Origin of the sequence: Nostoc sp. 'Peltigera membranacea cyanobiont' 210A (genome assembly GCF_002246015.1) — a bacterium.
Lineage (GTDB): Bacteria > Cyanobacteriota > Cyanobacteriia > Cyanobacteriales > Nostocaceae > Nostoc.
In genome coordinates this window covers 185903-301245 of sequence record NZ_NOLJ01000006.1, presented here as the reverse complement: position 1 = coordinate 301245, position 115343 = coordinate 185903, and the positions used below count along the sequence as shown (strand labels likewise).

Annotated in this window: 96 protein-coding genes, 1 tRNA gene and 1 pseudogene (2 of these 98 running past the window's edge); 56 read left to right on the top strand and 42 right to left on the bottom strand. The window is 42.9% G+C overall.

Annotation, left to right across the window (positions count from 1 at the left end; translation table 11 throughout):
- From CDG76_RS20380 to CDG76_RS20365, 4 genes are all read right to left on the bottom strand, one after another.
- Positions 1–872, bottom strand: the 5' portion of a protein-coding gene (locus CDG76_RS20380; protein ID WP_094350757.1) for a 4-hydroxy-3-methylbut-2-enyl diphosphate reductase. 337 nt of this gene lie to the left of the window's left edge; only the first 872 of its 1209 coding nucleotides appear in the window; its start codon is at positions 870–872; the stop codon falls past the left edge of the window.
- A 117-nt stretch (positions 873–989) separates the two neighbouring features.
- Positions 990–1856: an SGNH/GDSL hydrolase family protein gene (locus CDG76_RS20375; RefSeq protein ID WP_094350756.1), complete on the bottom strand. Its 867-nt coding sequence runs from the start codon at positions 1854–1856 to the stop codon at positions 990–992.
- A gap of 141 nt (positions 1857–1997) precedes the next feature.
- Positions 1998–3350, bottom strand: coding sequence for an ammonium transporter (locus CDG76_RS20370; protein WP_223265329.1), 1353 nt, complete (start codon positions 3348–3350; stop codon positions 1998–2000).
- Positions 3351–4307: 957 nt separating this feature from the next.
- Positions 4308–4631, bottom strand: coding sequence for a YnfA family protein (locus CDG76_RS20365; RefSeq protein ID WP_094350754.1), 324 nt, complete (start codon positions 4629–4631; stop codon positions 4308–4310).
- A 305-nt stretch (positions 4632–4936) separates the two neighbouring features.
- On the opposite strand from CDG76_RS20365, the gene CDG76_RS20360 reads away from it, so the two are divergent.
- Positions 4937–9610 carry a GAF domain-containing protein gene (locus CDG76_RS20360; RefSeq protein ID WP_094350753.1) on the top strand — a complete coding sequence of 1558 codons (4674 nt, stop codon included), beginning with the start codon at positions 4937–4939 and terminating at the stop codon, positions 9608–9610.
- A gap of 149 nt (positions 9611–9759) precedes the next feature.
- Here the strand turns inward: CDG76_RS20360 and CDG76_RS36320 are convergent, their stop codons facing one another.
- Positions 9760–9948, bottom strand: a complete 189-nt coding sequence (locus CDG76_RS36320; protein WP_143854127.1) for a hypothetical protein — start codon at positions 9946–9948, stop codon at positions 9760–9762.
- 132 nt (positions 9949–10080) lie between these two features.
- Positions 10081–10221, bottom strand: a complete 141-nt coding sequence (locus CDG76_RS37465) for a hypothetical protein (protein WP_180277454.1) — start codon at positions 10219–10221, stop codon at positions 10081–10083.
- Between the two features lie 157 nt (positions 10222–10378).
- On the opposite strand from CDG76_RS37465, the gene CDG76_RS20355 reads away from it, so the two are divergent.
- The 4 genes from CDG76_RS20355 to CDG76_RS20335 all read left to right on the top strand — a co-directional run bounded on the left by CDG76_RS20355 (position 10379) and on the right by CDG76_RS20335 (position 13816).
- Positions 10379–10579 (top strand): hypothetical protein, encoded by a 201-nt coding sequence (locus CDG76_RS20355; protein WP_012407952.1) that lies wholly within the window; start codon positions 10379–10381, stop codon positions 10577–10579.
- A 469-nt stretch (positions 10580–11048) separates the two neighbouring features.
- The gene (locus CDG76_RS20350; protein WP_094350752.1) at positions 11049–11774 is read left to right on the top strand and encodes a hypothetical protein; all 726 of its coding nucleotides are present in this window, start codon (positions 11049–11051) and stop codon (positions 11772–11774) included.
- Positions 11775–11806: 32 nt separating this feature from the next.
- A tRNA-Phe gene (locus tag CDG76_RS20345) sits at positions 11807–11875 on the top strand.
- A gap of 507 nt (positions 11876–12382) precedes the next feature.
- Positions 12383–13816, top strand: coding sequence for a vWA domain-containing protein (locus CDG76_RS20335; protein WP_094350751.1), 1434 nt, complete (start codon positions 12383–12385; stop codon positions 13814–13816).
- Between the two features lie 60 nt (positions 13817–13876).
- Here CDG76_RS20335 and CDG76_RS20330 read toward each other — a convergent pair whose 3' ends face one another.
- On the bottom strand, positions 13877–14716 hold the full coding sequence (locus CDG76_RS20330) for a DUF4351 domain-containing protein (protein WP_094350750.1): 840 nt from the start codon (positions 14714–14716) through the stop codon (positions 13877–13879).
- 496 nt (positions 14717–15212) lie between these two features.
- Between CDG76_RS20330 and CDG76_RS20325 the strand changes: the two genes are divergently transcribed.
- A complete protein-coding gene (locus tag CDG76_RS20325; protein ID WP_094350749.1) occupies positions 15213–16043 on the top strand; it encodes a hypothetical protein in 831 nt (276 codons plus the stop codon).
- 37 nt (positions 16044–16080) lie between these two features.
- Positions 16081–16719, top strand: a complete 639-nt coding sequence (locus CDG76_RS20320; RefSeq protein ID WP_094350748.1) for a HesA/MoeB/ThiF family protein — start codon at positions 16081–16083, stop codon at positions 16717–16719.
- Positions 16720–16743: 24 nt separating this feature from the next.
- Here the strand turns inward: CDG76_RS20320 and CDG76_RS20315 are convergent, their stop codons facing one another.
- Positions 16744–18246 carry an acyl--CoA ligase gene (locus CDG76_RS20315; RefSeq protein ID WP_094350747.1) on the bottom strand — a complete coding sequence of 501 codons (1503 nt, stop codon included), beginning with the start codon at positions 18244–18246 and terminating at the stop codon, positions 16744–16746.
- Between the two features lie 340 nt (positions 18247–18586).
- Here CDG76_RS20315 and CDG76_RS20310 point away from each other — a divergent pair, with 340 nt between their 5' ends.
- The 3 genes from CDG76_RS20310 to CDG76_RS20300 all read left to right on the top strand — a co-directional run bounded on the left by CDG76_RS20310 (position 18587) and on the right by CDG76_RS20300 (position 22615).
- Positions 18587–19654 carry a glycosyltransferase family 4 protein gene (locus tag CDG76_RS20310; RefSeq protein ID WP_094350746.1) on the top strand — a complete coding sequence of 356 codons (1068 nt, stop codon included), beginning with the start codon at positions 18587–18589 and terminating at the stop codon, positions 19652–19654.
- Positions 19655–19875: 221 nt separating this feature from the next.
- Entirely contained in the window at positions 19876–20646 is a 771-nt protein-coding gene (locus CDG76_RS20305) for a WecB/TagA/CpsF family glycosyltransferase (RefSeq protein WP_190240911.1), read from the top strand.
- Positions 20647–20770: 124 nt separating this feature from the next.
- Complete coding sequence (locus CDG76_RS20300) at positions 20771–22615, top strand: tetratricopeptide repeat protein (RefSeq protein ID WP_094350745.1); 1845 nt, start codon at positions 20771–20773, stop codon at positions 22613–22615.
- Between the two features lie 109 nt (positions 22616–22724).
- On the opposite strand, the pseudogene CDG76_RS20295 reads toward CDG76_RS20300, so the two are convergent.
- The 3 genes and pseudogenes from CDG76_RS20295 to tftA all read right to left on the bottom strand — a co-directional run.
- Positions 22725–22859 (bottom strand): annotated as a pseudogene (locus tag CDG76_RS20295) (transposase); the annotation flags it as partial.
- 88 nt (positions 22860–22947) lie between these two features.
- Positions 22948–23418 carry a TauD/TfdA dioxygenase family protein gene (locus CDG76_RS20290; protein ID WP_442946383.1) on the bottom strand — a complete coding sequence of 157 codons (471 nt, stop codon included), beginning with the start codon at positions 23416–23418 and terminating at the stop codon, positions 22948–22950.
- Between the two features lie 432 nt (positions 23419–23850).
- The gene (gene tftA / locus CDG76_RS20285) at positions 23851–25203 is read right to left on the bottom strand and encodes a hormogonium tapered terminus morphoprotein TftA (protein ID WP_094350743.1); all 1353 of its coding nucleotides are present in this window, start codon (positions 25201–25203) and stop codon (positions 23851–23853) included.
- 352 nt (positions 25204–25555) lie between these two features.
- Here tftA and dnaG point away from each other — a divergent pair, with 352 nt between their 5' ends.
- On the top strand, positions 25556–27535 hold the full coding sequence (dnaG, locus tag CDG76_RS20280) for a DNA primase (RefSeq protein ID WP_094350742.1): 1980 nt from the start codon (positions 25556–25558) through the stop codon (positions 27533–27535).
- A 135-nt stretch (positions 27536–27670) separates the two neighbouring features.
- Here the strand turns inward: dnaG and CDG76_RS39165 are convergent, their stop codons facing one another.
- The 3 genes from CDG76_RS39165 to CDG76_RS20270 all read right to left on the bottom strand — a co-directional run bounded on the left by CDG76_RS39165 (position 27671) and on the right by CDG76_RS20270 (position 29463).
- On the bottom strand, positions 27671–27793 hold the full coding sequence (locus CDG76_RS39165) for a hypothetical protein (protein WP_262984348.1): 123 nt from the start codon (positions 27791–27793) through the stop codon (positions 27671–27673).
- A 96-nt stretch (positions 27794–27889) separates the two neighbouring features.
- Positions 27890–28687, bottom strand: a complete 798-nt coding sequence (locus CDG76_RS20275) for a phytochelatin synthase family protein (RefSeq protein WP_094350741.1) — start codon at positions 28685–28687, stop codon at positions 27890–27892.
- Positions 28688–28731: 44 nt separating this feature from the next.
- On the bottom strand, positions 28732–29463 hold the full coding sequence (locus CDG76_RS20270; protein WP_094350740.1) for an MBL fold metallo-hydrolase: 732 nt from the start codon (positions 29461–29463) through the stop codon (positions 28732–28734).
- 217 nt (positions 29464–29680) lie between these two features.
- Between CDG76_RS20270 and CDG76_RS20265 the strand changes: the two genes are divergently transcribed.
- A complete protein-coding gene (locus tag CDG76_RS20265; RefSeq protein WP_094351063.1) occupies positions 29681–31204 on the top strand; it encodes a site-2 protease family protein in 1524 nt (507 codons plus the stop codon).
- 195 nt (positions 31205–31399) lie between these two features.
- Here the strand turns inward: CDG76_RS20265 and CDG76_RS20255 are convergent, their stop codons facing one another.
- From CDG76_RS20255 to CDG76_RS20240, 4 genes are all read right to left on the bottom strand, one after another.
- Positions 31400–32656, bottom strand: coding sequence for an FAD-dependent hydroxylase (locus CDG76_RS20255; RefSeq protein ID WP_094350738.1), 1257 nt, complete (start codon positions 32654–32656; stop codon positions 31400–31402).
- Positions 32657–32871: 215 nt separating this feature from the next.
- Entirely contained in the window at positions 32872–33750 is an 879-nt protein-coding gene (locus tag CDG76_RS20250; RefSeq protein WP_094350737.1) for an N-acetylmuramoyl-L-alanine amidase, read from the bottom strand.
- A gap of 284 nt (positions 33751–34034) precedes the next feature.
- A complete protein-coding gene (locus CDG76_RS20245; protein WP_190240910.1) occupies positions 34035–37019 on the bottom strand; it encodes a COR domain-containing protein in 2985 nt (994 codons plus the stop codon).
- A 316-nt stretch (positions 37020–37335) separates the two neighbouring features.
- Positions 37336–37965 carry a DUF4126 domain-containing protein gene (locus tag CDG76_RS20240; RefSeq protein WP_094350735.1) on the bottom strand — a complete coding sequence of 210 codons (630 nt, stop codon included), beginning with the start codon at positions 37963–37965 and terminating at the stop codon, positions 37336–37338.
- A 276-nt stretch (positions 37966–38241) separates the two neighbouring features.
- On the opposite strand from CDG76_RS20240, the gene CDG76_RS39160 reads away from it, so the two are divergent.
- The 6 genes from CDG76_RS39160 (at position 38242) to CDG76_RS20215 (ending at position 49569) form a co-directional block, all read left to right on the top strand.
- Positions 38242–38370 carry a hypothetical protein gene (locus tag CDG76_RS39160; protein WP_262984347.1) on the top strand — a complete coding sequence of 43 codons (129 nt, stop codon included), beginning with the start codon at positions 38242–38244 and terminating at the stop codon, positions 38368–38370.
- A gap of 252 nt (positions 38371–38622) precedes the next feature.
- Positions 38623–42150 (top strand): methionine synthase, encoded by a 3528-nt coding sequence (gene metH, locus CDG76_RS20235; protein WP_094350734.1) that lies wholly within the window; start codon positions 38623–38625, stop codon positions 42148–42150.
- Positions 42151–42399: 249 nt separating this feature from the next.
- Entirely contained in the window at positions 42400–43041 is a 642-nt protein-coding gene (locus CDG76_RS20230; RefSeq protein ID WP_094350733.1) for a class I SAM-dependent methyltransferase, read from the top strand.
- Positions 43042–43261: 220 nt separating this feature from the next.
- Positions 43262–45247 (top strand): molecular chaperone HtpG, encoded by a 1986-nt coding sequence (gene htpG, locus CDG76_RS20225; RefSeq protein WP_094350732.1) that lies wholly within the window; start codon positions 43262–43264, stop codon positions 45245–45247.
- 238 nt (positions 45248–45485) lie between these two features.
- The gene (gene rpmB / locus CDG76_RS20220) at positions 45486–45722 is read left to right on the top strand and encodes a 50S ribosomal protein L28 (RefSeq protein WP_094350731.1); all 237 of its coding nucleotides are present in this window, start codon (positions 45486–45488) and stop codon (positions 45720–45722) included.
- 643 nt (positions 45723–46365) lie between these two features.
- Positions 46366–49569 carry a GAF domain-containing sensor histidine kinase gene (locus CDG76_RS20215; protein WP_094350730.1) on the top strand — a complete coding sequence of 1068 codons (3204 nt, stop codon included), beginning with the start codon at positions 46366–46368 and terminating at the stop codon, positions 49567–49569.
- Positions 49570–49623: 54 nt separating this feature from the next.
- Here CDG76_RS20215 and CDG76_RS20210 read toward each other — a convergent pair whose 3' ends face one another.
- Positions 49624–50304, bottom strand: coding sequence for a 2-hydroxychromene-2-carboxylate isomerase (locus tag CDG76_RS20210; protein WP_094350729.1), 681 nt, complete (start codon positions 50302–50304; stop codon positions 49624–49626).
- Positions 50305–50500: 196 nt separating this feature from the next.
- Positions 50501–51007, bottom strand: a complete 507-nt coding sequence (locus CDG76_RS20205; RefSeq protein ID WP_094350728.1) for a DUF1993 domain-containing protein — start codon at positions 51005–51007, stop codon at positions 50501–50503.
- A gap of 445 nt (positions 51008–51452) precedes the next feature.
- Here CDG76_RS20205 and ffh point away from each other — a divergent pair, with 445 nt between their 5' ends.
- From ffh to CDG76_RS20180, 5 genes are all read left to right on the top strand, one after another.
- On the top strand, positions 51453–52919 hold the full coding sequence (ffh, locus tag CDG76_RS20200; protein ID WP_094350727.1) for a signal recognition particle protein: 1467 nt from the start codon (positions 51453–51455) through the stop codon (positions 52917–52919).
- 339 nt (positions 52920–53258) lie between these two features.
- Positions 53259–53519, top strand: a complete 261-nt coding sequence (gene rpsP, locus CDG76_RS20195) for a 30S ribosomal protein S16 (RefSeq protein WP_012409382.1) — start codon at positions 53259–53261, stop codon at positions 53517–53519.
- Positions 53482–53916 (top strand): KH domain-containing protein, encoded by a 435-nt coding sequence (locus CDG76_RS20190; protein ID WP_094350726.1) that lies wholly within the window; start codon positions 53482–53484, stop codon positions 53914–53916. Before rpsP ends, CDG76_RS20190 begins: the two co-directional genes overlap by 38 nt.
- A 352-nt stretch (positions 53917–54268) precedes the next feature.
- Positions 54269–55222, top strand: a complete 954-nt coding sequence (locus tag CDG76_RS20185) for a PhoH family protein (RefSeq protein ID WP_094350725.1) — start codon at positions 54269–54271, stop codon at positions 55220–55222.
- Positions 55223–55375: 153 nt separating this feature from the next.
- The gene (locus CDG76_RS20180; protein ID WP_094350724.1) at positions 55376–55780 is read left to right on the top strand and encodes a ChuX/HutX family heme-like substrate-binding protein; all 405 of its coding nucleotides are present in this window, start codon (positions 55376–55378) and stop codon (positions 55778–55780) included.
- Positions 55781–55785: 5 nt separating this feature from the next.
- Here CDG76_RS20180 and CDG76_RS20175 read toward each other — a convergent pair whose 3' ends face one another.
- Complete coding sequence (locus CDG76_RS20175) at positions 55786–56124, bottom strand: carbon dioxide-concentrating mechanism protein CcmK (RefSeq protein WP_094350723.1); 339 nt, start codon at positions 56122–56124, stop codon at positions 55786–55788.
- Positions 56125–56240: 116 nt separating this feature from the next.
- Here CDG76_RS20175 and CDG76_RS20170 point away from each other — a divergent pair, with 116 nt between their 5' ends.
- Positions 56241–57041 carry a DUF6816 family protein gene (locus tag CDG76_RS20170; protein WP_094350722.1) on the top strand — a complete coding sequence of 267 codons (801 nt, stop codon included), beginning with the start codon at positions 56241–56243 and terminating at the stop codon, positions 57039–57041.
- A gap of 87 nt (positions 57042–57128) precedes the next feature.
- Positions 57129–58949 carry an ABC transporter ATP-binding protein gene (locus CDG76_RS20165; protein ID WP_094350721.1) on the top strand — a complete coding sequence of 607 codons (1821 nt, stop codon included), beginning with the start codon at positions 57129–57131 and terminating at the stop codon, positions 58947–58949.
- A gap of 407 nt (positions 58950–59356) precedes the next feature.
- On the opposite strand, the gene CDG76_RS20160 is transcribed toward CDG76_RS20165, so the two are convergent.
- A complete protein-coding gene (locus CDG76_RS20160) occupies positions 59357–60313 on the bottom strand; it encodes a hypothetical protein (RefSeq protein WP_094350720.1) in 957 nt (318 codons plus the stop codon).
- A gap of 534 nt (positions 60314–60847) precedes the next feature.
- Between CDG76_RS20160 and CDG76_RS20155 the strand changes: the two genes are divergently transcribed.
- Entirely contained in the window at positions 60848–62953 is a 2106-nt protein-coding gene (locus CDG76_RS20155) for a M3 family metallopeptidase (protein WP_094350719.1), read from the top strand.
- Positions 62954–63105: 152 nt separating this feature from the next.
- Here CDG76_RS20155 and CDG76_RS20150 read toward each other — a convergent pair whose 3' ends face one another.
- The 4 genes from CDG76_RS20150 to CDG76_RS20135 all read right to left on the bottom strand — a co-directional run bounded on the left by CDG76_RS20150 (position 63106) and on the right by CDG76_RS20135 (position 70523).
- Positions 63106–63909: a DUF928 domain-containing protein gene (locus CDG76_RS20150; protein ID WP_094350718.1), complete on the bottom strand. Its 804-nt coding sequence runs from the start codon at positions 63907–63909 to the stop codon at positions 63106–63108.
- 111 nt (positions 63910–64020) lie between these two features.
- Complete coding sequence (locus CDG76_RS20145) at positions 64021–66363, bottom strand: CHASE2 domain-containing protein (RefSeq protein ID WP_094350717.1); 2343 nt, start codon at positions 66361–66363, stop codon at positions 64021–64023.
- 175 nt (positions 66364–66538) lie between these two features.
- The gene (locus CDG76_RS20140) at positions 66539–67507 is read right to left on the bottom strand and encodes a DUF1822 family protein (RefSeq protein WP_094350716.1); all 969 of its coding nucleotides are present in this window, start codon (positions 67505–67507) and stop codon (positions 66539–66541) included.
- 292 nt (positions 67508–67799) lie between these two features.
- Entirely contained in the window at positions 67800–70523 is a 2724-nt protein-coding gene (locus CDG76_RS20135; protein WP_442946380.1) for a CHAT domain-containing protein, read from the bottom strand.
- A gap of 166 nt (positions 70524–70689) precedes the next feature.
- On the opposite strand from CDG76_RS20135, the gene CDG76_RS20130 reads away from it, so the two are divergent.
- Positions 70690–70986, top strand: coding sequence for a hypothetical protein (locus CDG76_RS20130; protein ID WP_094350714.1), 297 nt, complete (start codon positions 70690–70692; stop codon positions 70984–70986).
- 143 nt (positions 70987–71129) lie between these two features.
- Here the strand turns inward: CDG76_RS20130 and CDG76_RS20125 are convergent, their stop codons facing one another.
- The 3 genes from CDG76_RS20125 to CDG76_RS20115 form a co-directional block, all read right to left on the bottom strand.
- Positions 71130–71780, bottom strand: coding sequence for a hypothetical protein (locus CDG76_RS20125; RefSeq protein WP_094350713.1), 651 nt, complete (start codon positions 71778–71780; stop codon positions 71130–71132).
- A 177-nt stretch (positions 71781–71957) separates the two neighbouring features.
- Complete coding sequence (locus CDG76_RS20120; protein ID WP_094350712.1) at positions 71958–73334, bottom strand: DUF2330 domain-containing protein; 1377 nt, start codon at positions 73332–73334, stop codon at positions 71958–71960.
- 63 nt (positions 73335–73397) lie between these two features.
- Positions 73398–74294: an RnfABCDGE type electron transport complex subunit D gene (locus tag CDG76_RS20115; protein WP_094350711.1), complete on the bottom strand. Its 897-nt coding sequence runs from the start codon at positions 74292–74294 to the stop codon at positions 73398–73400.
- A 107-nt stretch (positions 74295–74401) separates the two neighbouring features.
- Here CDG76_RS20115 and CDG76_RS20110 point away from each other — a divergent pair, with 107 nt between their 5' ends.
- Positions 74402–75079 (top strand): polysaccharide deacetylase family protein, encoded by a 678-nt coding sequence (locus CDG76_RS20110; RefSeq protein ID WP_094350710.1) that lies wholly within the window; start codon positions 74402–74404, stop codon positions 75077–75079.
- A 101-nt stretch (positions 75080–75180) separates the two neighbouring features.
- Here the strand turns inward: CDG76_RS20110 and CDG76_RS20105 are convergent, their stop codons facing one another.
- Together CDG76_RS20105 and CDG76_RS20100 are read right to left on the bottom strand one after the other, a co-directional pair.
- Positions 75181–75612 (bottom strand): DUF6006 family protein, encoded by a 432-nt coding sequence (locus CDG76_RS20105; protein ID WP_094350709.1) that lies wholly within the window; start codon positions 75610–75612, stop codon positions 75181–75183.
- A 612-nt stretch (positions 75613–76224) separates the two neighbouring features.
- Positions 76225–77202 (bottom strand): carbohydrate kinase family protein, encoded by a 978-nt coding sequence (locus CDG76_RS20100; RefSeq protein ID WP_094350708.1) that lies wholly within the window; start codon positions 77200–77202, stop codon positions 76225–76227.
- Between the two features lie 363 nt (positions 77203–77565).
- On the opposite strand from CDG76_RS20100, the gene CDG76_RS20095 reads away from it, so the two are divergent.
- The 6 genes from CDG76_RS20095 (at position 77566) to CDG76_RS20070 (ending at position 83316) form a co-directional block, all read left to right on the top strand.
- Entirely contained in the window at positions 77566–77829 is a 264-nt protein-coding gene (locus CDG76_RS20095) for a helix-turn-helix domain-containing protein (protein ID WP_094350707.1), read from the top strand.
- A gap of 391 nt (positions 77830–78220) precedes the next feature.
- Positions 78221–78922, top strand: coding sequence for a DUF6391 domain-containing protein (locus tag CDG76_RS20090; protein WP_094351062.1), 702 nt, complete (start codon positions 78221–78223; stop codon positions 78920–78922).
- Between the two features lie 87 nt (positions 78923–79009).
- A complete protein-coding gene (locus CDG76_RS20085; protein ID WP_094350706.1) occupies positions 79010–80005 on the top strand; it encodes a glycosyltransferase in 996 nt (331 codons plus the stop codon).
- 52 nt (positions 80006–80057) lie between these two features.
- Entirely contained in the window at positions 80058–81119 is a 1062-nt protein-coding gene (gene rfbB, locus CDG76_RS20080; protein ID WP_094350705.1) for a dTDP-glucose 4,6-dehydratase, read from the top strand.
- A gap of 307 nt (positions 81120–81426) precedes the next feature.
- Positions 81427–82620: a serine/threonine protein kinase gene (locus CDG76_RS20075; RefSeq protein WP_094350704.1), complete on the top strand. Its 1194-nt coding sequence runs from the start codon at positions 81427–81429 to the stop codon at positions 82618–82620.
- Positions 82621–82689: 69 nt separating this feature from the next.
- Positions 82690–83316 carry a type I restriction enzyme HsdR N-terminal domain-containing protein gene (locus CDG76_RS20070; protein WP_094350703.1) on the top strand — a complete coding sequence of 209 codons (627 nt, stop codon included), beginning with the start codon at positions 82690–82692 and terminating at the stop codon, positions 83314–83316.
- 271 nt (positions 83317–83587) lie between these two features.
- Here the strand turns inward: CDG76_RS20070 and msrA are convergent, their stop codons facing one another.
- Positions 83588–84256 carry a peptide-methionine (S)-S-oxide reductase MsrA gene (gene msrA, locus CDG76_RS20065; RefSeq protein ID WP_094350702.1) on the bottom strand — a complete coding sequence of 223 codons (669 nt, stop codon included), beginning with the start codon at positions 84254–84256 and terminating at the stop codon, positions 83588–83590.
- Between the two features lie 128 nt (positions 84257–84384).
- On the bottom strand, positions 84385–85842 hold the full coding sequence (locus tag CDG76_RS20060; RefSeq protein WP_094350701.1) for a hypothetical protein: 1458 nt from the start codon (positions 85840–85842) through the stop codon (positions 84385–84387).
- Between the two features lie 128 nt (positions 85843–85970).
- On the opposite strand from CDG76_RS20060, the gene CDG76_RS20055 reads away from it, so the two are divergent.
- Positions 85971–86408: a YidH family protein gene (locus CDG76_RS20055; RefSeq protein WP_094350700.1), complete on the top strand. Its 438-nt coding sequence runs from the start codon at positions 85971–85973 to the stop codon at positions 86406–86408.
- A 123-nt stretch (positions 86409–86531) separates the two neighbouring features.
- On the opposite strand, the gene CDG76_RS39155 is transcribed toward CDG76_RS20055, so the two are convergent.
- Positions 86532–86660, bottom strand: coding sequence for a hypothetical protein (locus CDG76_RS39155; RefSeq protein WP_262984346.1), 129 nt, complete (start codon positions 86658–86660; stop codon positions 86532–86534).
- Between the two features lie 101 nt (positions 86661–86761).
- Here CDG76_RS39155 and CDG76_RS20050 point away from each other — a divergent pair, with 101 nt between their 5' ends.
- Genes CDG76_RS20050 through CDG76_RS20025 form a run of 6 tightly spaced genes read left to right on the top strand, consistent with a single transcriptional unit; the run spans position 86762 to position 93574 of the window.
- Positions 86762–87640, top strand: coding sequence for an STAS domain-containing protein (locus tag CDG76_RS20050; RefSeq protein WP_223265305.1), 879 nt, complete (start codon positions 86762–86764; stop codon positions 87638–87640).
- 13 nt (positions 87641–87653) lie between these two features.
- Positions 87654–88067: an STAS domain-containing protein gene (locus tag CDG76_RS20045; RefSeq protein ID WP_094350699.1), complete on the top strand. Its 414-nt coding sequence runs from the start codon at positions 87654–87656 to the stop codon at positions 88065–88067.
- Complete coding sequence (locus CDG76_RS20040) at positions 88006–88452, top strand: anti-sigma regulatory factor (protein WP_223265304.1); 447 nt, start codon at positions 88006–88008, stop codon at positions 88450–88452. The genes CDG76_RS20045 and CDG76_RS20040 overlap by 62 nt, the downstream gene beginning before the upstream one ends.
- Before the next feature lies 1 nt (position 88453).
- A complete protein-coding gene (locus CDG76_RS20035; protein WP_094350697.1) occupies positions 88454–89461 on the top strand; it encodes an ATP-binding SpoIIE family protein phosphatase in 1008 nt (335 codons plus the stop codon).
- Positions 89458–91590, top strand: a complete 2133-nt coding sequence (locus tag CDG76_RS20030) for an ATP-binding protein (protein WP_094350696.1) — start codon at positions 89458–89460, stop codon at positions 91588–91590. The genes CDG76_RS20035 and CDG76_RS20030 overlap by 4 nt, the downstream gene beginning before the upstream one ends.
- 10 nt (positions 91591–91600) lie before the next feature.
- Positions 91601–93574 (top strand): hybrid sensor histidine kinase/response regulator, encoded by a 1974-nt coding sequence (locus CDG76_RS20025; RefSeq protein ID WP_094350695.1) that lies wholly within the window; start codon positions 91601–91603, stop codon positions 93572–93574.
- Between the two features lie 156 nt (positions 93575–93730).
- On the opposite strand, the gene CDG76_RS20020 is transcribed toward CDG76_RS20025, so the two are convergent.
- From CDG76_RS20020 to CDG76_RS20010, 4 genes are all read right to left on the bottom strand, one after another.
- Entirely contained in the window at positions 93731–94189 is a 459-nt protein-coding gene (locus tag CDG76_RS20020) for a hypothetical protein (protein WP_094350694.1), read from the bottom strand.
- A gap of 23 nt (positions 94190–94212) precedes the next feature.
- A complete protein-coding gene (locus tag CDG76_RS20015; RefSeq protein ID WP_094350693.1) occupies positions 94213–94494 on the bottom strand; it encodes a hypothetical protein in 282 nt (93 codons plus the stop codon).
- A 28-nt stretch (positions 94495–94522) separates the two neighbouring features.
- Complete coding sequence (locus tag CDG76_RS39150) at positions 94523–94657, bottom strand: hypothetical protein (protein WP_262984345.1); 135 nt, start codon at positions 94655–94657, stop codon at positions 94523–94525.
- 176 nt (positions 94658–94833) lie between these two features.
- The gene (locus CDG76_RS20010) at positions 94834–97041 is read right to left on the bottom strand and encodes a hypothetical protein (protein ID WP_094350692.1); all 2208 of its coding nucleotides are present in this window, start codon (positions 97039–97041) and stop codon (positions 94834–94836) included.
- Between the two features lie 78 nt (positions 97042–97119).
- Between CDG76_RS20010 and CDG76_RS20005 the strand changes: the two genes are divergently transcribed.
- Together CDG76_RS20005 and mltA are read left to right on the top strand one after the other, a co-directional pair.
- Entirely contained in the window at positions 97120–98475 is a 1356-nt protein-coding gene (locus CDG76_RS20005; RefSeq protein WP_190240909.1) for a proton extrusion protein PcxA, read from the top strand.
- An 82-nt stretch (positions 98476–98557) separates the two neighbouring features.
- Positions 98558–99850, top strand: coding sequence for a murein transglycosylase A (gene mltA / locus CDG76_RS20000; RefSeq protein ID WP_094350690.1), 1293 nt, complete (start codon positions 98558–98560; stop codon positions 99848–99850).
- Positions 99851–100084: 234 nt separating this feature from the next.
- Here mltA and CDG76_RS19995 read toward each other — a convergent pair whose 3' ends face one another.
- Positions 100085–100318, bottom strand: coding sequence for a DUF3134 domain-containing protein (locus CDG76_RS19995; protein WP_094350689.1), 234 nt, complete (start codon positions 100316–100318; stop codon positions 100085–100087).
- Between the two features lie 214 nt (positions 100319–100532).
- Positions 100533–100961, bottom strand: coding sequence for a hypothetical protein (locus CDG76_RS19990; RefSeq protein WP_094350688.1), 429 nt, complete (start codon positions 100959–100961; stop codon positions 100533–100535).
- A gap of 267 nt (positions 100962–101228) precedes the next feature.
- On the opposite strand from CDG76_RS19990, the gene CDG76_RS37460 reads away from it, so the two are divergent.
- The 13 genes from CDG76_RS37460 (at position 101229) to CDG76_RS19930 (ending at position 114480) form a co-directional block, all read left to right on the top strand.
- On the top strand, positions 101229–101399 hold the full coding sequence (locus tag CDG76_RS37460) for a hypothetical protein (RefSeq protein ID WP_190240908.1): 171 nt from the start codon (positions 101229–101231) through the stop codon (positions 101397–101399).
- A gap of 526 nt (positions 101400–101925) precedes the next feature.
- Positions 101926–103116: a choice-of-anchor tandem repeat GloVer-containing protein gene (locus CDG76_RS19985; RefSeq protein ID WP_094350687.1), complete on the top strand. Its 1191-nt coding sequence runs from the start codon at positions 101926–101928 to the stop codon at positions 103114–103116.
- Between the two features lie 588 nt (positions 103117–103704).
- Positions 103705–104325: a hypothetical protein gene (locus CDG76_RS19980; protein WP_094350686.1), complete on the top strand. Its 621-nt coding sequence runs from the start codon at positions 103705–103707 to the stop codon at positions 104323–104325.
- Positions 104326–104339: 14 nt separating this feature from the next.
- Positions 104340–104711, top strand: coding sequence for a hypothetical protein (locus tag CDG76_RS19975; protein ID WP_094350685.1), 372 nt, complete (start codon positions 104340–104342; stop codon positions 104709–104711).
- Positions 104665–107412 carry a hypothetical protein gene (locus CDG76_RS19970; RefSeq protein WP_094350684.1) on the top strand — a complete coding sequence of 916 codons (2748 nt, stop codon included), beginning with the start codon at positions 104665–104667 and terminating at the stop codon, positions 107410–107412. The genes CDG76_RS19975 and CDG76_RS19970 overlap by 47 nt, the downstream gene beginning before the upstream one ends.
- Before the next feature lie 265 nt (positions 107413–107677).
- A complete protein-coding gene (locus tag CDG76_RS19965) occupies positions 107678–108505 on the top strand; it encodes a hypothetical protein (protein ID WP_094350683.1) in 828 nt (275 codons plus the stop codon).
- 132 nt (positions 108506–108637) lie between these two features.
- Positions 108638–109687, top strand: a complete 1050-nt coding sequence (locus CDG76_RS19960) for a hypothetical protein (protein WP_094350682.1) — start codon at positions 108638–108640, stop codon at positions 109685–109687.
- 92 nt (positions 109688–109779) lie between these two features.
- Positions 109780–110601 carry a hypothetical protein gene (locus tag CDG76_RS19955; RefSeq protein ID WP_094350681.1) on the top strand — a complete coding sequence of 274 codons (822 nt, stop codon included), beginning with the start codon at positions 109780–109782 and terminating at the stop codon, positions 110599–110601.
- A gap of 43 nt (positions 110602–110644) precedes the next feature.
- Complete coding sequence (locus CDG76_RS19950; RefSeq protein WP_094350680.1) at positions 110645–111349, top strand: hypothetical protein; 705 nt, start codon at positions 110645–110647, stop codon at positions 111347–111349.
- A complete protein-coding gene (locus tag CDG76_RS19945) occupies positions 111346–112959 on the top strand; it encodes a TrbI/VirB10 family protein (RefSeq protein ID WP_094350679.1) in 1614 nt (537 codons plus the stop codon). Before CDG76_RS19950 ends, CDG76_RS19945 begins: the two co-directional genes overlap by 4 nt.
- A gap of 37 nt (positions 112960–112996) precedes the next feature.
- Positions 112997–113569 (top strand): hypothetical protein, encoded by a 573-nt coding sequence (locus CDG76_RS19940; protein WP_094350678.1) that lies wholly within the window; start codon positions 112997–112999, stop codon positions 113567–113569.
- Between the two features lie 350 nt (positions 113570–113919).
- The gene (locus tag CDG76_RS19935) at positions 113920–114138 is read left to right on the top strand and encodes a hypothetical protein (RefSeq protein WP_094350677.1); all 219 of its coding nucleotides are present in this window, start codon (positions 113920–113922) and stop codon (positions 114136–114138) included.
- A gap of 84 nt (positions 114139–114222) precedes the next feature.
- Positions 114223–114480, top strand: a complete 258-nt coding sequence (locus CDG76_RS19930) for a hypothetical protein (RefSeq protein ID WP_094350676.1) — start codon at positions 114223–114225, stop codon at positions 114478–114480.
- A gap of 79 nt (positions 114481–114559) precedes the next feature.
- On the opposite strand, the gene plsY is transcribed toward CDG76_RS19930, so the two are convergent.
- Both plsY and CDG76_RS19920 read right to left on the bottom strand, forming a co-directional pair.
- Positions 114560–115243, bottom strand: coding sequence for a glycerol-3-phosphate 1-O-acyltransferase PlsY (gene plsY, locus CDG76_RS19925; protein WP_094350675.1), 684 nt, complete (start codon positions 115241–115243; stop codon positions 114560–114562).
- A 91-nt stretch (positions 115244–115334) separates the two neighbouring features.
- On the bottom strand, positions 115335–115343 hold the final stretch of the coding sequence (locus CDG76_RS19920) for a DUF3086 domain-containing protein (RefSeq protein WP_094350674.1). It continues 1266 nt past the right edge of the window; the window shows 9 of its 1275 coding nt (coding positions 1267–1275); its start codon lies beyond the right edge, outside the window; the stop codon is at positions 115335–115337.

Sequence of the window (115343 nt, the reverse complement as noted above, 5' to 3'; positions counted from 1 at the left end):
GTGGCATCACAAATGGTGTTGAAGCTTTGGAAATGCTGATTTAACTCAGTGGGGCCATACTTCTGTAACATAGTCCGCTCAAAAAGCTTGCCTATTTGCTCAGTTTCGCCTTTTAGCATTGTAGTTTGGTTAGCAATGCCAACTCTTGCTAAATCTCGATCGGGGTCAAATCCTGCTGAACAAGCTTTAGCAAATTTTGTCAGAAATTCTTCACGGTTGCCACCATTGATAATATAGTCAGCAACATATTCTGCTTCTTGCAAATTCAACACAATTAAATACTTGCCAGCGAAGGAACTAGTCGCAACTGTTTCTTCGTGCTTATATTTACCGTGAATTATTGATGTATAATCGATTTTTTTGTGCTTTTCTACTGTATTCCAAACTTTAGATACCCAAGGACAAGTTGTATCAACAATTTTGCAGCCTTTATCGTGAAGTATCTGCATTTCTTGAACGCTAGCCCCAAAAGCGGGTAATATGACGACATCACCAATTCCAACAACAGAAAAGTCTTTATTCTTTCCTTCAATGGGGATGAATTCTACTTCCATCTCCTGCATCCGCTGATTTACAGAAGGGTTGTGGATAATCTCGTTAGTAATCCAGATGTGTTCTGTGGGGAAGTGCTGACGAGTTTCATAGGCCATCGCTACAGCCCGTTCTACACCCCAGCAAAAGCCAAAGGCTTGTGCTAGTCGGATTGTCACATCACCCCGTTGTAGGGTGTAATTGCGATCGCGAATTTCCTGAATCAAGTTACTCTGATACTCAGATTGCAACTGGGTAGCCACTTCTGCTTGATGACCAAAGCCCTTGCGATTGTAATTTTCTGAATGTTGGAGGCTGCGCTTAAAAGCTTTTGTATCCATTAGATTTGTCTACTTAAACTCACTATTTCTTATTTTCTCGCGCCTAGACGCGATTCATACAGAGTTGTATTCAAAGATATTATCAGAGAGGGGCAAAGGGAAAAGGATTTAATGCTTTTACCCTTTACCCTTTAACCTTTTCCCCTCTTTTTCTTGCTGGGGTTTTAATTCAATCTCGCTATAAATCTGCAATGCAGAACGCCAAACCATATAGCCTTCAGGGCTTAAGTGCAAGCCATCAGTAGTAAATTCGCGGCGGAGATTTCCTTGCTTGTTGGTAAACAGGGGATGTAAATCGAGATATTTGACACCTTTTTTAGTAGATATGCTTTGCAGTTGCTGATTCAACTCGCGAATGCGACTATTAGCAACAGCCAGAAGTTTATCTCGTCCTTTCCAAGTTGCTTCTTCTGCCCCATGTGGCAAAATCGATTGAACAACAATTTGCGCTGTGGGATGGGTCTTTCGGAGGTAATTGATAATTTGCCGCTGATTATCTAAAATTTCCCCATTGCTCATCCCCCGAATTAGGTCATTAATGCCAATCATCACAAAAATCACCTCTGGCTGGGTGCGGTCAAATATTTTTAATCTTTTTAAAAGTCCATTGCTGGTTTCGCCAGAAATTCCTTGATTAAGCCAATTTTTACCTTCAGGTAATAACTCAGGAGGAAACCACAAACTCAGAGAATCTCCCACCAGGATGGTTAAATGCGGAGGACGTTGGTCAGCGGCGACCTTGGCTTCTTGGTTGAGGATATCTACCCACTCTTGATAACTGAGTTGGTGACGGCGACCTAAATCAGGTGTAGCAGTTTGCGGTGAGTTGTTCAGGTTGATTGGCTGTGGGGATGCGATTATCCCAAAAAAAGCGGCCAATCTCTGCTGTTGCCAAATTAGCAGGATGACCGCCAACATTAGGATGCCGTTGGTTAACAGCGATAAAAATGCCCAGATAGGAAAGGTTTTTGCAGATGTAGACACGACTAGCGAAATTTACCAATTATTTGAATCAAATTTTAACGCTAGCGATCGCAAATTACCCAATCTTCAATTGGAAAGTGGGGAGAAGGGGAAGCAAATAGACTAACTCCTAACTCCTAACTCCTAACTCCTAACTCAGCACTAAGTGGGGCGATCGCCAAACTCGGAGTTGTAACCTTCTTCACCATGTTCGTTGATATCCAAACCTTGCAATTCTGCTTCCTCTTTGACTCGCAGCCCGACTGTAGCATCGATAACTTTGAGAATAATCCATGTACCAGCACCTGCGATTATATAGGCAACGGCAATTGCTACTAGTTCAACTCCCAATTCACCAAAATTACCGCGTAACACTCCATCTTTACCTGCTCCGTTGACTTGAGTAGTAGCAAAGATAGCCGTTAAAATTGCCCCTATCGTACCACCAACCCCATGCACGGGATAAGTATCTAAAGCATCGTCAATTTGTAGCTTGTGCTTGAAAGTGATTGCGTAGAAGCAAACAAAGGCGGTGATGAAACCAATTAAAATCGCTGATAGCGGTGTGACAAATCCGGCTGCGGGAGTGACACCCACTAAACCAGCAACGGCTCCTGTAGCTGCTCCCACGGCGGTTGGTTTACCCCGTAAAACACTCTCCAAAATTAGCCACATTAAAGCCGCCGCCGCCGCTGCCGCATTGGTGGCGACAAAGGCTGTTGTTGCCACATTTGTAACTAAGTTGCCAGAGGTTCCGCTAGCAACAGATAGGGCGCTCCCAGCGTTGAAACCGAACCAACCAAACCACAACAAGCCAGCACCCAATAAAATAAACGGAACATTGTGCGGCGGACTAAGACGATCGGGATGGGTTTTGCGAGGCCCAAGGACGATCGCAGCTACCAGGGCTGAAACCCCAGAACTAATATGAACTACTGTGCCACCTGCAAAGTCCAGGGCACCTAATCCACCATACAAACCTAAAAATCCACCTTTCGCCCAGACCATGTGAGCCAAGGGAGCGTAAACAAAGGTTGACCACAGGAGGACAAACAGCGAATAGGCGCGAAAACTCATCCGTTCTGCGATCGCTCCAGAAATTAAGGCTGGGGTGATAATGGCAAACATGGCTTGGTAGATCATGAATGCCTGATGGGGTATTGTTCCGGCATAAGAGACGACTTCCGGCGGGTTTGACCCTTTAAGATAATCGGTTATCTCTAACCCGACACCATTCAACCCCAGCCATTGCAATCCACCGATAAACGGTAAACCTGGCGCAAAGGAAAGACTATACCCCCACAGAATCCAGGTAACTCCGACGATCGCCATTAACACAAAGCTCATCATCAATGTGTTTAGAATGTTGCGCGATCGCACAAATCCACCATAGAAAAACGCCAATCCTGGTGTCATTAGCAGCACAAGTGCTGATGAAATCAGCATAAATGCTGTGTCTCCAGTATCAGCAGTAGGTGGAGCAGCAGTTGGGGTTTGGGCAAAAGCATTGCCCATCAACGGCCCTCCTAAAAACAGTAGGGTGATAGCTCCAATCATCACAACTTTCTTCAACACTTTTTTTTCTTCCTAAGCACCAACGATTTGTATCCTTAACTACATTTGATTACTTTTATGGACACATTTTTGTCTTAAAAGTTACTTAACCTGAATTTTCTTGAAATGTTAACAAAAATATAATCCAGATTGTAGTTGCCAAGATTTAAATTAGCGTATAAACACGCAATCATTACATTGCATCTTTTTTTTTGAAGAATAGAAGAATAGTATTTTATTCAAGCCTGACAAAATTACGAATTTTTAGTTACTTACTGTTACAAACCAAAATACTGGTGATAATTTACAGGTATCGTAAAATTATCACCAGTATTTTCAGAGAATTTACACAAATATACAGCAGATTTAAACATCTCTACGAACGCGAACAGGGTGTCAAAGACAGAGGCTACGCCAATATGAGGTACAGAAATACCCTACTCGTGCGATCGCGGAGCGTCTTCTAGAGAAGGGAGAAGCAAATTGCGTGAGCGTTGGGGAGGACTATACCTCATGTAGTCTCATGTAGTTGCAAAATGCTGCATCATGAGTTCTCTCTATAATCTCCCGTATAAACGCGTAGATATGCAGATGCGTACTTTTGACAGGTTAGTTGCTAAAAAACTTTTGCAATTTTGCGTGAGATTATTATCTGTTTCAAAGGGAACACCACGAATGGCACTAAGAAAAGTTGAAACCTCCTTGCTGGCAGGGTGTGGGAGGTGTGGGAGGATGGGGAGGATGGGGAGGCAATGCAGCATTTGTTGATATGCAGTTATTCAATTTCTCCTCTTTCTCCCCACACTTCCCCCACTCCCCACACTCAAAAATCTTGTTATATCAAGGCTTTGCGATTAACTTAGCGCCATTCGGGAACACCACAAAGGTTATTGGTTGCAAATAATATAGAAATTTTACTTAAGTTCTGGGAGCAAACATGATAATTAAAACACTCACTAAAGCTAAACATACTCCGATTAAGTCGTAGCGGTCTGGAGTTACCCCGTCTACTTTCCAACCCCAAAGCATTGCCATTGCGATAAACACGCCGCCATAAGCCGCATACACTCTGCCAAAATTTGTTGGTTGGAGAGTTGCAATAACCCCATAGAAAGCTAAAGCAATTCCCCCCAATATGCCCAACCAGGACGGCTTACCTTCTCGCAACCACAACCAGATTAAGTAGCCGCCCCCAATTTCTAATAAACCAGCCCACAAAAAATACAGCAGGGACTTAATCATTTGACCGATTATTTAATAACATATAACTCAGTAAAATTACGCTAACGCTTTTAAGTAAACTATTGTCATTAATTAAAGGTAAGTTTGTTGACCAAATTGGGCATGGGGCACTTGTACTGAGCGAAGTCGAAGTATTGGGCATTGAGCATGGAGAAGAGACAAAGAAGACAAGGAAGTGAGGGGAGACAAGGGAGAGACTTGTTCAATAATCCCCCCTTCTTTCCTTGTCCCCTTGTCCCCTTGTCTCCCTCATCCCACTTGTCCCCTCATTTCCCCAATCCCCAGAATGTAGATAAGGCTCAAGGATGAAAGCACCATTACCTGACAACGAAGCCCTGAGAATCGAGGCAATTTTGCAGTATAAGATTCTCGATACGCCATCGGAAGCCACCTTTGACGATCTGACTCGTTTAGCCTCGTATATTTGTCAGACTCCTATTGCCTTAATTAGCTTAATTGATACAAATCGCCAGTGGTTCAAGTCAAAAGTCGGTTTGGATACCCCAGAAACACACCGAGATTTCGCATTCTGTGCCTATGCCATTCTCCAGCCTGATATTTTTGTCGTGCCTGATACAAGAGATGATGAACGGTTCGCGACAAATCCACTGGTGACATCTGACCCAAATATTCGGTTTTATGCTGGTGTACCTCTGACTAACCCTGAAGGATACGCACTCGGAACCCTATGTGTAATTGACTACGTACCAAGACAACTTAATCCAGAACAAATAGAGGCATTACGAACTTTAGGTCGTCAAGTCACCAAGCAACTGGAATTGCGCCGAAATTTAGCAAGTTTGGTACTTGTTACCAAGAAAAGCAACCAGGCACAGAGGGTAAGCAAGCAATTTTTTAAAAAGATTGCAGCAAGTTTTGGTTTGTCGTCGGTAATTTTAGTTTTGATTGGGGTGGTTTCTTATCAAAATACAAGAGTATTTACTAATTTTAATCGCAGTATAGTAAAACATACTTGTAAAAAACTTAACAGCCTAGAGAAAATACTGTCCCAGGTAAAGGATGCTGAGATTGGACAACGTAGTTACATCTTCACTGGAGAAAAACTTTATCTAAAATCGTATCAAACAGCACTTAGTAACGTCGATCGAGAAATTGCCAAGCTGAGGAATTTAACAGCAGATCAAGCGAACCAACAAAAGCAGATTGCAACGCTTGAATTTCTGATAACGCCTAAACTTACTGAACTAAAACAGACTATCGACTTGCGCCAGAAAAAGGGATTAGAGGCGGCGTTGCAAGTACTGCTGAAAAACGATCGAGAAAATCTCATGGATGATATCCGCAAGGCAATCGATGAGATGGAAAACGAGGATAGGGGACGAATCCGACAGCAGTCACAAGCAGCAAAGACTTGGACTCGGAACACAATTCTGACAATGGCGATCGCTATTTGCCTAAGTTTTATCCTTCTTGCTGTAGTCTACTACTCGATCTATCGTGAAGTTATTGAGCGGAAGAGGACAGAAGAAACCTTAAATCAAGAACACAACTTTATCTCAGCAGTCCTTGATACAGTCGGTGCGTTGGTAATAGTTCTCGATTCTCAAGGGCAAATCGTTCGTTTCAATCAAGCCTGTGAGCAAATAACTGGTTACTCCTTTGATGAGGTGAGGGGTAGGTATAGCTGGAACTTGTTACTACCTCCTGAAGAAGTGGAGCCAGTTAAAGCAGTTTTTGACCAGATCGTAACTGGTCAAATTTCCAATAATTATGAAAATTATTGGGTAATGAAAGATGGTAGTCGGCGGCTGATTGCCTGGTCGAATACCATCTTAAAAGACTATGAGGGCTGTGTTGAATACATCGTTGCTACTGGCATTGACATTACCGATGCCAAACGAACACAACAGCATCTAACTGCACAATATGCTGCAACCCGCGTTCTCGCAGAGTCCGCCACAATTAGCGAAGCAACTCGCCAAATATTGCAAGGAATCTGTGAGAGTTTGGCATGGGATTTGGGTGAAATTTGGATGGTAGATGAGCAAGCAAATGTGCTGCATTTTCTCGATATCTGGCATAAAGCATCTATTGAAATGCAAGAGTTTCAAATACTGAAGCGGCAAACCACCTTTGCACCCGGAATTGGACTACCTGGAAGGGTTTGGGCTAGTTCTGAATCCGTTTGGATCGCTGATATCGCTAAAGATATTAATTTGCCTAACTTCAAAATAGCTGCTCAAGTAGGACTACATGCAGCTTTTGGTTTTCCGATCCGCAGTGGTAACAAAATACTTGGTGTGATTACCTGCTTCAACCGTGAAATCCAGCCCCTTGACGAAGATTTAGTAAAAACGATGAATTCTATCGGCGAGCAAGTAGGGCAATTTATCCAGCGTAAACAGGCTGAAGAAGAAATACAACGCCAAAATTTGCGATCGCAACTATTTACCGAAATCACCCTGAAGATTCGTCAGTCTTTGGACATCGAAGAAATTCTCCAAATCACTGTCGAAGAGGTACAAAAGATTCTCCAGACTGACCGAGTTTTAATTTATCAGCTGATGCCAGATCAGTCTGCAAATACCGTTGTTGAAGCAGTAGTTTCTGGCTTACCAGCAATCAAAGAGCAAAACAACGCCGCCCCCTACTTGGAAGCAGAATATCTCCAACAGTACTATCTACAGCAGTACCGTCAAGGCAAGATTTTCGGACTGGATAACTTGGATCTCCTGGAAGTTGAACAAAGCCATCTGGAATTAATGCAACAGTTTGGGGTCAAAGTCAATTTAGTTGTACCCATTCTTGTTAAAGAAGAACTTCGCGGTTTGCTCATAGTTCATCAGTGTGACGATTCCCACCACTGGTCTAGCTTTGAAACCGATCTTTTGCGGCAAATAGCCGACCAAGTAGGTATTGCTTTAACCCAAGCCCAACTATTAGCAGCAGAAACTCGTCAGCGACAAGAACTTGAAATTGCCCGTCGCCAAGCCGAATTAGCTTCTCAGACGAAAAGTGCCTTTTTGGCAAACATCAGTCATGAGATTCGCACTCCGATGAACGCTGTATTGGGGATGACCAGTTTGGTCTTAGATACTCCCTTAGACGAAGAACAGCGAGATTTTATTGAAATAATTCGGAGTAGTGGAGACGCTCTTTTAAGTTTGATCAACGAGATTTTGGATCTTTCCAAACTTGAGGCTGGAGAGATGGCTCTCGAAACTCTCGATTTTGACCTATCCACTTGTGTGGAAGAAGTGGTGGAATTATTGGCTCCCTCAGCCCATAACAAGGGATTAGAAATTGCCGCACTGATCGATCGCAACGTCCCCACTCAACTCAAAGGAGATACTGGTAGGCTGCGGCAAATTTTGATGAACTTAATCAGCAACGCCATCAAGTTTACCAGCACTGGCGAAGTATTAGTGCAAGCCGAATTGCGTTCGCTTTCTCCGACTACAGCCACTATCCATTTTGCCATTACAGATACAGGTCTTGGCATTAGCCCTGAAGACCAACGCAAACTCTTTACACCATTTACCCAAGTGGATGCTTCGACCACTCGCAAGTATGGTGGTACCGGTTTAGGATTAGCCATCTGTAAACAACTTGTAACTTTGATGGGAGGAGTGATTGGGGTAGAAAGTCAGATGGACAAAGGATCTAAGTTTTGGTTTGAGGTGCTTTTTACCAAACAAGTTGAGCCTGTTGAGCCAAAATGCGATCGCGGACTTTTGCAAAATCGCCGCTTATTGGTAGTGGATAACAACACTACTAATTATAAAATTATCTCCCATCAAGCTACTCATTGGGGAATGGAGGTAGATCGAGCTGACAGTATTGCTGCGGCTGTTAAAGTTATTCAGCAAGCTAGCGAACAGGGGAAATCATATCATGTTGTTTTGGTTGATATGCAAATACCCCAAACAAATAGCATGACAATAAAAGAACAAATTCCAGCCAATTCTGCAATTACTGAGATCCCTTTGATTATGCTCGCCTCTACTAATCAACGCGATGAAGTGCAACAGGCGCTCAAAATTGGATTTGCTACTTATTTATTCAAACCCATTAAGCCATCACGACTCCTTGATGCCATCATAAATATTTTAGAAACTCAGCCGGAATCAGAACAAGGATTTAGAGGCAAGAAGCTAGAGGCTACAGAAGAAATTTCGAGTACAGAAACTTCAAGCATTCTGACTTCTTCTTCTAACCTCTCTACTAAATCCAAGTTAAGAATTCTCTTAGCCGAAGATAATTTGGTAAATCAAAAAGTAGCACTAAAGCAACTCCAGAGTTTGGGCTATAAAGCCGATGTCGTTGCCAATGGAAAGGAAGTTTTGCAGCTATTAGAGAAAATTCCTTACGATTTAATTTTAATGGATTGCCAAATGCCAATTCTCGACGGTTTGGAAACCACAAAAGAAATTCATCGTTGGCAAGAGGATGCTTTTGCATTGGGTCATCGTCCTGTGGTGATTGCGATGACAGCTAATGTGATGAAAGAAGACGAACAAACCTGTCTCAATGCCGGAATGGATGACTATTTGAGTAAGCCAGTATTTAAAGAAAAATTGGCTGAGACTTTAGAGCATTGGACAGGTGTGATCGTTTCCCAGCAAGAGGCAGGTGTGTATGAACAGACAGTTTCCACTGACTTAGCAATTGATTGGGAACACTTGCATCGGATATCGGGAAATGATGAAGAATTTGAATTAAATCTATTGCAAATATGCGTTGAAGATATTAAACCCCGTTTAGAGATAATTAAAGTAGCGATCGCAGCTGATGACTTTGGGCAAATAGCACGAGAAACTCATCACCTTAAAGGTGCTAGTGCCAACATTGGAGCCACAGCTATGTACTTAGCAGCTGACAAACTAGAACAACTAGCTAGCGATCGAGACCTTAAAGGTACTACTAATTTACTTTTAGAATTAGAAGAATTTGTCAACTGCATTCAATATTTTTTAATTAAAAACAAAGTCGTGAAGGAGGCAGGAGGCAGAAGGTAGGGGGCAGGTGGGCACTGAGTGACTTGCCTACAGCAATGGAATAGACCTCTTGCAAAAGTCCCCTAACACCCCACCCCCAACCCCTCCCCGCCGGCGGGGAGGGGAGAATTTGACGTAAGTCAAAGGCGGGGTGGGGTTCTTTTTTTGATTTATGCAAGAAGTCTAATGTACAACGCTGGCGCTCTTGGATTATGCACCAAGTCAACCTGCTCTGTTGCTGGCTGAAAACCAAGATTGTGGTGTTGAGTTGAAAGACTGTCATGAAAGAAGGTACTGGTTCCCCTGCGCTCGTGCCAAATGCTGAAAAATGGTCGATGCTGTCGGGCGATGGCTTTCATTACACTACATCAAGGACAATTGCCCGATCCATCCCGACACTTGACATTATGTAAATAACGTACTACATTTGTAGTATGCAAGAAAAGCCTCCTCAAAAGCATTGCAATAATGCTTTCCTTGGGTCTGTAGCTCTAACGGTAGAGTTCCCAGATGTCACTTGTGCCCTGACAGAAAAAGCTTACATACTTGCTCAATGGTAGAGCGATCGTCTCTAAAACGATAAGTTGCAGGTTCAATTCCTGCGGTGTAACCACAGCTTTTTCAACTTGCATGAGGTGTGAGTGTAACTCTCACAGGGAGGGTATCGGTTCAATCCCGATCAGATCCACTAATACGAATTCGTAATGGGCTACGCCCCGCTTCTCTACGAGACGCTACGCGAACGCTAACGTAATTCGTAATTCGTAATTAAAAGAAGAGGTGATTGTAATGGTTCATATTCGATTTGAAGGACGTTCTGTTGATGTGCCAAAAACACAGTTGGGAATTGCAGCAGGGATGAATGATGTGGCGGTGAAGGAGCGGGTTGCTCGGCATTTAGATGTGAATAGCGATCGCCTTTCTGCTTACGTAATCGATCGCCGTCCTAGTGGCGATCTGATCGTTCGCCCTGAAGCTGTCTATGGTTAACTTTCAGAGTCATCCGTGCCCTAACACAAGAAGCATACATACACATTCATAACGGTCCTAAGGTAGTAAAGTTCGAGCGATCGAATAAGCGAAGCATGATTTCTAAGTCTCTCGCAGATTTAGCGTGCGTGCCCACTGCCAATATTTGGTAAGAGCGACCGTAGCTGTAAAAAGCTTCTTGAACTTGCACGGAATGACTTAAGACTTAATTCCGCGCCCTAACTTGTAAAGCCTACACACTCCGGCAACGGAATGCAGGTTCGATTCCTGTCGCTCCCTTTGATGGGAGCGTAGCCAAATTGGTATAGGCAATTGTGAAAAGTGCTTTGCTAACTTGTGCGGAATTTCAATTATTTGAATTGTATTTATCTATAACCTTTACTCAATACAGAGGTGAGTTCAATGATGTTAGCTAACTCATGTTTTATAACAACTCAATTAGTACAACTGCATTTAAACAACGTGAGATATGAGCGAACATCGTTTGAGCGAGATTGTGATTGAGCGTCCTCGCGGTGGGAGGAGAATTAGCCTCAAAAAGGTGACTGGCTTTAAGAAGCAATTATACAAAATCACCGAGGATGCAAGTCAGGATGGATTGTTGAATCCCTACCTGATTAAACCAATAAAAAAATCTAAGTATCTTTCAGACCATCTCGGCCCTCTGCGTCGGTTTTTGCGCTCAAAAGTCGGACAGCCTTGGAATGACGTTTACAGCCAACTGTGTCAACGATTAGATCCCAGCACAATGGCAGGACAGCATGTTATCGATCATGTGTGGGACTATGTTGAACGGTATGTAGATATAATTGATGGTGGTTTCTATAGCAAGCCTTATCAAGGGTATCGAACTCAGCTAGATACAAGCTATCGCGATCAGTTCTATATCCATCCTGAAACCGGAATTCTTTGTGCAACCGAGAAAATACCTCGAAAGCAGAAGCAAAAGCAGGAACAAACTGATATTGTCATCATTGATAATTATCATCAATACCAGAAGCTAAACGAGATTTGGTATTTAATTACCTTTGGAGATTTTCCACCGCCACCAACTCATTATGTGACGGATGTTGTCAAAGGTATAATTCATCGTTCTGCCGCAATGTATAGAGGTCGAATGATTTACGCTGTTAGTAAACAGCAGTGTAACAAGAAAGAAATTCGATTTATTTTAAATCAACTTTCTAAAACCTAAAATTTTCACTTCGTGCCCTAACTGGATAAGCTTACATACTAGCCGAATGGTAAGGCACTTGACTGAAGATCAAGCAACTACAGGTTCAAATCCTGTGTGTGAATCAACAGCTTTTTCGACTTGCACGAGGTGATCTTATTTCATTTCAATATGGAGGTGAGTACGATGAAAAAGATTAATTCTTTCAACATCGAGCCGGAAGATTTCGACGATTTCTGCTTTTGAACCATCGAGCAAACGTCGTCGTGGCTACCCATCTGAAAAAGCTGTCAAACGTGGCTATCGCCTTGTTCATGGCGACAAGGAACTACAGGAAAAACTTGGTAACAATGACCTTTGTCTTTGTGGTTCTGGTCGCTGCTTTCAAAAAGTGCTGTCGCAATAGCGGCAGATATGATGGCAGCTTACGGAGCTACTACTTTTAGGGAGTAGTATCAACGATTTCGATACATTACATCAAAACTGGCAGTTGTTGCCGCGCCCCGATCGCGGAAGCTTACATAACTCTGCACAAGTTACACACAATGCTTCCACAACTTGCGCGGTGACTTTATCACCTCGCGTGCAACATCTGCCTCCTCATCCATCACAACTAGAGGAGGTTCATAATGAATACCGCAGAACGTGACCTGCGTTTGGAAATGCTCAACAGTTTGCTGACAACTCCTCACCGCAAGCTTGAGCAAGTCGCAGAAATTCATCAGTTAATTGTTGAGCTCGATCCCATATTCTACGGACACCTAGCAATCTGGTATCAGCGTCATGGTGATGTCCGCGATCACAAAGAGGTGTTTGTTGCTCATTTGTTAACCAGCAATTTAACTGAACACCGAGATGCTGGATTTATGATGCTGCAAGAATTTCCTCCCTATCAAGTGGCTCGTGTGGTGGACTTCATGAAGCAGCAGCAGAATAAACTGCCTCGTTCTGCTCGGACTGCGGTGCGGCGTTATCTAAAGGTGCGGGAAAGCAATCCGGCTCTGTTCGATCGCGCTGCTCTGCGAGGTCGTAAAGCAATGAAGCACTTATATGCTTCACTGCACATCAAGCCAAATGAGCGGGCAAATGCGATTCTATTCCGCGATACTCCTCCAGAGGGTTCCTTAGCAAATGTGCTGAAGCAGCTTGCTAAGGCAGAAAATGCCGCAGAACAGGCACGGCTGATTGTGGAGTTCAAAATTCCCTACACGATCGCAATTGGTGCTATCAAGCAACTCACACCAGTTGTATTGGTGGCGTTAATCAACAGCATGACTCCTCAAGAAGCGATCAACAACCTCAAGTCTCTCCAGACTAGAGGTGGAATGGATCACCCACAAGTCAAGAAGCTGATTGATTCAAAACTGGAAGCAGCGTCTAAGAGTGGGCGTGTCTCAGCATTCAAAGCACAGATTGCCACAGATGCAGGAGATTTTGACGCAGACACCGTTGCCCAACTGGAAAAGGTGACAAACGAACAGGTGAAACGGCGTGGTGCGATCGCACGTCCAACTGCTTTATTGGTGGACAAGTCTGGTTCAATGGAAAATGCGATCGCGACGGGTTTGCAACTCGCTGCCCTAATCTCTGGTATCACTAAGGCAGAACTGTTTGTCTACGCCTTTGACACCATTCCTTACGCTATTACAGCAAAGGGCAAGGAGTTGAGCGACTGGGAGCGTGCCTTCCAGCACATCAATGCAGGTGGTGGTACTAGCATCGGCTGTGCATTGGAAGCAATGCGGAAGAAGAAGCAGGTAGTTGACCAAATCATCTTGGTGACTGATGAGGGCGAAAATGCGGCTCCTTACTTCGGTGAAGTTTACAAGAACTACTGCCGGGAGTTGGCGATAATGCCCAATGTGGTGATTGTCCGTGTGGGTACTAATTACAACTGGGTGGAGAGTCAACTGAAGCAGCAGCAAGCACCTGTAGATACGTTCACTTTCGAGGGTGACTACTACAGTTTGCCGAACATCGTCCCACTCCTGACGCGCCCCTCTCGTCTGGATTTGCTGATGGAGATTTTAGATGTGCCGTTGCCTGTAAGAGAAGATAAGTAAGTTCTAAAGTATGGCAATGTTTATTATTACAAATAGTAAGCATTGCCTAATTTGTAGATTTTAAATACTTGTATTTTGCTCAAGCCAAGCAACTAAATCAGATATATTTGAAAATACTAAAAAATCTTCTCCTAAGCTTTCTAATTGCTCAGTAGATAATACTTGAAGACGTTCAATTATTAATGAATCTATTTTACCAAAGCGTCTATTTAAAAGCCGTAAAGTATATTTTAATGCTTCTTTCTGTTCTCCCCTTTGTTCTCCCTTCTGCAAAATATCCTGATAAATTACTGAGTCTTGCATAAGATCCTCCTGCAATAATTGACGAATAAAATCTTTTCCAAACTTTAAACCGGCTAAAATCTCGGTGTAAGCAGCAGTATTTTGTCTAGTCTCGATATCTGAAATTTTAGCAATTTTCTCGGCTACCTGCGATAATAAAATTTCAGGCGAATTTGTTTGTGTTAACGGTGCTAAAGGTAATAATGCCAGATTGCTAAGAAATAGTGCTGAATCTTGCTCCCACATCCGTATAACTCGATAATGGTGGGTTGTTACTTCGCTGACATATTTATCAGTAAAAGCGATCGCGTCACTTGTCTCTTGTAAGAAAATCACTACTTGTGTTACAGGAACTTGATATTTACGTGTCAATCTAACGTAATAATCTAGCATCCTTAGAGAAATTGGTTTTTGGGATTTGATTGTGGTTTGAAATTCCAAGTGTAAAATTCGATTTTCTGTTTGCAGAAACGTTACTGAGTCAGCGCGTATGGGTTCGATGCTTAATTCAGTTTTTAAAATTTCAATTTTTTGTGGTTCTTGATTTAATAACCAACGGGTAAAATCAAGGGGATACTTTTCTGCAAGTATCTTACAAAGGTTATCATATTCTGCCATCTAAAAGATTACACTTGATTTATTTTATTCATTATTTTATATTAGATTGATTTTTGAACAGTTCAGCCGTATTGCCAGCGTCATAAATGAGAATTTCAGTAGAGTGATGAGCGATCTGAAGTGGTAGCGATCGCTCTATCCCAAATCTCTCTTTTCATCTCTTCCAATTTTATGTAGTATATTGTATTATATTAATATCCTGCGTGCCCCAACTCGTGGAGCCTACATACTAGTACGAGAGGAAAAGTAACACTGCCAAATGCAGTGGGCGTGTGTGAACAGGGAGTACGAAGAACCTGGGAGGTAGGCTCAAAAGTAGCCATCCTTGAAAGAGTGTGTAACAACTCACCAGCGGAGTCCCTCTAGTAACTGAGAACACGCAATGCTCCACCAACTTGCACGCAGAATTATATTAATTCGTAATTAAGAAAGTTAGATTTTACCACGGTTTTTAGGGTTGCATTGGTAGCCTTATTTTTGAAAATTGGTATTAGTTATGACTAACATATTTAAGCTAATCAACCAAATTGCGATCGCAGAAGCACAGTTACATACCACGCAATTCCTTGCGCCCTGCGTCAAAGGTGGACGAGTTCGCACACAGGTAGCCGGGATGATCTACACTTTCACGCCAAAGCCTAGTAAATTTGAAGGTTGGGGAATCTTTCAGGCTGTGGATGAAAAGACAGCAACGGTTGTAGAAGAAGCAGACTTACCCCAAATTGCAGAATATCTGCAACACTTTTCCCAAATACGACTGCGGTTAGCACACCAACTGCGGGGACAAACTTGGTTAGCATACCCCGTAAATGAAGTAGATATGCGTCAACGGTTGAAGGTAGTTAAGCCGATCACAGTCCACTTAGTTACCGAGGGCGTTACCTTTGAGCAAATCATTGCCCGATGGAATGGGCAGTCTTGCTGGTTCGAGGAAGTCGATCGCCGTACCGATCCGGCAATTTCTGAAACTCTGCAATCTGTCGTCAAGCAACTCATTCCTGCTGAAGAATTACAGTTTAAGGGCATTACTCCAGAAATGCGCACAGTGTATGAATTAGCAACGCGGCGCATTGAAGGCTTTACTCAACCCCAACAGGATGAAAAGCGATTGAGAAAGGCATTGCAAATGGGCGGCGGTACCTTAAATCAATTCCACGATCGCAACGATTACTGGACAGTCGATTGGACAACTGCGGATGGTGTTCGCCATAGTAGTGCGATCGCTAAAACTGATTTGACTGTTGTCAGTTCTGGTATTTGCCTGAGTGGACGCGATCGCGATTTTGACTTGCAATCCTTAGTGGGTGTCATGGAAAAACAAGAGTAGTTAATTACGAATTACGAATTACGAATTACGAATTATTATGAGTATCTTTTTTCACGAACAGCTTTACCGCACTAATGCTGTGATGACAAAGTTGAAAAACTATCCTGTAACAATTTGTGGGGCTGGAGCATTAGGAGCTAACATCGCGGAAAACTTAGCTCGGTCTGGTTTTGATAAACTTACAGTAATAGATCGCGATCGCATTGAGGAGCGTAACCTTTCAACTCAGCCTTACTACCGTTCTGATGTTGGAGCGTTCAAGGCGAAGATTTTGGCGAATAATTTATATCGAGCAATTGGTACTAAAGTTGATGCCAAAACAAAGGAATTGACACCAGCAAATACAAATCAATTACTTCAAGACAGCCAGCTAATTATCGATGTATTTGACAATAGCGTGGCACGTCAAGCAGTGAAAGATTATGCTGAAAAATTAAGCATTCCTTGTCTTCATGCTGGACTATCAGCAGATTATGCAGAAGTGATTTGGAATGACCTTTATCGCGTTCCTTCCAAGGTTAATGATGATGTCTGTGATTATCCGTTGGCACGAAACCTGGTGATGTTAACCGTGGCTGTGGCGTGTGAAGCGATCGTTTCATTCGTTGCCACAGCAGAACAGCGTAACTTCAGTATCACCCAGAAGGATCTGACTGTTCAATCTCTGTTTTTGTAGATTGTGTCGTTATCTCCCCACTCCCTACTCTCCTATATTCAGCAATGTCGCCATCGCCAACCGTTGCAGTTTACCGGTAGCACCACGAGGTAGTTGATCTAAAATGTGAATTTGCTTGGGAACTTTGAAGTCTGCCAGCATAGTTGCACAGTGTGCTAAAAGTTCTTTTTCACCAGCTTCTGCTTTCAGAACCACAGCCGCGTGGATATCTTCTCCTAAAGATTTGTGGGGGACGGCAAAGGCTAAGGCTTCGGCGACGGCAGGATGGCGCAGCAAGACATCATCCACTTCTAAAGGAGAAATTTTTTCCCCACCCCGGTTAATCAATTCTTTAATCCGTCCAGTCAAGCGGAGGTAGCCGTCTGTATCGACTGCACCTTGATCCCCTGTACGGAACCAACCGTTCACAAAAGCAGTGGCGTTAGCTTCTGGATTGTTTTCGTAGCCATCTATAACGTTGGGTGCTTTTATCACCACCTCGCCCAAGCTTCCCTGAGATAATAGGTTGCCTTCGGAGTCCATAATGCCTACTTCCACACCAAAGCCATAACCTACAGTACCTGGTTTCCTGACTTTTGGCGGTAGGGGATTGGTGGTCATTAAGTGAGATGCTTCAGTCATGCTGTAAGATTCCACCACAGGAGCATTCAGAGTTGCCTCTAGCTGTTCAATGATAATCGGCGGCAAAGAAGCACTACTAGAGCGAATAAAACGAAAGCGGTTTGCTTGGACAATTTCTGGGTTGCGGCTAGCGCGCGCCAAAATTGTCTGGTGCATGGTTGGCGCTGCGGAGTACCAAGTGGGTTTGTAGGTATCTACCAATTTCCAAAACTCCAAAGCATTAAAACCATTGGGACAAACTAATGTACCACCCGAAGCCAGAGTTGCCAGCAAACAGCCCACCAATCCGTGAACATGGAATAGGGGCATTAGGCAAAGTGTAGTATCAGCTGCTGTGAGTGAGTAAGCATTAATCAGGTTGCCAGCTGAAGCAATTAAGTTGCGATGACGAATCGGCACACGCTTGGGACGACTAGTAGTGCCGCTAGTGTGAAGAATCATCGCTATATCATCAGCGTTGGGGGCTGTGGGATTCGCGGATTCTGCTGGTTTTGAGCCTGTTTTGACTAATTCAAAGCTTAATGTGCCGTCAGTATTTACCTTGGCATTAATCAGCATCATATCGGGTGAGACACTAGCAATGGCTGCTTCTGGCCCCTCAGACAACGTAATCAGTGCTTTTGCTTGGGTATCTTGATAGTAAAAGGCAAATTCTTCTTGTTTGTATTTAGGATTTAAGGGCGCAGCAGTGCCAGATAGGGCAGCAGCCAAAAAGGTAATCGCCATTGGTGAACCGTTATTCATGGCAATGGCAATGCGTTCTCCCCGTTTCAATCCAAAGCTGTTGAGTTGAGATACCAGTCCAATAACATTCTCGCGTAATTGCTTATAAGTTAGCGATCGCCCTTCAGGCGTAACTAGGGCTGGATGATTGTCTTTTCCTACTAAAAGCTCAAATAAATTCATTAGTTTTTCCGACCTGTAAATACATGATTTAGCTTAAACAAAAAATTGTTACTTAGCTTTTAGCTATGAGAGAGTGCTAGAATGCTGTTATTAACAACAATATTTTAAACACCCTGATAATAATCCCTATGGCGGAATTTTATTATGGAGATCATCCTGTAAAATCATAAAAATGTACATTGAATAAATTTGTGGAGCTGCGCTCAAGCAGATAGAGTTATTAGCATTAATTCTCAAAATGCTCTTGGAGTAGGTCTTTGGATATAAACTAGAAGAAATTCGTTCAATAGTTTATATAAATAGCTGTGTACTCAATTTCCAAAACATATTAATAGTAATTATGAATCCTATAAAAATTACTATGTTGGGCGAAAGCTTAGAGCGCCAAGGTGGAATAGTTTCTGTGGAGAAGCTCATTCTTGAAGAAACTACCTCTGATATTGAAATTGAACACATTACGACTTTACCGAATGGTTCTACTTTCCATAAAGTGTTAGTGTTTTTGCAGGCAATGGGTGAGTTGTTTTGGAACTTATTAAACCAAAGAACTGACCTAATTCACATCCATGTTTCAGATAGAGGTAGTGCTTTTCGCCATTCAATTACTACTCTGATTGGTTGGCTATTTAAAAAACCAGTAATTATTCATACTCATAGTGCTGATTTTCATTTATTTTACTCTACACTACCTCAATTGCTTAAGCAGTGGCTAAGTTGGTCGTTTTGTAAATGTACCCGTTTCATTGTTTTATCAGATAGCTGGAAAAATTTTTACATTGAGAATCTTGGTTTGAAGTCAGAACAAGTTATTGTTCTCCCTAACCCAGTAAAAATTCCTGCGCAAATTCCACAGCGAATAGATTCCAAACAGATATTTTTCTTATTTTTAGGGCGCATTGGTGAGCGCAAAGGTGCTTTTGATTTAATTAAAGCATTTGCTTCTATGCCTGTTGCTCAACAAAGCCAAGCCAAGTTAGTTATGGCGGGGGATGGAGATGTAGAACAAGCTCGTAGTTTGCTCCCTAATCTAAATCTTACTGACTACATCACTATTCTTGATTGGGTAGATAAAGAAAAACGCGACGATCTTTTAACTAAAGCTGATGTCTTTGTATTACCTTCCTACAACGAAGGTCTGCCTATGGCACTACTAGAAGCAATGAGTTGGGGTTTGGCAGTTATCACTACCGCAGTAGGAGGAATACCCGAAATAGTTACTCAAAACCAGAATGGTTTATTAGTTAATCCGGGGAATATTCAACAATTGTCAGAGGCAATGCAATCCTTAATCGCAGATGAAAATCTGAGGCTATCTTTGGGAAATAACGCACGAGTCAGAGTTAAACACTTGGACATAAACAATTATCTTATATCTTTAAGATGCATTTATACAGCAGTTATCAATTGAAAACCATCTTGAGAAAAATAGCTGAAGTGACTTACACTATGTATTAAATACCGAACCGAACTTAAAAACGACGTAATTGATTCTGTATAAGGATAATAGGCGTTGAAAAAAGATGGATTTAATATTAGGAAAAGTCAAGGAAACGATAAAAGTATTATTCTTTTGTGGTTCGGATTATTCTAAACTTGGTATACTGGCTAATAAGTGAGAGAGGTGCAGAAATGAAAACTTTTCCTGAAGTGAAATTGTTTGATACAAGATTCCATAAAGTTAAAGTACAAGAATTAGTTGATTATTTAATAGAAGCAGCAAAAAGCCAAAAAAAGACAGTTGTAGGACATGTGAATATCAGAGCAATGAATTTTGCTTACGAAAAGTCTTGGTATCGAGATTTTTTGAATAAGGCTGATTTAGTATTTTGTGACGGATTTGGTGTAATGGTAGGAGCTAGATTCAACGGTTATTCAATGCAATCTGCACATCGGATGACAGCACCAGATTACATAGAAGATTTAGCATTAAAGTGCGCTCAAGAAAATCTTTCTTTATTTTTGTTAGCTGGAAAACCAGGTGTAGTGGAGAAGGCAATTACTAAGTTAGTAGCAATTGCGCCTAATTTACGCGTAAATGGACATCATGGTTATTTTGATAAATCAGGAAAAGAGAATGATTTGGTAATAGAAAAAATTAATAAATCCCAACCAGATATTTTATATATTGGTTTTGGTATGCCATTACAAGAACGCTGGATTTTAGATAACTTCAATAAAATTGAAACTACTGTATTTTTACCTTTGGGTGCTTGTCTAGATTTTTATACTGACTCTATATATCGCGGGCCGCGTTGGCTGACTGATAATGGTCTGGAGTGGTTAACACGCTTAGTTACTGAACCCACTCGTCTAGCAGACCGTTATCTTGTAGGCATTCCATTATTTTTTTATCGTGTAGTTAAACAGCGAATCACTCAAGGAATTATAACAAATCGCTAAATAAATTTTTTCTAAATTTCGCATTTGTTATGACCATGACTGTCCAAAAGTGGCCAATTGTTTCCCCTACCTCTGCTGCCAAGACTAGAATTAGAATTGATGTGACATTCTCCCAGTAGCCAAAGTGCCAGACTCTCTGCCATTAAGCGATCGCTATCTTGCTTTAATCGATGAAATTGTCGAAACCACCCTCAAGGGCAAAATTAGCTCTGTAGAACAGGTGTATCAAATATTGCTAAAAGGAATTACTTCCGGTACAGGGGAAGTCTTTGAGTTAGCTTTGAGCGATCGCCTGAATTCTCTCCAAAGCCAAGTAGATAGCGAAAAAGACGAACTCAAGAAAGCTAAGGCGACTCGCAGTTTGAGAGCCATTAAGACCATTCAAAGCCAATGGCAACGCTGGCAAGAGCAAAATAAAGCAACAGAAGCGATCGCCTCCGCAGCTACAGAAATCACCACAGCCCCTGCTGGCGATCGTCTAGCGACATTTATCCGGGTTACTGATCCGAATCTGAAGTATCCGCTAAATTTACAACAGTTACAGCAGTTATCAAAGGCATTGCAGCAATTTGCTCAGGCAGATGCTGATTTACAACAATTTTCCGAAGGGATTACCCGTGGTTTAGGTTCTTGGCAGCGATTGCAAGACAACTTGCTCAGTTGGATGTACGAGCAAAAGGAATCTCTGGGATTTGGTGGTGTACCGGGAGAACGTGGCCCTTGGGCAAGTTGGGCGAAACAACTCAATAGTGAATTACCCAAAACACTACTTCGCACCTTAGCTAGGGAAGAATCTGCAATAGAGTTTGCCGAGCAACAGCGCGGTATCACCCTCAGAGATTGGGTGGAAATGGCATTGATTTTACAGTTCTTGCAAAGGGGACTAATTAACTGGTTTGACCAACAAGCTTACGATGTTAAAGCGGGGCCAAAGTTGTCCATTTCCACTTTTTTGACCTTTGCAGTGATTTGGAGTCAGTTAGCAAGTGGTTTTAGGAGCATTGGGACAGTATACAGCGATGCCTGTTCTCAAATCATGCTCCAGATTTTACGAACCTTTGCCCAGCGTCCGTATTTTCCTTTTTACGGCGGGATTTTTGCTTCTTTTACTGGCACCTATTTACGAGATGCCCTAGATTATCTAGATGAACCGCTACGACGAGGCGAGGGAACCCAAGAAAAAGCACGAATTTTGACCCTTTTGGGCTATTCTCAGCGTGCTTTGGGACAATACCAACGCTCAATTGATTTTCATCAGCAGGCGCTAGAGATAGCCAGGAATGCAGGCGATCGCACCTGTGAAATTGCCAATCTCAATCACCTCAGCCGTACTTACGTGCAACAGCAAAATTATGCTGAGGCAATTAACTACAGTCAACGAGCATTAATACTGAGTCGGCAAGCAGGCGATCGCACAGGAGAAGCAAACGCGCTGGTAAATTTAGGTTACAGCGAAGTCATGCAAGCTCAGGAATTGGAAAACCTAGAACCCGAAACCTATGAAGCTGCAATTAATTATTTGGAACAAGGTTTAAAATTATCAGAAAAATTAGGCGATCTTCAAAGTAAAGCCTTATGTGTCAGCAGCTTAGGAATTGCCTATCTTGTAATTGGACAACACCAAACTGCAATTAAATATCTGGAAGATGGCTTTAAAACAGCACAAGTTTCCGGTGATTTGTATCTCCAAGGGCGGAACTTAGCTTATTTAGCAGAAGCTTATTATCATCTGCAAAATTCCGAAAAAACTGTTTACACGGGCTGCTTGGGAATGTATCTTTTAGAGCAAATTGCTTCTAGTGAGTGGCGTCAAGCAGCAGGATTACTGACAATTTTACAAGGGCAAATTGGGGCAGAAGCTTTCCAAAAGTTCTTACAGCAACATCGCCCGAAAATTATTGCGGTTATTGGTGTGGATGGGTACGATCACATTCCACAATTGTTAGAAGAATATCAGCGAGATATGTAAGGCTTTGAAACCCCTATTTCCTATCAGGCAATGGGGGTTAGGTTTGTGAGGCTTTGATGTTACCAAAAATACTTTTAAAACAACTTCTTAAGAGAAAATTGTGCAGATGGACATAGAAGATCGCATTGAGGACTTCCCACATATCGACTTCACGCTTGCGACCACCTCTTTTGGGTTCTGGAATCGTCTCACTGAGAAATTCATATTGTCCACGAGTCAGATTGCTGGGATATGCTTTACTCACCTTGCTCTCTCGGTGCTGTCTATATATCTATTCACAGCGTATACCGAAAGAGCTTTTTTACAAACTTACCGACTTTTCAAACACCCTCTTAGCAAATTCTTTTAAGTATATGCCTAAAAAAGAATTTTATGCTATGGCGTAACTGCAAACCAGCAATCTGCTTTTTAGTAGCATCATCTAGTTCTTCGTAAGCCTGAATCAAATTCACCCAATAGGTATCAGGGCCATTCTCAGGCAGTTCTACCCCATATAAAAATGAACCGCTAGATGGTGTAGGCAACCAGTCATGATCGATATGGGGTAAAAGTTTACGATAGTTGGGTGCAAGATTGACGGAACTTTCTTCAGAGGCAGCATTTGCAAGGGTAAGAACAAGAGGCGGCAGGTACGGCTCGGTTTCTCCTTTGCGGATATAGGCAGGCTGTTGGAGAATGTCGCCAAAGTAATTCGCAAACGCTAATAATTGCTCGTCAGTCAATTGTTGATTTTTGAAGATGAGGATGTGATGATCGCGCCACGCCTGTTTGAGTTGCAAGATTACTTCTGGTTCTGCTGCAATACTGGCGTCAACACCAGTAACAACTGCTCCTAAAGCTGCTCCACTAGGTGTAATCTCAATCCGTGTTGCAGTAAATGTTATAAAAATTTCTCCTTGTACTTTGTAGTTTGTAAGGAAGCGATGGTAGCTGTCAGTATAATACTGTAAATCTATCGATTTACAGTATTATATAGTGACTATATTTTTAGACTGCTGGAATCAAAGCAGAAATATTTAGTAAAATATATAGCAAGGTTATCCAGTTAAATTACGGGCTAAGGTGGGTGATATCTCTGACAATATTGAAGAGATAGACGAACTACGCTAATGGTTAATGCTTGAATCCCATTCTTTTGGTCAAAAAACAGCTGAAGCAGATCGTGTTTGCGATGGCGTTCCGCCCACCATAGGCGATCGCACTGTGCAGAACCTGAGTAATTTTCCTTTCCTTACTCAAAGAAGTCCTGCTGATTCATATAATCGTTTGAGCATTGCTGAAATCTTTGTACTATAATCCAAATCTGCTGACCACCGCCCTGATAGCTGATCGATTAATGGCGCAATCCCGCGTGTGACAAAGCGAAATCTGGGATCTACTACTTCTTGTACTAAAGGTTCTAAACTGGCGTAAGCTTTCAAATGTTGGATGTGCGCCCTGACTCCAATTCTGGCACTTGGAAAAGACGCAGCCTCCGAACCACCACCGATCGCACCTAAGCCTGCAAAGTTATTTTGCTCAGGTTTAATATCACCACCAAACCGTAAAAATCCCGTTTCTACACACATTTGGCAAAAGGCAATATCATAGTTCACTCCTTCTATACCTGCTTCTTCGCGATAAAGTTTGGGGATGTCAGGAAACTTTGTTAAGGCATTTTCATTATTATTTCTGAGGAATAATTGTAACTGTATTTCGGAAGTATTACCGTTTGACATTACCCGCGAAAATTGACCAGGGCAAACCGCCAAATTCGAGCGTAAGCTAACAGTACGCGTTGCTGCATCCCAACTGACTGCAACATTAAAATCTCGTAGTTCGATGGCTTTGACATAAACTATTTTGTGATAGGTAATTTTATTGACATTAGCTGCTTTTGAAAGGTCAATTCGTAGAAGGTCTACTAAATCAATGGGGATGTAAGCATTCCCATTAACTAAAATTCCTTGCTCGGTGTAACTTTGCCCATTAATATTGATATTAATTGGCGGATAATTTGCTTCGGCTGGAGTTCCAGGAGTGGGGTCAATTACACGACTCCAAGTTACCAATCCATCGACAATTCCCAAAGCAAAATCGCGGCGACGAGTTTGCAGCAAAGCCCGATCCTCTGGATTGCTGAGAAACCCGACTTGCATCACCAAAGCTGGCAGCGTTGTCTGACGACAGAATGCTAAACTACCCAATCCACTATCTGTATCTGGTTTGACTCCCCGATTCGGTAATTGGGGTACGCGGCGCAATAACCCCACTAGTAACTGTTCAGCATTGCTCTTGCGATCGCTATTATTAGTAATGTAGAAAACGCTAGCCCCACGCACAGAAGGGCTGTTAGCCGCATTAGCTGCAATTTCTAGAGCGACATCACCCCGGCGGCCACGAGAATTGATCCAGGTGATAGTTTGGGCGGCACTCAAGTCATCAGGAACCGCTAAAATTTCCAAACTCCGCGCTCTCAGTTCCGTGACAATCAAATCCCGGAGCAGAATCATTTCTTTTGCTTCACTTGTACCACCTGCGATCGCACCTTGATCTATTCCTCCCGCTTCTTTGCCTCCATGAGCCGCTGATATAAAAATACGCCCCATTTTCAGTATTTCCTCTGATAAAATTAAGTCTAAGCAATTGTATACATCATTCTTGGTCTGGCAACAAGAATATAATAGCTATCAGAAGTCTAAAGTCATTTGTCCTTTGGTATTTCTCCAAAGTTAATGACTAGTGATTGGGGACTGGGGACTTGGGACTGGCGATGAAGAAGAAAAGGGGGATAACCCATACCCAATAATGCCCAATGGCCCTTCAGGAGTGCTGAGTGTTGAGTTGGGAATTTCACTTATTTACTCAGAACTCGTAACGGGCTAAACCTTAGCTATCCGCAACTGTTGTGCCCAATCCCAAGTCCCCAGTCCCCAATCCCCAATCCCCAGTAACTAAGATATGCAAATCCCCCGCTTGCACCCAGACACAATTGAGGAAGTTAAACTACGGGCTGATATTGTAGATGTCGTCTCGGAATACGTAGTTTTACGCAAACGCGGGAAAGATTTCGTCGGTTTGTGCCCTTTCCATGATGAGAAATCTCCCAGTTTCACTGTCAGCCAAACCAAGCAAATGTATTATTGCTTCGGCTGTCAAGCTGGGGGAAATGCCATTAAGTTTGTCATGGAGTTGGGAAAGCGTTCTTTTGCTGACGTGGTGCTGGATTTAGCGCGGCGTTACCAAGTACCTGTGCAAACTCTCGAACCCGAACAACGCCAAGAATTACAGCGTCAGCTATCTTTGCGCGAGCAGTTGTATGAAGTTTTGGCTTCCTCCGCACAGTTTTATCAACACGCCCTCAGACAATCGCAAGGGCAAAAAGCACTTCAATATTTGCAATCTAACCGCCAATTCAAAGAAGAAACTATACAGCAATTTGGTTTAGGTTATGCCCCCGCAGGTTGGGAAACTCTCTATCGTTATTTAGTGGAAGATAAACATTACCCAGTGCAAATACTGGAAAAAGCGGGATTGATTAAGCCACGCCGAGAAGGGGGTGGGTATTATGATGTATTTCGCGATCGCCTCATGATTCCCATTCGTGATGTCCAAGGGCGCGTCATTGCCTTTGGTGGGAGAACTCTGACTGACGAACAGCCTAAATATCTGAATTCACCCGAAACCGAACTTTTTAGTAAAGGTAAAACATTATTTGCCCTTGATCAAGCCAAAGGTGGGATTTCCCAACTCGATCAAGCCGTGGTGGTAGAAGGATATTTTGATGCGATCGCTCTCCACGCTGCTGGTATTAATAATGCCGTCGCCTCACTCGGTACAGCCTTAAGCTTAGAACAAGTCCGGTTAATATTACGCTACACCGAATCGAAACAATTAGTACTCAACTTTGATGCTGATAAAGCCGGAACCAATGCCACCGAACGGGCGATTGGTGAAATTGCCGAACTAGCATACAAGGGCGAAGTTCAGCTAAAAATTCTCAATTTACCCGATGGCAAAGATGCTGATGAATACTTGCATAGTCACACTCCAGAAGATTATGGAGAACTGCTAAAAAATGCGCCACTTTGGCTAGACTGGCAGATTCAGCAAATTATTCAAGACCGAGACTTAAAACAGGCTACTGATTTTCAGCAAGTAACTCAGCAAATAGTCAAATTACTTAAAAATATAGCTAACAGCGATACACGCAACTATTACGTTTCCTACTGTGCAGAAATACTCAGCTTGGGAGATACCAGACTTATACCCCTAAGAGTCGAAAATCTGTTAACTCAAATTGCTCCGGCTGCGGCTACATATTCTAAGCCCGTATCAGCGAAGAAAGCATGGGGAGGTGGCAAATCCCCACTCTCCATTACTTCGGCTACGCTCAGTACAAGTTCCAACTCCCCACTCCCGACAGAACGCAGCCTTTTAGAACACGCAGAGGCATTATTATTGCGAATTTACTTGCATTGTCCCGAACAGCGTCAAATGATTGTTGACGAACTAGAGGAGCGAGATTTGCAATTTAGCCTTTCCCACCATCGATTTTTATGGCAACAGATTTTAGAAATTTCATCCGGTGATGGAGAGACGCAAAACTTTGCATCTCTACCAAATTTAATTTCCCGTCTCCAAGATCGGTTCTTAGAATTTGACAGCGAGATCGGGTTAATTTCCCATTTATTTCATGTGGATGAAAAAAACCAAAAAGAAATACTGCGGACTCCGCAAGTAGTTCAAGCTGCGATCGCTTGTATGGATTTAGTGATGCTTGAAAAACGCTATCGTCACTTTTTGGAACTATGGCAACAAACCGATCCAGAAGCTGAACCAGAGCGGTATCAATATTATTATCAGGCTTTCTACGCTGAAAAAATCAAGCTTCAACAAATAGACCGACAACGGTTATTTTCCATCACCGAGTTGTTGTAGCCTTGCACTCACGCTCCACCTAAATCTTGATTAGACTTTAATAGGACTTACGCAAAAACCCTCTCAAACTCTCATTCCTCTGTGAACTCTGCGCCCTCTGTGGTTCGTTTTCCCTTATCCGTGCGTAAGTCCTATTTAAGATAGTTCATCTTTCTTCTCTGTGTCTCCTCTACCGTAAGCCGCTTCTCTACGAGACGTTTTGCGAATGCGCCTACGTAAAAAATTGACTTTGCCAAAAAGTAGGGGCGCTACTGGCATATTCCAGCACTCGTTCTCATTATGACAACAGGTAAAATCTGATGTGATTGTTTGGTTTGAGTGGGCTAGGAAAGAGAAAATTAAAACATCCAACATCTACCTCTTAACTATTAAATATCCCCGCGTTTTATTGGTAACAACATCACTAGTATTCATCGCCGCCCAAAGTGTTGAGGCTGAAACCCAAACAGGAGGATATTTATAAGTCGATACGTCCAGAATTAGAAATTTATCCATTTTCTCGGAATAAGCTGCGATCGGAGAGATATGCCCTCCACCAGTTTGCCCTATCTGCGAACGGTCGTAATTGACAATTATGAAATCTTTATCGTGTTTTAAATTTGCTTTAGCTTGGGTACGGAATTGTTCTAACGTAGTGCTTGATGCATGATATATCTCCACAGTACGATTATGGCTTTGCACAAGTGCTGCTAGCTCATCAAGGCTCATACCAAAAAAAGTGACTAAATAAGGTGAGCGAACACTTTGAGCAACGCCATTGAAAAAACTTTCTTGATCAAGACGTTGATACGTACTTTCACCTTTGCCTAAAGCATTAAGCACCGTTACTCCACTGGCAACACCACAATAAGCGGGACGTTTTTGAGTTTCTAGATAAGTAATAAGTGGCGTGTAATCTTGTTTTATCTGGGTAGAACTTAATATTTTCTGCCCTACTGATGATTCTAAAGAAATCAGATTTTGTGAAAGTGGCAACCGTTTTATGGGCGGCGGTACAAATGCATAATATCCTACTGCTGCAACACCACTGATACCTAATAATCCAGTGACACTGGCTATAATCGCAGCAATTTGCCGAACTCGGCTCTTTACTTCATTAATCGGAGGTTTTATCTTTGTTACTTGCTGCTGAAAGCTTTTATTATCTTCCATTGTCTACTTTCTGCTGATTTTTCCAACGTTTTTAGTGTAAACAGTTAAAGTGGTTGTATCCCCAGCAAACCTGGTAAATCCAGAGAAGCGAGGTGTTGATAAGCTCGATCTATGACCCGCTTACCTCTAAGAAAGCCTGTATTAGCTCCAGGACAAATATACTGGAGAGTTTCTGGTGTAAAACGTTCTAACAATAATCGAATGCTCTGAATTTGCCTTGGCCAGTGAAAGGTTTTAGCTGTCCGTAATGGTACTGCTTGACCGTGCTGGTTAGGGAGTAAATGGCGACCAGAAAATAATATACCTCCAAGTTTACTGTAGTATAGACAAGATGAGCCGGGAGAATGCCCTGGTGTCCAAATTACTTGTGTTGTAGTATCAAGAGTAAATTCTTGTCTAAAAGTAGTTACTGTTAAGCCTGGTAATAAATACGCTTCTTGCTCTTGAATCAGCACCTCGCAGCCAAAGGCTTGCTGAAATTCAGCAGTCTTGCCAATAGCGCCGCGATGGGTGATAAATAGCCAACGCACGCCTCCATGCGCTCGCAAAAAATCTTGATTTGTTTTTTCTAGTGCAGGGCAATCTATGAGGATATTGCCTTCATTTCTTACAATAAAATAAGAGGTTCCCCCTAATGTGTCCCGATTGGGTGGAAAGGCAAAAATGCTCTCTTGTGCGAAGTCCGATTGCAGAGAACCTCCGCTGAGTACTTCGTCCGGGAAGACAGCCCGTGGTGGCTTAGTTGTATGACTTGGCTGTTGAGGTAAAGGGCACATAATAAAATAACTGACTAGGGACTAGGGACTAGGGACTAGGGACTAGGGAAGATTTGAATGGAAATTGGTACGCCAACCAAATCTTAAAAGAATTTCTTCCCTAATACCCAGTCCCTAGTCCCCAGTACCCAAATTGGGATTTGAGGTCTGCCTTGTAGTTAATGCTATGGTGCTGAAGCTACTGGTGGGGCGTTTTGTCAAAATTACTGAAGAGAACATGGCATTTTGGTTTCTGTTTATCCTCCTGCTGGGGCTAGCTACTTATCTAATGGTGCAGCGCAGCGTTGCTCTCATTACCCGCACACCAGTATGGTTGTTGTGGCTGGTTTTAATGACACCAGCATTCCTGTTGAGTGGATGGACGCTAATCTACGGGGCGAAACAACCTCCACCGCCAGGGCTGATCCTGTGGTCGGTATTTGTCTGCACAGTCTTGTATTGGGCGTTGTTTCAATGGGGGCGTCAAGTACCAAGAGATACACAGACCGAAGCCCAAACCTCACCCTCAGAATCACAACCGACTATCCAGCCTACCCCAGAACCAATAGTGCGTCCCATTGAACCAACCGAAGAAACCCAACTACGAAATTGTTTTCCTTGGTCTGTATACTACGTTCAAAATATTGAGTATCGTCCACAATCTGTGATTTGCCGGGGTCAGTTGCGAACTAAAGCCAGCAACGCTTACCAGCAGATTAAGACTAATATTGAAGCACAATTTGGCGATCGCTTCTTGCTGATTTTTCAAGAAGGCTTCAATGGCAAACCTTTCTTTGTCTTGGTTCCCAACACTCAAGCTGCTGCGAAACAGACAGATACACCACGACGCAAGCAGGAACGATTAACTCGTCCAGGATTAGCGCTGATGCTGCTAGCAGCTACTTTGATCACTACTACCTTGGTGGGAGTGGAAAATGCTGGTGTTGCTCTGCCGCCTATCTGGGATATTGGATCTTTGTTCAAGCTATTATCTAACCCAGATGTCCTATTTAAGGGATTGCCTTATGCTTTAGGACTGATGGCTATTTTGGGCACTCACGAACTTGGGCATTATTTGACAGCTAAATTTTACAAGATTCGCTCGACGTTGCCTTACTTTATTCCCGTGCCTTTCTTTTTAGGAACTTTTGGCGCATTTATTCAGATGCGTAGTCCCATTCCTAACCGCAAAGCTTTATTTGATATTAGTATCGCTGGGCCAATTGCAGGTTTTGTTATTACCTTGCCATTACTAATATGGGGTTTGGCTCATTCTGACGTGGTTTCGCTGAGTGAAAAAACCCGACTTTTAAATCCTGATGCTCTCAATCCCAAGTATTCAATTTTACTGGCTATACTCTCGAAGTTAGCTTTGGGAAGTCAGTTAACGGCAAAATCAGCCCTCGATTTACATCCAGTTGCAGTAGCAGGTTTCTTAGGACTAATTGTCACAGCCTTAAATTTAATGCCTGTGGGACAATTAGATGGAGGTCACATTGTCCATGCGATGTTTGGACAACGAACTGCGATCGTAATTGGTCAAATTGCTCGCGTGTTGTTGCTGTTACTTTCTTTAGTACGAGAAGAATTTTTGGTGTGGGCGATTATCTTATTATTTATGCCGTTGATTGATGAACCTGCACTGAATGATGTCACTGAATTGGATAACAAACGTGATGTTTGGGGGTTACTGGCAATGGCTTTGCTGATTGTAATTATTCTGCCATTACCGCAAGCGATCGCTAACTTTTTGCAAATTTAAAAAAGCAGAATTCAGAAGTCAGAATTCTGAAGTAAAACAGGCTTGATACCTGGCTTTGAGGCAAATCGTTGTGTACTTTACTTTCCTTGAAATTGGCTGTATCAGCGATCGCGATCGTTTTTTTCAGCAGTCCATAGATTTGTCTATGAGGTTTTCCCCTTGTCTCCTTGTCCCCTTCCATGACATTCTCAAGCCTTATCGTTTTGCTAATTCTGGAGTCCGCCCCTTCAAGCCAATCATCAATTTCAGCATAAATACTTTTAATACAGGTACTCGCTGCAAGAACCATAAACCCAAGCGACGAACCACCACCACAGGAAAGAAATTATTAGAGAACATCCGATCTAATAAATCGGTGAAACCTAAAATTGTCAGATTTTCTAGCTTGCGCCAGCGTTCATAACCTTTGAGAATCTGAATATCGCCAATATCTTTACCCGCTTTGTGCGCTGCTTGAATTACTTGCGCTAAAGCTGCTGCATCTCGAATACCCAAATTTAAACCTTGTCCGCCAACGGGATGGCAATTGTGTGCCGCATCACCAATTAATGCCAGTCTGGGAAGAACGTAGCGATCGCTTTGCATGAGTTGTACTTGAAAAACAAAGCGATCGCCTAGTAATTCTAGTTTCCCCATTTGATCGCCATAGCGGCGGGTTAGTTCTGCCAAAAATTGCTCGTCATTTAAAGCACACAAAGCTTTTGCTTCTTCGTGGGGCGCTGTCCAGACAATGCGGCAACGGTTCCCCGGTAAAGGTAAAATCGCAAAGGGGCCGCTAGACCAAAATCTTTCGTAAGCGGTGTTATTGTGGGGCTTTTCTGGTTTGACAAATGCCACAATGCAAGACTGCCAATATTTCCAGCCCGAAGTTTTGATTCCAGCAGCTTGCCGAATTGGCGATCGCGATCCATCTGCTGCTACAACTAATTTGCTGCGAACTGTTCTTAGTTGATCGGCAACTTTAATATCTATGGCGACTATATTCTGCTGGTACTGCGTATTTACCACTTCCGCCGGACACAGATAAGTCACATTTTGGCAATCTTGGACAAAATCTTGCAACGGCTGCAACAAGGCTTGGTGTTCCGCCACATAACCCAATTCTGCTGCATTTATATCATCGGTGGTAAATTCCACCACATTGGGATAATCGGCATCCGAAAGACGGACTCGGCAATACTTGGCGATTTGCGGCAACATTTTGTCCCAAACGCCAATACCTTCATAAATTAGCGACGAAAGTTTGTGAACTGCATAAGCTTGTCCCTTGGCTACCGCCGCTGATGCCACTTTCGCCTCAATCAGCAAGACACTCAAGCCAGAATCTTTTAAAGCAGAGGCTAGAGTTAACCCAATAATCCCACCGCCGACAATTACCAAATCATATTCATATCCCCGCTCATTTGGCGGTGTTGGTTGAGGGGAAATTTGCTCAAGCTGCGTTATGGTCATTGTTAAGTTAGATTACAGCGTCTTAACTCTTATTTTGACGCGATCGCGCCTTCTTGAGCAAGTTAACAATTCAAAATTAAAAACAGCCCTCATCCCCTAACCCCTTCTCCCACTCTTGGGAGAAGGGGAACTAGAGAATTTGCTCCCCTCTCCCATACTTGGGAGAGGGGCTGGGGGTGAGGGCAAGCCTACCCTACCCTACAAGATTGAATAATTTATTTGCTGACTCGATAAATTGGTCTAACCTGACGATAAGTATTAAGCAAGCTGAGAAATTTATTTCCATCAAAATTTATCGGGTCAACTTTTTTACCAGAACGGTCTACTAAATGGTGCGTAGTGATGCGATCGTCTGGGACTTGACTTTGAGCAATTAACCAAGCAAGAGAATGATATTGAGCTTCCGTGTAGCCGCTATGGGTTTGTTGACTACCACTGTCATAACTATCTGGCGGTGTTTCCAAAGAGACGTGATAAGCAAAATTATTCACAGACGCGGGTAAAGTCGGATTAGTCTGCACAGTTTCCACTCCCTGAGAACCATCAAACACTGAGTTAGCTGCACCAAAAGCCCGCTTGTCTGGCGGTACTAGATAAACCACTGTGCCGTCTAACTTGACTAAGGCGTGGTAACTTGCTTGCACACCTTCATCGCTATGGGCTACTTGAAAGAAATTAATGGCGCTAGAAGCAGAATAACCAGTTTCATGGAGGACGACAATTGGTTGGTTGCTGAGAGGAATGCCATTAACATCTTGGGTGTATCGTTCTCCATAGTTACTTGGATCGACCGAAGCAACTTGATAATTAGGTCTGTACTTTGCAAAAGCTTGAGTGGTTATGTACCTTGCTAGAGGCTGGTTAGTCTTGACTGGGGACTTGACAACATTTTGAAATTTCTTCTCTGGCTCTTTCGCTGATTGAAATTGCGCCTGGGGATATTTACTGAAAGCTGTAACCTGTGGATTGGATGCACGGGATATTGTCGGATTGTTGTGTAATTTTGTTGCTCGTCCAATTAGCAGCACTACAATTAGAGTGGCGAACATCAGCCAGATTAGTAGTACCCTAGTCACCCAGTCTGTAAACTTCATTTTTCTAATACCCGTAAAACGGTAGATATTAATTTATAGCTAAACTGGCGTGTCAGTTGTAGAGGCGCACTTCTGTAAACCCCTACCGCTTATGGTATCCAAATAATAATCGCTATAATACCTTAATTCTAGTCAAATATACGTTACTAGTATATGTTGAATGCTAAGTAATTGTTTTAATGTCTATGGAGCTATTTAAATGCTCTTAAAACCATTGCTAATGCTTGAATAGTTGATGATTTGTGTCTCTACAATTCAAGAGCGCAATCTCAAATCTAAAAGGGTTAGCGTTTATACTCTGCTGCGTGGTGTTCGCATAGCCAGAGGTAATGTCCCTCTGGAGTCAAGACTTTCTTTAATCCACCCCAGTGCTGCTGTGGGTCTTTTTCTTCTAACAGTTGACGCAGGGCACGTAAAGCCGCACCATCAGCGCGTTCTGGATCAAAATCTTCATCTCTATCAATTGGGAAACCGCCAGGTTCTTTGAATTGAGGTAATTTTGCTGCTAGTTCTTTGGTGAATTCGAGATCGTTCTTAAATACTTTTTCATATTCTTGGTCGTTTAGCAAACTTACAAATGGCCCTACTATGGGTGCAGCATATCTCAAGACGCTAAATAATCTACTAATATAAGGTGCTGTTTCTCTCAGCCATTTGGCAGGTTCATTTATTTCATATAAACCGCCTTCTTGGGTAGGATGCCAACAGCCTGGTTCTTGGCAATAGAGTTGTAAATATAGCTTTTGTCCGACTAGATTTTTCTTCCACGCTTTAGCATCATGGGGACGCAGGACAAATACATTGGGACAATGAGAATCTATGATTGCTTGTTGGCGGCGGAAGTCTTTGGTAAATTCCCGTTGCGTCAGTTCTAGGAGATTATCCGCTTTATTTTGAATATCATCCAGTTTATCTTTAATCTCATTATTACTTTTCTTTAAATCTTTGAGGCTGTCTAAAACTGCATCTTTTATTGTCCAATCTAATCCCTGCAAAAGTTCTATTACTGATATATCTTCATCTTCTGTAGCTTTTGGGCATTCAATTGTTAGTTTATTTCTTTGGAATCGCTTTCGTACTTGTTCATAGTCAAACTCGTGGGAACAAGGTTTACCATTATGACCAAGACAGGGAATTTTGCGTTGAATGTCTAATCCGGGAAACCTTCGCAGAAGTAGTTCGATACCATCTTTGAGTAGTGCAAAGAAATTCTGAGGGTATACTCCTCGGACTGTTAATTGCAAATAGCGATCGCTTTTAACAGCTTCCACTAATGCTAAATGTTCCTGCTCATAAGCAAATAAGACACCGTTACGCCAATGAATGCCAGTTGTGAAGCGGTGTTGACGCGCAATAAACCAAGTGGGAATCCCCGCAGGAATGGTGTTGAGTTGGAATTTCATCGAAATTTCATTGCACTCACCTGCTTGTTTAATTTGCTGCCATTTTTGTTCATAATTAGGCGCGTCGAGGGGTAAACGTTCCACAACCAGACTGAGATCCCGATTTTCTTGAGTGCGGTAGGAAAGGTCAAAACGCTCCATCAGGTGCAAAAAGTGATCCCGCATTGATGGCTCTAAGTCGCGCCAAAGTTGATTCATTTCCTGACGGGTGAAAATGCCCTTGCGGTTGATTACGTCTTCGCTTTCCAGCACTTTGCTGATATATTCAGTCACCCACTGGGGCTTGAGGATAACGGTATCGTTAAGTTCTTCATTGTCTTGGAAGTAAAGAATTTCACCTAATTCATACAGCCATCGCGCCAGCACTTCCTTGCTGATGTCAGCAACTTTGGACTCAGCCATGATGTCCCACAATTGTTGCGGTGTGATTTGTTTTTTCGGCTGGGTGCGGATGGCATTGGCAGCATTTAGCCAAGTAGTAGGCCAGATTTCACCCATTAAGGGTAATTTGGCGGCTGCTTTAGCAATTGCTTGCCGCAGTTCTTCAACGCCTCGGCTGATTTTAGAGCTAATTTTACAGTGTTCAATAATCTGGGGGTACTTGCGGCGTAACTCAGCCAAGGGAAGGTCAGCATCTCGCTCATCGATGTGGGTGGCGACAAGCAAAATCGGAGATTCGGGGGCTAAAGCTTTGATAGTATCTAGCCAGTAATAGAGTTTACCTTGCTCAAATCCCAGTCGGGCATTCCAGGCAAGTAAGAATAGAGAGCGGTTGGTGAGAAAGAATTGATGGGTTGCATGATATATTTCCTGTCCGCCAAAGTCCCAGGTTTTCAGATGCATGGTAGTACCTGCTTTGCTGGGATGGGTTAAATCGAGCCATTTAATTTCAATGCCGTGGGTGGTGGATTCCTGGGTGTCGAACTTTTCACCGCGTAAGGCTCTTAATAAGGATGTCTTACCTACACCTCCTTCACCGACGACTAGCAGTTTAGAAATCCACTGCCGTAAGCTACCCTCTAACCTTTCTCGGAGATAGGTCAAAATTGCCTGTGTTCCCTGCTCGATAATTTCAGGCGGGGGCGAGCTTAATTGTGGATTGTTTTCGAGGAATAGCCTTGTCAAGTTGAAGAGTTGGCTGATTTCTGGCGGCAGACTGCTGAGTTGATTGTTATTGAGGAATAGCTCTGTCAAGTTGGAGAGTTGGCTGATCTCTGGCGGCAGGCTGCTGAGTTGATTGTGATGGAGGGATAGCCCTGTCAAGGTGGAGAGTTGGCTGATTTCTGGCGGCAGGCTGCTGAGTTGATTGTGATGGAGGGATAGCCCTGTCAAGGTGGAGAGTTGGCTGATTTCTGGCGGCAGACTGCTGAGTTGATTGTTATCGAGGTATAGCCATCTCAAGTTGGAGAGTTGGCTGATTTCTGGCGGCAGGCTACTGAGTTGATTGTGATGGAGGGATAGCCATCTCAAGTTGGAGAGTTGGCTGATTTCTGGCGGCAGGCTGCTGAGTTGATTGTTATCAAGGGATAGCCTTGTCAAGTTGGAGAGTTGGCTGATTTCTGGCGGCAGACTGCTGAGTTGATTGTTATGGAGGGATAGCTTTGTCAAGTTGGAGAGTTGGCTGATTTCTGACGGCAGGCTGCTGAGTTGATTGTTATCGAGGTATAGCCATCTCAAGTTGGAGAGTTGGCTGATTTCTGGCGGCAGGCTGCTGAGTTGATTGTCAGAGAGGTATAGCTTTGTCAAGTTGGAGAGTTGGCTGATTTCTGGCGGCAGGCTGCTGAGTTGATTGTCAGAGAGGTATAGCTCTGTCGTTTTTTCTTTGGCAGCTTGTTCAATAATTTGCAACAGTTCTTCGTTTGTCACTTGCAAACCTCACCAACTCTGTAGCGATATTTACTAAAGTAGTATATCGTAACTAAGCGTTAGAGACTGGCTCAGTGTTTTCATCTGCATAAAAACGGATGTAATGTTTAAATTAGCAGAGTGCGTAGGCGTAGCCCGTTGTAGACATCGCTAACCTCGCAATAACATTCACTCATTCACGAGTATCAAAGACTCGTTAACGGAGTTCAAAGACTCATTCACAAGTATCAAAGGTGCGTCACGCTTTCGCGCTAACACACCCGAAGACTACGGCTTTATAATTGCGATCGCAGCTATGAAACAAATCCATAACTACTTATCCCAGTCCTCTTGATGGAGAGACGGTTTCGTTAATTTGAGAAGACGGTTTATTCAAGAAGAAATTCCAAATTCTTTGAATAGCTATTATTAGAAAACCAATCACAATCACTCCTGCTACCACTGGTAAAGCCAGTGCTAGTACAGACAGTCCGATGGCGATGACCAACTCAAGGGTTGACACAAGTGGATTGGTTAATCCACCTGAAACGCCTGTAGAACTTATCCGCAATGTATTCATTAATCCCTTAGTTAATCCTGCGGTTCCACCACCTGCAACTAAAGCTAACGTCCATTGCACTAGTGGATTCATCTCTGGAGCAACGGATGCTGTGACGATTGTCCCGGCGATAAATGCCGCAGGAGTGGCTACAATATCCAGCAGATGATCCAACCAAGGAATGTAATAACCGATAATTTCTAGCGAACAAGCGACGGCAAATACAATTACAGCTTGAGGTGTTTCCACCCAATCAAAGTTAGTCGGCAAATCTAAATGTCCAAAAACTGAAGCCACACTCAATGCTAGCAGGGGTACAAATACTCGAAAGCCAGCCGCCGCGCTCAAACTAATCCCCAGCAATAATTCAATAAATGTATTTAGATTGAACAAAGAATTTAAATCCATAGTAAGACTCAAGTTATACTCCTGGTGTTTTTTCCATCTTTGAGCTGAACGGAGTAGCAACTCTAAGCTGTAATCCTAAGATAAGAAACTTGGCGGAAATATTTCATCTGACTATGTGTAGAATCAGTGAAATCCCACCTGTGCCAATACTGTGTAGGTTTTGGCTAAAAAATAACTCCAATGTAGGTTGCGTTTCCTTGCTCAACTCAACATTTTCAGGGCTTTGTTTGTGAGCCAGCGACTTCTAGAGTGATATCATGTCCGCATAATTTAGTTATGCTAACCACAGTCATTACACCCCACCCCCAGATGCTTTGGCTACGGTGTACACACAAGTCACCAGTTTTATCCCAATACGCTTGGGATAAGCCAGAAACCCCTCATGTAGCGATTTATCGCGTCTAAAAAACTGGCACGTTAGAGAGACGCGATAAATCGCCGTCTCTACAAAGAATGGACTCGTCAATTATTCCTTGACGGCTTTTGCATAATTCTGTCGTCGTCAATCTTGAGAAATCAGGTCAAAATGAGCCAATGGTGAGTTTCAGGAAAACAGACTTTATTAAAAGATGCCGAAAATATCACAATCTTGGAAAATAATAAAGTAAGTCGAGTATCACAAGACTCACTTGATATCCTCATTTCTTCTAGGAAAATATGACTCATCCTTTCCTTGAACGCCTGCGTAGTCCAGATAGCCCAGTCCTCGTTTTCGACGGGGCGATGGGAACCAACTTACAAACCCAAAACCTGACTGCTGAAGACTTCGGCGGCCCACAGTATGAAGGTTGTAACGAATACTTAGTCCACACGAAACCCGAAGCAGTCGCTAAGGTTCACCGCGACTTTCTCGCTGCTGGTGCTGATGTCATTGAAACGGATACCTTTGGCAGTACGTCCCTGGTGCTGGCAGAATATGACTTGGCAGACCAAGCGTATTACCTCAGCAAGACAGCCGCAGAATTGGCGAAACGTGTAGCTGCGGAATTTTCCACACCAGAAAAGCCCCGGTTTGTGGCAGGTTCCATCGGCCCCACAACTAAACTCCCTACCTTGGGACATATTGACTTTGACACCATGAAAGCTACTTTTGCTGAACAAGCAGAGGCGCTGTGGGATGGTGGTGTCGATTTATTTCTGGTGGAAACTTGCCAAGATGTGCTGCAAATTAAAGCAGCGCTGAATGCCATTGAAGAAGTGTTTGCTAAGAAGGGCGATCGCAGACCGTTGATGGTGTCTGTGACAATGGAAAGCATGGGCACAATGTTGGTTGGTTCCGAAATCAGTGCGGTGCTGACAATTCTGGCACCTTACCCAATAGATATTCTCGGTCTAAACTGTGCCACCGGCCCAGACTTGATGAAACCACATATCAAGTATCTGGCAGAACATTCACCTTTCATCGTTTCTTGTATTCCCAACGCGGGTTTACCTGAGAACGTTGGCGGTCAAGCGCACTACCGCCTGACACCGTTGGAATTACGGATGTCATTGATGCATTTTGTTGAAGATTTGGGTGTCCAAGTGATCGGGGGTTGCTGTGGGACGCGTCCAGAACACATTCAACAATTGGCAGAACTTGCTAAAGACCTGAAGCCAAAAGTTAGACAACCAAGTTTAGAACCAGCAGCAGCATCAATTTACACCACTCAGCCTTACGATCAAGATAATTCCTTCTTGATTGTCGGTGAACGTCTGAACGCCAGTGGTTCCAAGAAGTGCCGCGATTTGCTAAATGCGGAAGATTGGGATGGACTGGTTTCAATGGCGAGGGCGCAAGTCAAAGAAGGCGCACATATCCTTGATATCAACGTCGATTATGTGGGACGCGACGGCGTACGGGATATGCACGAATTAGTTTCGCGCATTGTAAATAATGTCACATTGCCTTTAATGCTTGACTCCACCGAATGGGAAAAGATGGAGGCGGGTTTAAAGGTTGCCGGCGGTAAGTGTTTGCTGAATTCCACCAACTACGAAGATGGTGAACCGCGCTTTTTAAAGGTGTTGGAGTTAGCGAAGAAGTACGGTGCTGGTGTAATCATTGGTACTATCGATGAAGATGGGATGGCGCGGACAGCAGACAAAAAGTTTGCGATCGCACAACGCGCATACCGCCAAGCTGTAGAATATGGCATACCACCCACAGAAATATTCTTTGATACCCTAGCGTTACCCATTTCCACCGGGATTGAAGAAGACCGAGAAAATGGTAAAGCTACCATTGAATCTATCCGGCGCATTCGTGAAGGATTGCCTGGATGTCATGTGATTTTGGGTGTTTCCAATATTTCCTTTGGTTTGAATCCAGCCTCGCGGATGGTGCTGAACTCAGTGTTTTTGCACGAAGCTACAACGGCGGGAATGGATGCAGCCATTGTCAGCGCTAACAAAATTTTACCGTTATCGAAGATTGACGCCCGCCATCAAGAAATTTGTCGTCAGTTGATTTATGACGAGCGGAAGTTTGAGGGTAACGTTTGCGTTTACGATCCCTTGGGAGAGCTTACCACAGCGTTTGCTGGGGTGACAACTAAACGCGATCGCTCCTTAGATGAAAGTCTCCCCATTCCAGAACGTCTCAAACGCCACATCATCGACGGCGAACGCATTGGCTTAGAAGAACATCTCAAAAAAGCCTTAGAAGAACATCCCCCCTTAGAAATTATCAACACCTTCCTGCTAGATGGCATGAAAGTTGTCGGGGAACTATTCGGTTCTGGACAAATGCAGTTACCCTTCGTTCTGCAATCTGCGGAAACCATGAAAGCGGCGGTAGCGTTTCTCGAACCCTTCATGGAAAAATCAGAATCAGGTAACAACGCCAAGGGAACCTTTATCATTGCCACAGTTAAAGGCGATGTCCACGACATTGGTAAAAACTTGGTAGATATCATCTTGTCCAACAACGGCTATAAGGTGATTAACCTGGGAATTAAGCAGCCGGTAGAAAACATCATCAACGCTTACGAACAGCACAAAGCTGATTGTATTGCCATGAGTGGTTTGCTGGTGAAATCCACCGCCTTCATGAAAGAGAATTTGGAGGTATTCAACGAAAAGGGAATTAGTGTTCCTGTAATTTTAGGTGGTGCGGCGCTGACTCCCAAATTTGTGTATGAAGATTGCCAAAATACCTACAAAGGTAAAGTCGTTTATGGCAAAGATGCCTTTTCTGACTTGCACTTCATGGATAAATTAATGCCAGCAAAGGCAACTAATAACTGGCAAGATTTGCAGGGATTTTTGAATGAAGTCGAAACGGCTGAAGTTTCGACGAATGGTAACAAAGAACCAAAAGCTACGACTGCTGAAGAAACATCTGCTGAACCAAAAGTAGTAGATACAAGACGTTCCGAAGCTGTGGCGATAGATATTGAACGTCCAACGCCGCCTTTCTGGGGAACGAAATTATTGCAGCCTAGTGATATTCCCATCGAGGAAATATTTTGGCACTTGGATTTACAAGCTTTAATTGCTGGACAGTGGCAATTCCGCAAACCAAAGGAACAATCTAAAGAAGAATATCAGGCTTTCTTAGCTGAGAAAGTCTACCCAGTTTTAGAAACTTGGAAACACCGGATTATTGAAGAGAATCTGTTGCATCCCCAAGTGATTTATGGGTATTTTCCTTGTCAATCTGAGGGGAATTCTCTACATATATATGACTCAGAGAACCAATCACAGCAGGTTACAACTTTCGAGTTTCCTAGACAAAAGTCTTTAAGACGGCTGTGCATAGCAGATTTCTTTGCACCCAAGGAGTCGGGAATCATTGATGTCTTTCCAATGCAAGCCGTGACTGTAGGAGAGATTGCAACAGAATTCGCCCAAAAGCTGTTTGCTGCCAATCAATACACCGATTATCTGTATTTCCACGGCATGGCGGTACAAGTAGCGGAAGCTGTAGCTGAATGGACACACGCCAGAATTCGCCGAGAGTTAGGTTTTGCTGCTGAAGAACCCGACAATATTCGGGATATATTAGCACAACGCTATCGTGGCTCGCGGTATAGTTTTGGGTATCCAGCTTGTCCGAATATTCAGGATCAATACAAGCAACTGGAGTTATTGCAGACTGACAGGATTAACTTGTATATGGATGAAAGCGAACAACTTTATCCAGAACAGTCTACCACTGCGATTATTACCTATCACCCGTTAGCCAAATACTTTAGCGCGTAGAATCCTACTCGTTAACCCAATACGCTTGGTGTTAGTGATATTTTGCCCTGGAAAATCCCCCTAACCTGTTCTCTACCTCTCTCTAACCTCTCCTCGTAGGAGAAGAAGGGGAGTAAGATTCAAAGCCTCTCTCCTTGTAGGAGAGAGGTTTGGAGTGAGGTTCAGATGTTACTTTGATGATTGTTCCGGGAATCCTGTAGTTGTATACCCACCAAATTTGTTAATCTCTCAGCTTAGGTAGGCTTATTTATGCAACTCATCAGTTCGTTAGATATTAGAAATTCAGAATATTTATCCAAAAATCGCCTCATCAGTTATCATCACCAGTTGCGTCTAATTTTTTCGCTGGGTAATCAGGTAAAAAACGTTCTGGAAATTGGGATTTTTAATTCTCTATTAACAGACATCTTGAAGAATAATGGATACAACGTCTCCACTGCTGATGTTGACCCCAGCCTCAAGCCAGAAATAATTTTGGATTTGACTACAGATTTTTCCTTACCAAAAGATAAATTTGATGCGATTGTCCTGTTTCAAGTTCTGGAACACTTTCCCTACGAACAGTCAGAAGAAGCATTGAGAAAACTTGCTATTGCAACCAAGAAATTTTTGGTGATTTCGATTCCCTATTGCACTCAATACCTCTCGTTTCAGGTCAAAACCTCTTTCTCAGGCAGACCAAGGCATTTACTATTCAATGTCCCCAAATTCTGGAGTACAACGCCAGTCTGTGATGAACATTGCTGGGAAATGGGTTTAAAAGGATATCCGAAAACGCGGATTTTAAACTCTGTTGCCAAAGCTGGGTTAACAGTTAAGCAAGAATTTATCGATCCTACTTATCCATACCATTATTTTTTGGTGCTGGAAAAGAATTCTAGTAATACTTAAACAGCAATCTGTGGGGAGTGGGGAGTCGGAAGTAGGGGAATCCGAATCAGAAAATGGCGGCAAACAATGCTCAAAAAGGTGCGTAGGCGCAGCTATGCTTTTAAAATCCTAATTGGTATCATGCCCTTCTGTGTTCTCCGGGTTTATCCTGGAAAACAGATGGCTAGGTTGTATTACCTACTATCATCATTTCAGATACTAACATCGAAAACTACCAATTATGCTAGAACAAGGCACTATCAGTATTCATACTGAGAATATTTTCCCGATCATCAAGAAGTCGCTTTACTCAGATCATCAAATCTTCTTGCGGGAACTGGTATCCAACGCTGTAGACGCCATCCAAAAGCTAAAAATGGTATCCCGCGCCGGCGATTATGCTGGAGATATCGGCGAACCAGAAATTGAAATTGCCATTGACAAAGATAAGAAAACTCTATCCATTTCCGATAACGGTATCGGGATGACCGCAGATGAAGTTAAGAAATATATCAATCAGGTTGCCTTCTCTAGTGCTGAAGAATTTATTCATAAATATGAAGGCAAATCAGACCAACCGATAATCGGTCACTTCGGTCTTGGTTTCTATTCTTCCTTCATGGTGGCGCAAAAGGTAGAAATTGATACCCTATCCTACCAAGAAGGGGCGCAAGCGGTTCACTGGTCTTGTGATGGTTCTCCTGCTTTCACTCTCGAAGAATCTTCCCGGACAACTCGCGGTACTACTATTATTCTCAGCCTGCAAGGGGAAGAAGAGGAATTTCTCGAATCTGCACGAATTAAGAATCTTGTCAAGACATACTGCGACTTTTTGCCAGTCCCGATTAAACTAGATGGCGAAGTAATAAATAAGCAAAAAGCACCGTGGCGAGACTCTCCGAGTAATCTTACTCAAGAAGATTATTTAGAGTTTTACCGCTATCTGTATCCTTTTCAGGAAGAACCTTTGTTATGGGTACATCTAAATACTGACTATCCCTTTATCATCAACGGGATTTTGTATTTCCCGAAAATGCGACCGGATGTAGATGTGACAAAAGGGCAGATCAAGCTATTTTGCAATCAAGTTTTTGTTAGCGACAACTGCGAAGAAATTATCCCGCAATTTCTGATGCCGATGCGGGGTGTGATTGATAGTACCGATATTCCCTTAAACGTATCGCGGAGTGCCTTGCAAGGCGATCGCACCGTGCGGAGAATTGGTGACTACATTGCCAAAAAAGTAGGCGATCGCCTCAAAGAACTTTTCCGCGATAATCGCGAACAATACATTAGCGCCTGGAAGGATCTTGGTACTTTTGTAAAATTCGGCGTTCTCAACGATGAGAAATTCAAAAAACAAATCGAAGATATCATCGTCTTCCGCACCACCGCAAAGTTGACAGAAAAAGTTGCGGCTGAAACGCCTGTGGTTGAAGTTCAGTCTTCAGACGGCGATGCTTGGCAAGATGTGACTCCTTCACCCAGTTCTGACTCAGCACCCAGCGCTCCCTATACTACGCTGAAAGAGTATCTAGAACGCAACAAAGAACGCAACGAAAACCGGGTTTTCTACAGCACTGATGAAGCAACCCAATCTACATACATAGAACTGCACAAAAATCAAGGTTTGGAAGTCCTGTTTATGGACTCCTTCATCGACACCCACTTTATCAACTTCCTAGAGCGCGAATATCAGGATGTTAAGTTTACGCGGGTAGACTCAGATTTAGACAATACCCTGCTGGAACAAGATAAAGATAAGGAAATTGTCGATCCCAAGACGAACAAAACTCGGAGTGAGACGATCAAAGAGTTATTTGAGAAATCTCTCAACAAACCCAAACTCAACATCCGTACCGAAGCCTTGAAATCAGACAATCCTCAAGGAACACCACCTGCGATCGTGCTCTTACCAGAGATTCTCCGCCGCCTCCGAGAAATGAACGCCATGATGCAGCAGGGAACAGCAGAGTTTCCCGAAGATCACATTTTGCTGGTGAATACTGCTCATCCCCTGATTCAAAATCTGGCAAATCTGAACCAAGGTAGTATCATTCAAGGTGACGGTGAATCGTCTACAAATCAGTTAGTCAACTTGATTTGTCAACACGTTTACGATTTAGCGCTGATGTCTCAAAAAGGATTTGACGCTGAGGGAATGAAATCCTTCGTCGAGCGATCGAATGAGGTACTCACCAAGCTGACGGAACAAGCGAGTAAATAGTGGTGAGTGGGGCATGGGGCATGGGGCATTGGGCATTGAAAAGAGGCAGAGGGGCAGAAGGGCAGAGGGGCAGAGGGGAAAGACTTACTGCTACTTCTCCTCTGCTCCCCCTGCTCCCCCTGCTTCCCCTGCTTCCTCTGCTCCCCCTGCTCCCTCATCTCCCTCATCTCCCCACTTCTGCTGCCTAAGACCTAAAATGGAAAGGCTGTATTAAAATAACAATCTGGAGATACTTGCTATGTCCCGTCGCTGTGAACTAACTGGTAAAAAAGCAAATAACGCTTTTGCTGTTTCGCACTCCCACCGCCGTACTAAACGCCTTCAGCACGCTAATCTGCAAAACAAGCGTGTTTGGTGGGAAGCTGGAAATCGCTGGGTGAGATTAAAGTTGTCTACCAAAGCAATTAAAACCCTACAAATTAATGGGTTAGAAGCAATGGCAAAAGAAGCTGGGATTAACCTGAATCATTACTAAGTAATCTGGATTTCATAACCCGAAACTTTTGTAGGTTGGAATATAGGTGATTTGTAGTGGCGCACAGCTAGCTGTGCGCCACTAGTGTTTATTACACCTTTAGTAGCAGGTAGGCTCTCTATATTTTGAATTCTGTTGGCAGTAAGAGAGAAATATCGGAATCCATTTTGATTTGGAGAACTCACTTGATTTAGCAGGTAAGAGGTAAGAGCTAGAAGACTCTTTGAATTATATTGAGCTTTTTGACGCAATCAAATATGAGTTCTTTATATAATTTTTACACTACGGATAAATCCCGGCGTTTCTGAATAAAAATACTTACCAGTTTTCTATTTTTCATAATTTAAGTTATACCGCTCTATACCCAAAATTAATTATGAATTGATTTTGTAATTGCTCAACACTCTTAACAAAAGGCCGAGATAGAGATTACCTGAATAAATAGAAAAACTACCTGACCTCAAACAACTATCGAACAAGGCAAAAGAAGCCTTGATAGTAAAGCTATGAAAGGAAATCCAGAAACTAAAAACTGCACAGGAAACTACAAGTAATCAAGAGTCTCCACTAACTAAGACTAGTTGAGCAATTACAAATAAACAAGGGAATACTGAAAGTAGGTAGTCTATTTTATTTATAATTTATGACAGCGAGCAGTTATGAAACGTCGAACCACTTAGACCTGCAAGAGTGTCACAAACAGCTACAGCTAACGGTTCAATATCAAAAAATATTGGCGAGGATTCTGGCTAAGATTCGCGCATCTGTAAACATCGAATCTCTATGTTCAACTTCTTGTCAAGATATTTGCCGCCAATTGAAGATTGAGCGAGTTGCAATCTACCGCTTCAACACTGACTGGAGCGGTAGTTTTATTAATCGTTTGGGCTTTGTAGAACATCCTTGGGATGCATTAACTGCCTTTGGACAGGACTTGGTGTGGCAAGATTCGCATTTGCAAGAAACTCAGGGAGGGCGATATCGCAAAAATGAGCCGTTTGCTGTGGCTGACATTTACGATGCAGGGCACGCTCGTTGTCATATTGAGGTATTAGAACAGTTTCAGATTCGGGCGTATGCGATCGCACCGATTTTTATTGGTGCAAAATTGTGGGGAATGCTGGCAGCCTATCAACACTCCGCTCCTCGGCAATGGTGGCCTCACGAAGTTGAATTCTTCGCCCAAGCTGCCAGCCATCTCGGTGTGGCAATGCAGCAGGCAGAAATTTTAGAACAAACCAAACAACGCACAGCAGAACTGCAAGATGCGATCGCGCGGCAACGTGCTTTGACGGAAGTGGTAGGAAATATTCGCTCCTCTGTGAATCCCGAAATTATTCTAGACACTGCCTGTCAGGAACTCTGCAAACTCCTGAAGCTAGAGCGGGCAGCAATTTACCGCTTTAATGAAGATTGGAGTGGCGAATTTGTCAGCCAATTCGGGATGGTAGAGGCGCAGTGGGATAGAATTCATCCCTTTGGCAAAAATCTAGTTTGGGAAGATACCCACCTCCAAGAGACAAAAGGTGGACGCTACCGCAATAACGAAAGTTTTGTTGTCAACGACATCTACCAAGCCGGACACTCACGTTGTCACATCGACATTCTGGAGCAATTCAAGATTCGGGCATATACCTTAGCGCCCATCTTCATCGGCCCAAAACTGTGGGGATTGATAGCAGCATATCAACACTCCGGGCCGCGCCAATGGGCAAATTACGAAGTGGAGTTCCTTGGACAAGTAGGGGCACAATTAGGAGTCGCGATTCAGCAAGCCGAGAATTTGGCTCAGTCGAAACAACAAGCTTCTGCCCTGCAAGATGCGATCGCTCGGCAACGAGCATTAACTGAAGTAGTCGGGAAAATTCGCTCCTCCCTCAATATTGATTTAATCCTAAAAACTACTTGCCAAGAAGTATGTAAACTGCTGCGAGTTGAGCGGGTTGGCGTTTATCGTTTCAATGAAGACTGGAGTGGCGAATTCGTCAGTAATTTCGGCATGGTTGAGGCACAGTGGGACAGCATCAATCCCTTTGGCAAAAATCTCGTTTGGGAAGATACCCATCTCCAAGAAACCAAAGGCGGACGCTACGGCAACAACGAAAATTTTGCTGTAGAGGATATCTACCAAGCCGGACACTCGCGCTGTCACCTCGATATTTTGGAGCAGTTCAAGATTCGCGCTTATGCGTTAACCCCAATTTTTGTAGGACGGGATCTGTGGGGATTGCTGGCTGCCTATCAACATTCTGCACCGCGCCAGTGGGATAGTGTGGAAGTGGAATTTTTGGGACAGGTTGCTAGCCAACTGGGAGTAGCACTGCAAAGTTCTCAAATGGTGACTCAAATTCAAACTCGCGCTGATGAACTGCAACAATCGGCTGAACAGCGCCGGATTTTATTTGATTTGGTCGTCAAAATTCGGGAATCCTTGGATTTGGAGACGATCTTTAAGACTACAGTACAGGAAATAAGGCGATCGCTAAATACAGATCGAGTCGGTATTTTCCGTTTTGATCCGAATGTCGGTTTTTGCAGCGGTGAATTTATTGCTGAAGATGTGTTGCCCAAGTTCGATTCTGCCCTCGCTGTGAAGGTGCAAGACTATTGCTTCGGCGATCAATACGCAGCGCAATATCGCCAAGGGCAAGTGCAAGTAATATCTGATGTCAACAGCGTTGGCTCCAAAGTCCCTCATCTGGATGTGATTGAGCGATTCCAAGTCAAAGCACAGATTATTGTGCCATTGATGGAAGGTGATGAACTGTGGGGGTTGTTGTGCATTCACCAATGCACCCATACACGTCATTGGGAAGAAGCTGAATTGGAATTTGTCACCCAAGTGGCGGCTCAACTCAGTGTAGCGCTGCGTCAAGCCAACTTGTTTCAACAATCTAATTTGCTGGGTCAAACTCGTGAAGAAGCCAATCAACTCGCACAGACACTAAATGAGCTGCGTAAAGCCCAAATGCAAATTATCCACGCTGAAAAAATGGCCAGCTTGGGGCAGTTGGTGGCGGGAGTTGCCCATGAAATTAATAACCCGATTAATTTCATCCACGGCAACTTGGAACACGCTCATCAATACACACAAGAATTGCTTCGCTATGTGGAGCTTTTTTGGCATCATTATCCCGATGCTGCACCAGAGATCAAAGAGTTTTTCAATAAAGCTGAAATCGAGTATTTGTTCGAGGACTTACCTAAATTATTCCAATCCATGCAGGTTGGTACTGAGCGCATTTGCGAAATTGTCACCTCTTTGCGGAACTTCTCACGCCTAGATGAAGCTGACTTCAAGCCAGCAAATATTCACGAAGGCATCGACAGTACATTGATGATTTTGCAAAACCGTTTGAAGCCCTCAGCTGATAGCCTTACCATTCATGTGAGCAAAGATTATGGTACTCTACCTCTAATAGAATGCTATCCCGGTCAGTTGAATCAGGTATTTATGAATTTGCTGTCCAATGCCATTGATGCTCTAGAAGAACGAACCATGCAGGAATCTTCTGAAGCGCTGGTAAAAAACCCTAGCAAAATCCTAATTTCTACCTCCCTGCTCAATAAAGATTGGATTGTAATTCGCATCGCCGACAACGGATTCGGCATAGATGAAAAAGTCCTCTCTCGACTGTTCGATCCATTTTTTACTACCAAGGTTGTCGGTAAAGGCACAGGACTGGGACTGTCTATCAGCTACCAGATAGTCACAGAAAAACATAACGGCAAAATATACTGCCAATCTGAACTTGGCAAAGGTACAGAGTTTGTGGTTGAGTTGCCGATTCATCAGGTCGCAGCTAGAAAATCAGTAGCTAAAGTCAAGATGTTAGACCAAGTATAAGCAAATAGGTAAAGTGATGATTTTTACCAGTTAAACTGAAAAATTATCACTTTTTTACTCAGCACTCACTACTGTTTTGGTAACAGTGGTATTACATAATTGTTTTACCTTTTCTGTTACCCAATCAACACGATCCTTTCCCCAAAATCTCTCGCCTTCGACTACCCAAGTAGGGACTCCGGGACAGCCAAATTGTTCGTATTCTGCCAAAGCTGCCACTGCTGCAAGTTTTGCTGCTTCTCCGTAGATTAACTCAAGAATGCGATCGCCATTCAACCCAACATCATTTGCAACTTTCTTAATCACAGACTCATCGTTGACATCAAGAAGATCGATGTACGTCGCTCGAAAGAACGCGGCATCAAGCAGATGCTCCTTCCCAGTTCCACAAGCAGCGTAATACGCTCTCGCGGGAAGTTCTTCGCGACCAAACTTCATTTTCTCCCACCGCTTGACCCACCTACCAAATTCTTCAAATTCCTTGAGCCGAATTTCAATGCCGTACTTTTTCGCCCACCGCAGACAATCTTCTTTGTGATACGACGATAAAAGGGCGGTTTCACTTCGTCCTTGTAAGTCGGCTACCTTTATCCCGCGTTCCTTTGGTATGTAGATTGGTCGTCGTTCAATATCAACAGGTAAACCCTGCAAAGCTTTTTCGGCAAGAGCAATACCAATATATGAATTTGACGAGTGGTATATCGAGTAGGAGTATACTTTGATTCGCTGCGACATCTTGGCTACCGTAGCTACCTAACTGATAATATTACGAACTAGCGATCGCAGCAGTAGCCAATATTCAATCATCAGAGTCTCCAATCCCCACTGTGTTAGATAAAAATAATAGGAATTATCGGGCGACGCAACGATTTAGCCGCTACACGCTCACCCGATACAGAGAATGGAAATCAGTTCGCTCTTTTACGGAGCGTTAAGGCTTGCCTAGGAAATCTTTTTTGCCAAGCTCTACACCACAGTGTCTGAGAATGTCATAGGTTGTTGTGACATGGAAATAAACGTTTGGCAAAACGAAATATAGGAGAAATGGCATTCCTTCAAAAGATAGGCTCTTGTCACCCTGCGTAATCGTAATTGTTTTATCTTCCGAACCATCTATTTGTTCAGGTTTAAATGTGTCTAAATAAGAGATAGTTTTCTGAACGCGGTCAATAAGTTCGGGCAATGTAGTTTCATTGTCCTCAAACTTGGGTGCTTCTGCCCCTGCTAATTGTGCGGCGCCTCTCTTTGCTATGTCAGAGGCAATTTGTACTTGTCTTGACAATGGAAACATATCTGGGAATAGACGACTATTGAGCAACACATGCTGATCTATTTTTTTGGTTTCTGCGTATGTAGCACCTTTTTCAAGAATACCTACTAAGTTACTTAGTGTGTGAATAAACACTGGTACAGAAGCTTGATACATTGAAATGCTCATTGATATTTCTCCAGAAAAAGTTCTATCTTTCTTTGTGTAGTTGCGGTCTTGTCGAGATAAGTGGTGCGATTCGCTCAGTCTAAATCTATCGCATTGAATAAGCGCTACACACTAAACGCGCGATCGTCATGAGAGGGGGAAGGGAAAATTCCATACCCCCGCCCCTTTTCCCTACTTCTGCAAGAAGTCTATTGATAAAGAGGCAGAGGGGAAAAACTTACTGCAACTTCTCCTCTGCTCCCCTGCTCCTCTGCTCCCCTGCTCCCCTGCTCCTCTGCTTCTTCCCCAATCCGTATCTGATTGCTACAGTCGCGGTGAAAAATACTAAGCTGGTAGATAGCACGTTAAAACTTTAGCGGAAATTCGCGATGCCTGCGGCGGGCTACGCCAACGCATTCATCGGCGCTTTAGAATTCTCCATTGGCGAACTACCTGTAATTACATTATGTTTGATGCATTATCTGACCGTTTAGAATCCGCCTGGAAAAAACTGCGGGGACAGGACAAAATTTCTCAATCCAACATTCAAGATGCATTGCGCGAAGTGCGCCGCGCCCTGTTGGAAGCAGATGTCAATCTCCAGGTAGTCAAAGATTTTATTAGCGAAGTCGAAGCCAAGGCACAAGGAGCCGAGGTAATTACCGGCGTGCGACCTGACCAACAGTTCATCAAAATTGTTCATGATGAACTGGTGCAGGTGATGGGAGAAGAAAATGTTCCCATTGCAGAAGCCCAGGAACAGCCTACTATTATTCTCATGGCTGGGTTGCAAGGTACTGGTAAAACTACAGCTACCGCTAAGTTAGCCTTACATTTGAGAAAATTAGAGCGTAGCTGCTTGTTGGTGGCGACAGACGTATATCGCCCAGCAGCAATCGATCAGTTGCTAACGTTGGGTAAGCAAATTGACGTACCAGTATTTGAACTAGGAAGCGACGCCGATCCTGTAGAAATCGCCCGACAAGGTGTAGAACGCGCCAAAGCAGAAGGTGTCAACACAGTAATAATTGATACTGCTGGACGCCTGCAAATTGACGAAGATATGATGGCGGAATTAGCCCGCATCAAAGCAACCGTCCAACCCCATGAAACTCTGTTGGTAGTGGACGCGATGACTGGTCAAGAGGCAGCCAATCTTACCCGCACCTTCCACGAACAGATCGGCATTACTGGGGCGATTCTCACCAAAATGGATGGTGATAGCCGTGGCGGTGCAGCGCTTTCAGTGCGGAAGATTTCGGGAGCGCCGATTAAATTTGTGGGCGTGGGGGAGAAAGTCGAGGCACTGCAACCGTTTTATCCCGATCGCATGGCATCGCGGATTCTGGGAATGGGCGATGTGCTAACCCTGGTAGAAAAAGCCCAAGAAGAGTTTGACTTAGCTGATGCTGAGAAAATGCAGGAGAAAATTTTGTCAGCAAAGTTTGACTTTACTGACTTTCTCAAGCAGTTGCGGATGCTGAAGAACATGGGTTCTCTGGGAGGCTTGATCAAGATGATTCCAGGGATGAACAAGCTTTCAGACGATCAACTCAAACAGGGAGAAACCCAGCTAAAACGCTGTGAGGCGATGATTAACTCCATGACTCGCCAAGAACGCCACGACCCCGATTTATTAGCCAGTTCTCCCAGTCGGCGGCGGCGGATTGCTTCTGGCTCCGGCTATAGAGAGTCAGATGTGACTAAACTGGTGGGTGATTTCCAAAAAATGCGATCGCTCATGCAGCAAATGGGTCAAGGTGGCTTCCCTGGAATGCCGGGAATGTTCGGCGGTGGCGGTGGCATGGGTAATGCCTTCGCAGGTGCTGGTAATCGTCCCGCAGCCCCCGGATGGCGAGGTTATGACGGTGCCCCAGCCGCGAAAAAGAAAAAACCCAAAGATAAAAAGAAAAAAGGCTTTGGTAATCTTTAGTCATTGGGCACTTGTACTGAGTTTCGACTGCGCGGTAATCGAGCGAAGTCGAGATTCAACTACCGCGTTCGCGTAGCGTCTCGTAGAGAAGTCGTTGGCGCAGCCTCTCCAAGAGTTGTATTGGGCATTGGTAATTTGCAAATGACTAATGACAAAGGACTAATGACTAATGACTAATAGCAGCAAATGCTAGGCAGTGCTAAAATTAGCATTTCGACCTCAGAATTTATTAGCAGAGGAAACTAACCCTTAATTTATCGGCAGCAGCCAGATTTAGGTTACTTCCTCACCAATTAGTTGCTAATTAATATCTAACTACAGGAGAATGATTCTTCAACCATGATCAAACTGCGCTTGAAACGATTCGGTAAAAAGCGGGAAGCAAGTTACCGCATTGTCGCCATTAACAACCTCGCTCGCCGCGATGGCCGTCCCTTAGAAGAATTGGGTTTTTATAACCCCAGAACTGATGAAGTGCGACTAGACGTTCCCGGTATCGTCAAGCGACTACAACAAGGCGCTCAACCCACTGACACCGTTCGTCGCATTCTAGTAAAAGCTAATGTTTTTGAGCAGGTCAGTGCAACAGCCGCATCATAATTTCGGAACAAAACTCCCAACAGCTAGCCCCAACTATGTTGAGCTGGTTCGGTTTTTAGTGCAGCCGTTTTTGGAATCTCCAGAGACATTAAGTGTCGATTGTGAAATTTCTCAGGCCCTCAACCGGGTTTGGGTTCGCATCGCCTTTGAAAGCGCAGATAAAGGAAAAGTGTTTGGTCGAGGGGGACGCAATATTCAGGCGATTCGTACAGTAATTGCCGCAGCCGCAGCCGCAGCTGGGCAATCAACATACCTGGATATTTACGGCAGCACCACGCCGGGCCGCGAGGGTATGTCTTTTGATGAAGAGACAGAAGAGCGATCGCCACCACCGACTAAGAGAGAACCGCGTGCAAATGATGGGCCTAAACCCATTGTTAAACCACGCCTCCGCTAGGTTGAAACTAGAGAGCAAATCTGAGCGGTTGTTGTTACCTCCGCTCAGAATTTTTATAACGATGGAAAGTAGCAAAAAGATTTAAAAATCTTTTTTTGGACTCTTCACCAGTAGGGGCTATGCCCTCACCCCCAGCCCCTCTCCCAACATAGGAGAGGGGAGTAAATTCTCCAGTTCCCCTTCTCCCATGTTGGGAGAAGGGGTTAGGGGATGAGGGCAAGCTGTACGCCCCTACAGACGATTCATTTATTACAAAAATTTTTCAAAATGTAGTTAATAAAAGTATAATTTCGCCGTTAGCGAGAAAAATTAACCTTTGTCAAATACAGATCCTCACCAATTAAGAAATCCTATGGCAGGTGCCTTAACAATTCAGCTGCCGAATGTTACCAGTGCGATCGCTCTAGCTGGAGATGGAGAAGAAAATCTCAAAATTTTATCTCGGCAAACAGGGGCCACTTTAGTGCTACGCGGACAGGAATTAGTGATTTCTGGTACTGAAAAGCAAATCGATCTGGCTTCTCGATTAGTGCGATCGCTTGAAGACCTCTGGATTAAAGGCCATACTATTTCCAGTGCCGATATTTTAACAGCCCGTCAAGCCATAGATAGCGATCGCCAAGGGGAACTGCAAGATTTACAGCGAGATGTCCTCGCCAAAAGTCGCCGGGGTGAAGAAGTCCGTGCCAAAACCTTTCGCCAACGCCAATATATTGACGCACTCCGTAGACGTGACCTCACCTTTGGGATTGGCCCTGCTGGTACTGGCAAGACTTATCTCGCTGTTGTTGTCGCCGTCCAAGCACTCCTTGCCAACCAAGTGGAAAAGCTAATTTTAACTCGCCCTGCCGTCGAAGCTGGTGAAAAACTCGGTTTTTTGCCTGGAGATTTACAGCAGAAAGTTAATCCTTATCTTCGCCCACTTTACGATGCTATTTATGAATTCATCGACCCAGAAAAAGTACCCAGTTTAATGGAACGCGGTGTGATTGAAGTCGCACCACTCGCCTATATGCGGGGACGCACTCTCAATAACGCTTTTATAATTGTCGATGAAGCTCAAAATACTACACCCGCTCAGATGAAAATGGTTTTAACTCGTTTGGGTTTCCGTTCGCGGATGGTGATTACAGGCGACATGACACAAACTGATTTACCGCTTCACCAACAATCGGGTTTAGGAGTGGCTTTACAAATTTTAAAACACGTTGAAGGCATTGCCTTTTGCGAATTTTCCCAAAGAGATGTTGTGCGCCATCCTCTAGTTCAGCGTATTGTTGCTGCTTATGAACAATACGAAAAATAGTCATTAGTCATTGGTCATTGGTCATTGGTCATTAGTAAAAAACTAATAAATGACGTAGACACGCCAGCGGCTACCCGCAGGATAGGACAAATGACAAACGACAAATGACAAACGACAAATAACAAATGACAAATGACAAAGGACAAATGACAAATGACCACAACATTGAAAGAATTTTTAGAAGCTTGCGAGACTCTTGGAACGTTGCGTTTAATTGTTACTAGTAGCGCTGCTGTTTTAGAAGCACGAGGTAAGGTAGAAAAGTTATTTTATGCAGAATTGCCTAAAGGTAAATATGCGAATATGCATACTGAAGGCTTTGAGTTTCACTTGAATATGGATAAAATCACTAAGGTGAAATTTGAAACAGGTGAAGCGAAGAGGGGTAACTTTACAACCTATGCCATCCGGTTTTTAGATGATAAACAGGAGTCTGCTTTAAGCCTCTTTTTACAATGGGGTAAACCAGGAGAATATGAACCAGGACAAGTGGAAGCTTGGGAAACTCTAAAAGAGAAGTATGGCGAAGTCTGGGAACCTTTACCAGCAGAAATTTAATACGGCTAAACTGATAAGGGTGGAGGAAATCGGATATCTGCACTGAACTGCTCGATATTAACGCTGCGATGAATCGGTAAAATATATTCTAAATTTTCGTGGGGACGGGGAATAATGTGATTAGAAAGTACCTCGCCACCGTCAACTCGCAGCACCGCCTTTAATCCTGCTGTTACTGCTACATTCACCTCGCCTATAGTTCCTCGAATTAACACGGTAATTCGTCCTAAATCAGTGTTTTCATAACCAACAAGGTTTACACGGGCAGCTTTACACATGGCATCCCCCACTTCCACTGCTGTGGGAACGCCATAAACTTCAATCATGCCTAATGCCAATGTCATGCTATCACTATAAATTCAGGATAGGGCTAATTATCTCACTACAAAGTTTTAATTTATTACAGAAAATTACTTAATTTTTAATCGATAAACAATAACCATTAAATACAAAACTGCTAATGCTTGTAATCAAGGTAATTTGGAGTTTTTGCTTGCTGTTTTTATCCCTTTTGTGGGGTGGTGAAGCTTTTGCAGGAGAGTTGTCTGAAAGGTTAGCAAATTTTCCCCAATGGGAAAAACTAACTTCAGTGCAATCGGCTTCGGGTGATTTGGTTTACCCTGAATGGATGGCTGGTACTTGGAAAGTTACAAGTACTTTAGTAGATTTAGCTGCGCCTTTAGCACCAGATATTATAACTCCAGGGTTTGAAGGTAATCGCCGACAATTAAATCAGCCTGTGAGTTTTGTAGTAAGATTTGTGAAAGAGCAACCATCTATTACTGGATTAAAAATACTTCCTCAGATAGATTATAAATCCCCAATTTTAGTAGCAGATAGAGCATTTAATAGCTTGAATTTGGCAAGGGCTTATTTAGGGGATGAAGCAGTGTTATTAGTCAAAGTAGATCCAGATTCACCTAATCGTCAAATTACATTCTTTCGTAGCAGTCGGCAACTAGTTTCTATTGTGACTGCAAGGGCCACAGAAACTACCCCTGATGGCAAATTCATCACCACAGAAGTGTTTCAACAACTATTTAAAGGCGGTTCAGTCCCCTATTTAAACTCTGTAGAATCTACTACGGCTTATCATAAACTTTCAACATCTAATCCGGCGATTGAAGCAGATCAAGTCACTGCTGTTTATCTTTCACCCCAAGATCCAGATTACTTTAAGGCTAGTTCTCAACCAGTTGCTCTCTACCGCTATCGCCTCGAATTTTTCCCTCAAGAACTACCAACTACTCCCAAAGAGTGATTTGTCATCTAGCTATTGACTACTTTGTAATACGTCTGTAGTATATAAATTCCAAGTTTACGATCGCGCTCTTGGACGGTGTGCATCATGGCCAAATTTCAAGATATTGTCAATTACTTTCGCTCTGATTGGAAGCTGAGTCTCTTTAGTATCGCAGCATCCAGCGTTTACGAAATTATTGATTTGGTTGTTCCTTATGCGATCGGGCAGATATTAAACGTTTTGTCTGCTCAACCCTTGGACAAACCACTTCAAAGTGCGATCGCAACTTTTTCGGAGATCACCAATTATCCAGCCACAAAAACTTTCTCTTTGAGTGTATTACTGGGTTTAGTTTTCCTTGTCACCGTAGTGAGAGCGCCAACACAACCTTGGTTAACTCATTGGTTTCATTGGGGTATAGCCTTAAGGTTGCGTCGGCAAAAAGCCCAAACAGCCATAGAAAAAATTCTCACTCTCCCACTAGAATTTTATGATGAAAATAACTCTGGACGCATCGCTGGAAGAATAGCTAGAGGTATATCTAACCACACTTTTACATACCCCGAAATTGCTGGGCAGTTGATTCCTAAACTAGTTCGGGTGTTGGGAATTTTCGTTTTTATCTTAGCGATTGAGTGGCGAATTGCGATTTTATATCTGATTTCCTTTGTGCTTATTCTTAGCTTTACCTTGAAGGATTTAAAGCAGCTAATTTGGCACGAAACTATTCTGGATAAATATGGAGAGGATACTGAAAGTCGCAATTCGGAACTGATCACCAACATCAAAACGGTGAAAGCATTTGCCACAGAAGCTAACGAACTGAAGCGGCAAAAGCAACGTTTGGATCGCGAACTAATGGTGGTTGAGTATCGTGTCCACAAAGGTTATATAAAACTGGCTATTTGGCAAAGAACTGTAATTCAGTTCTGCGTATTTACTATTCTGGGTTTGACTCTCGCAGCAACAGTAGACGGTAGAATTTCTCTCGGTCACTTTGTCATGACTTTAACTCTTTCTAGCATGGCTTATGCCGAATTAGAACCTATTAGCAATTTGGCAGAAGTTTTTGCTCGTCGTTATTCTTCAATGTTGCGCTTTCACGAATTTCTCCAAGAGCCAACTGCATCTGATTCAGCTAGTCTTTTAGAAGAGAGCAACCAGACAGAATCACCTTATAAATTTACTGGAAAAGTCGAGTTATCGCACGTCAGTTTTGGATATGATGCCAACCGTCAAGTTTTGGAAGATATCAATTTGTTGATTGAGCCATACCAAACAGTGGCATTAGTGGGGCGTTCCGGTTCTGGTAAGTCTACTTTAGTAAAATTACTGCTGCGATATTTTGAACCTCAAGAAGGTCAAATTCTGATTGATGGTCAAGATATTCGCACTTTGAATGTGGGTAAATATAGACGGAGATTAGCGATCGTTCACCAAGAAGTAGACGTTTTCAACGGTACTATCTTGGATAACCTGACTTATGGTAGAACGAATGCCAGTTTGGAGCAGGTTAACGAAGCCTGTAGAATTGCCAGAGTCGATGAAGTAGTGCAGCACTTACCCCAAGGTTATTACACCGTCGTGGGAGAACGAGGTGTCAGGTTATCTGGAGGGCAAAGACAACGCTTGGGAATTGCTAGGGCGTTGTTAGTGGAACCAGACGTGCTAATTTTTGACGAAGCCACCTCTAGTTTAGATTATGAGTCTGAGCGTTCAATTCAGCTAGCGATGCGATCGATTCAGGGCACTTGCACCACCATTGTTATTGCTCACCGTTTAAGCACAGTACGGGAAGCTGATAAAATTGTCGTTCTAGAGCAAGGAAAGATTGTAGAAGTGGGTAGCCACGATGAACTCTTGCGTCACGAGGGTATTTACCGCCGCTTGCACTCCCTGCAAGAAACAGGAGAACTCCTGAGTTAGGCGACATACACATTTTGGATTTTGGATTGACCCTACAAATTAATCTGCTTGATTAAATCGACCTTATTGCCAATAAAGTCGATTTTTTTTCAATTGTCCACAACAGTATTTTGTACAAGACTGTTTGACTACTATACAAGAAAAATTTTCACGATTCTGATTTTTGAACAATATTTCAGATAAAACCCCGATCAAATGGGCTTTTGGGTCTCATTATGTTTTCAGAAATCAAATTCAAGTCCTATAAGTACAGCTTTGCGTAAAATCATGGCGAATTGAGGGTTGAAATTTAAACGCATAGGCGCTTCTCTACGAGACGCTACGCGAACGCCTTCCCGCAGGGTAGGGGCGCAGAGGTAAACGCAAAGGTACGCAAAGAATTCGCTAATAATTAATGAAATGTTGTACTAAGATTTACTTTTATCAGCTTCTTTCTGTGCCGCCTCACTATATTTTTTATATAGTTGAGTACGAATCTTAGCTTCTTGATAACGGCTGTGGGTTTGTGGCACTGTACTCATTAAATCTGAAGCACGTTGCCATTTAGCAGCGATCTCTAACCACTGAGTTGAGGTTGTAGCTGTTTTACCAGATGCAGAAGCTTGGTTGGCAATTCGCACAGATATTTGAAATGGATCGTCAGATGGCTCAGAAAAGTTATTATTAGGAGCGCGGGATGGTGTTTGGGCTTTCCTATCGTTAGTGTTTTCTGTAGTTAAAGATTTAGAAGTTTCTAGTTGTATTAGGTTTTTGAGTTTATTACCTAGCTGGGCATAAACAACCCAACTAAGCAACAACAGCGAGCATAAACCAGCTGCTGCTAATATCTTTGTTTTAGGTTTATTTTTGTATTTTTCTTTGTTAATGAGTACTAAAGGACGAGAGACTTGAGTTTTAGGATAATTTGGTTTTCCTAGTTCAGCTTGAGCTTCTGTGAAATCTTTAATTAATTGCTTTACAATATTTGGCTGAATTAATGTAATTTCCTGTGACCAAAGCAATTGATTTTCGCGATCGCTATCTATTTCTTTTAACCACAGCAATTGTTGTTCTCGAACAATCCGACTGTTGATCTTGACGCGGCGAATGTAACGCGGCGCGATAGACTCAAGAATTTGCTGGATTTGTTCTACCAGGAGAGATTGCTCTAGTTGCTCTACTCTAGCTGCCTCGCACAGAATTTGTAAGACACCATCAGAAAAAATGGCTCTAGTTCTGACACACGACTGGGCTAGCTTTTCGTTCAATAGCTGAATAATCGCCGCAACGCTGCCTTGATGAGCTTGCCAAGCTATATCGTTTATCCGGTCTACCACCTGAAATTTAGTGATAGCTCTTCCACCCTGACTGATTAACGTATTCATTAATTTAGGGACTCTTTTCTACTGACCTTGATCTTGTCTTCGATTTTACGAGTAAAAAGATGAGTTGCCAAATAATATCATAAATATGGAAATCTGGAGCCTTCCTTTTCGGTTTGCTAAGGACGCTCGCTGACGCTCAGTTAATTTGTATGCTTCTACGCCTTGAAAACGTGCAATTATCAGGCTGAAACTCTGCTTTTTAGGTAACGCTCATGCTGACGGAGGAGTTACCTGTTTGACATAATACACGATCGCGTCTTTTTGCGTAAGCGTAGCCCGCCATAGACATCCCCTTTAGTCAGAGTGAGCTAGGTGAATACACTCTGTTCCCGATGCAAAGTACCTATGATATGCGATCGCAAAGTTCATAAACTAAACAAAATAGTTATATCAGGATACTTTTGTGAGGAATTATCGTTTTTTTTACCTTTTTGCCACAATGGCAATAATAAATAGCACAGCGATCGTTACATTAGAAGATATATAACTAAAAATCATTGTTGATTTTTATTCGTTCGCTGTTCACACAAAACTATGAGTGCAAGTACCATTATTTCTGATAATCCCTTACTCCAAGGCACTGGTTTACCTCCATTTACAGAGATTAAACCAGAACGAGTAGTACCCGCCTTCAATCAGTTGCTAGCAGAACTTGACCAGCAACTTGCCACCTTAGAGGCTAGTGTACAGCCTACTTGGAGCGATTTAGTAGAACCCTTAGAAAAGCTGACAGAACGGCTTACCTGGAGTTGGGGGACGGTAAATCATTTAATGGGTGTTAAAAATAGCCCGGAACTGCGCGAAGCTCATGAAATCGTACAGCCACTAGTTGTACAATTTATCAACAAACTCGGTCAAAGCCAACCCATCTACAATGCTTTTAAAGCACTCCGTAGCAGTGATAGTTGGGCAACTTTAGAATTAGCCCAACAGCGCATTGTAGAAGCCGCCATTCGAGATGCAGAACTTTCTGGTGTTGGCTTAGAAGGAGAGGTAAGAGACCGTTTCAATGCCATTCAGATGGAGTTGGCAGAACTTTCTACTAAATTCTCTAACCATGTACTTGATGCTACGAAAGCCTTTAGCTTAACCCTGACAACAAAAGCGGAAATTGACGGTTTACCACCAAGTTTGGTGAGTTTAGCTGCCCAAGCTGCACGTGCGGCAAAAGAAGAGAACGCCACACCAGAAAATGGCCCTTGGCGCATTACTTTAGACTTTCCCAGCTACGGCCCTTTCATGCAGCACAGCACCCGTCGAGATTTGCGTGAAAAGCTCTACAAAGCTCATATCACTCGCGCTTCTAGTGGCGATTTAGATAATAACCCGTTAATTGTGCGTATTTTGGAGTTACGGCAAGAACTCGCAGATATACTTGGCTTTAAGAGTTTTGCCGAGTTGAGCCTTGCAAGTAAAATGGCTCCTAATGTTGAGGCAGTTGAAGCACTATTAGAAGAACTACGCCAGGCCAGTTATGATGCTGCTGTCAAAGACTTAAAAGAACTTCAAGCTTTTGCTGCATCTTATGGAGAAGAATATCAAGATTTAAAACATTGGGACATCAGCTTTTGGGCAGAACGCCAACGAGAAGCTAAATTTGCCTTTACCGCTGAAGAATTACGTCCTTACTTTCCCCTTCCCCAAGTGCTAGATGGCTTGTTTGGGCTTGTTAAGCGGCTGTTTGGTGTTACAGTAACCCCTGCCGATGGTAAAGCCCCAGTATGGCATGAGGATGTCCGTTATTTCCAAATAGCCGATGAAACTGGTTTTCCCATCGCTTACTTCTACTTAGACCCCTATAGCCGTCCAGCAGAAAAACGCGGCGGTGCTTGGATGGATGTATGCATCAATCGTGCCAAAACTGAAAATGGTGCAACTGCCATCCGATTGCCTGTGGCTTATTTGATATGTAACCAAACTCCCCCAGTAGATGGCAAGCCGAGTTTGATGACTTTCTATGAAGTAGAGACTTTGTTCCACGAGTTTGGTCATGGATTGCATCACATGCTCACCAAGGTTGACTATGCTGGAGCCGCAGGCATCAATAATGTGGAATGGGATGCAGTGGAACTACCCAGTCAGTTTATGGAAAACTGGTGTTATGAGCGACCCACTTTGTTTGGTATGGCTAAACATTACGAAACTGGAGAAGCCCTACCAGAGCATTATTATCAAAAGCTGCTAGCGGCGCGTAATTATATGAGTGGTACTGGTATGTTACGGCAAATTCACCTTAGCAGTATTGATTTAGAACTACACTACCGCTATCGTTCTGGCAGCAATGAAACTCCAGCAGATGTGCGTCATCGCATAGCTAAGACTACTACTGTTTTACCACCACTTTCAGAAGATTCAATGTTGTGTTCTTTTGGGCACATTTTTGAGGGTGGTTATGCAGCAGGCTACTACAGTTATAAATGGGCTGAAGTCCTTAGTGCTGATGCTTTTGCCGCTTTTGAAGAAGCTGGGCTAGAAAATGAAGAAGCTATAAAAACTACAGGTCGGCGTTATCGTGATACGGTGCTAGCACTCGGTGGTAGCAAGCATCCAATGGAGGTGTTTAAAACTTTCCGGGGTCGTGAACCAAGTACGATCGCTTTGCTCAGGCACAATGGTTTAGTAAGTGCTGCTGCAAACTAAACAACACATCTGTAGAGATGTTGTATTGCAACGTCTCTACATCAATTTTTGCTTATACCAATTCAATTAATGATTGCAACACATCCTTGCGTAAAGACGCGATTCATCGCGTCTCTACAAGTGGTCTATTTCTTGCATTCTTTTTTCCTCGTTTAAGGTGTTCCTGAAAGAATGGGTTCTCCGGCAACATCATCTAAGCGGATGCTGCCTAACAAATTTCGCCACTCTGCTTTCAGGGCTGCATCTTGAGGATTTTTTTGACGCAGTTCAGCTAACGTCGTCAGTGCCTCGTACCATATCCCATTTTGGGCATAGATAGCATAGCGTTTTAGAGGTTCAGCCGTTTCTATTTCTTTGACTGTTGCTTGACTCAGATTAACTCGTTTTATTACCCCTTCAACAAAAGTTGGGGGCGAATTCTTTTGCTTGTCACAGTTAATGGTGAAAAACCAACGGTATTGTTTGTCTACTGCTAAACCGGGTGCATTGCTAGGCAAAGAAACGCGGATGACTCCTGGCTTATCTGATAAAGCGATCGCTTTTTTGTATACCTCGTTAGCGTCTGGATCTTGCAACACAAATTCAACTGTATATGGCGAATCTTTGGTATATGGCACATAGAAAAACCAACTTGGATGTTCTACTGTTGTTTGTCCCCAGACATTAATTACAGAGTTAGCTTCCTGAGTAAAGGGTACTAAAGCAGTCAAGTCAATTTTAGTAAGTGGACATCCCTCCGGCCCGGTGCGCTTCGCTCCACCACGAACGCGACCTCCAGGAGGGGAGCCAGCTGGAATTGGAGGTTGATTAAAGGTTTTGGCTTGAGCAAGGATCGTTTTAGCATCAGAACGATTAGGGGTTGGTTTCGCCAGTACTGGAGTCAGACTAGCTAATAAACTTGTACAGCTAAAAGCTACTACTAAAAACAGTTTTATCGATTGTGAATTTAAATTCATAAAACCCTCATACGATTTTAGATTTTAGATTTTAGATTTTAGATTGGGCATTGAAAAGATGCAGAGGGGGAGGGTGCGGGGTGCTGAGAGGAAAACTTTTCTCCCCTGCCCCTATTTCTCATTCCCCACCCGCACTTTTGTTTTTGAATTACTATAAATTGACATTAAAACCCCCATAGCTACCAACGATAAAGCCGAGGGTACGAAAGGCACCCAAGCTCCTGAAATTAACAGACCAAAGCAAAGTACATACAAAAGGCTAGAAGTAATACCGATTGCCAATGCCAACCAGGGTAACGAAAGTCTGCGCCAAGCCAGGACTCCCCCAATCAAAGACCAGCTCCAAATCCAGGCGACCTCAGCCCACCATGACCAAGCCCGCAGCAAAGGCCGCCCATCCTGGACTGCACCAAGGATCTGGCTGATCATGTGAGCTTGTACCAGTACTCCTGGCATTTGCTCATCTAAAGGAATGCCGTAAGGTGTAGGCCAGGTGTCTGGAGAATCGCCCTTTGCAGTCACACCAATGAGAACAATCCGGTTTTTGATGGCGTTGGGGTTAATTGGACTAGATAAAAATTGCGTTAGCTTTACCTGTTCGGCTATTTCTTTTGAAGAACGATAGTTGAGTAAGATTTGACCGCCATTCGCATCAATATTTTGATAGCCACCAGTACGAGACTTCAGATTCGGAAAAATAGTCTTACCCAACTGCAAATTTCCTTCAGGGGTGAACTTTGTTTGAATTCCTAAAGGGTGCAGATAAAGAGATGCTAGTTGTAAACTGAAGGAATATGGAGCAGAACACAATGATGTCGTCTCCTGATTCATGAATAGAAGATGCCGACGAATAACTCCATCGCGATCGTGAATAAAGTCACTAAATCCCAGATTTGCTGGAGGGATTTCTGGTGGCGGCTTAATGCCTTTGATATTTCCTGAGCGATCGCTCCCCTTGCATACGCCAACCAAGTTCTGAGTTTGCTGGAGGCGAGTAATTAAATCTGGCTCTTTGGCCTGAAAATCACGGTAGATATCCAAGCCGATCGCGCGGGGTTGGTATTGATTCAGTTTTGCTAAGAGTTTATTGAGAGATTTTTCGGAAATAGAAGCTCCAATCAAAGACTCGCCATTTTGTCTTTGAGTCGCTAAATCCTCATCGTCAATTGTGATAATCAACAGTCGGGGATCGAGACCTTCCGTAGGGCGCGATCGCATCATTAGGTCAAAGGCTTGAATCTCTGGATTTTCTAGCAATCCCACCAATCTCACGCCAAAAACCAAGACTGTAACTGCCAAGCTGGATAATACAGTTCTCTTAAATTTGCGTCTGTTAGACAAAGGTAAACTTGCTTGCTCTTCATCTTCAGATTTTGTAGACCTTAATTCATCCCAAGTCGGTGGTATCTGCGCCGGATTTTGGCAAATTACTGGTAGCCAAGTTGCACAAGGAAATCTATCTTCAAGTCCTTGCAAGCGTTCCCGCGCTTGGCGTACCGCTTGATATAAAGACTCGCCACCGGCAAAGCCTTGGAGAAAATATTTTAAAAACTCCTTCGCAACTTGGTCTGGGACGGGTTCGCGCATGACAATTATTTGAGGAATTTGCAAATCAGCCAATTCTCGCGCCAACCCCAATCCATCACAGGAGTTGAATATAGCTAATTGCAAACCGTTTTCAATGGCTTTTTTGAGGGCGTATTTTAACTCACCAATGGTAAGACTATCAGTTCTATTCAGATAAATTCGTCCGCTTTCTCCATTTTTGTTACTAGAACTGTGTCCGGCAAAGAAAAGAATATCCCAGTTTTTTCCCCAGAGATGCTCAGTCAGTTCCTTACGTTGTGGTTCTACCAAAAAGCTCACCTCTGCGTTACTACACTGTTGCAGTAAAGCTCGATCGGCTTGGGTGTCAATCCCTTTGCTATTGCCCACAATTGCCAAAATATTGACTAATTGATTGAGAGTGCGTGGCTTGTGAATGCGATCGTAAGATGGTGAAGAAAGGGCAATTTCAGCTTTGGGATAGCGTTCTAACAATTCCCAAAGATGCCAAGGTAATAGCTGCAATTGGCTATTTTCTGTTTGCAGAATCACCCGTACTTCGTCGCTGGACGATAATCTTTCTAACCATTTTTCTCTCAACGGGCGAAACTCCTCTGCTCGCAGCCAGGTATTAAAGCGTGCCCGCAAAATATGAGAAGCGTTTTCGCAGTCTTGCACCATCGATACATTCGTCACCTGCATTTGGTCAGCATGGAGGCGATAACGATTGCCTATCTGCCGATAACTAGACTGCCAATGACTATAATAGAGCGGCATTTCCGGGAATGAAGGGAGCCTCCCGGTGATTTCGGTTGTAGCACGCTCGTGTTCTTCACCAATTTGGAGGGTGACAGCAAACCCCTGCTCAAAACTACCCTCTCCAAATTTGATCGCCACTAATTTACCCATAACCGTCGCTATTTCCCCATCCAAGATCGTGCCCTGTTCTAATGTCCGATCGCAAGCTTCACAAGCGTCTACAGATTTTTTCAAAATCCCCAAAAGCTAGCTTGGATTTTTAATTTTTAATTAATGAATTATCACTTAATAAATTACCGACAAAGAAGGAAGATAGCTACATATTTCAAATTCGGAAATATTCGGTAATACTGGTATTATCCAAGGCTACCCTAACACTAAATTGCTCTGTAGGTTCACCACGAAACTGCAACTGAATGTAGTTGTCTAATTTTCTAGATTGAGCGTCGAGAAATATTGCTCCTGAACTATCTATAACAGTGAGATGAACTCCTGGTGGCAAGTAGATTTGATTTCCAGTGGCGTGCAATTGGAGATGAATACTAGTTTGTTGATCTTTTTCGGGGCTGATTTCCACAATCAACATCACAGGTTGGTTGTGGATTTGGATACCTAAATCAATCACTTTTGCCCGTTTAGTAATTGATTCTGGTTGTTTGAGGGTATCTAATTCCAAAGTTTCAACACTGCGAAAGGCATAAGTTGGTCTGAGTTCCGGCACGTTCCACAGCGATTCAATAGTCTCCCAACCAGTCTCAAATATACCAGCAAACCATTGACTCAAATTCACTAATGAATTAAGTGGGGATTGACGCAGTTCCCAGATGTGGTCAATAAACGCTTCCAATGGTTGCAGTTGCGCTAAAGGAACTGTTTCAGTTGCTACAGTAGGGATAAAACCAAGCAGCCTTGCTTCTTCGAGCGATTCATCAAATTGAACTATTAAATAACCCACCCGTTCTTCCCAAGTTTCTGGAGGAATAAAACATATTTGCTGATGCAGATGGACAGGGCGACACTCCAGACGGCCAATTGAGGGCACTTCTAAATCAGCGACATCTCCACAAAGGCGCATGATGGGGTTCCAACTGTCACTAGCTTGAACATCGGTAGGAATATCCATCATCTGCAAGTAGTCATTCACCACCCATACAGCTAAAGTATTCAGCCGGACTTGCTCTGCTTTTTCAAGATTTGGTTGCTGGTTAGCAAATTGCTGGGCAGTTATGCGGGCTGTTTGGGAAATCGGCAATGTTAAAGCGAAATCATCTAGCTGATAGGTGGAGTTATTCATAAGTCAATTTCTAGGGATCAATGCTGCTATGTATATATCACCCGCATTCAATAAATTTATGCCACAAAACTGAATACTGGAAAAAGAGAATTGGGGACTGGGGATTAGGTAAAAATATCCCATAAAATTAAAAGATTGTATATTGCAACGATCTGGAGATAGAGATTTTGAGTATTTATACTTCTATAAAGATAGCTTCAAGCTGCTAAAAGCGGCTTATCAACTAGCAGATAGGTTGCCAAATTTTGAGCGGACAATTTGAACGTTCAATTACGAAGATTGACTCCCCAAATCACAACCAATTGCCAATCAATACATAGGCAGACCAAAAGCTTGGCGCTCTATAGTTGGGATGTTTCAGCAGTTGTAGTTGGGCACGATGAACTGCTTCGGCTTTGGTGATTTTGCCACTCTTGAGTTCTCGATAGAAGGCACTAACAAACATCGCTGTTGATTCATCATCAATTTGCCATAGGGAAGCGATGGTACTACGTGCCCCAGCTCGGACAGCTGCTCCTGCTAGACCAAGTGCTGCACGGCTGTCTCCTGTTGCTGTCTGGCAAGCACTCAAAACCAATAATTCTACTACGGTTTTACTCTGATTGCGGAAGAGAGTATCAAAATCTTTGACATTGATCTGACCATCGAAATCTAATATAAAAGTGTCTTCAAGGCGGGAGCTAAACTGACCGTGGGTTGCCAAATGCACTATGTTGAATGAAGTAGCACCAATTTCACTTTCCAAATTCTTTTTCTTAAAATCTCCATCCAATAGGCTGGTTGTCGAAACTCCTGCTTTAGCAATACCGTCAAATTCAGATTTAATCGCCAGCAATGGTGCAAACTTGGGAAATCCTGGCGGTGGCTGAGTTAGCCCTGCGGTTAGCGCTCTTAGCTGCTGTTTTACCAGCGGTTTCGGGTCGAGGAGTTGTAGACCGACACTCAGGGCGATCGCATATTTCTCTACTAAATATTGTTTACCATCGTAGAGAGCTGCCATTGGTAAATTGCGTAATGGCCCATCTAGGACGAACACTAAAGTATCGACGCGACTTTGTTGCAATTGTGACTCAATGGGTTTAAGTAGCCAGTTGTAAACTTCTTGCGATTGGGTTTGGACGATCTTAGTAGCAGTTGGATTGACAAGATTTCTTCGCAGTTCTATTAAGAGTTTCTCTACTTCTCCTTGGGAAATCTTGGTACTGTAGCTTTGCAGAGGTTGTTGAGGAATTTTGACAATTACCTGGAGTTCGTCACGAAGAATAATTGGATAAAGGATGGCAGCCTTGGAATTATCTTTCTCTACGACTCGATCGAGGGCTACTTTCTGACCTTGCAGACAAGCTTCCTGAAAGAAGTCATCTAATTCGGCTAGTTGGAGTGCTTCAATCCGTTCGCGTGCTTTCTCCAATATTTTTTCATTTGGTTTTCCTTTTTGAGATTGCAGCAGTAACTCTACTGACTGGCGGTAGACGGGTTCTACGCTGTCTCGGAAATCAAATTGCACATCCTGGTTCACTACATCTTTATTAACTACTAAATCTCTGCGGAGAGACTCAAGAGTGTCTACAGCAGCATCATAAGCGGCGATCGCACCATTAATATCTTTTTGTGCCCAAAGCAATCTACCTAACTGCCACTCCAAGCTATAGGTAATTTCTGGTGCATTGCTACTCTGTGCCAAAGCTAATCCTTGCCGGGTTAGGTCTTGCGCTTCTGACCACTGTTTGGTTTCTTCATACAAGCCGCCTAAACTCTTCAGAGCATAAGCTTCTGCCCGTTTGTCTTCTAAACTGCGGGATTGCTGGATGGCACTAGCGAGTAATTTTGCTGAGTCTTTTGTACTTAATCCTGAGTAAAAACTGTGACTTGATGCTTGCAATACACCACTCTTGACTTTTGCTAAACTTTGTGAAAAGTTAACATGAGCGTAAATACTCGCACGGCTGAGGGGGAGTTGCTTGAGGTGGGACTGAATCGACGGCAAAAGAGTTTGAACCTTTGCCCATTCTCTATCTTTAATCAGTAGTCCCAGTTGATTGAGTTGTGCTTGAACTTTTGTGAGGGGTGAGGGAGATACTGCGACTGTTTGTTGATAATAGGCGATCGCCTGTTCCTTTTGGTTTTGTTTACGGGCATTATTCCCCAAGCTGAACAGACTAGCCCCAATATCAGCGCTTGATTGGAGATTTTGAGCAATTATCAAACTTTCTTCTAGGGCTTGGCGTGACTTTTTCAAATCGCCCAATACCAAAAGGGCATCACCGAGCGATCGCAAACTCACTGTCTTTTCTAGAGAATCTGGTTGAGATTTTAACGTCTTACTTATTCGGTCGAGTGTTTTGAACGCTCGCGGGTAAAATCCTTGGGTGCGCCACGCCTGTGCTTGATTGATTAGCGATCGCACCACGCCACTTTGATTATCTGCTTGTTTGTAAATTTCTTCTGTCCGCTGCCAAGTTGCCAAAGCTGCCTCGGACTGTCCCATTGCCAATTGCAGACGACCTTGAATATCTAGTGATTGGGCAAATATTTGCAGATTTTGGTTTTTATCCAGTCCTTGGAGTAAATTTAAGCTTTCTGTAATAGCCTGCTGCGCCTGACTCCATGCACCGAGTTGCTGGTAAGCTAGGGAAAGATTACTCAATGTGGCTGCCAGTGCAAGGCTCTCCCCTTGCTGCTTATATATTTGGACAGCCTGTTGTAACACTTCTACAGCTTTGGCAAATTTGCCATTACTGTATAAAACTTTGCCCTGCTGTAGGAGTGAAGCGGCATCAGTGGGCACAGCCAGCGATGTTAGACTATTTATTGGCAATTGGGATAAAGAATTGATAGAGCTAGGAACTTTTGCTAGCACTGGTGAACCGACAATGCATAGCAAAGCGATCAGGAAGTACAAAGGCAAACGTAAACAGTGAGTTAGTGGAGTCAGCCAGCGCGTCCTTGCCGTTTTCCAACTCCTGCTTTTAAACTTTAGAGAATTCGCGCCAAAAATCCTAGTTGTTTTAGCCATAAGCATGACGAGAGGTAGGTGATAACCAGAAACACATAGGCTAACAGGGTAATGTTACCATTCCCATTCCTCATCAATCTTTGAGCTTCCACAATTTTCTTATTTATGGCGATCGCAGTGAAACTTGATTGGCAAAGTAAATCAACTACATGGGTAGGGGCACATCATGTTGCATTGGTGTCAACTTAACGTAAAAGTCATCCTAGAACCAGCTTTTAGATTGTCTCGTTCCCCTGCTCCGACTGGGAATGCCGTCTTAGAGACTCCGCCTCTCTTGCTGGCGGCAGAGCCGCAATTGAAGTGCATTTCCAGCCCAGAGGCTGGAAACGAGGTTTTAAAGGGATTTGGGCTTAAGTTGATACCAATGAACATGTTGTGCCTCTACGATTATCTCTACCTCATCATGCAATTTGTTGTAGTTAAAAAGCGATCGCGAACCTTAACCAAAAACCCACCGAAATAGTGATGAGTAAAAAGTAAAATTAACTAGGCTTAGACATCAAATCAATTCCAGGAATGAATTCCTCGGCTGAAAATGGGGAGATTCATCAGTACTACTTCTGACTCAGCACTGGCTCAACCCTAACTATTCGCTAACAGCACCAATCATAATAATCCCTCCAATTCTGCAAACTTACGCAAACGCGGTAAACATTGGCGTTGATAAAAACTGCTTAATGTCGGAATTGACAACCCAAATTCCTCAGATAAATCTTTCCAGCTAACTTCTGGGGGTAAGCGTTTGAGAATTAACACCTGACAATTCACATCTGGACGCCCTTTAATGTAAGTACCGCGCAGTTGCTCATCCGAATCTGTCTTCGCCCATATTTCTAAGTCTTCCAAAATCGGAGGTGCTTGGGGGCTAGCCGGTAGATTATCTACAGGATCGATGGTTTCACTTGTTCCACCAGATGTAGACTGACGAATTTTCAGAGGGACTGTTGTGGCTTGTTCTCGGTTCTGCTTAAGGTAAAAGTCTTGTAGTCTCCGTTTTAGGTAAGCATTCAGCCAAGTGATCACACTGCCATAATTGGGATCGTAGATTTGACCTGTCAAACCTTCACAAACATTGCGACAGAAATACAACCAAGTTTGTTGTAGTGCGTCTTGATAGTAGGGAGTAGTTTCCCTCCAGAGTCTACTTGCTGTCAAGCGAATAATTTGCGTGAGCAGCTTCTGACGCTGGGGGCTTCCAGGTTGGTGTCCACAGGCTTCTGTAACTAAGCGGCGTAGCTGTTCATCGAATTGAACCATGACAATCTTGGCGAAGAAAGCAAGAATATCTTAGTATTGCGTATAACAACACCCGAAATAATTACCTTTCGTCAAGATACTGGGGACTGGGGACTGGGGACTGGGAGATTTGAGTATCTGAGGTGGATGACTGAGGCTCTAATTCTCTTTGTCTCCCAATCCCAGTCCCCAATCTCCTCAATACAATCCCAGCCAGGATAGGACATTTTCCCACCAAGAATATCGCAGATTACCTACACTCAATTTCATTTTGTTGCGAATATCTTGGATTTTCCAGTTGGTTAGTTTAGCTAGAGTTTGCGCCTCTTGTTCAAAACGTTTGGGTAAAGACTGCCTATATTCTCTACCAGCCTGACACTTGAGTTCCCCTTGGAACGGATGTTGTAAAACATAGCGTCCTTGGAAAGATTCACTGTTGGCAGTTTGTTGAAATATCAAGTCTTCAGGGAATTTGTCGCGGGTATAGCGAACATGCAATCGAGAGATGAAGACGTTACTTCTAGGAGAGGGACGACGAAAGCTGGGGGATACTGGCACATTACTTGTAGAATTATCATCTAGCCAAAATACACCTGCTTGCTTAAGTTCTTCTGGAGTTAGGGGTTCGGCAGAACAAGGATCGCAACTACCCATATCCCAAGCGTATTCTAAAAAACCAACTTTCCTGTCTTCTTTGGTGTAGATAGTTTGAAACATGGATTTGTAGAATTCACCAAATTCATCTTTGACAAATAAGGGAATGTTCGCGTCGGAGGGAATTTTTACCGTCCGATAGTTAGTGATTTCTGCCTGTCCTTGGGGCGAGAGAATGTAGACAATCAAATCCTGCTCTGTCTTAGCATTGATCATGCCTAAACGAATTGGCAGCATGAATTTAGGCGATTGGTATGAAATTTGTAGTGGACGGAGAAACTGGTAGCCAGATTGCTCGAATTTATCCAAATTGACTTTAGCAACAAAGAATTTCATTGAGGAGCGAATGTAAGGCTGAAGTAACTGTTTCGCACCTCTGGGGATTTTGTAGCCATTGCGTTTAAGCCAAGTTTCCAATCCACCAGATTCTTTCGCACTGAGGATCAAAATGTCGTACTCGCCAACGTTAAAACGTGCTTCAACCGTCACACCCAAACTAGCATCGTCCCTTGCACCCCCCGCTTCACTTCTCGCTGCTGCTGGGGCTGGTGCTGCTGATAACTCTCTTTCGTAAACTGGGGCGCAAGGATCTGGGTCGAAATATTCAACCAATCGCGGCGCACTAAAAGCATCTAGCCGCTCGATAATCTTGGGTTGGGTGACGCGAACTTGCTCTTTTTGCAGCACCGTTGGCACTGGTACTACCATTGCAAAATCTTTGACTTCGCCTTGAAAATCGTTTGCCATTGTCATGATAGTGCGATCGCCATCCCGCGCGATCGCTACCTGAGAAGCTTGGTTATACAGTTTTGTATCAGCTTTGGCTACATAAAATCCACAAAATGCCCAAGCTGCGGGGGCAAAGCATAAAACAGCTACAATAGCTAACAATAATGGTGTTAAAAGTCGAAAAAACTTCATTTTATACCTCTACTTTTTTAGTGCTAGACACTAGAGACGCGATGAATCGCGTCTGTACAAGAGTTAGGAGTGCTGAGTTAGGAGTTTTACCCCTGCTTCTTCATCTTTCTCTTGCCAAGTAAACCTTGGGGCTAACCAGAAAACATCTAGCAAGATGCTCAACGGTGCAAGGGCAAACAGCGCCCAGAAAACTGCTGTGGAAACAAAGAAATAATTTCGCAGGATAAAGGTTAATCCAGCGATGCAGATTGCCCAAACTATACGCCCAATTCGGGAATTGGGAATCGATCGCGGATCTGTAATCATAAATAGGGCGAACAGCAGCAAAGAGCCACTCATCAATCGATGCCAGTAAACATCCCAAGTCCAACCCAGCCAGAAATTGCGAATGGCTTCCAGCAAAGAGTAGGAACCCAAAAAAGCTGCTGTGGTGTCCCAACGACCAATGCGCTGCAAAATCATGCCGCCAGTACCGAGAAATAATAGCCCATACCACCACTCTTCACCCCATTGTCCCGGCGAAACCCAAGCATCGGGGGTGAGAATCAAGGCAGATATGATGCCAAAATTGGCGGGATTGAAGAAATGCTTATTGCCGACTTGGAAGATAAATTTGCTGACAATCGCAAGAACTGCGGCTATTGCCATTGTCGTCCAGTGGTCAGCCCGCAACAGTAAACTGAGTCCCAGTGAGGTAATTAAAGCACTGCGAAAATTTGGGCTTTGTCCTTTGTCATTTGCTAATGACCAATGACCAATACTTCGGCTTACCTCGGCTCCGCTCGGCACGAGTCGCTCAGTACAAGTGACTAATGACAATATCAATTGAGTTGCTAGACTTGTGGCGATCGCTACCCCAATCAACTCTGGTCGCAGCGTCCAATCTCGTGTACCGATTCCCAAGACTAGGAATAAGCCCAGAAATAAAATCTGATAATCTCGTATATCTTTTAGCAGCATTAACCCTTAATTCAGGGATTACCCTTAGATTTCTCATCAATCTAGACGAGTAATAGCTCAAATAGTATTGCTGTTACAAATTTTGTTACAAAGTAGATAAACGCAAAATGCAACTAGCTCCCCTCTTCCCAATTTTCTACCGCATTCTCCAGCCGAGTTTTCCCAACTGCCTTTGGGGTGGGAATCCCGATACTAAAGCGATCGCACTCACATTTGATGATGGGCCACATCCGCAATACACGCCCGAAGTCTTGGCTGTATTAGATCGTTACAAGATTACAGCGAGTTTTTTTTGGTTGGGTGTTTGCGTCAACCGTTCACCAGCCATTGCTAAAGCCGTTAGCGATCGCGGACACTGGATTGGATTGCATGGCTACGATCATCGCTCTTTTCCCATGCTTTCCCCAAATGACCTGAAGGACAGTTTAGAAAAAACCCAAGCTGCCATTTATAATGCCTGCAACCTGCAACCTCAACAAGTGCGAGATGTCCGTCCCCCCAATGGTTTCTTTACACCTGCTACTTTAAATTTTTTTTCTCAGTGGAATTACCGCCCAGTTATGTGGAGCGTTGTACCCGAAGACTGGGTGCGACCAGGTGTCACCACCGTGGTACAGCGAATTATGCAGCAGGTGAAAAATGGTTCAATAATTGTTTTGCATGATGGTGCTTGCGGTGGACAAGATGTTGCTGCCACAATTCAAATTCTCATTCCACAACTGCTACAACAAGGTTATGAGTTTGTGACTGTTAATACTCTGTGGCAGCAAGCTCAGGCTAACTAAAGGATTAGCCTGTCAAGTTAAATAAAAATCTGGTACTGGTGTGTTTAGTACTCAAAGTTAGCGATCGCTTATTTACATATTTTGCATAATTTGGCAAATATTTATCTGCGATTACGACATTGTAGTGGATAGCGCTTCCCCCGCCATGTCGTCCAACCATCTGCTATTTTAGTACTGCTGTTGTATTTGAGATACCAGTTATCTTGTTCTGCACCTAAATAACGAATACCTAAATCCTGTTTTTGTCTGCTGGAAAAACGTTTTCCTAGAGGAACCCACGGACTACCGTTATCACTAAACCGCCCGACAAGACGGACACCAGAAGTAGTAGAGCAAACATCACCGTTACAACTAGTTTGTGGATCATCGACTACTTTCCACTGCATTGTCGCTGGTCTACCGTCAATATTACAATCCCAGAGACCAAAGAACCACTCACCAGCAATTTGACTGGCTTTAACATGACTAGATGCCAATACCAAACTTGCAGGAACAATCGCCAAACCCAAAAGCCATTTTGTGATGTTTTTCATAATACTTCACCAATTCCTTAAGCTAATCTAAACTTTTTATTCACTTATACTTTCTATTCACTTATAGATATCAGTATTACTGTTTATGCAGATAATAAAAGTGTAAAGATTTAATATTTTTTGCGCATAGACTGCGACACCTTCCTGTTTGTGCAACTGAACGGATTAATCAATTACAAACGGGTGAACTGTTGCAGATTTTAAGGAAAGTGAGGTACACAACTATAGCGGTTCTCGGCCCTTGTGAGGTATAAGAACCCCACCCCCAACCCCCTCCCCGCAAGCGAAGAGGGGGCTAAGATGTACCTCATGTGATTAGGAAACGCTATATTTGTCTGTTACCCAGGTATAAAGCGTGTTTTACTACTGAATTCTGCTGTATTTAACTAACGAATTTTAAAATCTATCTGACCTGAGTGCATTGCTCTTATACACTGAGGATAATTGAAAACTTCTAAAAGTAAAAATTGAGTGCATTAACCTAATACCAAAACTTCTCCAACTGCGTTTATTGTTGAATATGACCGCAGAATGGCATGAAGATTTTCGTCCATTTTCTAGCCAGGAGTATCAGCCTTTGGTGGCTGATATCCCAGTGGCTTATGCTAGTTTCTAGAGTTGATGTGCGGCGAGAAAAGCTTCGACTTCAGCAGCAGTAGGTTGAGAAGCGATCGCACCTGCTTTAATAGTAGTCAGTGCCCCAACAGCACTGGCATAAGTGACAATGCGTTTTGCTGTTTCTGCATCCCGTAAGCTGTGGATACCATACTGACTCAGTTGGTAGATGAATCCTGCTAAAAAGCTATCTCCTGCACCAGTTGTATCAACTACAGGGATGGAAAAGGAGGGTAATTTGCCTTCGTTCTCACCCAGACAATAAGTGCAGCCGTTTTCCCCATCTGTCACCAGTACCCCCTCAATCGAAGCTAGACGATAAGTAATGGCTCCGGGATCTGCGGTTTCAAATAGCCATTCAGCTTCTTCTTTGGAGAGTTTGAGGAAATCGACTCGCTTAACTAATTCTGGAATTTTTTGATGGGCAATGTTTGGCTCTTTCCAAAATACAGGACGCCAATTGACATCCAGCACAATTTTTAAGTCGTAATGTTCTGCTAACTCTAGAGCGCGGTTTATTGCCGCTTCACTTTCAGGATAGGCTAATTCCAAAGTACCCAAAACTAGAAAATCTGCCTGTTGAAACAGCGAATCTGACAATTGTTTAGCTTGCAGGCGAGTATCGGCAAATTCTGCGGTATCGTACTGACCAAATCCGGCAAAGGTGCGATCGCCAGCCAGATCCCGTGTAACATAAACTTGCCGCGTTGGTGCTGTGGGATGGCGTTGTACTCCCGTAGTCTCTACACCTACATCTTGTAATAGCTTGACCAGTGCATTTCCTGGCTCATCTTCGCCAACAGCTCCGATAAATCCTGCTGACATTCCTAGCTTGACTAAAGCACAGGCTACATTAGCTGGTGCCCCTCCTGGATAGGGAGTCCAAGATTTCACTTCTTCCAGCTTTAGCCCTAATTGATCGGCTAAACAATCAAACAAAATTTCACCAAGGCACAAAACACGGGGATTGCTCATCTCATTTTCAATTTTAGATTTCGATTTGGGATTAGGAATTTACAGTATAAAATCTACAATAGTTTTTGCTAATCTGTCGCCAGTCCTTCATAGAATGAAATAGCAATTTTTACTACTCCTATAGCATATATATGCTTCTCATACTCGCTTCTTCTAACTAAGTGCTTAGATAATATATTTGTCAAAATAAGCTATATTTACTACATAAAGCTTCGCGTAGTTTATATTTTTGGTAACTTGAAATCCAAAGAAAATATTGACAATCATATTACTGCTAACACTTGAAACCCCTACCAAGAAAAGAATCTTCTAGAATTAGAAAGAGCGATTAAGTACATATACCAAGAGAGGATAGAAATAGTCATGGCTGGTGGCAAGTCTGAGACCCCCGTTAGTCTGTCAGACAGAGAACTGCAAATTATCGACCTAGTGGCCGCTGGCTTAACTAACCAAGAGATTGCAGGAAAACTGGAGATTAGCAAGCGTACAGTTGATAACCATATCAGTAATATTCTCACCAAGACTGAGACAGATAATCGAGTAGCTCTTGTCCGCTGGGCTTTACAGTGGGGCAAAGTCTGTTTGAATGATGTCAATTGCTGTACTCTACCGAACCAGAACGAATGAACAATTTACTAGTAGAAGCGTAATTGCTTTGGTCTAGTAAATTACAAGCCAATTTTGAGTTTTACTGATTGTTCCCCTTTTTACGCCTAAGTTTTCAGTGTGAACACTCTACCAAAAGTTCCGAGTCCATCACTCAGCCGGAGTTTATGTTAGTGGAGCCAGCTGACCCTCGGACTCGGAAACTATCAAAGATTAGAATTCTTTTGCAAATTGACTGGGGATTGGGGGCTGGGGATAAGGGGTAATGGGGACTGGGATGGGAGAACAATCTACAATGCCCCATGCCCCAGCTAAACAATCATCTACAAAAATTAGCAACAATTTCAGTGGTGCAAGCGTTACATTTGAAAGAAATCTATGTTGCCCCATCGGCTTTGGGAGTAGTGTACCAATGAATACTTCCGCTTCTTTTCAGGGTAGCTCGTCTCCCTTTGAATTTTTTAACTTTGATTTTACGATACCTGTATCTGAGAAGGTTCCAAGTCTGGAAGAGCAATCTTCAGATTTTCCGCAAACCACACAAGATGCCGACTTACTCAGACAGCTATCGTTTATTCCAGGGTTGAAAGAAATTTTGATGCTGCGGCAGGTTCACGCTTTAGAACATGCTACTGTTTGGGTTCTTAGCGAATCAAAAAGCGCCTATTCTGCCCCAGCAGAATCTACTAATGTTCAATTAGATAATGAACTATTAGGCGGTTTATCTACTGAGCAGGGATTCTACCTTTATGGTGAGGTAAATATTAGTGATTTGCGGCGTGCAGTCACACTTGCTCGACATCGCATCACCAGTGGGGAATGGGATTTGGCCGTACATCCCCGTTGTGGCACAAATTTATCAGTAGCAATGCTCTTAACGGCTGGACTAGCTGTCGGTGTGCATCTATTGCTACCATTTCGACCAACCGAGCAACTTATAGGTTTGGGGTTAGCAGCAACGACGGCCGCGGAACTCGCACCTGATTTAGGTTATATGGCACAGCGTTACCTAACAACTGCCATTCCTTTTAACCTAGCAATTGAAAATATTACCCGTACACGCGATGTTTGGGGGCGTGAGGCACATTTTGTTAAAGTAGGCTGGCAAGAATGAAGAGAGCAAGAAGATATGAGGAGGACAAAATAAAATTTTCTCCCCCATCTCTCCACACTTCCTACTTCCTACTCCCATAAAAAAATTATGAGAAAACTTTACTTCTTACTTCCCGGTACAGATAGCAAATTTGCCTGTGGTGGTCTTTGGGCTGAGTTAAAAGCACTTAATCTGGCTCAGAATTTCTGTAGTGCTGAAGTTGTAACTTACCGTCAACGGGAAAAAGATAAGCTTTTTATTGATGATTTACTAAAAGAGAAAAATTTAAATGATGTAATTTTTGTGATCAGTTGGGGATTTGATATAGCTCAACTCGTGGCTAAACTTAAGCAATATAATGTCGTTTACCATGCACATAGCGCAGGTTATTCATTTAGGCTACCTGCAAGTATTCCAATCATGACTGTTAGCCGCTATACAATGGGATATTGGGGAGAAAAATCACCCAATTCTCTGATTTATTATTTGCCCAATCAAATTTCTGATGAGTTTCAAAATTTAGGTTTGGAACGGGATATTGATGTTTTAGTTCAAGCTCGGAAGTCTTCGGAATATTTAATTAAAGAATTGATTCCGGCGTTGCAAAAACGTTGTAAAGTATTGGTTGTTGACTCTTATGTAGAGGATTTACCCGGACTATTCAACCGAGCGAAGGTTTACCTCTATGATTCGGCTGAGTACTGGGCACAACAGCGTGTTAGTGAAGGATTTGGTCTACAACCAATGGAAGCTCTTGCTTGTGGCTGTCAAGTATTTTCTAGTGTCAACGGTGGACTAGCTGATTACTTAGACCCTGGATTTAATTGTTATAAAATTGCTGGATATTCTCAAGAGTATGATGTGCAACGTATTGTGAAAGTGATTGAATCTTCGGTAGTTTTTAGCTTGTCTGAAGATTTTTTGGTTGAGCATCGGACTGAAAACATTATTAAGCGTTTTCAAGTTATTCTGGATGAGTTAAATGAGTTTTTTGATCACAAGATTCAGCAGCCATCTAATATTAAGGATTTTACTAAAATACGGATGGCGAAATTACTTGCTCAGAAGATATATGGGAAGTTGAGGAAGAAATATTTTAAGTAATAGAAACGAACCGCAGAGGCACTGAGAACACAGAGAGAAGAGAGGAAATTGAATGAATCGGCGGTTATTAGTTACTGGGGGTGCGGGGTTTATTGGGGCGAATTTTGTGCATCATTGGTGTCAGGTTTATCCAGGCGATCGCGTGGTGGTGTTAGATGCTCTTACTTATGCAGGGAATCGTCTGAATTTGGCGCTGGTTGAGGGAAAAGAGAATTTTCGGTTTGTGCAGGGAGATATTTGCGATCGCACTATCATAGATGAGCTATTATCAACGGAAAATATTGATACCATCGCTCATTTTGCCGCTGAATCTCATGTCGATCGTTCGATTCTTGGACCGGCTGCTTTTGTGCAAACTAATGTAGTCGGAACTTTCACTCTGCTGGAAGCTTTTCGACAACATTGGGAGGCGAAAGCACAGCCATCTGATTATCGTTTACTGCACGTTTCTACTGATGAAGTCTATGGCAGTTTGGGTGCAGATGATGCAGCTTTTTGTGAAACGACACCCTACGCTCCCAATAGTCCCTATTCAGCTTCCAAAGCGGGTAGCGATCATTTAGTCCGTGCTTATTATCATACTTATCAACTTCCAACTATTATCACAAATTGCTCTAATAATTACGGCCCTTATCAGTTTCCCGAAAAACTAATTCCTCTGATGTGTATCAACACTTTGATCGGGAAACCATTACCTGTTTATGGTGATGGTAAAAATGTACGGGATTGGCTTTATGTGGGCGATCATTGCCGTGCTTTAGATGTAGTAATTAATCATGGTCAACCAGGAGAAACGTACAATATTGGTGGCAACAATGAGGTGGAAAATATTAACCTCGTGCAACTTTTGTGTCAGATGATGGATGAATTAGCACCTGATTTACCAGTATATCCAGCCAAGCAGTTGATTACTTTTGTTAAGGATAGACAAGGACATGACAGGAGATATGCAATTAACGCGAACAAAATTAAAACTCAGCTTGGTTGGACGCCTTCAGTAACAATTGCGGAGGGTTTACGTTTAACAGTTGAATGGTATCTCAATCATCGTGATTGGTGGGAGCCTTTGCTGTCTGCGGAATATCAAGCTTACTATCGCAAAAATTATTTGTAACCCACATTCTGCACCCAATAGTGTCACTAATTTCCCGCACAGCAGCAACGACGCGCAAGGATGCCAACAACGCGCCGGAACCGTTGTATTGTGAATATTCGTGAAATATCTCGGTCAAATAATCGTCGATCTCTTCCGGGTGCTTGCGGAAGTACTCTTCTTCAAATTCATCAAGTCTTCTAAATTTTCTCACGGCTGAGATACTACTTTTTTAATAAAATTATCTGGCTCCGACAGTTTTTGTAGATAATGACTATCCTTGAATATAAGGGAATCAGATCAACGTAAATTGCCAGCAGGTGTTAAGATGCTGCAACCAGAACAGATATTACAAGATCGTTATCAAATCCAGCGTCAACTCGGCAACAATGGAATTCGCCAAACTTGGCAAGCATTGGATTTACAAGGCTCTGATGGCGAAAATTCTATCGTTGTGGTCAAACTTTTGGCCTTTGGGGGTACTGTACAGTGGGATGACCTGAAACTTTTTGAGAGGGAAGCACAAATTCTTAAACAGTTAAATCATCCCCGCATCCCTCGATATATAGATTATTTTTGTATCGACGATCGCACACTCTGGTTTGCCTTAATCCAAGAATATATTCCTGGTGAGTCGCTTAAGGAAAAACTTGCAGTTGGCAAAAGGTTTAGTGAAAAGCGAGCGAGAAAAATTGCTGTTGAGGTTTTAAATATTCTCACCTATCTACATGAATTGAATCCAGGAGTGTTGCATAGAGATATTAAACCGAGTAATTTAATCTGGGGCGACGATAATCAGATTTATTTAGTTGATTTTGGCGCAGTTCAAGATAAAGCGGCAAGAGAAGGCGTTACTTTTACCGTTGTCGGTACTTATGGTTATGCCCCAATGGAACAATTTGGTGGTAGAGCTGTTGCGGCTTCAGACTTATATGCATTAGGAGCGACTTTAATTCATTTGCTCACTGGAACTTCCCCCTCTGATTTGCCCCAGCAGGATTTGCGATTGCAATTTACAGATCGAGTTAACCTCAGCCCCAGTTTTGTCAGTTGGCTACAAAAGTTGATAGAACCCGCTCCCGAACAAAGATTTACTAGTGCAAGCATTGCGCTGAATGCTCTCAAATCGGGACTGACTGTCAAATCTGCAAACAATAATCAGCTTTTGCCGCTAAAAGAAATCATCAACAATTCTGGATGCGGCATAAGTAATCAGAATGAAACAGTCCCAGAGGAAATTCTCGGTTGGAATTGGGGCGCTTTTCTGATGCCTTGGTTGTGGATGTGGCCGAATCAGGTATGGTATGGGCTATTCTGTTTTGTACCACACGGTTGGTGGTTAATGGCGATCGCACTCGGTGCAAAAGGTAATGAATGGGCTTGGAAAAGTAGGCAGTGGCGCAGTATTGAACAATTCAAAGCGCATCAGAGAGGCTGGGCGATCGCTGGTATTCTACTTGGAGCGCCTATTAGTATTATGTTGTGGGTTCGAGCGATCGCTTTACTCAAATCTGCACTGTAAGGCAGTCTTTTGGGTAAATATTAAGGGAGAGTTTTTTAGGCAGATAAGTACAAGGGAAGGGTTCAACAAATGGTTCAAATTCTTCAAGGAAAAGATATCACCCTAGCCCAACTGATTGATGAATTTGGTCTACAACTTGCAGACGACGAAGATTTTTTTTCAGAATGGCGGCATGATTTACCTAAGTTGAGTGACTTAGAAAAGCAATCTCTCAACGAAGTCAAGACAGAATATTTGCATCTATCGAAATATCCTATTTTAGAACCTGTAGTCAAAATGGTGGTGCTATCTCCACTATTGCGTCTAGCAGGTTTTTATCAACCGCCTTTCTACATTGCTTCAGAACAAGAGGTAAAAATTTCTTCTGAAGACGAAGGCACGATTATCAGAGGACGTATTGACATCTTGGTGTTCCATCCTCCATTTTGGGTTTTGGTTATTGAGGCAAAACGAGCAGATTATTCGTTAGTGCCAGCAATTTCACAAGCATTGGCTTATATGTTGGCAGATGCAACTTCAGCTAAACCTGTTTTTGGCTTTATCACCAATGGTAATGAATTTAGATTTATCAAACTGCTAAAAACTGAAACTCCACAATATTCTCTATCTGATTTGTTTGCTTTAGATAGTCGTGATGACATATATATTGTCCTGAAAGTGTTAAAGCACCTAGCTCATTTAATTCGTAATTCGTAATCTTGTACGGTGCGTTATGCCCTTGGCTAACGCACCATCGTAAATGTAATACGGTTCGGTTAAGCCTAAAAAAATGTGTTGTTGAGTAACAAAATCCTACTTTTTAGGGGGTTTGTTGGGTAACGCGTTGCCTCAACCAAGCTACAAATATTCTTAACGATACAAAACCTGTCCCTCTCCGACTCGGAGAGGGACAGACTTGAACTTTAGTTCAAGGCAGGGAGAGGTTCGTCGAACTCACGTTAAGTTAACTACCCTACCAACTCCATTTCTAACTACTAACTTGCGATTCAACTACACCCACAGGACAAGAAACATTTGTCCCCCCTAAACCACAATACCCGTTGGGATTTTTAGCTAGGTATTGCTGATGGTAAGCTTCAGCGTAGTAGAATTCCGGCGCATCCAAGATTTCTGTAGTAATCTTGCCATAACCTGCGCTGTTGAGGGCTTGCTGATAAGCTTCCCGCGATGCTTCTGCTAGCTGCTTTTGATTTTCGGAATATACATAAATTCCCGAACGGTATTGAGTGCCAGCATCATTACCTTGGCGCATCCCTTGGGTGGGATTGTGGCTTTCCCAAAAGACTTTGAGCAGTTCGGCATAACTAATCACTTTGGGATCGAATACAACCAACACCACTTCATTGTGACCGGTTCGCCCACTACATACCTCTTCATAAGTGGGGTTGGGTGTTAAACCAGCAGCGTAACCGACTGCGGTGGTGTAAACTCCTTTAAGTTGCCAGAATTTGCGTTCTGCACCCCAAAAACAGCCCAAGCCAAAGATTACCTTCTCCAATCCATCGGGAAAAGGAGGTTTTAAGGGATTTTTGTTGACATAATGAGCGGCGGGTACTGACATAGATTGTGCCCTTCCTGACAAAGCTTCTTCAGGTGTGGGCATAACTGACTTTTTGCCAAATCCGAATAGTGCCATTGATTTTGACTCTGAATATATATCTTTACCTTACTTACTATTTTAACGCTGTAAAGATTCTGGCATCGCTTGGGGTTTTCTCAGAGTCTCTCTGCAAAGTGTTGACCTTTACAGAAACAATCCTGAAATCAAGCTCTTTCCTTGAGCGCCTGTTTAGCAAACCTACTAACCCTGCCTTGCGAATCATTGCTTAACCGCTCCAAAATTGAAATCGGTGTATTGATATTTATGGCTACATTTGCCCGAATACTGTAGTCGGCATGAACTGCTAATTGTTCTAGCAAATAGACGGGGGTATTGGGATGAGCAGCGATAGCGCCTAGACCACTAATCGTATTTGCATGTTGCGTTTGGTTGATTTTTAGATAAAGCTTCTCCAGCCCATCTGAGGGTGTATTGGGGTTTTTAGCGAGATTTCTGAAAAAATCAATGCTTACAAATTTAGCTTGATAGTCTATAAGTGCAAGCAGCATAGTGGGTGGTGTTTTCAAAGACAATGCGATCGCCCTTACTACATCAGGCTCATTCATCTGCAACAGATTTTCTAACACTTTTGGAGTGATGTCAGAACGTCTCACCAATTCAAGCGCACTTTGTTTATAGAAGATTTGATTCGATGACGAGACTCCCTGATGTTGCTTAACCAAGAACTCTGCAAAAAACTCTAGAACGGTAGAGGTTGCATTGGGATGGTTTGCGGCTTTGAAGGGTACATATTGATTGAAGGGTACATATTCATCATCCTGCGCGAGCTTTTCTAAAACCTTTGCAGGGGTTGAGGGATGGGTAGCAACCAATCGCCGGACAGAGACTCGTCGATCGCTGGCTAATCGCTCTAGCAAGTCGATGGATGTTCCAGGTTTTCCCTCGATAAAATTGATGATGGCGATCGCAGTTTCTGAAACATTTGGATGGTTCTTGACCAGATCGCGAATTTCTTTTTCATTTTCTCCCGCTAGTTTTTCCAATATTGCGCTTGGTGCTTGAGGATTTCGAGCAATTGCTTTATGCATACTTCTCCAATCTGCAAACGTATTGAGCAGGGATAAGGGTGTTTTGGGGTTCTCAGCGATCGCTATTTTGATATTCCAGCTTCCATCCTCGGCTAGTTGAAGCAATAACGATTCAGAAGTATTCAAATTTTGAGCGATCGCGGTAAAAAGTCCATCAAAATCAGATTCATCAGCATTTTCGTGATCGCAGAAAACAGGCGGGCCTTCTACTACAAGTCGTTCCAGGATGTGAAGAGGTGTTTTTGGATTTCCAGCCACAGCACAAAGAATTTCCTTATCCTCGATTTTAGATAACTGAGCGATCGCACTTTCACTAGTTGTTGTGCTACGCGCTAAAGAGAGCCTGACAAAATGGCTCTCAGGATTTTCCAGCAACAAAAGATTGAAAATCGGGTTCGCCGTAATTGCGTCTGGAAACTCCTTACCTAATTTCAGCAACACTTCAGTAGGCGTATTCGGATTTCTAGCTACAGCGTGACGAACTTCCGGCTGAGGATGTAAAGATAGCTTCTCAAGCACTACAACCGAGGTGTCAACAGCCGAGGCTAATGCAAAATCGTTGTCATCAAGCATAGTAAAGATTTTTATAGATATAGAATGAGTTTTCCCAAAATCTAAGGACACTTTTAGATTAGACTTTTACGAAACTTCATCAATATTACGAATACTTTTCAAGAAGAACTTGGTGTTAAAAGCTACTCATGGATAAAATACCGAAAATTGACCGTCAAAGGGAGCATCAAGCGAACGAACGGACATTTCTGGCTTGGCTACGCACTTCTATTGCATTGATTGGCTTTGGTTTTGCGATCGCGCGATTTGGTATATTTCTGCGTCAGTTGAATACTGCTATTACTCAACAAGAACCTCCGGTAAGTCCATTATCTAACTCGGAAAATTTGGGTGTTGCTTTGGTAATTTTTGGTATTTCGACTATTGCCTTAGCTGCGTGGCGATACAACCAAGTTTTCTGGCAAATTGAAGCAGGGAACTATAGACCAAATAGGTTAATGGTTTGGATCATGACCGGAGTAGTAATTATTTTGGGGTTTCTCAGTCTTCCTTTACTCTTAAGGCGCGATAAAGTACCTTCTCGTTCTCCGCTTCCCATTCAACCACAGTCCCGAAATTTGCATTAAATACAGCAGGAGTCAGAATTCAGGAGTCAGAATACACTTTTTATACAGACGCATTTTTTGTAACTTTTTTGCCGTTCCTCAATCAATCTTAGGGTAGGCGTAGCCCAACCCAGCCCGGATTTCTCACGCATAGAAAGTGTGGGGAGTGTGGGGAGTGTGGGGGGTAAGACTTCTTCCCCATCCTCCCACACCTCCCACACCTCCCACACCTCCCACACCTCCCACACCTCCCACACCTCCCACACCTCCCACACCCCTTGGATTTATCGCACTTCATATCTAGCAAGCTTTTAGACTTTTTGTAATCGTCGCTTTCAGCTTGAGCTGAATCGTCATACACTGATTTTGAACTAATGAAAGCGGTTGCCCTCAAAGAAACGATGAGCGAAAGTAAGATATCAGAGATATTAGAAACCTTCGAGGCAGACTTGCTGTCGGAGTGGACTCAAGAACTAGCCACTGTGAATATTCGGAGAGGCTTGATTAAAGAAGCACAGTTAAAGGAGGAGTGCCGGGAATTCCTTAGTTTGTTTCGGATTGCCGTTGGGCGGGGCAACTTTACCAATATTCAGGCAGGGGAGTGGCAGGAAATGCGGGAGCTGCTCAACAGCATTTCTCGATCGCGATCGCAAAATGGTTTCACACCCTCTGAAACGGCTACATTCGTCTTTTCATTCAAGCAACCCCTCTTCAAACAAATGCGTCAGCAATTGCAAGACCCCATTGAGTTGGGTGAAAATATCTGGTTAGCCACAAACTTACTGGATCAGCTAGGATTGCTGACAGTTGAAGTTTATCAAAAGGCGCGGGAAGAGGTGATTTTGCGGCAGCAGGAAGAGTTGATGGAGCTGTCTACCCCAGTGGTTAAACTCTGGGAGGGAATTTTGGCATTGCCGATTATCGGCACCCTGGATAGTGCCCGGACTCAAATGATGATGGAGTCGTTATTGCAGAAGATTCTCGAAACAGGTTCAGAAATTGCCATCATTGACATTACCGGGGTTCCCACTGTCGATACCCTGACTGCTCAACATCTGCTTAAGACCGTTACCGCCGCGCGTCTCATGGGAGCTGATTGTATGATCAGTGGCATTCGCCCTCAAATTGCCCAAACGATCGTTTATCTCGGCATTGATTTGACAAATGTAGTCACAAAAGCAACCTTAGCCGATGCCTTTCTCACGGCACTAAAACGGTTGGGAACGACCATTACCCGCTCTCAATCCAAATAGCTGGAAGGAAGCAATGGAAAGTATTCCTATACTTAAAATGGGCAATTTTCTACTTGTGACGATCCAGGTAGATATGCACGATCGCCTCGCCATGACGCTACAGGAAGACCTGACCAACCGCATCACTCAAACTCACGCTCACGGTGTCCTGATTGATATTTCGGGGTTAGAGATTGTTGATTCCTTCATTGGTAGGATTTTAGGCAACATTGCCAGAATGTCACGGGTGCTGGATGCTGAGACAGTTGTCGTCGGGATGCAGCCTGCTGTGGCAATCACCCTAGTGGAATTGGGGATGTCACTGACGGGGATTCGCACTGCCTTAAACGTCGAAAAGGGTATGGCATTGTTGCGAGCGTCACTCAATGAAACCACAAATCAAATCACTGCCACTAAATGGCGTGCAGATGACGATGCAGAAGACTGAAACTATCGACATTCAATCTTCTACAGATGTAGTTTTAGTTCGGCAGTCTGTGCGCCAGCTAGCCGTGGAAATTGGCTTTGGCTTAGTAGACCAAACTAAAATTATCACCGCCGCCAGTGAGTTAGCCCGCAATACCCTAGACTACGGAGGAGGCGGCACAGTCAAGCTAGAAACGCTTCAGGAAGGACGACGACGAGGACTCCGGCTGACCTTTGAAGATCGGGGGCCGGGTATTCCCGATATCGATCTGGCGCTAAAGGATGGGTTCACCACGGGCAACGGCTTAGGTATGGGGCTGGGTGGTGCCAAACGACTTGCCAACGAGTTTGAGATTCAGTCTGTGGTGGGAGAAGGGACACGGATAATAATTGTACGATGGAAATAAAATGAGAGAATCTGTCGCCGTCACAATTACTGAATCTAGCCAAACTGGGGAAGCCAGACGGGCAGCGATGGGTTTAGCAACTCGGCTCGGTTTTCAGGAAACAGAACGGGGCAAGGTTGGGATTGTGGTGACAGAAATTGCGAACAATCTGGTACAGCACGCCCACGGCGGAATCGTGCTGCTGCGATCGCTCAAGGAAGATTCCAGAATTGGCATTGAAATCTTATCGCTAGATAAAGGACGGGGAATGGTCGATGTGGATGAGTGTTTGCAAGATGGCTTTTCCACAGCCGGAACCTTGGGTAATGGTATGGGTGCAATTCGTCGCCTTTCTGGTTTATTGGAAATTTACTCCGTTCCCAACCAAGGTACAGCCCTTCTCGCTCACCTCTGGCCAGACTCAGCACCCCATCAACCTGAGAAGATTTTAGAAATTGGAGCGATCTGTTTGCCCATACGAGGAGAAGAGGTTTCAGGAGATACCTGGGCATCGGAAGTCGATTGTTGCCGTAGCTTGTTGTTAGTAGCTGATGGTTTAGGGCATGGGCCTGCGGCTGCTTCTGCTGCTTCTGCTGCCGTGAAAATGTTTCAAGAAAATCTTCATCGTTCTCCTGGGGCGATCGTCGAAGCTGCCCACGCCGCCTTGCGAAGTACGCGAGGCGCAGCACTCGCCATTGCCGAAATCGACTTTGAACAACAGTCTGTCCGCTTTGCTGGCATTGGCAATATTGCTGCCAGCATTTTCTCCTTTACTGAGCATCGCCATCTGTTATCTCACAATGGCACGGTGGGACATGAAATCCGCAAAATTCAAGAGTTTAGCTATCCCTGGTATGCCAACGGAATTTTAATTATGCATTCTGACGGATTAAGCGCTAAGTGGCAGATCGATCGCTATCCCGGCTTGATGCAAAAACATCCCAGCCTGATTGCAGGAGTTCTATACCGAGACTTTAACCGAGAGCGGGATGATGTGACGGTGTTAGTTGCGAAAGGAATGGGCAGATGACAAGCGTTTTCACGATCGCCATCCAGTACGAACAGGATGTTGTGCAAGCTCGGCAACGAACTCGTGAGATCGCCGAGCAGTTGGGCTTTGATGCTCAAGATCGGGCACGATTGGCAACGGCAGTTTCCGAAATTGCGCGTAATGCCTTTCAATATGCCCAAGGTGGAACAGTTGAATTTTCTGTGGCGGGAGAGCCGCAAGCGTTTCTGATTCGGATTCAGGATCGGGGTGGGGGTATTCCTGATTTAGCAGATGTTTTGGCCGGACGCTACACCTCTGATACGGGAGCGGGGCTAGGCATCGTGGGTACTCGTAAATTGATGGATTTCTTCGAGATTGAATCACTGCCGGAGCAAGGAACAACAGTAACAATCGGTAAAAGGTTGTCGAAGCGCACACCCACTTTCAGCGATTCGCAATTGCAGCAGATTCGAGAAACCGTAATTGGGCGATCGCCCGAAAATCCCTATCAAGAAATCCAGCAGCAAAACCAGGAGTTACTCCGGGCTATGGCAGAGCTACGGAAACGCGAGGAAGAACTGAGCCAACTCAATCAGGAATTGGAAGATACCAATCGCGGTGTGGTTGCCCTCTATGCAGAACTGGATGAAAAGGCAAGCTCCCTGCAACAGGTAAACGAGCTAAAAACCCGCTTTCTCTCGAACATGAGTCACGAATTTCGCACACCGCTCAACTCGATTTTGTCCCTCTCTCGGATGCTGTTGGCACGGATGGATGGCGATTTGACCATCGAGCAAGAAAAACAGGTGAAATTCATCCAAAAGGCGGCAAGCGGATTATCAGAACTGGTTAACGACTTACTGGATTTGGCAAAGGTGGAAGCTGGAAAAATTGAAGTGCATCCCAGTTCCTTTGAAGTGAGTGACTTGTTTGCTACCCTGCGGGGGATGCTGCGCCCATTATTGGTTCAAGGCTCCTCTGTGGCGCTGATTGTCGAGGAAGCTGAAGCTATTTTGCCACTCTATACCGATGAGGGGAAAGTCGCTCAAATTCTGAGAAACTTTGTCTCAAATGCCCTCAAATTTACCGAGCAGGGAGAGGTGCGCGTCAGCGCTGTGCAAACGGGTCATACCGTCACCTTCTCTGTATCTGATACGGGCATCGGCATTGCTCCCGCCGATCAAGAACGGATTTTTGAGGATTTTATGCAAATTGAGTCCCCTCTGCAAAAGCAGGTGAAGGGAACCGGGTTAGGATTGCCGTTATCGCGCAAGCTAGCGGAGCTAATCGGTGGCAGCATTTCGGTGAAAAGTCAGCTGGGTGAAGGCACTACCTTTACAGCCTTGATTCCCATCGTCTACCCAGATGCCACCGAATTGACCACCGTACTGCAACCAATTGCATCAGTTGAGCCAACTCGCCTGCCCATTCTGGTGGTTGAAGATCATCCAGAAACCCTATTTATTTACGAAAAGCACCTTCAGCAATCAATCTATCAATTGATTGCTACCCGCACCTTAGCTCAAGCAAGGCTTGCCTTACAAAAACTTCGACCAGCGGCAATTATGCTAGATATTCTACTGGAGGGGCAAAACGGCTGGACGTTCTTGCGAGAAATCAAAGGGGATGAAATGACTCGTACTATCCCTGTACTCGTTATTACCATCATTGATAACGAGAAGCAAGCACTGGCGCTAGGAGCAGACGGTTTTCTAATTAAGCCGGTAGACAGATTGCCCCTGTTGAACAAACTCAATAGGCTAATTACTGAGAACAAGCCTCAAAAAATCTTGTTAATTGACGATGACCCCGCCTATCGGTATCTGGTGAAACAATTGTTAATAAATACACCATTGAACATTTTAGAAGCCGCGAACGGACAAGAAGGATTAAATTTGGCACAACGAGAGCAGCCAACTGCGATCGTGCTGGACTTGGAGATGCCAGAGATCGGCGGGTTTGATGTACTCAAGCAGCTTAAAAACAATTCCGTCACTCAGTCGATTCCTGTGATTATTCACTCATCTGCCCAACTGGATGCAGAAGCACATAGCCAGTTAGCGGAACAAACCATAGCCATTGTTTCTAAAGAAACAGGCTCTCAAACCACGGCGATCGCTCAACTTCAAGATGCGCTCGTCAAAGCCGGACTCGTTCTAGAGGTTTAAGGGAAAAGTCATGTCTGAGCCACGGGTTACGATCCTGCATGTTGACGATAACGAAGCCAATCGTTACGTTGTTACCCGTATTTTGCAAAATGCAGGCTTTATTGTCGTGGAAGCGGCAACTGGAACGACAGGATTAGAAGCCGTTGCTAACTTTCAGCCTGACTTAATAATTTTAGATGTCCAATTACCAGATATCAGCGGTTTTGAAGTCTGTCGCCAAATTAAGGCAAACCCGGAAACGGCTTTTATTCCTGTGCTACACCTTTCTGCAAGTTTTGTCCAAAGCCAGGATAAAGCAGAAGGCTTGGATAGTGGTGCCGATGCTTATCTGGTGCAACCTGTTGAACCGATTGAACTGCTTGCCACTTTGCGATCGCTGCTGCGAATTCGTCGGGCGGAGGAAGCTGCTTTGTCCTCAGCGCGGGAGTGGCAAACCACCTTTGACTCCATGAACGACGGCGTTTCTCTGGTTGACCGAGAAGGTAGAATTATGCGGTGTAATCGAGCGATGATGCAGCTTTTTTGCAAGCCCTCCCACGAAATCTTAGGTTATGCCCACCATGAATTGATGGGCGCAGAATTGGGAATCGGCGATGGCGCTTGCTTTCGCCGTGCGAAAGAAACCCACCAACGGCAAGTTCTCGAATTTCAGTCTCAACAACGGTGGTTTGCCAAAACCATCGATCCGGTACTTGATGGGGATGGGAATCTTACAGGCGCCGTTTTCATTCTGTCCGATATCACCGAACGTAAACGAGCAGAAGCCTTGCTGCAAGAGCAAAACGATCGCCTCAATCAACTGATGATTTCTTTGCAGCAACAGACTGAACAAGCGCAGCAAGCCAACCGCATCAAAGATGAGTTTCTGGCAGTGCTGTCTCATGAATTGCGATCGCCCCTGAATCCAATTCTAGGTTGGGCAAGAATTCTGCAAAAGAGTCACCAGGATGCAGCCAAAACTCAGTACGCCCTCGAAACGATCGAGCGCAACGCGAAACTGCAAGCACAACTAATCGAAGATTTGCTCGATGTGTCGCGTATTCTCCAAGGTAAGTTGAGTTTAAACACACTTCCAGTCGGTCTAACTTTTACCATCAAAGCTGCCCTTGAAACCGTGCGGCTTGCTGCTGAAGCTAAATCTATTCAGATTCAAACAATATTTGAACCGAATGTTGGGCAAGTGTTGGGTGATTCTGGTCGTTTGCAACAGGTTGTTTGGAATCTACTTGCCAACGCAATTAAATTTACGTCACAGGGTGGTCGAGTAGAGGTGCGGTTAGAAAGTATAAAGGATGAAGTAGACACTCATCCTGCGGAATATACTCAAATCACTGTCAGCGACACTGGCAGGGGCATCTCCGGTGACTTTCTGCCCTACGTCTTTGACTACTTTCGCCAAGCCGATGGGACAACGACGCGAAAATTTGGCGGGTTGGGGTTAGGGTTAGCAATCGTGCGTCATTTAGTTGAATTGCACGGCGGAACCGTTCAGGCGGCCAGTCCTGGAGAAGAGCAAGGAGCAGTATTTACAGTCAAACTTCCACTGATCGCTGCTTCAAAATTGAATCAAGTTAATACAGCCGATCGCGATCGCTCAGATTTCAATCTCAATGGATTGCAAACGCTGCTTGTAGACGATGATAGAGATTCGCGGGAGTTCATTGCCTTCGTGCTAGAACAGTACGGGGCACAAGTGACTGAAGTAGACTCAGCACATGATGCTCTGAACAATTTGATGCAAACAAAATTTGATTTATTAATTAGTGATATTGGTATGCCCGATATGGATGGCTACACCCTAATTCGTCAAATTAGAAAGCAGTCACCCGATCGGGGCGGAGAAATTCCAGCGATCGCTCTAACTGCTTATGCGGGAGAAACCGATCGACAACAAGCACTAGCCGCCGGATTTCAACAGCATATTTCTAAACCAATTGAGCTAGAAGTATTAATACAGGCTATTTTGACGATAGTAACGGTATAGCAACCTGAATTTTGCCTTATCTATTGAAGCTAATCTCTGAAATCATCTTTAGCATTCTTTCTGCGATCGCTGCGTTTAATAAACCTATTTTAAGTAAACGCTCATTCGTAATAGGTTAACTTACTTCTGCTATAATCCAACATCTAAAAGTGAATACTACTTTAAATTATCCCGTGCAGCAGCACGAACAATACGATTGGGGTCTTGGGTTAGTTGTTGGCAAATATCGCGGTCAGTATTTGGATTTTGAGCGATCGCATATCTTTCTGGCCAAAACCAAGATTTATAGTATCTTGCCAGAAATGAACTGGGTATATGAGGATTCATGAGAACCAAAAAGCGAGAAAAGGATGGTCTATCGGGAAATTTTAGACACCGATCCAAGAAAGGAATCGCCACTTCTGGTTCTTGAGTCAGTAAACTTTTAACAGCAGCTAAATTGAGTGGATTAAAGTGAAATCCCCCACGTCCTCCGGGTTGAGTAGCTAACTGAATTAGTAAATCTTTCGGCGCACCAGGGTTCTGAGCAACTGCTAAAGGTAATCTTCGATCTGGATGCTCAGTAAATCTAGTTAGAATCTCGGCTGGAGTTTTCGGATGTTTAGCTACAGCCAATCTGACAATTAACTTATCGTCAGCTAGTTTTGCCAGAATTGAACCATCAACTTAGGATGTCGAACAACTTTAGTTTTGACAGCAGTATACTCACTATTTGCTAGTTCTCGTAAATCTAGTAAAGATAAATTTGGATTTTCCAAGCTTGCTAATTGTTCTCTAAGCATCGAATCAAGTTTGGGATTCGCTAAAGCAGCTGCTCTAACTTCTGGACTGCGATCGTCAATTAACTTATCTAAAGAGTTTTGAGTAATATTGTGATGACTAGCTACCAAAACTCTCACTCCCTGGATTGGATGCTCCACTAATTTTGATAGGATTTGCGGTGAAGTGCTATAAACTACTCTCGGCGAGAGGATTTGCAGCAACTAATCTCTTTAGCTCATCATTAATTGCAGCTAATTCTCGTAATCTTTGTGGTGAAATATTATAATTTTTTGCTTCTTCCTTAAGCGAATCGAGTGACATTAACTTAACAATCCTCTCTTACTATTTCAGCAATATCATTTTTAATTTACTCGGATATTTCAGTAAGTGCTAGGTTGATTTAGTAAAAGATTCAAAGCCTCTCTCCTTTTAGGAGAGAGGTTTGGAGAGAGGTCAAAATTGTACTTCACGCTTGTCGAGAACCGCTATAAAAACACTCAATTCACATTAGCCTCAGAAATAACGGTTACACAAGCATTCACTAAAGGTAACAAAGGCCCTAATTGCTCTTGTCCATTCACTGCTAAATCGCTGTGACACAAATAAACTCTCTCGGATACACGAGAGAGTAAATCTGTCAAAATCCTTTGCAGTCGTTGTTCTTCTGCCAATTTCTCATCTTCTGCTGTCCAAGGTTCGCCTAACCTGTCTCGCAGGAAAAACGGCGCACCGAATAAAGTCGCTGCACCACCTTTCGCCCACAGGGGTGAACCAGCATCTAGCCAAAAATGCCACTGGTGCGATCGCCTACTAGATCGATATTGAAATATAGTTGCTAGTGTGACAGCCTTTCTCGCTCCACCAATGGGGCGCACTGGGTAAGCGTTGGCGGTAATCGTACCACGTCGCAGTAGTTGAATGAATTCAATAATAGTTGTGTGAGGCGTTGTCTCCACTGGGGCAATTTGTCGTAATCTGGTGTCAATTTCCCAGTAGTGTTGAGCGGTTTCTAATAATTCCCGCAATGCTGCTAGTTGTTCGTAGGGAAGATTACTACCATTCCACAAAAAGCGCTGAATTGCTCTGTCTAACAGAGAAATAGGACTAGGAATTAACCGCAGTTCTTGTTGCGATCGCTGCTGTTCTAACCACTCTAATATCTCATTATAGGCTGTAGTCGCTGCATAACCGATTCTGTCCCAGCGCTCGAAGACTGACACTGGTAGCAAGTTGGGGCGATCGGGATGGGGTACAAAGCAATAATCTGCAATCAAACCAGCACGTACCGGATCAATATTTGTAGAGACGCGATTCATCGCGTCTGTTGTAGATACTCGATTCATCGCGTCTGTAGAGTTTTCTGGTAGTTGTTGCTTCCTGCTCAATACAACCAGCATTTCTGCGACGGCATCCCGATCTACGAGTCGTCCCAAGCCGGGATAAACTAGTGCCAGCATGGTGAGTAAGGCGCGAATGATGGGTGAACTAATTAGGGGACGTTGGTCATTCAGCGATTCTACTGGGATGTTTTGCTTGACGAGGATTTCTACTAGAGTATAACGAGCGATCGCATCTAAACCTGGTGCAATAATCGCCACTTCTTCCGGTTGCACTTGCTGCGATTGAATGGCATTAGCAATTTCCTCTGCTGTTTGCCGCAATAATTGGGCGCGGGAGGTGGTTTGAATTGAATACACTGTTTTTGGTAAACTCAACATTACCATCGGTTCTGTGACTAATTCCACCATCTGTTTAGTCAGTTGCTCGCTCAGAGACTCTGAAGGCGGCCCGTTCAAGATTTCTACCCGACAACGCTCTGCTAACCCTTCTAGATAGTTGGGATCTGCTCCCAATCCCAATCGCACTGCACCGTCAGGATTGTAGCTAAACGCGCCAACTGCACCTCGATCTAATAGCAACTCAAACAAAAGACGCGCTACGCTAGGATAGTCATCGACATCATCCGCCAGTACTGCCTGATAGCGTTTAGTTAGGTGCTGCTGGTAGTTGCGATCGCTTAATAAGTGCTGAGTATAAAGTTCGGTAATAATCCCATAAGTCAGTAAACCCCTCTCTAAACACCAATTACGCCAATCTAGCAGCAAAGATGCTAAAAATTCTGGCTCTAAAGTTGTGGTATTTTCCCCTAGACCCTTGGCTAAAATCGGGGCAATATCTTCGCAAGGTACACCACTATAAGCTGCTAATTGTAATAAGTCCAAGATGCGACGCACCAAGCGAGATTCATTCACTCCCGCCAGACGTAAAATTTCTTCGTCTAATTGCGGACGCCAAAGTTTGGTTGCTAACTCTTGTTCGGTTTCTGGTCGCAATCTTACCGGAAACTGTGCTTTCAGGTTCAATGAGTTAATCAGCAACGGCCAAAATAAAATGACTTCATCCTGAAAAAAACCTAGTGGCGTCTTGGCACGAACCGGATATTTACCCAAGGTCGAGGTAACAATTATATCTCCTAATTCTCGACGATTATCATCATTGGCAGCTAAAACTAAAACTCCTGGCTCTGTTTGTTTAAGATATAAAAATTCTGGTACATGACCAGTTTTTTTACGTCCTGTTTTTTTCGTATAAAATGATTCAGTATATTGTTTTTCTGATGTTACCCAATTACAAAATTGCTCTACCAAGCGAGCTGTCTTACCACTGCGGCTAGTGCCAACAATCCAAACCGAATGAGAAACCACAACCTTTCTCCTTGTAGATTTGTTAGTATACCTCGTGCGTTAACTTAAGGTTAATAGTCATCAAACAATGCTGAATGATTGTCTGCAATGAAAAACTCTGTTTTTAGTCAAAAAATCTATTCTTTCTTACTTGCTGCTTATCGATGGTACTTACAGACTCCTGAACGTTCTTTAGATGAAGCTTACAATGCAGCATTAAAAATTCAGGAAATAGAAAATAAGCATTTCAATGGTAATAAAATAGACATTGACTCAACCATGTACAGTAACAGTGTGATGGATTATTTTGAGTCAGACCTCAACAAGCTATTAAAAATTGCCAGGATGCGGTTGACGGAGTTTAGAGGAAGCCGTTGGTTTCTAAATGAAGAGAATCAAAAAGCTGCCGAGAAAGCAGGTATAGAGTATCTAAGTCCTTCTTTAGTTTTAGAAAAGCTAAACTATATCGACCAAGTTATATCTAAATACACAACAAGTTCCGATCAAACAACTTCCAAAGCTTTAGTAGTACAACCTCCAAATCTCCCAGTTACCTCTGTCACATCTGACGAAAAATCGCTGCTCGTCAAAACTCCAACATTACCACCCAAAATACCACATCAAGACTTAAATAATAAACCAAAAGCCAAGAGTAAAACCGATACAATGGGTGTTTTACCTCGCTCTATTTTAAGTACTATCAGTCGTCTGCAAGTTGAATTAGACCCTAATTCGGAACAAGAAGTAATTCAGAGTTTTCGTCAAACTCAAAAAAGAACAATAATCTCTCTCAGGTTTATTTTACTATTAATTATCATACCACTTTTAACACATCAAATAGCAAAAGCTTTTGTAGTTGGGCCAATTATTGACAGATTTAGAAGCACTCAGGAAATGCAGATATTTATCAATTCCGAAATGGAAGAGGAAGCCCTTGTAGAATTACAAAGATTTGAAGAAAAACTCAAGTTTGAAAATCTCATTATCAAAGCTCCTCCACTGTTACCTGAGCAGATGGAGACTGAAATGAAAAATAAGGCAAAAGAGCTTGCTGAAGAATTTCGTCACGAAAGCTCTGGTGCTATCAAAAATGTTTTTGCTGATATGTTCTCGGTGGTTGCTTTTATCTGGCTTTTGCTAGTCAGCAAGTCTTCTATTGCTGTACTCAAAGATTTCTTTGATAATATTGTCTATGGACTTAGCGATAGTGCGAAGGCATTTATCATTATTTTGTTTACTGATATCTTTGTAGGATTCCACTCTCCTCATGGCTGGGAAGTATTGCTAGAAGGAGTATCACGCCATTGGGGATTACCAGCAAATAGAGATTTTATCTTCTTATTTATCGCTACATTTCCGGTGATTTTAGATACTATCTTTAAGTATTGGATCTTCCGATATTTGAACCGGATATCGCCTTCTGCTGTTGCGACTTACCGTAATATGAATGAATAGATGATTGGGGATTAGAAATTTTTTTTGATTTTTGATTTTTGAATTTGAGCGAGGTGGGAAATCTTAAAAATTTTGAATTTTAATGAAAAAGACACTTACTGGGTTAGGAAAGTTTAACAAAATTATTGCCATTAGTTTACCTGTAGTTTTATCGATTTTACTGGTGCGGATGCAATCTTTCACGCATCAAGAACTCATTTCGCCAGAATGTCAGGTGAAAAAGTGGGATATACCAGTGTCCTTGACTGCTGAAAATCAAGATGCATTTTTGCAAAAACAAAAATTACCATTAATCCAGAGACTAGCAATTACTTGTTGTCAAAGTGATACCTCTTGTTTGGATGAAGTAATTTATGGCAAAATACCAGAGAAAAAGGCACTGATTGGTGCGATCGCTCGCAGTCTGCAATATCTGCAAACAGCTAATGCTGCGGCTGCTTATCAAAACTATCCGGTGGCTGAGATTACGCGCGATCGCGTCATCAAAAGCTTGCAAAGATTCCGCGAACTCCTATTAAAAACCAATTCTGCAACAGAATTACATCAAGCCATCCAGGAGGAATTTGTTCTTTACCAGTCAGTCGGTAAAGATAACCAAGGTTCCGTTTTATTCACCGCCTATTATGAGCCACTTTACGCAGCTAGTCGCGTCCCGACAACAGAATATCGCTATCCTGTTTATCGCTTACCCCCTGATTTCAACTCCTGGACTAAGCCTCATCCGACACGCGAGGAGTTAGAAGGAGCAGATGCTTTACAAAGTGCAAAAGGGAAATTGCGAGGATTAGAGTTATTTTGGTTTCGCGATCGCCTCGAACCATATCTAACTCAAATTCAAGGTTCAGCGAAACTTCAGCTTCCCGATGGTACTCAAACCACAATCGGCTATGCGGGTAACACCGCTTATAACTACAAAAGTATTGGGCGAGAATTAGTGAACGATGGCAAATTACCGCAAGAAGGTGTAACTATGCCGATTATTCTCGATTATTTCCAAAAACATCCCCAAGAATTAAATATTTATATTCCACGCGATCGCAGCTTTGTTTTTTTTCAAGAAAATCACGGTGAGCCAGCCCAAGGTTCGATCAACGTACCACTAACAGCAGAGCGTTCTATTGCTACAGATAAATCTCTCATGCCTCCTGGTGCTTTAGCGTTGATTCGCGCTTCCATTCCCTTCGTTAATCCTACCGGAAAAATGCAGGAGCGCATTATTAGCCGCTATGTTCTTGACCAAGATACCGGAGGTGCAATTAAAGGTGCAGGTAGAGTGGATTATTTTTTAGGTACTGGGAAAATAGCAGGCGATCGCGCTGGTGTTACAGTCAGCAATGGACAATTATTTTATCTCTTACTCAAGTCAAAGAATTAAACACACTCGCATTTTAATACTAAAATTCCTGGCTTCTCTAAAAAGTCAGGAATCTTAGCCTTTTGGTGAAAATGAAGCACCCCTTCGGGTTCGGCAGTTCCTCATGGGGGGAACCCCCATCGCCCTTGGCGTCTCCCCTTGGGAGAAGACCGGACTGCCTCACCATTCCAAATCAATGGAACGCTTGCGACATAGTAATTACGAATTACGAATTACGAATTACGAATTACGCTATTAGGCTTCCAAATCCATTTCAGCATCATCATCATCATGATCGTAAGGGATATCGTCAAGGTCTATCATTTCGGAAATTTCTTCTACTTCAGTTAGATACTCAGATTCTTGATGTTCGCGTTCGATTAGACGACCAGTTGACTTCAGCCATTCCAAGAGAATAAACTCATTACTTGTACGAATTACAGGCGCTCGCTGGTTACGAGGTTCTTCACGTAAAGGACTAATAGGCATAAAAAAAACTCACTTTAAACTACAGGTTAGCGTACAAAAACGTCAAAATTGTACATTAAGGTTAAAAGTCTTGTATGACAAGTCTTTTCTCAACAGACAAAATATGACCCATTGAAGTTTTGTCTCAAGTCCATTTAGCTACTTACCATTAAAATGTGCCAGTGTCAGTTTTAATAATAAATATTTCAGCGGATGCAATATATATTACAAAATATTACAAAGCATTTGGTACCTTGACGAGAGTTTCATACATATCAGAGGGTAATGCAGACAGTCTATTCGCTACAGCGACTGCATCAGCTAAGTTACTAAATTGACACCGGACTATTTCTTGTCCATTTCCTGAAGGGAATCGTTTCCTAGCTTTATTAGATACAGCACAAATAATCGCTAAAGCTTTGGCGAACCCGTCTTTTGTCAATATTCTTTCTTGAGCGAACCCTTCAACAGGGATAAGACAAACCTCAAACCGATAGCCAGGTCTGGGAGAAACAGCTATGTCGATATATGGTTTATCTTCTTTTCTGATGCGGCGTAAATATTTGGCTGTTGAATTAGTATCATGCAAATCAGTCCCAAGGGCGTAAGTAAAAAAGCAATCTTCTGTGAGGGACTCAGGACGAGTAATTATATCCGTGGGCATAAGTTACAGTAGTATCCGTATGTTGTCTGCGTGTGTGACACACTAGACTTGTGTTCTTCTTAACACATTTTTTTGATAGTTAGATGTATCAGTGTCACGCGAGGTATTACAATACATTTCGACTAACTAAAATTTCAGTTTTTGAAATACTTATGACATCAAACACCTTCAGAATCAAAGGGTGTAGAGATTTAGATTCGGAGAGGGGTCTATATAGTCAGTTACATAACCGAAAATATTTCTCAACATAATAAAATCATAACATAGTTGACGCCAAATCCTGCGATCGCTTCACCTGACAGCATCGGTGAATGCCTAAAAGCGATCGCGATCGCAAACTATCTGAATATTTATTTATACTCATCTACTTATAAACTGAGTGGGAACCGCTGTATTAACGTAATTATGGAGAAGCTTAAATATATTTTGGGAATTTAGAGATGTTTGAAAAACAATTTTTATGGCAATTTTATTCCTTCTTTCAGAGAAAAATCTGAAGCTTTCACTTAATATTTAATTTTGGTTATTAAGATTTTTTTAGATGTTTTCATCAATATTTAATAGACTTTACTAATTACTTGACAAACTGCACACTATTAAAACTTAATCTGAATCTATAGTTTGCGGCTATTTATCTCAAAGTTGTGGATTTTTCAGCGTTTTTTGTGTTTTTCACGACATCAAAAAAAATAAATAGTGGTTTATGCTACCTAACGAAATCATTAATCGTGCCATTCACGTTATTGACTCAGTGCTACTACGGTTTTTGTAGTGTAGGTAGTAAAAATAGGCTTTCTGAGTCCTTTTGAAATAGGGCTATACCAACAATATTCCCGGCATTTTCTCACTAGTGATTATGTAGCAATCACTTTTCAGATTGGTATTAGTCATGAGTAGCATCCATCGCAAAATCTGTTAGAACTAGCTACTATTCCATCTCCACCAAACTTTTTTGAGGTATTCAATGAACAAGATTAATCTGTACAAACAACACCAGACCAAAAATAGGGTATTGATTTTTACTTCTTTGACTGTTTTGGCTTCTTCATTAGTACTACCCTTCCAACAAGCCTTTGCTGCAACATTGACTACTGTTGTAAATTTCAACGGCACCAACGGAGCTACACCAAGAGCTGGTGTACTTAAAGGCAACGGTACTGATGGCAATCTTTATGGAACTACTTCTGCTGGTGGCACTTCTGGCAAAGGAACTGCATTCAAGTTAACTCCTACTGCTTACACGACTCTGACCACACTAATCAACTTCACCGGAACCTCTGGAATCAACAAAGGGACTAATCCAGTTGCTAGATTATTCCAAGCAGCCGATGGCAATTTATATGGGGCAACCTTTACAGGTGGTACAAGTGACCTCGGCAGTGTGTTTAAGTTGGCGAAAACAGCTTTTACAACCCTGACAACTCTTACAAATTTCACAGGCACTAATGGGGCTAACCCAGCAGGCCGACTGATTACAGGTACTGATGGCAATTTGTGGGGGACAAGCTCTACAGGTGGGGCCAATAATAAAGGAATTATATTCAAGGTTTCGCCCACTACCGGGGCACTCACCACCATCAGAAGCTTCAGCGGTACTAATGGAGCAACTCCATTAGCAAGATTGCAACTGGCTACCGATGGAAACTACTACGGCAGCGCCTCTGCTGGTGGAGCAAGTGCTAAAGGAGTTGTATTCAAGTTAACTCCCGCAGGAATATTGACTTCATATAGCTTTAGTGGCACCAATGGGGCCAATCCACAGTCTGGATTAATTGAATTTGATGGATTCCTCTATGGCACTACTAAACTGGGTGGAGCCAACAATAAAGGAGCTATATTCAAGGTTCCGGTAGGTGGCGGTACACCCGTTTTAGTTGCCAGTTTTAATGGCACCAATGGGGCCAACCCAACGGCTGCACTCATCAAAGCAAGCAATGGTAACTTCTATGGCACAGCTTCTGCTGGTGGGGCAAGTAACAAAGGAGTTATCTATCAGCTGACTGGAGCAACCATCACCGGCTTAATTAGTTTTAATGGTACTAATGGGGCAACGCCAGAGTCCACACTAATTCAGCTCTCAAATGGTTCCTTTTACGGTACTGCCTCTTTTGGCGGTAGTTCTAATCTAGGAACTGTGTTTAAGTTTGTAATCTAGTTCCAAATCTAATCGGCGTGTAGAAAATGGTAAAACGTACATTTGAACGTCTACCATTTTTCTACAATCGATGTAAACTTTTCAAGACAGATATTTGAATTTTGGTGACTCAATATTGTTTCATATCATGTTCACTCCGAAGAACCCTAAAGAGCCAAAATTACCCTTAGTCCGCACTAAGAGCAAGCCTACGGTCTATATATAGGTCTACATATAAGTCTGATAAGTCTGAAATACTTATAGCAGTTCCCTCAGATACCTGTGAGGTAGAAAAAGTCAAGGCTTTGAAGTTGGTTGATCGAGGCTATCTGTATGAGAAGATTGAGAAAATTCTCAAAGTCGAGAGGAATCTACCAATTTAATCTCGATATTTGCAATCCAGCTTCTCAAATCAGAGAAATTTAGTTTTAGATAAATCTTAATATCATGTTAACTTAACTTCAGAATACTGATGTAGAATATAGAACTTTACTACAGGTTTATAATTTGATTAATAATGAAATGATGTTAAAGTATGTTGAATTGTAGTAGTTGTAAAATTTGATACAAGCAAGGATAAATTATAGTACACCATAGGAAAATTAGCAAATGTTTAGACAAAGTTCTCACGAGAGAAACTTTTTCAAAGCTTTAACTGTTAGTGCGGCGAAAGAATCTCACAAGTTAAGACGGGCATTTAAATCCTGTCTGACTATTCTGCTTGAATCTGTACCTTTTTTGATTGCTTGTGCTGTATTGGTTAGCGTTATCAGCCTCAAAAGTCCTATCTTGCTCTTTTGTTTACTTGTTGGTAGTTTAATTGCAGTCATCACCCAGCAAATTGGGCAGCAAGTAAATTTACCAAAGCGATCGCTAATATTATTACAAATTTTAGCAGCAGCGATCGTTCTGAGTTTATATTGGTTAGACTGGTTTGCAGCCCCCGCACAAGCACAGTTTTTTGGGGAAGCTGAAAAGTTTTTCAAAAAAACCTTACAAAGTGGTTCAGGAACCAATGCTAGTGGTAGCGACACACCAGTAAGTTTGATATTTAATGTGTTACGGGCAATTTACTTACTTTATATTGCAATCTCCCTAGTTGGTGTGATTAATGCAGTGCGTAAAGATGAAGATTGGCAAAGCATCGCCAGAACTCCCCTATTAGTGGTTGTTGCTGTTACCATTGCTGATGTACTCACACGGTTTGTAATCGGCGATAGCAGTAGATAATTCAAATATTTCAAATGTCTCAAGAGCGGGAACAAGAATTTCGTCCAGTCAATCAAGTTCTGGGAAGTCAACCTTCATTAGGGCCAATCCCTGCCGATCAAATTCTTCCTTGGACGGTAATAGCCTTAGCCTCCTACTTTATTATCAATGGAATTTTTGGGGGTATTTTTGAAGAAGAGTTTCAAAAATGGTTGTGGACAGTACTAATGACTGGTTGGGGAATAGGAACTTGGTGGATTTTAACTGGTGGTAGGAGTTGGAGTTTTTTAAGCAAATTTATTGGCGTTCCCGCTTGGACAAGAGGCTTTGCTCGTTATCAAAGCTTATTGGAAGTTAACCATGAAGCAAAAAATCGGAAAACAAAGCGTCGGCATCGCCGGAAATGAAAATAGATTAACGCCATTTGAAGATGCCTTACACTTGGCGACAATGCTGCGTGTAGCAATGAATGGACGTGATATTGGCGCTTACCTGTTGACAAAAGGTACTCAAAAAGACCGATTCTGTTTTGTTTTTGGTTTTGATTGTAAGGGAATTCATACCACCTTAAGACCTGAACAAATTGATACACTTTTTAATAACATTGAAGCTGGCTTAAAAGACATTCCTAGTGGTGAAAGAATGACTCTACACTTGGGTTCTTTTAGTTCAGATAAAGAGCGCCAAAAAGAGTTAGCAACATTAATCAAAAATACATCATCGCGAGACATCAAATATTTATTGATGGCGGAGAGAGCCAGAATTAAAGAACTGACTATTTCTGGGATTCGTAAACCTAAATTTTTGCGGATTTATGTAACTTATACCATTGAATCTAACTCACAACACGCAGATGATTGGATAGAAAAGCTTTTAGTCAAAGCTGAATCCTGGTGGTTGAAATTTAAAGGCGATCTTTTAGAAGTAGAAAACCAACGTATTGAAACCCTGATTACAAATGCTTACAACCAGGGTTTTCTCCGCTGGGAACAAATCTTATCTAACAAAATGGGATTGGATGTCAAACCTTTGACTGCTGATGAACTCTGGGGAGAAATCTGGAAAAGGTTTAATGATACGCAGCCAATAGCTATTCCCCAGTTAATGACTTTAGATGAAGAAGGATTACACGAACAAGTTAATTCCGATTTAGCTAGTACTAAATTACTTCTAGACAATATCCACGGCACAACTTTGCTGATGGAATCTAGTGTACCTTGTGCCGATCGCCGCTGGGTGAATGTTAATAATCGTTATATTGGCGCACTGTCATTTCTGGAAAAACCCGGTGGTTGGCCGAATAAATCGTCTCAACTGCGCTATTTATGGGAACTGTTGGCCAGAGAAACAGTAGTAGATACAGAAATTTTTTGTGAGTTGACTGCTGCCAATCCAGCATTGGTAAAAACTACCCTGCAACGAGTGCTGAAGCAGTCAAACATGACAACCATCATGGCTCAAGAAAAAAGTAAAACTATTGATGTTAACGCTCAATTAAAGTTGAAGAAGTCGGTAGCAGCGCAAGAGCAGTTATTTGAAGGTGCAGTCCCGATTTATACGAGTGTCGCTATTTTAGTACATCGTCCAACTTTAGAAAAATTAGATGAGGCAACAAGATATATTGAAAACTGTTTTCAACGTCCAGCCAGAGTAATTAGGGAAACTGAATATGCCTGGAAAATTTGGCTGCAAACTCTACCAATAGTTTGGGAAGGTTTATTAGCAACACCCTTCAACCGTCGCCAGCTATATTTAACCAGCGAAGTTCCGGGATTAATGCCTCTAGTTTTAACCAAAAAAGGTGACAAAAAAGGCTTTGAGTTGATTGCTGAAGAAGGCGGAACACCCATACATTTAGATTTATTTAATCAGCACAAAAATTTAGCTTTGTTTGCTACAACTCGTGCTGGTAAATCGGTGTTGGTATCAGGAATTTTAACTCAGGCTTTAGCGCATGGGATTCCGGTTGTGGCGTTAGATTTCCCTAAACCTGATGGGACATCTACTTTCACTGACTACACAGAGTTTATGGAGGGGAATGGAGCCTATTTTGATATTTCCAAACAATCGAATAACTTATTTGAACAGCCAGATTTACGATCGCTAGAAGCAGAACAACAGCGCGATCGCTTTAACGATTATACCGCCTTCCTGGAATCAGCGTTAATGACAATGGTTTTAGGATCGTCGACTGAAAGTCAAATTTTATCGCAAACCGTGCGATCGCTGCTCAACTTGGCTTTAGAAGCCTTCTTTAGAGATGAGGGCATCAAAGAGCGATATCGACAGGCGATGGAGGGAGGATTTGGCACTCTTGCTTGGCAGAAAACCCCTACTTTAAAAGATTTTCTCTTTTTCTGCTCACCAGAACACTTGCAGCTAAGTTCTTTAACTGGCAGAGTAGAAGATGCTCTGAGTCAAATTCAGTTGCGCTTACGCTTTTGGCTTTCTAGCCGCGTGGGACAAGCCATTTCTGCACCATCCAGCTTTCCTACCGATGCACAACTTTTAGTCTTTGCTCTCAGAAACCTATCAGATAGTGAAGATGCAGCCGTATTATCCTTGAGTGCTTATTCAGCCGCACTCCGACGCGCATTAGGTAGTCCAGCTTCCATATTCTTTATCGACGAAGCACCAATTTTGTTTGAGTTCGAGCAAATTTCTGATTTAGTTGGTAGAATTTGTGCCAACGGCGCTAAAGCCGGTATCAGAGTCATCTTATCAGGACAAGATCCTGACACCATTGCTAAATCTAAAGCTGCATCGAAAATATTGCAAAACCTGACAACACGGTTGATTGGACGCATTCAGCCAGTTGCAGTGGATAGTTTTGCAGACATCTTGAAATATCCCCGCCAAGTTATTTCTCGCAATGCCTCAGAAAGCTTTTTTCCCCGCAAAGAAGGCGTTTATAGCCAATGGCTACTAGATGATAACGGTATTTATACATTCTGCCGTTACTATCCAGGTTACGAACAATTGGCAGCAGTTGCTAATAATCCTTATGAACAAACTGCACGTAGCCAAATGATGCAACTTCACAGTGATAAATATGAAGCAATTTCTGCCTTTGCACGTCAGTTAGTGGCGACTCTGCGTAGTAGTTAATTGGCTTATGTAAATAGTTAATAGTGAATCAAACAAGTTTGGATTTTAGATTTACCGTAAGGTAACGTTAACTAGTTACCAACGTTTTTTAGATTTACTGCATCCATTCTTGGGTTGCAACTTAGGGATTTTAGATTTTAGAATAGCGTCGGGGATTGAACCGAAAAACTAATTCTATTATCCAAAATCCAAAATTAGCACGGTTCCAAAACTAAATTTTTACCTCACTATATAATGTAGTCTACCTTTTTTCAGGCACAGATATATGCGAAAAACTACCATTTTTACTTTCACCTTGCTATCCCTGGCAATACTACCAGCTGTAGCACAAATTCAAACCGGCGGATTAGGTCAGGTTTGGACTGACTTCCAATCATATTCTAAAGATATGCAAGATTACTTTCAATATAATTTGAAGGATACCTTAAACCCTTTAGAACAAAGCCAGGGTCGAATTGCTATTGAGAATGCCAAGGGAGATTTGAAGATACCTAACCCCGTCGCTGCGGGACAAAAAATTCGTGATGATGTAATTAACTACTCTTATAATTCAGATGCAAAATCAAGTCGTTTTGAGAATAATTCAGCAGTGCGCGGAAATTTAGTTAGCAATGAACTTAATCGTATAATTACCCGTGGAGTAGCAATAGGTGTTCTTGGTAAAAATGGACAAATTCGGACAAAAACGAAGTTAGAAAATACTGAGAAAAGTCTGGAAGATATTGAGACATTAGCCCAGGCAACAGAGACTAGCAATGATGCATTTATCCAACAAATTAAAAACGGTATTAATGTAGCTGGAAAAACCGATCCAACAGTAAGTGCTATTTCTGGATTGGCAGAGTTGCTAGGTGTTAGTCAAGTCCAAATGATGAAAATTCAACAGGAACAAATAAAAATTGTCGCTGAAACATTTGCTCAGACATTACAAAATAATCAGGCTTTGCAATATTCCAACTTAAACTTAGCAAACATTTCTCAGCAATCAGAAGAGGCAAATCGCGCTCGGAGAGTAGAAACATCTACAGAAGCGGCGCGACTTTTGCGAGCGACTTCTCAACTAGATTTGTTTGGCAGAAAAGTTAATAAGTAGGATTTTAAGATAAAACAACTCTAAATATTTTAGATAATTTTAAAAATCCTTTAACTCTAAAAAAAGTTTAGGAGGGTGGGTTATTTTCCTAACGCACCTGGCAGAATCTAAAAAATAGCCCATCAACTCAAAATGCAACTTGCTATTAAACTAACTTTTGCCCAAGTAGGCATCGATCAGATTCTCGATACTGGTGCTGCAACTTCCCAAAGCATTGCCGAAGGTTGGGATAAACAATGGCTGGATTTATTACAAAATAACACCAGTAATAACTTGTATGGAGCGCTGACAAATCTGGGTATTTTTTTTGCTGTAGGAACCCTGTTATTTTTTATGATACAATTCCTCAAAGACTTAATATCCTACGAATACACCCGTCCCATATCAGCTTTAATTTGGCCTTTTATTGTGGTAGTACTCTTAAGTAATTCAGGCAATGGAAGTATACTGTCTAATCTGACGCTGGGAGTGCGGAATTTTTTAAACACTGTAAATCAGCAAGTAGTGGTATCAGCAGATGCAGATAAAATCTATCAGCAAGCACTGAATATGAGTGTTGCTGAAGAAGTAGCTGGTTCTTTGCTACGTCCTTGCCAATCGTTAACTGGCGAGCAACAAAGTCAATGTTTTGTGAAAGCTGCCGAAAAAGTTAATGTTCTCTGGCAGAGATATAGAAATACTTATGGAAATAAAAGCTGGATAAATAGACTACAAACTAAGGTAGATAATATCAGATATGGCACTGGCATTGTATCAGAAACCTCTTTTAATTCTCTGTTAGGTTCTACAGTCCAAACGAGCATCAAGAACTTTTTAGTTTCCTTACAATATGCCTTCCAGAATTTGATAGAAGCTACGATGTTGTTAATAGCAGCTTTAGGGCCAATAGCTGTAGGTGGATCTTTACTACCTGTAGCTGGTAAACCAATTTTTGCGTGGCTGACTGGATTTCTATCTATTGGAATCGCCAAAATTTCATTCAATATTATTGCTGTGCTGACTGCCGCAGTGATTGTCAATGGCCCAGGTCAAAATGCTAATGTCGATCCAGATTTAATGTGGTTCATAATTTTTCTGGGGATTTTAGCACCAATTTTATCTTTACTTGTGGCTGCTGCTGGTGGTTTTGCAGTCTTCAGCGCTATCAGCAGTACGGCTTCTTTAGTAAAAGAGAGGATATAGAAAATATAAAATTTTTGCAAGTGTTGTAAGTAGTCAGTATATGCAAAACATCATATATAATAGCTGAAGTTTTTGCAGGAGGAGGTGAGGAAATGGTGCGTTTACTAGAAAAAAGACAAAGAACGGGAAGTGTTTTGACGTTTTTTGCGATCGCAACCTTCAGTTTACATATATTAGTTTTATTTTTATTTTTATTACAAGGGCTAAATATTCGCCAACTCAGTTTGAGAAAACCTCCCAACTTTGTACAATTAATCAATGGCAAACCAGTAGCTAATATTGATGATTTAGCAAGAGAACCAGAAGCAATTCGCCAATTTATCAGCAAAACGATGATATCAATGTTTAGCTGGTCTGGAACCTTACCACCACAAAATATTGAAGAAGTCGCAACCCCCAAACCAGATTTAGGAATACTGATTAACACACCTCAAGGCGGTAGCCAAAAAATTACTACCAGCAGTTGGGTAGCTAGTTTTGCCTTATCAGAAGACTTTCGTAAAGGTTTCTTAAGCACAGTTGCAGAAATGACACCGCCAGAAGTTTTCTCGGAAAATCCCAACCAAGCGATGACATCACAACTAGTAATTAAGAGAGTTTATCCGCCAAAACAAATTGCACCAGGGAAGTGGCAAGTGGGTATGGTAGCCGACTTAGTTCAAAGAAATCGAGTTGGTGGTGCAAAACTTATAACTCCTTTTAATAAAGATTTCCTTGTACGTGCATCAGATTATTTCACTAATCCCCAAGCCGACAATAGCACCGACTTGCAAAAAGCAATTTATAGTGTCCGCGCTGATAGACTAGAAATTTATGAAATTCGTAACTTATGTTTGCTAGATGACTACAACCCGAACGAAGATAAATCAAAACAATGCGGAACTGGACAAACATCTGATAGTTTTATCAGATAATCGGTTTTTTATGTGAAGATAGTTCTTATACGATCATTTATTAATGCAATTACTCAAGCCAGAAAACAAGAAAAATAGTCCCTTACCTTTGTTGGCAGTAGGAACGTTTAGTTTGCATCTATTTACCTTGCTGTTACTAATATTTCACGGGTCTATGTTACAACAGTTAGGTCGACAACTCACACCTCAAAGTTTAGTGCAACTTGTTGATGGTCATGCTATAACCGTAGACCCCCAACCCAATTTAGAGCGGCAACCAGAGACGATTCGGCGCTTTGTGGGTGAAACCATGAGTTTAATGCTTACTTGGTCACAACAACAGCCACCAACACAAGTCTGGGAAATTACCTCCCAATTGGTAGCTGATGATTTTAAAGAAAAACTTAAGTCAGAAATTACTAATTTAAATCCAGATAGCCAATTTGAAAATGTTAATAGAGGAGCGGAGAATGTCTTAGTAATCCAAAAAATTTCTCAACCGAAAGAAATAAGTAATGGAACATGGAAAGTAGAGATACTTGCCAATCAATTAATTTTTAACAGTTATGATAAATTAGGGAAATCAGTTTCCTTTAATAAACAAATTTTAGTTAGAGCAATAGATCGACCTGTAACTTCACTACCAAATGCAGCACTACCGTCGCAGTTTGCAGCTTACCGCCTTGGAGAAGCCAGATTAGAAATTTATAATATATGTGAAATTAAAGATAATAATTGTTCTGGAAATCCAAACAAGGCTCTACCATGACCCGATACTCAATTCCTGCCCAAACGCCTCCCCAAAATGGATTTACTCTAACTACCGACGATCGCCAACCAGAAGTAGAATCTGTAGATTGGGAATCGCGGATGTCAAGGTTGGTCGGCTTTGAAGAAGAATCTTCTTCTAGTGACACCGAAGGATCGGAAGACTCTGCAACACCGCCAGAGCCTCTTTCTCAACCACAAGATGTTCAGACTAAGCAAGCACTCTCATCTAATCCCTTTGCCAAGTTAGGCTTGGTAGGGGCTGCTACCTTAGCGATCGTTTTAGTGGGTGGTGTGTTTTTGTCTCAGTTGATGAGTACCAGCAATCAAAAGCCAAAAACTATTGTTTCTCCACCAGTGCAAGAGCAGCCTACTGATGAATCCATATCTCAACAGATGGAAGCCCAAGTAGATACTCTCAAAACGAAATTAGCTCTGACTGAACAAGCACAGATGGTGAGAGCTGCCCAACAACAGCTGAGAATTGCCAAATCAACGCCGCCAGTAGCCTTACAACAACCCTCAGTTAGACAAAAAGTGATCCCAACACCCCCACCAACAGCTTACGTACCTCGGACAGTGACAGTTGAGCGCATCATTAGAATACCTGCTTCTCAACCTTCGCTATCGCCTCAGCCACCAGTTGTGAACCCCACTCAACCAGTAGTTAATGTAACTCCACCATCTCCACCAAGCCCATTTGAAGAGTGGTCAAGGTTAGCAAAGTTAGGTAGCTACGGTCAAGTCAATCCTAGCAATCAACCTACAAGTAACATAGCTACTTTGGAACCTGCAACCAATGCGCAGCCGCAGCAAGAGGCAAGAAATCCCGATGCTGAACAAACCCCACAACAGGAAAATCCTGCGGTCAGTCAAGCCCAACCGCAGGGACAGAAATCTGTAGCAGTTGGGAGTAGTGCCAAAGCTGTGTTGGCGACAGCAATATTTGGAGAAACTAGTAATAAGTCAGGTGGTGGTGGTGATGCAGATGAAGCGAAAAACGTATTTGTAATCCGATTGAGAGAACCACTAAAATCTACCGATGGTGCGATCGCTCTACCCGCAAACACCGAATTCCTAGCTGAAATTGGTTCGCTTTCCGAACAAGGTCTTTTGCAGATGAACGTAGTCAAGGTTATCTCGCAAAATAATGGCAACCCCACAGAACGAAGCTTACCCAACAATGCAATTATTCTTCGCGGTACCCAAGGTAAACCTTTAATCGCAAATAAATTTCCCGGTCAAAGTTCATCTATAGCCTCAATGGATGCAGGACTATTTGTTTTGGGAGGTATTGCTAAAGCAGCAGAGTTAGTAAATCGCCCTGATACAAAACTCGTGCCATATTCTATAACATCAACATCTTCCAACCCTACCGAAAACGACCCAAACAATACCAACACCAACACCTCCAGTGGTCTTGTTAGTGAGACTGACAACAGACGCAATCTTGCAGCTGCGGTTCTAGAAGGTGGTATGAACTCTGTAGTACCCCAAATTGCCCAACGTAATCAACAGGCGATCGCCCAAATGTCTCAACAAGGTGGTGTTTGGTTTTTGCCAGCAGGTACAAATATTGAAATATATGTTAATCAAGTAACTCAGTTTTAAGGGGTAATATTTATACCAATTTTAGATATTTGCAACCATGAAAAAGAATATTAAATTGTCAGGAAATAATCTAAAACGTTCTTATTTCCTACCTATAGCTTCCTTAATTTTCTCGGTTGCTATGTTCTGCTTGGTAGGTCGCGCCGTAGCTAATAACGCCGTTCTGCGTTCCATCTTTTCCTGTCAAGCACAAGGTTTAGGGGGACTTGTACCGACGGTTGATGTCTGGTATCAACAAGGAACAAACTTAAGTTTTATTCCGGCTGGAGAAATAATTAAAAAAGTTTGGTTAAATGACCCATCACAGGTAACTATGGATTTTGATGGGCCAGTATGTATGCAGTTTGGTCAAGAAGCTAATAGTAGTTCAGGAGATTGTAAAAACTCCTCAGCAAATGTAATTCAACTCAGACGAATTCAAAAACTGGATATTCCTGGACTTCCTCCCACTAGCAATACACTTTTAACAGTTGTTACCGAAGCGCAAGGTAAAAACAAGTTGTATACTTTTCGAGTGATATATAAAACAGATAATCCTGAATACCACACCTTAGCAGTTTTTCCCGATCCTTCTGGTCAGGAAGGAGCTTGTTCGAGAGTTTTACAATAAAGTTATAGCAAAATTACCCGATAGCCACAGAAATTTACCCTCGAGAAAAAGCGTTGACGCCTATGTATGTCTGCATTGTGGCCGATCAAAAGCCCTGCTATAATTCCCTACTTATAAAAAAGGGTTAGGGAAGATTTAAGTCTTTGGGCAGTTTTATTTCTTTACGTAGCACGGTTAAGATAAAGTGTGGACTAGTCTTATAGTTCAATCAATTGAAAAACGCTATAACTTAAGAGATTTAACTGACTCAGGCATTTTTAGCCTACATCTTTATAAATCTTCAGACAAAAACTAACCACAAATTCCAAAATCGTGTAAATATAAAGAAAAGCTTAAGAGGTTACAGGCTCATGGTGACAGCGAAAATGATGCAACAGCTTTGGGCTGTAATCGAGTCTACCCAGGTCAACACCCTGCTCCAGTTTGACGATGCTGCTTTAGTACAATTGCTTCTCCAGCAGTTAAAAGCCAAGCAGGGGCTTGATGCTCAGTCAGATAGCACCCTCAATACCTATATAAAATCTAAACTGCCCCTAATTCGTGATACGGCTGAAGGCCGATTATCTTGAGGGCAAGGCGGCAATCATTAGTCCGAAAAATCGAATTATTGCTCGCTGCCAAGCATACGCTCAGAGTTCAAACAGTGGAATATTATGAATAACTGGCTAGTAATTGCCCTAGTAGCTTATCTAATTGGAGCAGCGATTGAAGGGGTGAGTGCAGCCAGTCAGCTATCTCATTCAATGCCAGAATTAGCTAAAAACACACAAGCTCATCCTTCAGAACATGACACTGGGCCTAGTTCAACTTGGAGAATTGTGGCCGCCATCGCCTCAGTCAGTATTTGTGGAGCTTTTTTGTGGCCTTGCCGCCTTTTCCACCGTTTAATTAAAGGCAATGTTCGTTCGTAAGCCTAAAACACTAATACATTAATACTATAACAAGCTCTCCCCTTCTGAGAGAAGAGTTTTGAGTTTGGCTCCCGATTACCTATGATGCAGTTTGTTCGGGTTCTGTCGCTACAGGTTGCCCAATTTTCGGCTCCGTTCCCGCAAACAGTCGTTCAATATTAGCGCGATGACGCAAAATCACATATAACCCACCAGCAATCCCAAACAGAATATAGGGTAAAGGTTGATGCAAAAGTACCATGAAAATGGAAACTGCGATCGCACCTGCAATTGAACTTAAAGAGACAATCCGCGATATCGCCACAACGACGGCAAATACACCCGCTGTTGCTAAACCTACCTGCCAACTCATTGCCAACAAAATCCCCAAGCTGATAGCAACAGATTTACCACCAGTAAAGCCTAAAAAAATTGATTTACTATGTCCCAGAATGGCAGCTAACCCAGATATTGTTACTAACCACGGTTGCCACAGTTGTGCATCTACCGTTGTAGGGATATAATTTTTAATTGGTTCAATGTTAAACAACCAATAAACTAGAGCGATCGCTAATACTCCCTTTAAGGAATCAAGTACTAAAACCAATGCTCCTGGCCCTTTGCCCAAGGTTCTTAATACATTAGTTGCGCCAGTAGAACCGGAACCAACTGCCCGAATATCAATACCTTTTAACTGTTTCACAGCAATGTAGCCAGTGGGAAAAGAACCCAGCAGGTAGGCTATGACCACAATTGCTCCACACAGAGTTAACCAAATAGCCATAATACAATTCAAAATTCAAAATTTAAAATTCAAAAAAGTCAAGAGTAATATCTCTTGACTAATGACCAATGACCAATGACCAATGACTCATTTAAAAGTC

Coding starts and splice junctions, on each gene's coding strand:
- CDG76_RS20050 (WP_223265305.1), top strand. CDS start 86,762: ATGAAAGCGGTTGCCCTCAAAGAAACGATGAGCGAAAGTAAGATATCA.
- CDG76_RS19990 (WP_094350688.1), bottom strand. CDS start 100,961: ATGCCCACGGATATAATTACTCGTCCTGAGTCCCTCACAGAAGATTGC.
- CDG76_RS20275 (WP_094350741.1), bottom strand. CDS start 28,687: ATGGAAGATAATAAAAGCTTTCAGCAGCAAGTAACAAAGATAAAACCT.
- CDG76_RS19975 (WP_094350685.1), top strand. CDS start 104,340: ATGTCTCAAGAGCGGGAACAAGAATTTCGTCCAGTCAATCAAGTTCTG.
- CDG76_RS20270 (WP_094350740.1), bottom strand. CDS start 29,463: ATGTGCCCTTTACCTCAACAGCCAAGTCATACAACTAAGCCACCACGG.
- CDG76_RS19945 (WP_094350679.1), top strand. CDS start 111,346: ATGACCCGATACTCAATTCCTGCCCAAACGCCTCCCCAAAATGGATTT.
- CDG76_RS20040 (WP_223265304.1), top strand. CDS start 88,006: ATGAAACCACAAATCAAATCACTGCCACTAAATGGCGTGCAGATGACG.
- rpsP (WP_012409382.1), top strand. CDS start 53,259: ATGATCAAACTGCGCTTGAAACGATTCGGTAAAAAGCGGGAAGCAAGT.
- CDG76_RS19965 (WP_094350683.1), top strand. CDS start 107,678: ATGCGAAAAACTACCATTTTTACTTTCACCTTGCTATCCCTGGCAATA.
- CDG76_RS20250 (WP_094350737.1), bottom strand. CDS start 33,750: ATGAAGTTTACAGACTGGGTGACTAGGGTACTACTAATCTGGCTGATG.
- CDG76_RS20035 (WP_094350697.1), top strand. CDS start 88,454: ATGAGAGAATCTGTCGCCGTCACAATTACTGAATCTAGCCAAACTGGG.
- CDG76_RS20215 (WP_094350730.1), top strand. CDS start 46,366: ATGACAGCGAGCAGTTATGAAACGTCGAACCACTTAGACCTGCAAGAG.
- CDG76_RS20115 (WP_094350711.1), bottom strand. CDS start 74,294: ATGCTGCTAAAAGATATACGAGATTATCAGATTTTATTTCTGGGCTTA.
- CDG76_RS20085 (WP_094350706.1), top strand. CDS start 79,010: ATGAGAAAACTTTACTTCTTACTTCCCGGTACAGATAGCAAATTTGCC.
- CDG76_RS20185 (WP_094350725.1), top strand. CDS start 54,269: ATGGCAGGTGCCTTAACAATTCAGCTGCCGAATGTTACCAGTGCGATC.
- ffh (WP_094350727.1), top strand. CDS start 51,453: ATGTTTGATGCATTATCTGACCGTTTAGAATCCGCCTGGAAAAAACTG.
- CDG76_RS19930 (WP_094350676.1), top strand. CDS start 114,223: ATGAATAACTGGCTAGTAATTGCCCTAGTAGCTTATCTAATTGGAGCA.
- CDG76_RS20055 (WP_094350700.1), top strand. CDS start 85,971: ATGGATAAAATACCGAAAATTGACCGTCAAAGGGAGCATCAAGCGAAC.
- dnaG (WP_094350742.1), top strand. CDS start 25,556: ATGCAAATCCCCCGCTTGCACCCAGACACAATTGAGGAAGTTAAACTA.
- mltA (WP_094350690.1), top strand. CDS start 98,558: ATGAAAAAGACACTTACTGGGTTAGGAAAGTTTAACAAAATTATTGCC.
- CDG76_RS20170 (WP_094350722.1), top strand. CDS start 56,241: ATGCTTGTAATCAAGGTAATTTGGAGTTTTTGCTTGCTGTTTTTATCC.
- CDG76_RS20325 (WP_094350749.1), top strand. CDS start 15,213: ATGACTAACATATTTAAGCTAATCAACCAAATTGCGATCGCAGAAGCA.
- CDG76_RS19995 (WP_094350689.1), bottom strand. CDS start 100,318: ATGCCTATTAGTCCTTTACGTGAAGAACCTCGTAACCAGCGAGCGCCT.
- htpG (WP_094350732.1), top strand. CDS start 43,262: ATGCTAGAACAAGGCACTATCAGTATTCATACTGAGAATATTTTCCCG.
- CDG76_RS39165 (WP_262984348.1), bottom strand. CDS start 27,793: ATGCCAGTAGCGCCCCTACTTTTTGGCAAAGTCAATTTTTTACGTAGG.
- CDG76_RS19985 (WP_094350687.1), top strand. CDS start 101,926: ATGAACAAGATTAATCTGTACAAACAACACCAGACCAAAAATAGGGTA.
- CDG76_RS20090 (WP_094351062.1), top strand. CDS start 78,221: ATGAATACTTCCGCTTCTTTTCAGGGTAGCTCGTCTCCCTTTGAATTT.
- CDG76_RS20130 (WP_094350714.1), top strand. CDS start 70,690: ATGTTGCATTGGTGTCAACTTAACGTAAAAGTCATCCTAGAACCAGCT.
- CDG76_RS20140 (WP_094350716.1), bottom strand. CDS start 67,507: ATGAATAACTCCACCTATCAGCTAGATGATTTCGCTTTAACATTGCCG.
- CDG76_RS19960 (WP_094350682.1), top strand. CDS start 108,638: ATGCAACTTGCTATTAAACTAACTTTTGCCCAAGTAGGCATCGATCAG.
- CDG76_RS20205 (WP_094350728.1), bottom strand. CDS start 51,007: ATGAGCATTTCAATGTATCAAGCTTCTGTACCAGTGTTTATTCACACA.
- CDG76_RS20305 (WP_190240911.1), top strand. CDS start 19,876: ATGAAAACTTTTCCTGAAGTGAAATTGTTTGATACAAGATTCCATAAA.
- CDG76_RS20075 (WP_094350704.1), top strand. CDS start 81,427: ATGCTGCAACCAGAACAGATATTACAAGATCGTTATCAAATCCAGCGT.
- CDG76_RS20105 (WP_094350709.1), bottom strand. CDS start 75,612: ATGAAAAACATCACAAAATGGCTTTTGGGTTTGGCGATTGTTCCTGCA.
- CDG76_RS20160 (WP_094350720.1), bottom strand. CDS start 60,313: ATGAATACGTTAATCAGTCAGGGTGGAAGAGCTATCACTAAATTTCAG.
- CDG76_RS20165 (WP_094350721.1), top strand. CDS start 57,129: ATGGCCAAATTTCAAGATATTGTCAATTACTTTCGCTCTGATTGGAAG.
- CDG76_RS20070 (WP_094350703.1), top strand. CDS start 82,690: ATGGTTCAAATTCTTCAAGGAAAAGATATCACCCTAGCCCAACTGATT.
- CDG76_RS20190 (WP_094350726.1), top strand. CDS start 53,482: ATGTTTTTGAGCAGGTCAGTGCAACAGCCGCATCATAATTTCGGAACA.
- CDG76_RS20255 (WP_094350738.1), bottom strand. CDS start 32,656: ATGACCATAACGCAGCTTGAGCAAATTTCCCCTCAACCAACACCGCCA.
- CDG76_RS19935 (WP_094350677.1), top strand. CDS start 113,920: ATGGTGACAGCGAAAATGATGCAACAGCTTTGGGCTGTAATCGAGTCT.
- CDG76_RS20145 (WP_094350717.1), bottom strand. CDS start 66,363: ATGGGTAAATTAGTGGCGATCAAATTTGGAGAGGGTAGTTTTGAGCAG.
- CDG76_RS20120 (WP_094350712.1), bottom strand. CDS start 73,334: ATGAAGTTTTTTCGACTTTTAACACCATTATTGTTAGCTATTGTAGCT.
- CDG76_RS20150 (WP_094350718.1), bottom strand. CDS start 63,909: ATGAATTTAAATTCACAATCGATAAAACTGTTTTTAGTAGTAGCTTTT.
- CDG76_RS19980 (WP_094350686.1), top strand. CDS start 103,705: ATGTTTAGACAAAGTTCTCACGAGAGAAACTTTTTCAAAGCTTTAACT.
- CDG76_RS19955 (WP_094350681.1), top strand. CDS start 109,780: ATGGTGCGTTTACTAGAAAAAAGACAAAGAACGGGAAGTGTTTTGACG.
- CDG76_RS20155 (WP_094350719.1), top strand. CDS start 60,848: ATGAGTGCAAGTACCATTATTTCTGATAATCCCTTACTCCAAGGCACT.
- CDG76_RS20265 (WP_094351063.1), top strand. CDS start 29,681: ATGGCATTTTGGTTTCTGTTTATCCTCCTGCTGGGGCTAGCTACTTAT.
- CDG76_RS39150 (WP_262984345.1), bottom strand. CDS start 94,657: ATGTCACTCGATTCGCTTAAGGAAGAAGCAAAAAATTATAATATTTCA.
- tftA (WP_094350743.1), bottom strand. CDS start 25,203: ATGGGGCGTATTTTTATATCAGCGGCTCATGGAGGCAAAGAAGCGGGA.
- CDG76_RS19950 (WP_094350680.1), top strand. CDS start 110,645: ATGCAATTACTCAAGCCAGAAAACAAGAAAAATAGTCCCTTACCTTTG.
- CDG76_RS20060 (WP_094350701.1), bottom strand. CDS start 85,842: ATGCTTGATGACAACGATTTTGCATTAGCCTCGGCTGTTGACACCTCG.
- rfbB (WP_094350705.1), top strand. CDS start 80,058: ATGAATCGGCGGTTATTAGTTACTGGGGGTGCGGGGTTTATTGGGGCG.
- CDG76_RS20025 (WP_094350695.1), top strand. CDS start 91,601: ATGTCTGAGCCACGGGTTACGATCCTGCATGTTGACGATAACGAAGCC.
- CDG76_RS39160 (WP_262984347.1), top strand. CDS start 38,242: ATGCTAACCACAGTCATTACACCCCACCCCCAGATGCTTTGGCTACGG.
- CDG76_RS20135 (WP_442946380.1), bottom strand. CDS start 70,523: ATGGCTAAAACAACTAGGATTTTTGGCGCGAATTCTCTAAAGTTTAAA.
- CDG76_RS20175 (WP_094350723.1), bottom strand. CDS start 56,124: ATGACATTGGCATTAGGCATGATTGAAGTTTATGGCGTTCCCACAGCA.
- CDG76_RS20320 (WP_094350748.1), top strand. CDS start 16,081: ATGAGTATCTTTTTTCACGAACAGCTTTACCGCACTAATGCTGTGATG.
- CDG76_RS20360 (WP_094350753.1), top strand. CDS start 4,937: ATGAAAGCACCATTACCTGACAACGAAGCCCTGAGAATCGAGGCAATT.
- msrA (WP_094350702.1), bottom strand. CDS start 84,256: ATGGCACTATTCGGATTTGGCAAAAAGTCAGTTATGCCCACACCTGAA.
- plsY (WP_094350675.1), bottom strand. CDS start 115,243: ATGGCTATTTGGTTAACTCTGTGTGGAGCAATTGTGGTCATAGCCTAC.
- metH (WP_094350734.1), top strand. CDS start 38,623: ATGACTCATCCTTTCCTTGAACGCCTGCGTAGTCCAGATAGCCCAGTC.
- CDG76_RS20095 (WP_094350707.1), top strand. CDS start 77,566: ATGGCTGGTGGCAAGTCTGAGACCCCCGTTAGTCTGTCAGACAGAGAA.
- CDG76_RS20315 (WP_094350747.1), bottom strand. CDS start 18,246: ATGAATTTATTTGAGCTTTTAGTAGGAAAAGACAATCATCCAGCCCTA.
- CDG76_RS20045 (WP_094350699.1), top strand. CDS start 87,654: ATGGAAAGTATTCCTATACTTAAAATGGGCAATTTTCTACTTGTGACG.
- CDG76_RS20030 (WP_094350696.1), top strand. CDS start 89,458: ATGACAAGCGTTTTCACGATCGCCATCCAGTACGAACAGGATGTTGTG.
- CDG76_RS20230 (WP_094350733.1), top strand. CDS start 42,400: ATGCAACTCATCAGTTCGTTAGATATTAGAAATTCAGAATATTTATCC.
- CDG76_RS37465 (WP_180277454.1), bottom strand. CDS start 10,221: ATGCAAGTTGAAAAAGCTGTGGTTACACCGCAGGAATTGAACCTGCAA.
- CDG76_RS36320 (WP_143854127.1), bottom strand. CDS start 9,948: ATGAAAGCCATCGCCCGACAGCATCGACCATTTTTCAGCATTTGGCAC.
- CDG76_RS20370 (WP_223265329.1), bottom strand. CDS start 3,350: ATGGGCAATGCTTTTGCCCAAACCCCAACTGCTGCTCCACCTACTGCT.
- CDG76_RS20210 (WP_094350729.1), bottom strand. CDS start 50,304: ATGTCGCAGCGAATCAAAGTATACTCCTACTCGATATACCACTCGTCA.
- CDG76_RS20330 (WP_094350750.1), bottom strand. CDS start 14,716: ATGGCAGAATATGATAACCTTTGTAAGATACTTGCAGAAAAGTATCCC.
- rpmB (WP_094350731.1), top strand. CDS start 45,486: ATGTCCCGTCGCTGTGAACTAACTGGTAAAAAAGCAAATAACGCTTTT.
- CDG76_RS20240 (WP_094350735.1), bottom strand. CDS start 37,965: ATGGATTTAAATTCTTTGTTCAATCTAAATACATTTATTGAATTATTG.
- CDG76_RS20355 (WP_012407952.1), top strand. CDS start 10,379: ATGGTTCATATTCGATTTGAAGGACGTTCTGTTGATGTGCCAAAAACA.
- CDG76_RS20125 (WP_094350713.1), bottom strand. CDS start 71,780: ATGGTTCAATTCGATGAACAGCTACGCCGCTTAGTTACAGAAGCCTGT.
- CDG76_RS20335 (WP_094350751.1), top strand. CDS start 12,383: ATGAATACCGCAGAACGTGACCTGCGTTTGGAAATGCTCAACAGTTTG.
- CDG76_RS20180 (WP_094350724.1), top strand. CDS start 55,376: ATGACCACAACATTGAAAGAATTTTTAGAAGCTTGCGAGACTCTTGGA.
- CDG76_RS20310 (WP_094350746.1), top strand. CDS start 18,587: ATGAATCCTATAAAAATTACTATGTTGGGCGAAAGCTTAGAGCGCCAA.
- CDG76_RS19970 (WP_094350684.1), top strand. CDS start 104,665: ATGAAGCAAAAAATCGGAAAACAAAGCGTCGGCATCGCCGGAAATGAA.
- CDG76_RS19940 (WP_094350678.1), top strand. CDS start 112,997: ATGAAAAAGAATATTAAATTGTCAGGAAATAATCTAAAACGTTCTTAT.
- CDG76_RS20365 (WP_094350754.1), bottom strand. CDS start 4,631: ATGATTAAGTCCCTGCTGTATTTTTTGTGGGCTGGTTTATTAGAAATT.
- CDG76_RS20110 (WP_094350710.1), top strand. CDS start 74,402: ATGCAACTAGCTCCCCTCTTCCCAATTTTCTACCGCATTCTCCAGCCG.
- CDG76_RS20350 (WP_094350752.1), top strand. CDS start 11,049: ATGAGCGAACATCGTTTGAGCGAGATTGTGATTGAGCGTCCTCGCGGT.
- CDG76_RS20100 (WP_094350708.1), bottom strand. CDS start 77,202: ATGAGCAATCCCCGTGTTTTGTGCCTTGGTGAAATTTTGTTTGATTGT.